Source organism: Leclercia sp. LTM14 (genome assembly GCF_023736175.1).
GTDB classification, from domain to species: Bacteria; Pseudomonadota; Gammaproteobacteria; order Enterobacterales; family Enterobacteriaceae; genus Enterobacter; species Enterobacter barmai.
In genome coordinates, this window is the sequence record NZ_JAIKTT010000009.1 from 57,672 (window position 1) to 173,014 (window position 115,343).

Genomic DNA, 115,343 nt, shown 5'->3' on the forward strand with positions numbered 1-115,343 from the left:
CCGTGAAAATGACGGCGAATTCGCTAACAAAACTCAGAACTTCGAAGCTGTGGTTCAGTACCAGTTCGACTTCGGTCTGCGTCCATCCGTGGGCTACGTACAGTCCAAAGGTAAAGATCTGACCGCTCGTAACGGTTTCAGCGGCGGCGATGCTGACCTGGTTAAATACGTAGAAGTGGGTACCTGGTACTACTTCAACAAGAACATGAACGTGTACGCTGCGTACCGCTTCAACCTGCTGGATGACAACAACTACGCTGAAGCAACTGGCCTGTCTACCGACGACCAGGCGGGTGTAGGTATCGTTTACCAGTTCTAATCAGTACACCACTTTGTTATATGTCTAAAAAACAGGGCTTCGGCCCTGTTTTTTTATGCCTGAAAGCTAAAAATGGCGACTTTTGAAAAGCCGCACGCTTTTTGTAGCAAACGGTTGGCATTTTGTAGAACTATCGTTAACCTGATAGCGGATTTCACTTCCGTAACCACAATGGAACTTCGTCATGTTTGAGAACATTACCGCCGCCCCTGCCGACCCTATTCTGGGCCTGGCCGATCTGTTTCGTGCCGATGACCGCCCTGGAAAAATTAACCTGGGTATTGGTGTCTATAAAGATGAGACCGGCAAGACCCCGGTACTGACCAGCGTTAAAAAGGCTGAGCAGTATCTGCTGGAAAATGAAAATACCAAAAACTACCTCGGCATCGATGGTATTCCGGAATTTGGCCGTTGCACGCAGGAACTGCTGTTCGGCAAAGGCAGCGCGATTGTCAGCGATAAACGTGCCCGCACGGCGCAGACCCCTGGCGGTACTGGCGCACTGCGTGTGGCGGCGGATTTCCTCGCTAAAAACACCGGCGTTAAAACCGTGTGGGTGAGCAACCCGAGCTGGCCGAACCACAAGAGCGTCTTTAACTCTGCGGGTCTGGAAGTGCGTGAATATGCTTATTACGATGCGGCGAACCACTCCCTGGATTTCGACGGCCTGCTGTCCAGCCTGAGCGAAGCCCAGGCGGGCGATGTGGTTCTGTTCCACGGCTGCTGCCATAACCCAACCGGCATCGATCCTACGCTTGAGCAGTGGGAGCAGCTGGCGAAGCTCTCCGTTGAAAAAGGCTGGCTGCCGCTGTTCGACTTCGCTTACCAGGGCTTTGCCCGTGGTCTGGAAGAAGATGCTGAAGGTCTGCGCGCCTTTGCAGCAGTGCATAAAGAGCTGATTGTTGCCAGCTCCTACTCCAAGAACTTCGGTCTGTACAACGAGCGCGTAGGTGCGTGTACGCTGGTCGCTTCCGATGAGCAGACCGTTGACCGTGCGTTCAGCCAGATGAAATCCGTTATTCGCGCTAACTACTCTAACCCACCGGCTCACGGTGCGTCTGTGGTTGCGACCATCCTCAGCAATGACGCCCTGCGCGCCATCTGGGAACAGGAACTGAACGATATGCGCCAGCGCATCCAGCGCATGCGTCAGCTGTTCGTGAACACCCTGGCGGAAAAAGGCGCGGATCGCGACTTCAGCTTTATCATCAAGCAGAACGGCATGTTCTCATTCAGCGGCCTGACCAAAGAGCAGGTTCTGCGTCTGCGCGAAGAGTTTGGCGTGTACGCGGTGGCATCAGGTCGTGTGAACGTGGCGGGTATGACGCCAGATAACATGGCGCCACTGTGCGAAGCGATTGTCGCGGTGCTGTAAAAACTGTGTCGGGTGGCGCTATCGCTTACCCGACCTACAAAAGATCACCCTGGCCCGTGCAAGCGTTAGCGCCGCCGGGCAAAAAAAAACCTGCTCAAAGCAGGCTTTTTCAATTCTTCTTTACCAGACCGGCATTTCATCCTGCAGGAACGGGTTGTGCAGCCGTTCGTAGCCCAGCGTCGACATTGGGCCGTGGCCGGAGATAAAGGTGACATCATCGCCCAGCGGTAATAATTTCTCTTTAATTGAGCGAATCAGCTGACCATGATCCCCACGCGGGAAATCACTGCGCCCTACACCGCCTTTGAAGATCACGTCGCCGGAAATCAGCAGACGCGACTGGTCATCAAAGAAGACGATGTGGCCAGGCGTATGGCCCGGGCAATGCAAGACCTGTAGCGTCACATTACCTACGTTTACGCTCTCGCCTTCATTCAGCCAGCGATCCGGGGTCAGCGGCAGACATTCATCAAGACCAAACATGCGGCTTTGGGCCGGTAATCCCTGCAGCCAGAACTCATCTTCTTTTTCCGGGCCAATCACCGGCACGCCATAGTGCTGCGCCAGTTCAGCCGCTGCGCCTACGTGATCGAGATGGCCGTGGGTCAGCAGGATCTGCATTAAAGTCACGCCAGCGGCAGCGACTTCCTGTTTGATCTTCTCTGCATCGCCACCGGGATCGACCAGGGCTGCCAGTTTGGTTTGTTCACACCAGATAAGCGAACAGTTCTGGGAAAACGCGGTGACCGGAATAATACGATAGTTCATACTGCTCCTGATTTGTTATTACCAGTGCCGCAATGGCCCGGTATCAATATGCACAAAGTTGCTACGTGGGTAATATCCTACACCACCTGCGCGCATAGATAACGCAGCTTTGCGAACATTGGCTAACGAAACGCCTTCAATATGAAAATCCATCGCCTGCCCTTTGGTGTGATAGCTTTTTTTCGCTACACCGCGGCTGTGGGCGCGTAATTCATTATTGGTATCAAGAGAGCGATAACCGGAAATGAGCTGTACGGGTTTGCGGGTGCCCAGCAAACCCTGCAGGCGGTAAAGCTGATCGAATAATCCTGGATCGATGGCTTTGACTTTATTAGCGCGGAAATCACGGAAGAAATGATTCAGCTTGGCTAATTCGTCCTGAATATAGCCCCGACCATCAAAAAACTCGGCTTTTATTGACTCACCTGTATGCAGGTTATTTAGCGTCAAAATGCGTGGTCGAGGGGTAGAGAGCGTGGCAAATGATGGCGTGGGTAAGATGGCCGCGCCCAGCGCAAGGCCACCTAACGCCAATAACTTACGGCGATTTGCGTCGAATTTGTCCATGGTAATCAGGTCTACAGGTCAATGTTATCGTATAGATGCTTTACAGCGCACGAAGGGCACATTACCGGGCAAACCTGTCATCGTCAAGGCACCACAACCCAGGAAATACGGGGCTTGCAGCCGCAATGCCCCGTTTATTTTTCCACTCAGGCTACCAGAATTGTCCGAACTTCTTCATTTACCTGATTAATTGTTCTGCTTTGGTCAGGATTTGTGTGTTAGACCGGGCAGTCTCATCATAATTGTAAATATCTGTACGATACTGGGTCCGGCCATCCTTGCCGACGAAGGCGGTCAGATAGTACAGATTAACCGGAATATTCTGGCGGATATTCACATATCGCGTGTCGCCCTGCTTCAGCGCGTCGGAGATACGTGTGTCGTTCCAGCCCGCATCCTGTAACAACATATTTGCCAGCTCTGACGCCTTATTGACGCGCACGCAGCCGGAACTCAGCGCGCGAACATCCTTCTGGAACAGGTTGTGGTTAGGGGTATCGTGCAGATAGATCGCATCCGAGCTGGGCATATTGAACTTATACCGGCCCAGGGAGTTGTGCGCCCCGGGTGCCTGCTGGAAGCGGAAAGGCAGATTCGCAGGCGTGATGGTCGCCCAGTCTACGCGCCACGGATCAATCGCCTCTTTACTGTTCCAGCCGCGCAGTACCGTATAGTTGTGGCGTTCAAGATAACCCGGATCGTTCCACACCTTCGGCAGGATATCTTTGCGCGCCAGCGTAGGCGGCACGTTCCACGGCGGGTTAACCACCACGTTATTCAGGGCGCTGCTCATCATTGGCGTTTTGCGATCCGGACGACCGACAATCACCCGTGAGGCCAGCACCTCGCTGCCGTTCTGATAATAGACCAGCGAAAAGGCCGGAATATTTACCATGATGCCGGTAGACAAGGTTCCCGGCAGCAGACGCAGACGCTGGATATTCAGCGCCAGCACCCCGGCACGCTGGGCAGGCGTCATATTCAGCGCATCGCGCGTTCCCTGACCAATAACGCCATCAGCCCCCAGCCCCTGGCTGGTCTGGAAGGCTTTTACCGCCTCTACCAGACTCCGGTCGTAGGCGGCTGGCTTGCTGGAGGTAACTTTCTTTTTCTTCTCGACCGCCGGGGCCGACGGACTGACGACCACGCTCTGGGGATCGTCACCCGGCAGGGCAATTTTTGGCCCGCCGTCGATCACGCCGGAGCGTTTGAGGATTTCACGCAACGCCGGCACGTCGCTGCTCCACTGCCCGGGGCTCAGTTTGGCCGTGCTCTGTAGCTGTGGCCAGGGCTGCGTGTCAGCCACCAGCTGCAGCAGCGACTGGTGCATAATCGTATACTGCGGGTGCGACGGGGCAAGCCCGGCAATGAAATGCGGCACCGTGCCGTTATCCAGCGCCAGCTGCCACTGGTTGATCACCGACAGCGGCGGCGTCGCCAGCTTGTAAGGTTTATTGCTGTAGAGCCAGCGGTTGCCGTTGACCGGGATCCCTGCCACAAACTGCAGGTAGCCCATCATCGCATCGGAGAGCACTACGTCACGCGCCATCCCGGTGACGGCAGGCTGGGTCAGCAGCTCAACCCAGGCGGTAAACTGCGGCTGAAAACCGGCGATAGCGACTTCGGCAAGCTGCTGCTGGAACGCACGCACGGCTTCACGATCGTCCCACATGGGCTTCATGTCGCGTGCAGCATATAGCAGCGTCAGTTGATTGAGATAAGCCGGAGTGTAACCGGCAGGCAGGGCCGCGATCAGCTCCTGGCGGCGCTGTTCTGCGTTAACATCCGCTGGCAGCGGCTGGATACCAGCCATCATGGCGGTAGCTGGCGATTGTTCCAGCGGCTGCGACAGCGACGTAGGCTGTGCGCCCATAGTGGCGGAGCTGTCGACAGGAACCAGTTCGGGCTCGTCGGCCCGGGTATTAAACAGTGGAGCAACTAAAACCGTCAGGCACAAACTCAGCGCCGACAGCCGACGACCATACATTTTATTCAGCAACATCCCTTGCCCCCTGTTTGCTGTACGTCACGCCCTCATCACCGGGGCTTCACTTCATTATAGGAAGGCAGAACGGTACCAGCCTTACCTTATGTAAAGAAGTTTAAAGTTAACGCAGCCGCCAGTACAAGCTCAAGGGATAAAAAAGGCGCCCGGGGCCGCCATGGTTAACTTTCAGAATCCTCAAATGGCATCAGCCGTGCCGGGAAGGGATTCCGGGGGCTGCGGGGCAAAACCGCGCAGACCAACAACGTGCACGTGCTCGCTGTTCTGGTAGACCTTACGCACCAGTTTGTAGGTGGTCCCTTTCTCCGGGCTAATGTTTTCCGGCGCCGCGATAATCAGCTGCATATCCAGACGATCGCACAGCTCAAACAGCGTGGCGATAGAGCGGGCATCCAGACGCGCCGCCTCATCGAGGAACAGCAGGCGGCACGGCGAAATATCCTTGCCGCGCAGACGGCGGGATTCATCTTCCCAGCTCTGGACCACCATCACGAGAATCGACATCCCGGTACCGATCGCTTCACCGGTGGACAGGGCACCGGATTCTGCGCGCAGCCAGCCGTCGGAGCCACGGTTAACTTCCACTTCCATCTCGAGATAGTTGCGGTAGTCCAGCAGCTCCTCACCGATGGTTTGCGGCGTGCGCTGGCCCATGTCGATCTGCGGATTCAGACGCTGATACAGCTTCGCCAGCGCTTCGGAGAAGGTCAGGCGGTTGCTGTTGAACAGATCCTGATGCTGCTCGTGCTGCTCGGCCAGCACGTCCAGCAGCGTGGCGTGGGCTTCACGCACGTTAACGTTCAGTCGCACGCTGTTAACCTGGCCGAACGACACGCTCTGCAGGCCCTGGTTGAGCTGGCGGATACGGTTCTGTTCGCGCTGGATCGTTTTACGGATGATGTTGGCCACGCTGCGGGAGCTGATGGCCAGCTTCTGCTCGCGGGAGGTGAGCTCTTCCGTCAGACGGCCCAGCTCGATCTCCATCTGTTCGATGGCTTCAACCGGGTCATCGGTGCGGATAATATCCTGGCGAATACGCTCGCGCAGATGCTGGTACACCGCCACGAAGAACTGAATTTTACGTTCAGGACGCTTCGGATCTTCGGACATGCGCAGCACATCGCGCAGGTGTTCGTTATCCGCCACCGCCAGACGCAGCGCGCCCAGCGCCTTATCCGACATGGAACGCAGCTCATCGCCGGAGAGATAGGCCAGCTCGCGACGGTGCAGACGACGTTCAACCCCGTTGTCTTTCACCATCCGCATCACGGCACACCAGCCCGCTTTGGCGGTCACTACCTGCTCGCGCTTCTCGTGATAGTCACGCTCCAGCTTGCGCAGACGACGGGTCAGGTTGTCCATCTCCGCTTCGCAGAAGGTGAGCGCTTTTTCAAGCTGATTGCGACGCGCACGGTTATTGCTGAGCTGGGCATGCAGTTCGTCACGACGAATGCGCGCCCGCTCCTCTGCCCCGCTGTCGGCACGCACGCCGATATCCTGCAGCTCTTTATGCAGGTCGGTCAGCAGCTCTTTCTTGGTGTCATAGGAGCTTTTCAGCGACGCCAGTACCTGGTTGTACTGGCTCAGCTGGGCAGCATGGCTACGCATCGCCTCACGGGCGCGGGTACGTTCCGTTTCCGCCTGCTCCAGACGCTGGCGCAGCTTCTCGTTCAGATCGCTGTTGCCGTTGAGCATCTCAGCCGAATCGGAGTAGCTGAAGTGCGCCCGGCGCTGGGAAACTTCGGTCAGGGCAAAGGCCTGCTGACGGGCTTCGCGCTGAACCTGCTGTGACCAGGCGTAATCTTCTTTCAGCTGTTCGAACTGTTCCGGGTCACTCTGCAGAACGGAGAGCATCGGCTCGAGCTTCGCCAGCTGGTTGCCGTACTGCTGCACAAAGCGCGCGGCTTCCTGGGCTTCGTCGAGACGCTCCTGGATCTCATCCACGCGATCGGCGAGGGTGTCGTCCGCCAGCAGATTGAGGCGCGGCAGAATGCGGTTCAGGGCAGCGACGCCCTCTTTGGCCTGCTCGAACTGGACGCGGCTCTGCTGGTTGTCGTTTTCGTGGGCTGAAATCGCGCGTTCAAGCTCGCTACGGCGCGTGGTGAACTTGCGGATTTCGGCTTCCGGATCGGCTTCAAAGGCCACGGCAAGATGGCTGCCGATAAAGCGGCTGAACGCCTGGTGCAGACGCTGGGTTTTCTGGACGTCAAACGAGAGCGTGGCAAAGCGTTCAGACAGCGCTTCACGCTCGGTGTGCAGGCTCTCAATGCGGCTTTCACGCGCGGCGCGGCCAAACAGCGGCAGCGACGGGAAGCGCGAGTAACGCCACTGGCGATCGGCGATTTTCACCACCACCGCTTTTTCCAGCTCATCGACGCCAAACACACTGTCATCGAACGACTGCGGATCCCCTTCGATCAGATAGAGATCTTCCGGACAATCTTCCAGCCCTTCAAGCTGGTCGGCGATCAGCGACAGATCCGGCACCACGATAGCGTGGCGGGACGGGCCGTAGAGCGCGGAGTAATACGGCGCATCTTCCAGGCTGACGTCGTCATAAATTTCTGACAGCAGCACGCCGCCAAAGCGTTCTGCCAGGGTGTTCAGACGGGCGTCTTCCGCCCCGCCCGGCTGGCTTAAACGTTCGATCTCGTCGTCGACCGCCCGCTTGCGCGCGCCCACTTCATCACGTTCAACAATGGCTTCGCGCTCGCGCTCCAGCAACTGCTGCAGATATTCCGTCACGTCCTGGCTGGATTCGAACTCTTCGCCGCACTGCTCGCTCAGCTGGCTGAGGCTGCTCTGGGCCGCCAGCCAGACTGGGGCGCGCTGCATCAGCGTCTGAATACGCGACTGCAGCTGCTCCAGCTCCTGACGCAGCGCCATGCGCTGTTCGCTGGCGCTGGAGACGCTGTCGGACAGCGACGCGATGCGGGCTTCCAGCTCCTGATGTAAGCCTTCCAGATCGTCAATATCGACCCGTTTGCCGTGACGCTTACAGAACTCGGCCAGCAGGCGTTCCGCCTCCTGCTGTTCACGCAGGCGTTGTTCCAGCTCGTTCAGACGCATACGCAGCGGCTGAACCTGCTCAGCCTGGTGACGCTGGTTCACGCCATCACGCAGCAGCTCGCGGGCCACTTCCCACGCCTCAGCGCGCGCCAGCGGACCGTTAATCGCCGCCACCAGCTGGTAAGCCTGTTCAAACTGGCTGTGCGCGGTTTGCGCCACGCTCATTTTCTGATCGAGGTTCAGCAGTTTTTCGGTTGCTTCCTGCTCTTTGGCCTGGAAAGTTTCCAGCCACTGATCCGCGCTCTCAGGCGTCAGATCCGGCAGATGACAGAGCGCTTTCGCGCGCTCCAGCGCCTGCAGCGCCTGGTTGTACTGAATGGCGCGGGTTTGCTGCACGTCCAGCGCCTGCTGATAGTCAGCGAGCTGGCTTTTCAGCTCATCCACTTCCAGCTCGGCGGCTTCGGCCCGGACTTCGTTCTCTTCCTGCTTGTCGGCGGCTTCCGCCACCACTTCGTTCTGCTCTTCGAGACGAATTTGCAGCTCATCGAGATCCGCTTCATAGCGCTCGATTTTTTCCTGCTGACGCAGCGCGGTCTGGACCAGGTTCAGGTGATCGCTGGCGGCCTGGTAATCGGCCTCCAGATCCCCTTCCGCCCCGTTATGCTCGGAGAGCTCGCGGGCCATTTCAACGTGTTTGTACTGCTCGGACGCCAGCTGCTGGCGTGAAGTAAGCAGCTCGCGGCGATACTCCAGGGCCTGATCGAGATGAATACGGCGCTCGTTGGCGTGGCGCATATAGTCGGCGGCCACGTAGTTGGTGGCTTCGCTGATCAGGTGCTTGAACAGATCGCGGTCCGACTGGGTCACGCGGATCGCTTCCAGCGTCATGCGGTTCTCACGCAGCGCCGCTTCCATATCCTGGAAGGCCTTACGCACGCCGCTGTTTTCCGGTAACAGGTAGTCACGCAGGGAGCGGGTAATGGCGCTGGAGATCCCGCCGTAGAGCGAGGCCTCAATCAGGCGATAGTATTTGCTGCGGTCTGATGCGGAGCGCAGACGGCGCGCGACGATGCCCAGATCGAACATCAGCGAGTGGTAATCGGTAATGGAGTTGAACTGCTTGAACTGTACGCCCTCTATGGCTTCCAGCTTGTCTTTCAGCTCCTGGAGCGTGAGCACGCGCGCCTGGCGTTCGTTCAGGGTTTCCGTCAGCAGCGCGGTTGGCTGGACGGAGGTCGGCAGCCCCTGAATGGCAAAGGGTTTGATGTCCACTTTACGGTCGCGACCGGCGACCTGCTGTAAACGGACGCCAACCACCACGCGCTGATGACGGGAGTTGATCACGTCCAGCACGGAATAACAGACACCCGCTTTCAGCTTACCGTGCAGGCCCTTATCGCGCGAACCGCTGGTGGCACCGGCCTCGGTGGTGTTACGGAAGTGCAGCAGGGTTAAGTCAGGGATCAGCGCCGTGACGAATGCCGCCATGGTGGTGGATTTCCCTGCCCCGTTACCGCCCGAGAGCGTGGTCACCAGCTCATCGAGATCAAAGGTGCGGGCAAAGAAACCGTTCCAGTTAACCAGCGTCAGTGAGCGAAACTTACCGCGTTCAATCATTACTCTTCCTCCCCGCTATCCGGCTGAGTGTCTTCATGCTCGTCATTGAGCTGCAGATGGTTTTCCACCGGCATCGCTTCGCCATCACGGATCATGCGCAGCTGCGCTTCGCGGGCGTCATCGCCTGCACGTACGTCAGCACCGAAGCGGAATACCGATTCGGTGATGCGGAATTTGCTGCTGTCATGGCCCATAAACCACACCATCCCCAGACGGCGCAGACGGTTCAGGGAGGAGCGCACTTTTTCCTGTAATTTCTGACGGTCTACGTCAGAGCCGGTGGAGCGGTTGTTCACCAGCTTCAGCAGCTTGCCTTCGTCAGCCAGGGTCAACAGCTCGTCATAGAGCTCCTGCTGGGTGAAGATGCCTTCGTTAGCCAGGCGCTCCGGGCTGAGATAGAGGTAGCAGAGGATCTTCCCGACCATCATGTCCAGCTCGGAGAGCACCGAGCGCGGAATCAGCGTGGTGGAGCGCGGGCGCAGATAGAAGAACCCTTCCGGGGCGCGGATCAGCTCCACGTTATAGCGGGCGTAAAACTCTTCCAGGTATTCCTGAAAATCCATCAAAAAAGCGTGATTATCCAGCTCGTCGAGACCAATGTGACGACCGGCACGCAGCTGGCTGTCCAGCGCCGGAAAGATCGGATTTGCCAGCGCCTGGGCCAGTTTAACTGGCATCACGTGTTCAATATTTGTCAATGACATGCGCCTGTACCTTGGCTCCGTAATCGTTAATCGGCTGCCACTTTGGCGGCAGGCCGGTGAAATCTGCTTGCGCGACGCCCAGGCGTACCGCCTGATCGACCACGATGCGGGCAATATCGAAATGGCGGGCGCGCGGGTATTGTGCGAGGTAGTCACGCACCACCAGACCGAGATCCAGCGGCGTGTTTTTGGCTTTAAAGATCGCCAGCTGCTCCTCGATCATTGCCGCAAGTTGTTCCCGAATTTCGTTGAATTCTTCATATTCCAGATCGGCTGGCAGCTCGCCGGTAACCTCTTCGTCGCGCAGGCTCATCTCTTCGTCACGCATATCGAGCAGACGGTCGGCGCTGGCGTAGGTCAATGCCCACGGCGCATCAAAATAGGTCTGTACCGACTGGCGCAGACGCTGGGCGAACACGCGGTTTTTATCCATATCGATAGCGGTACGGATAAATTTATGCACGTGACGGTCGTAGCCGATCCACAGGTCAATCGCCTGCTGGCCCCAGCTAATAATGCGGTCCAGCTTGCTTTGCAGGTCGAAGACCAGACGATCAACAAAATGCAGGTTGTCATGGGCCAGGGTGGCATCCTGGATGCGCAGCAGGTTGGCCTGCAGCTTGTCGCCCGCCGCCTCCAGGGTATCCTGCAGTTCACGCAGGGTGCCGGAGGTTTCTGACAGCAGCATTTCACAGCTGGATATCGCCGCGCGCCAGTCTTTGTTCAGCAGCTGGGCGATATCGTCCTTCACCAGCTGCTGCTGCTCGTCCATGATGCGCTGGGTCAGATCGATGCTGTCGAAAATCTCGGCCACGGAATATTTCAGCGGCGCGTAGACGTTGCGGTGCCAGTGGAACTCGTCGCCGTCTTCGTCGGCGGCATCGGCCGCACGCTTCAGTTCGCCCGCCACGATGGAGAGCTGCATTGAGAGGCGCAGGGTCGAGAATTCGCGCTGTCGAATGTAGTAGTCGGTAATGCCGATGCCCAGTGGCGTCAGGCGATAGATGGCATTCCCTTCCGCCAGTTCGCTGGTAAAGCGGTTCAGCAGACGTTGACGCACCATATCGTTAATCGCGTTATTGGCACGCACATTAATGGTTTCGCTGGTTTGCTCAAACGCATCACTGACGTGGCGGAACGCGTCCACCAGTTCGCCCTCGCTCATTTCTCCATCCAGCCGTTCGCTGTTCAGCGTGGCGACCGCCAGCAGAAAAGAGAGTCTGTCTACCGGCAGCGAGAGAGAGAAATCGTTTTTTCGGGCCCAGGCAACCAGTTCGGGGACTGTCTGGGAAAATTCACTCATAAGTTATCCTTGCTCTGCGGCTTGTGCGCGGTGACATGTATATAACGGCCAAGGCTAATGTAAGGCTCCTGGCGACAGTACCGCGTCTCTAATTCTGTCAGGGCGTCGAAACAGTCATGCTGCTTCTGTTTATCGCGAAGATAATCATGAAACACCCTTATGCCGGTTTTCCCGGTAATCTGCCAGCCGGCGGTTTCCAGCCAGCTATAAACCTGCTGCGGGTCGCGCGGAAAGTCCGGTGACAGCGTGCGGCGTTTCTTTTTGTACATGCCCTGCTGCACATAACCGAAATTACCCACCAGCACGTTACGCATCAACAGGCCGTTGGCGTTGTAGAACATCAACGACAGCGCGCCGCCGGGGCGCAGTATCGACCACAGCGTCTTCAGCAGCGCCTGGGGGTCGGCGACCCATTCCAGCACCGCATGAGACAATATCAGATCAACCGGGGTTTCCAAATGTTGTGCGATGTCCTGAGCGGCGCAATGTATAAATTGCATGTTATCGCTCACACCTTTTTCCGCCGCGGCGCTTTCGGCGCGGGCGATCATCTCCGCTGAGAGATCGCAAAGGATGACGTGATGTCCACGTTCAGCCATCTTTATCGCCGTCTGGCCTTCACCGCCGCCAGCGTCGAGGACACGCAGTTTCTTCTCGCCAAAACTGGCCAGCAGGATGTCCAGATCCTGCCAGAGGATCGTCTGCCGCAGCCGGCCTTTGGTCGTGCCGTAAATATTGCGGGCAAACTTTTCCGCGATGTCATCAAAATTGCGATCCCGCATTGGGAGAGCTCCACCCGCTAACTGCAAAACCGCTATTTTGTCACAGCCGGGCGGAGAATGAACCTCTCTGGTGTAATATCGCTGACAATCATCGGCTATATGGTCAAAAAAGGAGCCAGAAAGGATGCTTTTTACCCTAAAAAAATATATTGGCGGCATGATGCTTCCCCTCCCTCTTCTTCTGCTGTGCATCGCGCTGGGCCTGGGGTTGCTGTGGGTCAGCCGCTACCAGAAAACCGGCAAAATTTTGATTACGGCAGGCTGGCTGGTGCTGACGCTGCTGAGCCTGCAGCCGGTGGCTGACGGGCTGTTACGTCCGGTGGAAGACAAATACCCTACATGGCAGGGAGATCAAAAAGTTGAGTACATCGTGGTGCTCGGCGGGGGCTATACCTGGGATCCTGACTGGGCCCCGAGTTCGAATCTGATCAACAACAGCCTGCCGCGCCTCAACGAGGGGATGCGGCTGTGGCTGGCTAATCCGGGGTCGAAGATGATCTTTACCGGGGCAGCGGCGCAGAGCAATCCGGTGAGTACCGCCGAAGCGGGGGCGCGCGTGGCGCAGTCGCTGGGCGTGCCGCGCGAGGCGATTATCACCCTCGACAGCCCGAAAGATACCGAGGAGGAGGCCGCGGCGGTTAAGCAGGCGATTGGCGATGCCCCGTTCCTGCTGGTGACGTCGGCCTCCCATCTGCCGCGGGCGATGATCTTCTTTGAGCGTCAGGGACTGCATCCGCTGCCCGCGCCCGCGAACCAGCTGGCCATCAGCGCCCCGCTCAACCCGTGGGAACGGATTATTCCGTCCCCGGTATGGCTGATGCACAGCGATCGCGTGGGCTATGAGACCCTCGGGCGCGTCTGGCAGTGGCTGAAAGGCGCGTCAGGCGAGCCAGGGGAGCAGTGATTTCGAGGCCAGGTCGAAGCTGGCGCGGCTAAAGCGCCCGGTGTTTACCAGCTGCGCCACTTCGTCCCACAGCATATACAGCCAGCGCCGCCAGACGAACGCCTCTGATACCGGCGCGCGCTGCAGATAGTGCCAGAGTAAATCCTCCGCCTGTCCGCTCTCGCTCAGGCGAAACAGCTCATACTCCCGGGGGGCCCACAGCATCACCCCGGGGCCGACCATCGCCAGCAGCTGATCGCTGCGCGGATCCTTGAGCATGCTGCGCAGGGTAAAATTACCGTGGATCAGCACGCTGTTGTCGTTGAAGCCCTCAAACAGGGCGGGCAGGCACTCCCGGGTGCGAAAGAGGATCCGTTTATCCTGCATGGTCAGGCCGGTGTTGTGGTACTGATTCAGCGTTCCCCACAGCACCTCGACCCGCTGGCGATACCAGAGCGGCCAGAGGTTTTCCTGGGTGCTGTCCACCGCGCCGACCAGCCCGCCGCTGTCCATCCTGTGCCAGGCCAGCAGCGCTTCGACAATCTGATCCTTAAGCTGCTCCCAGCGTTGCGGCGTGCGCGCGGGGGCTTCTACCGGAACGCCGCGCAGGCGTTCAATCAGCAGGACGTCAGGACCGGGATGTTCCTCATGGGTCATCACGCCATACACCGTTGGCATTCTGACCGTGCCGCTGCGGGCCAGCATGGAGATTTTCCATGCCAGCTGGCGGGCAACGTCCGGCGTAGAGAAGCTTCGCGCCAGAAGCGGCATGGGGTTTCCCTGACTGTCGTACAACGACCACAGCGTGGTATCCGCCTTTTCATGCACGCATTCCACACGGCTCAGTTTTTCACCCAGCAGATGGCTGAGTTCGGCTCGCAGCTGTTCCATTTTGAGATTACCCCCATTAAGACTACTGCTTTTATAATGAGCGCCTGACGGGCGGATGTCACTCTTATGAGACGATTCTGTAGCAGAAATTCAGAATAACGAGGCAAAAAAATCCCCTCAGAAGAGGGGATAGCGGGGATTAACGCAGCTCAGCGCGAACGCGGGCCAGATCTTCCGGCGTATCAACGCCTGTACCCGGCACTTCGTGCGCGACGGCGACGTGGATCTTCTCGCCGTACCACAGCACACGCAGCTGCTCGAGCATTTCGATGTTTTCCAGCGGGCTCGGCTGCCAGGTGACGTATCGGCGGATAAAGCCGGCACGATAGCCATAAATGCCCAGATGACGCAGGATAGTGTCGCCAATGTTATCCCGGGATTCAGCAAAACGATCGCGATCCCAGGGAATGGTGGCGCGGGAGAAATAGAGCGCATAGCCTTCGGCGTCCAGCACCACCTTCACGGCGTTCGGGTTGAAAGCTTCTTCCGCACTGTGAACCGGCACGGCCAGCGTCGCCATACCCACCTGACGCTGGGCCAGGTTTTCAGCTACCTGACGAATAATGACCGCCGGGATCATCGGCTCATCGCCCTGCACGTTAACAATCACCGTGTCGTCGCTGAAGCCGCATTTTTCAACCACTTCAGCCAGACGCTCGGTACCGGACTGGTGATCGGCGCGGGTCATGCACACTTCGCCGCCCGCGGCTTCCACCGCACGCGCCACGTCTTCATGATCGGTGGCGACAATGATCCGCTCCGCGCCGGACTCACGCGCACGTTCAAGCACATGCACGATCATCGGCTTGCCGTTGATATCGACCAGCGGTTTACCCGGCAGACGCGTGGAGGCAAAGCGAGCCGGAATAATGACAACAAAACTCATGGTTTGCTCTCTTCAGCCGCCAGCGAACGGGCTTCGGTTTCCAGCAGGACGGGAATGCCGTCGCGCAGGGGAAAGGCCAGGCTATCCAGTTTGCAGATTAACTCCTGCTTATCCTGGCTGTAGTAAAGTTTGCCGTTGCACACCGGGCAGGCAATAATTTCCAGTAAACGGTGATCCATAGTTCCTCCGTATCAATAATCGGTAAAGCTTACCATATTCCTTTTTCAGACCGCGTCTATTTCCCAGCCACTTCGACAGGCCTGGAAAAGGCCGTCGGGCAGATGGCCTGTCACGATGCGTGTTGCCCCCTGCCAGCCCGCAAAATCACTGATTGCCGTGATGAGCCCTTTTTCCAGCCCAGCGCCGATCCTAACGCCCTCTTCCAGATAAAGCGCGATGACCTCAAGCTCGCTGGCTTTGCGGTGCATTTTGGCATCCATCCGTCCCACCAGCTGCCCTTTATGCAGCAGCGGCAGGACGAAATAACCATACTGACGTTTCGGAGCCGGGGTGTAGCACTCCAGCCGATAGCTGAAATTAAACAGCTGCTCCGCGCGCTTGCGATCCCAGACCACCGGATCAAACGGCGACAGGACAGCGCTGTGGGTCGCGGTGAGTTTCCCCTCCAGGGCAAGGGAAAGCAGCGGCAGCAGATCGCTATGCAGCCACATCTCGCCCAGGGTCTCAACCTCGACGCGAACGACCTGCTGCTGCGCCTGCCAGCGCTCAAGCAGCGGCGCCAGCACCGGCTGGCGCAGGCGGTAATAGTCGGCTAACCACTGAGCGCGGAAAAGACCTAAGCTACGGGCGCTGTTTTCCAGCATCACGGCTTCTGCCGCCGCCTGGGTCAGCATATCCCGGCGGTCATCCCACTGTGGCATCACCCTGTGGGTGAGATCGTAAACGCGCTGGAAGTTGCGCCTTTCGACCACCATCACCTTTCCGGCGGTAAACAACCCTTCAAGATGGCGCTTGTGCGGTTTCCACTCCCACCATCCGCTCGTCCCTTTGCGGGGATGTTCAAAATCGGCGGAACGAACCGGGCCCTTCTCCTGAATATGCGCGATCAGTTGTTCAATTTCATCCGCATTTTCCTGCATCCAGGCCTGACGGTATTTCCAGCCCATTTTATCGGGGGCGAGCATTCTGTGACGCACCAGCGCAAAGTCGCTGCGCGGCAGGAAGCACGCCTCATGCGCCCAGTACTCCATCAGCTCTCCCTGACGCAGGGCGTTATCCAGCCAGTCGGGTGAATAAGGGCCGAGGCGGCTGAACAGCACCAGATAAGGGCTGCGGGCGACGATATTGATGGTGTCGATCTGCAGGAGCGACATGCGCTGGATGGTAGTAAGAATATCGGCGGGCCGGGCGCGGCGACGGGGCTTTTTCAAAAGCCCCTGGGCGGCAAGATGGAGATGACGTGCGGCTGAAAGCGTGAGTTGCGGTAAAGCCATGCTTTTTCCTGTCAGTTAGTGCGCGGGCGAAACCTCATTTGTCTGCCCTGCGAGGGCAATCAGTTCCTGAAGCAGTCGCTCAGGCTTTTCGCCCTGCAGTTGTGCATCAACCGGTAAATACCACCAGTTATCCCGGGCAAAGGCGCGGCATTTCACCGCGTCTTTTTCAGTCATGATCAGCGTCTGGCCGGGCGCGGTAAAGGCCGCAACCTGCTCCAGGCTCAGCGCCTGGTGGTCGGCCAGCGGCACCGTACTCTGAAGCGTCGCGCCGCAGGCTTCAAGGGTGGAGAAAAAGCGCGGGGGATGCCCGATACCGGCCATCGCAACCAGATTGTTAAGCTCAGCTACATCGCGCCGCTCACCGGTCTGCAGGTTCACGGCAAGCCCCGGGCGCAGCTGCATGGGGATCTCGCCCGCCTGCGCCGTGCCGCCGTTAACGATAACCGCATCCACCGTTTGTAAACGCGACGCGCGCTCGCGCATTGGCCCGGCAGGTAGCCACCAGCCGTTACCAAAGCGGCGCACGCCATCGATCACCACAATCTCTTTATCCCGGGCCAGGGCGTAGTGCTGCAGGCCATCGTCGGTAATGACGATCTGGATATTTTCATGAGCCAGCAGAGCCTGCACCGCTTCGCTGCGCACCGGCGAAACCGCGACGGGCGCGCCGGTGCGCTGAAAGATCAGCACCGGCTCATCGCCCGCTTGCGCCGTGGTGGTTTGCGCGGTCAGCAGCAGCGGATAGCGCTCCGCCTTGCCGCCGTATCCCCGGGAGACAACGCCCACGTGAATTCCGCGCTTAGTAAGCTCTTCCACCAGCCAAATCACCACCGGCGTTTTACCGTTGCCACCAGCGGTGAGGTTCCCCACCACCACCACCGGCACCGGCGCACGCCAGGCCCGTTTGAGCCCCACTTTATAACTCAGGCGGATGAGGCCGCTGACCAGGCCATACAGCCAGGAGAGCGGCAACAGCAGCAGCCAGAGTAGAGACTCACCGGACCAGATGCGAGCAATCATGCGCCAAACTGCATCTTATGAAGCTGAGCATATACGCCCTGATGGGCCAGCAGGTCGGCATGACTGCCCCGCTCGACGATGTAGCCATCTTCCACCACCACGATTTCATCGGCTTTTTCGATGGTCGACAGGCGGTGAGCGATCACCAGCGAGGTACGGTTCTTCTGCAACTCATCCAGCGCAGACTGGATGGCACGTTCGGACTCGGTATCCAGCGCCGAGGTAGCTTCATCGAGGATCAGTATTGGGCTGTCACGCAGCAGCGCACGCGCAATGGCGATACGCTGGCGCTGACCGCCGGAGAGCAGCACGCCGTTTTCGCCGATAATGGTATCCAGACCGTTATCCATCTTATTGATAAAGTCCATGGCATAGGCCATCCGCGCCGCCGCTTCGATCTGCTCGCGGCTGTACTCTTCAGTACGGGCGTAAGCGATGTTATTGGCTACGGTGTCGTTGAACAGATGCACATTCTGGGAGACCAGCGCGACCTGATTACGCAGCGACTGCAGGGTATATTCGCGCAGGTCGTGGCCATCAATCAGGATCTCACCTTCATCAATATCGTAGAAGCGGGTGATCAGGCTGGCGATGGTTGATTTACCCGAGCCAGAGCGGCCCACCAGCGCCACGGTCTTACCTGCCGGGATCTTCAGATTGATGTTGCGCAGCGCAGGCGTATCGCGACCCGGATAGGTAAAGGTCACGTTGCGGAATTCCACATCCCCGGTTGAGCGTTCGATCACGCGTTTGCCTTCGTCTTTTTCCTGTTCGGAATCGAGGATAGCGAACAGCGTCTGACAGGCTGCCATCCCGCGCTGGAACTGGGCGTTAACGTTGGTTAACGATTTCAGCGGGCGCATCAGGGCAATCATCGACGAGAAGACCACGGTGATGGTACCGGCGGTCAGAGTTTCCATTACGCTCGGGAAGCTGGCGGCATACAGCACGAATGCCAGCGCCAGGGAGGCAATCAGCTGAATGATCGGATCGGAAATGGAAGAGGCAGAAACCATCTTCATCCCCTGCAGACGCATTTTATTGCTGACCTTATCGAAGCGCTTGGTTTCAACGTCCTGGCCGCCAAAGATCAGTACCTCTTTATGGCCTTTCAGCATCTGCTCTGCGCTGGTGGTCACCTGCCCCATCGTGTTTTGCATGTTCTTACTGATGCTGCGAAAACGCTTCGAGACGACGCGGATGGCAATCGACACAATCGGCGCCAGCACGATAAGGATCAGCGACAGCTGCCAGCTGTACCAGAACATCAGGGCGAACAGGCCAATGATCGAGGCCCCTTCACGCACCACGGTGATCAGCGCGCTGGAGGAGGAGGAAGCCACCTGCTCGGAATCGTAGGTGATGCGGGACAGCAGGGTACCGGTCGACTGCTTGTCAAAGAACGCTACCGGCATGCCCATCATGTGGCTGAACAGGCGGCGGCGCATGGTCATCACCACTTTGCCCGATACCCAGGAGAGGCAGTAGCTGGAGATATAGCTGGTGATGCCGCGTAAAATCATCAGGCCGATAACCACCAGCGGCATCCATAGCAACACTGAGCGATCCGTTTTACCAAAACCGTCGTCCAGTAACGGTTTGAGGAGCGATAACATGAAGGTATCGCTGGCTGCGTTGAGGATTAACGCTACGCCCGCCACGATAAGGCCCGTTCTGAAGGGTGCAATCACCGGCCAGAGTCGGCGGAAGGTCTGCCACGTGGAGAGATCTTTGTCGTTATGCATTCAAAAAACCAGCATTTGTTGAAATAGCCGCATATTCTACCCGTTATCTCCGGGCGCGCCAAACCACTGATGATACCAACGGGGCAAAATTTGATCCCGTAAGCTATGGATTTGCCAGCCATGTTGCGAAAACGAGACGGTAAGTTGTCCTGAACGGGGGGTTGTTAACCACATATACCCCTCCTTTCTGTAACGGCGAGCCACTTTGACTGAAGGCAGTCGCCACGCGTTATAGCGGGATGCAGACACCAGGGCGATATGCCCACCAACCCGCTGCACCAGAGGAAGCGACGAAGAGGTATTGCTGCCATGGTGCGGCACCTGGATAAGTGTAGACGCAAGATATTGCCAGTGACGACTGAGCATCGCTTTTTCTCCCTGCGCCTCAATATCCCCTGTTAACAACAGGCTATGCGTCCCGTCCTCAACCTTAACCACGCAGGAACCGTTGTTACCGCGCTGCGGGGTGGTGGCGAGGGGCCAGTGTGCGCTGAAGGTCAAACCCCGCCACTGCCAGCGTTCCCCGCGCACGCAAGGGTCATGCCCGGCCCAGCCCAGCGGGCTTCTTATCCACATTTCCGGCCACGCCTTGCGTAGTGATACCAGACCACCGATGTGGTCGAGGTGATCATGGCTGACAATCACCCCCTCCGGGCGCAAATGGTGCCACCGTAGCCAGGGGATGATCAGCTGTTGTGCGCTGTCTCCGCCAGGCCATGCAGGGCCGGTGTCATAGAGAATCACCCTCCCCTGACGCTCGATTGCCATTGCCAGCCCTTGGCCGACATCCAGCATATGCACGGCCCAGCCCTCTGTTTTGTTCTCTCGCCATAGCGGACTGGTCGCCAGCACCAGTACTGATACACACACAACTGGATACGTTCGTGCGCCGCGCATTCGCCAGGCGACGATGGCCCCCCACGGCAGCAGGGTCAGCCACAGCCAGCGTTTATCGACCGTGATCCAGCCGTCGGGCAGCGTGGTTAAAAATCGAAACAGTAGCGACAGTGAGCCATCCGCCAGAGCCCAGACCATCTTTTCCATAGTTGGCCAGGGCAGGAGATGCAGCCCCATCCCCAGTAAAATCAGCGGCACCGAGATAAAGGTCACCAGCGGCACCGCCACCAGATTCGCGACCAGAGACGAAAGGCTAAAACCATGAAACACGACGATCTGCACCGGCAGCAACAGTAAAAGCATGCCGAGCTGCAGGTGCAGCAGGTTAACCCCGGCCCGGACTGCCCATGGGGCGGACAAGCGTGGCGCAGGCACCCACTGATACCAGAAAATCAGCACCGCTACCGCAAAGGCAGACAACAACAGGCTGTGCGACAGTACGGCCAGCGGATCGGCCAGCAAAATGGCGGCGATGCAGACTCGCCAGATTTGCCAGGGAGACCAGAGGCGGCCGCTCAACTGCAGTGCCAGGCAAGCTCCCAGTGAGACGACGGTGCGCAACGCGGGTGGCTGCATTCCGGTAAGCCAGGCGTAAAAGGCGGCAAAGCAGAACCCTGCCACCAACGGGGCTCGCCAGCTCATCCAGCGTACCGGGATAAAAAATTGCATACCCCGCACCAGAAGCCAGATAACCGACGCTGCCAGCGCAATGTGCAAACCCGAAATCGCCATCAGATGCGCGGTACCGGTTTCCCGCATCAGGTCTTTGACGTCTGCCGAGACCGCCAGCCGCTCCCCCATGCCCAGCCCCATAAGAACCGGCCCCCAGCTATACGCTGAGAGCGTGGTTGTCAGCGAGGCGAGATAGCGGGCGCGTAAGCTACAGCGGGCATCTTTCACTTCAGCGTGGGTAAAACGCCCGGTCAGGGGTTGATGCTGCGCCAGGGCATAGCGTTGAGAATCGAACCCGCCATCGTTGAGTTGCCCGTGAACGGCGCGTAACGACAAAGTCATGCTCCAGCGCTGTCCGGCACATCTCGGCTGCGGCAATGTATTGCCATACAACGTAACGCCCACCGCAGGCACCACTGCTTTACCATCAAGCTGGATAATGCGGGCCCGATACGCCGTATCGCTCTCAACCGCGACGATCTCTATTCCGGCTTTCTGCGGACCTCGGGTCAGATTCTGCATCGGCCAGACCGTACTTTGTGCGGCAAGCGCCCCCCAGGCAAAAAACAGCAGCCAGAAGCCACTGTAGCGGGTAATGTCATGGCGAATTAAGGCGAGCAGACATCCGGCAATCGCTATGGCCTGTATTAACGGTAGTGCAGGCAGCGTGGGCAGCCAGAGCAGTGGCAGGATAGCCAGGATCAGACATGTCGCTAATGCAGTTAAACGCATTTACACCTCCCTGTGTCAGGGCAGTGTGCGGTCACAGAGTGGATATGTCAGGTGTGAAATTGCGCGATTGCGAGGCAGGCTGGCGTAAATCAACGGTTTGCAGCAAAGAGCTGCAAGATTTGCGGCGCGGGTTCCGGATCCGGAGTTGAGAAACGAAAAAAGCACCCGCAGGTGCTTTTCTGATGGTCACTCAGTTTCGCCCGCAGGCTAAACTCAGTTGCCGTAAATATTGGCGCGATCGCGCAGTTCTTTACCCGGCTTGAAGTGCGGAACGTATTTACCTTCCAGCTCTACTTTGTCGCCAGTCTTCGGGTTACGCCCGGTACGTGGAGCACGATAGTGCAGAGAAAAACTACCGAAACCGCGGATTTCAATGCGCTCACCCTGTGCAAGAGTGGTAGCCATATGCTCCAGCATCTCTTTTACAGCGTCTTCCACTGCTTTCGCAGGAATATGCGATTGCTGGCTGGCAAGTCTTTCAATCAATTCTGACTTGGTCATGATTCCTCCGGTTCCTTCAAACCAATTAGCTAAACAGCTTAAACAAGGGCGGCCGTAGCCGCCCTTTGTTATTGATTACAGGACGAATCCTGCAATCTGTCAAGTCACTCTACGAGTAACTTATTCGCCTTTAGCTGCTTTGAAAGCTTCAGCCATTGCGTTGTTGGAGAAGTTTGCATCTTCCTGTTTGTTAACAGTTGCGATTGCATCTTTCTCATCAGCTTCGTCTTTAGCACGAACAGACAGGCTGATTGCACGGTTCTTACGATCAACGCCGGTGAATTTAGCTTCAACGTCGTCGCCTACGCTCAGAACCAGAGTTGCATCTTCAACGCGGTCACGTGAAGCTTCAGAAGCGCGCAGGTAACCTTCAACGCCGTCAGCCAGTTCTACGGTTGCGCCTTTAGCGTCAACTGCAGTCACTTTACCGTTTACGATTGCGCCTTTCTTGTTCAGTGCAACCCAGTTGTTGAACGGATCTTCTGCGAGCTGTTTAACGCCCAGGGAGATACGCTCACGCTCTGCGTCAACCTGCAGAACAACTGCTGCGATTTCGTCGCCTTTTTTGTATTCACGTACTGCTTCTTCGCCTGCAACGTTCCAGGAGATGTCAGACAGGTGAACCAGGCCGTCGATGCCGCCGTCCAGGCCGATGAAGATACCGAAGTCAGTGATAGACTTGATTTTACCTTCAACACGGTCGCCCTTGTTGTGGGTTTCCGCGAACTGCTGCCATGGGTTGTTTTTGCACTGCTTCAGGCCCAGGGAGATACGACGACGTTCTTCGTCGATATCCAGAACCATAACTTCCACTACATCACCAACGTTAACAACTTTGGATGGGTGGATGTTTTTGTTGGTCCAGTCCATTTCGGAAACGTGAACCAGGCCTTCAACGCCTTCTTCGATTTCGACGAAGCAGCCGTAGTCGGTCAGGTTGGTAACGCGACCAGTCAGTTTAGTACCTTCTGGGTAACGTTTAGCGATAGCAACCCATGGATCTTCGCCCAGCTGTTTCAGGCCGAGGGATACACGAGTACGTTCGCGGTCGAACTTCAGCACTTTAACAGTGATTTCGTCGCCCACGTTCACGATTTCGCTTGGGTGCTTAACGCGTTTCCACGCCATGTCGGTGATGTGCAGCAGGCCATCAACGCCGCCCAGGTCAACGAATGCGCCGTAGTCAGTGAGGTTCTTAACGATACCTTTGACTTCCATGCCTTCCTGCAGGTTTTCCAGCAGCTGATCGCGTTCTGCGCTGTTTTCGGATTCGATAACGGCACGACGGGAAACAACAACGTTGTTACGCTTCTGGTCCAGCTTGATTACTTTGAACTCAAGCTCTTTGCCTTCCAGGTGCAGGGTGTCACGAACTGGACGAACGTCTACCAGTGAACCTGGCAGGAACGCACGAATACCATTCAGCTCAACAGTGAAGCCGCCTTTGACTTTGCCGTTGATAACACCGACTACAGTTTCAGCTTCTTCGTAAGCTTTTTCCAGCGTGATCCAAGCTTCGTGACGTTTAGCTTTCTCACGGGACAGCAGGGTTTCACCGAAGCCGTCTTCTACTGCATCCAGAGCAACGTCAACTTCGTCACCAACCTGGATTTCCAGCTCGCCCTGGGCGTTTTTGAACTGCTCTGCCGGAATGGCAGACTCAGATTTCAGACCGGCGTCAACCAGTACGATATCTTTGTCGATAGCAACAACAACACCACGAACGATGGAACCCGGACGGGTTTCGATTTCTTTTAAGGATTCTTCAAACAGTTGAGCAAAAGATTCAGTCATGTTTAATCTTCAGGTTAATATTAACGTCCACCTGGCTCCGTGCCGGATGGGGTTGTTTCACATACCCGCCGTCAATCCATTGCAGCGGGGGTACTGCTAAATCGGTCGCGATTACGCGATTGCCAGTTTTTGGCGCGCATATTGTAGCGCTTTTTCAATCACTTGCTCAATAGTTAAACTGGTAGAATCCAGAACTAATGCATCATCTGCGGGAACAAGCGGTGCAACGGCGCGATTACGGTCGCGATCGTCGCGCTCTTTTATCTCAGACAAAAGACGTTCAAAGTTAACACTAAAGCCCTTTTCCTGCAACTGTAGCATGCGGCGCTGCGCACGCTCTTCCGAGGAAGCGTCAAGGAAAATTTTCACCGGCGCGTCAGGGAAAACCACGGTTCCCATGTCGCGTCCGTCAGCGATCAGGCCAGGGGCATCGCGGAAAGCGCGCTGGCGGCGTAAAAGCGCCTCGCGAACGCGTGGGAAAGCAGCGACCTGAGAGGCGGCGTTCGCCACTTCCTGAGTGCGGATCTCTCCGCTCACGTCTTCCCCTTCAAGAATCACTTCCAGATTGCCGTTGGTGGAGACAAAACGCACATCCAGATGGGCGGCCAGCGGCACCAGAGCCTCTTCAGAAGCGACATCAACATGATGGTGCAACGCAGCCAGCGCCAGCACACGATAGATTGCGCCCGAATCTAAAAGATGCCATTGCAGTGCTTCCGCCATCGCTTTGCACAGCGTGCCTTTACCTGCGCCACTTGGCCCGTCAATGGTGATAACCGGGGCAATTGCCGTCATCTTTTTCTCCTTAAATTAGGCATACCGTTGTGTGAACGCCGCGCATTATACGCGCCAATGTGCACAACTGTTACCTTTGCGTGCAAATTACGGAATGATTGAAGCTGAGTGTAGAAGAAATGGGCGATGGCAACGTCAGGAAGCGTAAGGAAATGCCGCACCGGGCGGTGCGGCATGGGTTTATCAGGCCAGGGTGCTGATGCGCGCCAGCTGCTCGAAATAGTCCGGGAAGGTTTTCGCGGTGCATTTCGGATCCAGAATGGTGACCGGCGTATCCGACAGCGCCACCAGCGAGAAGCACATCGCCATGCGGTGATCGTTATAGGTGCCAATCTCCGCAACCTGCAGTTTCGCCGGAGGGGTCACGCGAATGTAGTCTTCGCCCTCTTCCACTTCGGCACCCACTTTACGCAGCTCGGTCGCCATGGCAAACAGGCGATCGGTCTCTTTCACACGCCAGTTATAAATGTTGCGCAGAGTGGTGGTGCCTTTGGCAAACAGCGCCGCGGTGGCAATGGTCATCGCCGCATCGGGGATATGGTTCATGTCCATATCAATGGCGTTCAGTTCACCGCGGGTGCAGGAGATGTAGTCATCGCCCCAGGTGACCACCGCGCCCATCTTCTCCAGCACATCGGCAAAGCGAATATCACCCTGCACGCTGTTGCGGCCAATACCGGTCACTTTAACGGTACCGCCTTTAATGGCGCCTGCCGCCAGGAAGTAGGAGGCCGATGAAGCATCGCCTTCCACCAGGTAATTGCCCGGCGTCTGGTACTGCTGCGACCCGCGCACCACAAAACGCTGGTAGTTATGGTTTTCGACTTCAACGCCAAAGGTCTTCATCAGATGCAGCGTGATATCGATATAGGGTTTAGAAACCAGCTCACCTTTAATGGCGATGGTGGTGTCCTGCGGCGCCAGCGGCGCGGTCATCAGCAGTGCGGTCAGGAACTGGCTGGATACGCTGCCGTCCACCGCCACTTCGCCGCCGGTAAAGCCACCGCGCAGACGCAGCGGCGGATAGTTTTCCTGCTCCAGATAATCGATCTGCGCGCCTCCCTGACGCAGCGCATCCACCAGATGGCCAATAGGGCGCTCTTTCATACGCGGTTCGCCGGTCAGCACGATGTCATTGCTGCCCAGACACAGGGCCGCAGCCAGCGGGCGCATTGCCGTGCCGGCATTGCCAAGGAAAAGTTCCAGCGCGTCGGCGGAGTGCAGCGCACCGGCGTTACCGGTGACTTCGCAACGGGTGCGATCGGCGGACAGAGTATAGTGGACTCCCAACGCTTTCAGCGCATTGAGCATATGGCGAACGTCATCGCTGTCCAGCAGGTTAGTGAGAACAGTGGTGCCGTTTGCCAGCGCTGCCAGCAGCAAGGCGCGGTTCGAGACACTTTTTGAACCAGGCAGATTGATGGTGCCATCTACCCGGGCAATAGGTTGTAACGTCAGGGATTCCATGAAATTTAATTCTCAATTCAACATAATAAAAACCCCGCAGCCAGGCCGCGGGGGTGAACACTGGCGCGATTAACCGTGACGACGTTCGAAGTCGGTCATGAAGTCGGTCAGGGCCTTAACGCCTTCAAGCGGCATGGCGTTATAGATAGACGCACGCATTCCGCCAACCACGCGGTGGCCTTTCAGCGCATGCAGACCGGCAGCGAAGGACTCTTCAAGGAACAGCTTATCAAGATTGCTGTCGGCGAGCTGGAACGGCACGTTCATGCGGGAACGGTTCGCTTTGGCCACGTCGTTGCGGTAGAAGTCGCTGCCGTCGATGACGCTGTAGAGCAGCTCAGCTTTCTGCTGGTTGATCTTATCCATCTGCGCCACGCCGCCGTTGTTTCTCAGCCACTTGAAAACCAGGCCAGAAAGGTACCAGGCGAAGGTCGGCGGGGTGTTGAACATGGAGTCGTTATCGTTCAGCACGCTGTAATCCAGAATTGACGGGCAGGATTTGTGGGCTTTACCCAGCAAATCTTCACGCACGATCACCAGCGTCAGACCGGCCGGCCAATGTTTTTCTGTGCGCCTGCGTAGATCACGCCGTAACGGCTGACATCCAGCGGGGAAGAGAGAATAGTAGAGGAGAAGTCGGCGGTCACGACCACGTCATCGCCAAAGGCAGGCTCTTCGTGGATGGCAATACCGTCGATAGTTTCATTCGGGCAGTAGTGCAGATAGGCCGCATCACGAGAAAGTTGCCATTCGCTCATCGGTTTCACCGCGCGCAAACCGTCAACGGTGACTTTGGCATCAATGACGTTCGGGGTGCAGTATTTGTGCGCTTCTTTTACCGCGCTCGCTGCCCAGTAACCGGCATCAACATAGTCTGCCTTGGTTTTGTCACCCAGCAGGTTCAGTGGGATGCCCGCAAACTGACCGCGCCCCCCGCCGTGGCAGAATAATACTTTGTAGTTTGAGGGGATATTCAGCAGGAAACGAAAATCTGCTTCTGCCTCTTCCGCCACCTGAATAAACTCTTTACCACGGTGGCTGACTTCCATCACCGACGTGCCAAGACCGTTCCAGTCACACAGCTCCTGTTGAGCCTGTTTGAGCACATCCGCCGGTAACATTGCCGGACCTGAACTAAAATTAAAGACCTGAGCCATTTACCCTCACCACGCTAAAAGCCATAAGTTATAACTGTGGATATCGGTTTTATCATTCAGTGACACGCGCCGCAATGTCTAAAACTTATGACCAGGAAAATGTGCCCGCCGTCACACAATACATTCTGCCAGCGGGCTGTCACAAAACCGACAAAATCGCTGTCAGGTGATGCGTCTGGCCCGGCTAACCTTCGTCCATTCCGGATTCGTGCAGCGTGGGCATAATTGATGCGCCCCGGCCTGGAGAGTCTGAACATGGCCACAACGGCGGCAGGCATAATCACCGACTTCCGGTATCGTCATAAAACGTTCCACAAATTCATCCGGCAATATGCATAGCCCAGGCTTGACCTCGTCATCGTCGTAAAAGTAGACGCTTATCTGTCCGTTAGTCTCCATGATGGCAAGCTTAACCTGTCCAAGCTGCTCAACGCTGCTCACCCGTAGTTCCATAAAGAACTCAAACTCGGTCATATTGGCGCGCTTCACTTTTTCCCAGGCCAGTTGGCCCTCTTCGACAATGGCTACCGGTTTTCCCTCCAGCAGATCTTCCAGCTTTTCACTTTTCGACATCAGCCACATCACGAGCCGGTAGAGCAACGCCAGGGTGACGAAAACGACAAAGACGGGAACCATCGGCACATCGTCATAAAATGCCACGTCCCCCGCTGCCGACCCCAGCGTCAGGATAATTAACACTTCGAAGAGTGACATCTGACGCACGCCGCGTCGCCCGGTAAGCTTGAGGAACAGGAATACCAGGACAAAGGTATAGAGACTTCGCAGCGCGACCTCGCCTAAAAACTCGAGTGGAACTTTATCAAAGGCCATTCGGTGAAGATCGAATGCTTTCATTTTTATATTCCTTTACAGTAGGTTACTGAAGGTAAGCATAGCTCAGCCTTTTATTTTCGCCGAAACCGCCGGGAGGATAGCGCCAGTCATGTAAAACCCGTATCATTGCGCGCTTTCCGTACGATATAAGTGATCCCCATGACTCAAACGTTTATCCCCGGCAAAGACGCCGCTCTGGAAGACTCCATTGCTCGCTTCCAGCAAAAACTGACCGACCTGGGCTTTAACATCGAAGAGGCCTCCTGGCTTAATCCGGTTCCCCACGTCTGGTCTGTGCATATTCGCGATAAAGAGTGTGCGTTGTGCTTTACCAACGGTAAAGGCGCGACCAAAAAAGCGGCGCTGGCCTCTGCGCTGGGTGAGTATTTTGAACGTCTGTCTACTAACTACTTCTTTGCCGATTTCTGGCTGGGCGAAACCGTGGCTAATGGCCCGTTTGTTCACTACCCAAATGAGAAATGGTTCCCGCTGACCGAAGACGATGAACTGCCGGAAGGGATCCTCGACGATCGTCTGCGTGCGTTCTACGATCTGGATAATCAATTGACCGCCAGCATGCTGGTCGATCTGCAGTCAGGTAATGAAGATCGCGGTATCTGCGCCCTGCCGTTTACCCGTCAGTCTGACGAGCAAACCATCTATATTCCGATGAACATCGTTGGCAACCTGTATGTCTCCAACGGCATGTCAGCCGGTAACACCCGCAACGAAGCGCGTGTTCAGGGTCTGTCAGAGGTCTTTGAGCGCCACATTAAAAACCGCATTATCGCCGAATCTATCAGCCTGCCGGAGATCCCGGCTGACGTGCTGGCCCGCTACCCGGGCGTGGTTGAGTCCATCGCCAAACTGGAAGCAGAAGGCTTCCCGATCTTCGCTTACGACGGCTCCCTGGGCGGTAAGTACCCGGTCATCTGCGTGGTACTGTTCAACCCGGCGAACGGCACCTGCTTCGCCTCCTTCGGTGCTCACCCGGATTTCGGCGTGGCGCTGGAGCGTACCGTTACCGAACTTCTGCAGGGCCGCAGCCTGAAAGATCTCGACGTATTTACACCGCCGACGTTCGATGATGAAGAAGTGGCGGAACATGCCAACCTGGAAACGCACTTCATCGACTCCAGCGGCTCTATCTCCTGGGATATGTTCAAGCAGGACGCGGATTATCCGTTTGTTGACTGGAGCTTCTCAGGCAGCACAGAAGAAGAGTTCGCCACGCTGATGGCCATCTTCACTGCTGAAAATCAGGAAGTGTATATCGCCGATTACGAGCACCTGGGCGTTTACGCCTGCCGTATTCTGGTGCCGGGCATGTCCGACATCTATCCGGTGGAAGATCTGTGGCTGGCGAACAACAGCATGGGTGCGCACCTGCGCGAAACTCTGCTGGCGTTGCCGGAGAGCGCATGGGAGAAAGAGGACTATCTGAACCTCATTACCCAACTGGACGACGAAGGTCACGACGACTTTACCCGTGTGCGTGAGTTGCTGGGTCTGGCGACGGGCAAAGACAATGGCTGGTACACCCTGCGTATCGGCGAACTGAAAGCGATGCTGGCGCTGGCGGGCGGCGACCTAGAACAGGCGCTGATCTGGACCGAGTGGACCATCGAGTTCAACGCCTCGGTGTTCAGCGCAGAGCGTGCGAACTACTACCGTTGCCTGCAGACCCTGCTGTTGCTGGCGCAGGAAGAGGATCGTCAGCCGCTGCAGTACCTGAACGCCTTTACCCGCATGTACGGTGCCGAGGCGGTAGAGAACGCCAGCGCAGCCCTGAGCGGTGAAGCGCCATTCTATGGCCTGCAGGCCGTGGACAGCGATCTGAAAGCCTTCCCTGCCCACCAGTCGTTACTGAAAGCCTATGAGAAATTGCAAAAGGCCAAAAGCGCATACTGGGCTAAATAAGGTTACATACCATTACAAACAGTAGGCGAATACAATCACCTACGTTATATTACGGGGCAATTTTATTGCCCCGTTTTTTATGTGCGGTAATAAATTTTTAATTGTAATAATTAAGTTAAATATTGGTAGCTATAATAATAGCGGCCTGACGGTTATTGTTACTTTTTATATGAAATACTCCATTCTAATTAACTGTCATCGACAGGGTCAGGAGAAAAAAATCAAATCATTTTGTAACTTTTAAAATTTATTTTTATTCGGATAATCAAATACTTACTCCGCATTTGCTGTAAAACCACGCACTTTGCGGGCCTATAAGCCAGGCGAGATATGATCTACATCAATTTCTCTTCTATAATGCTTTGTTAGTATCTCGTCGCCGACTTAATAAAGAGAGAGTTAGTGTGAAAGCTGACAACCCTTTTGATCTATTACTCCCAGCTGCTATGGCGAAAGTTGCCGAAGAAGCGGGTGTCTATAAAGCAACGAAACAACCGCTGACGACGTTCTTCCTGGCGATTACCGCTGGGGTGTTCATCTCCATCGCCTTTGTTTTCTATATTACTGCGACCACCGGTACAGCCGCGATGCCTTTCGGTATTTCTAAGCTGATTGGCGGCATCTGTTTTTCACTGGGTCTGATTCTGTGCGTGATTTGCGGCGCCGATCTCTTTACCTCGACGGTACTTATCGTCGTGGCGAAAGCCAGCGGCAGGATCACCTGGGGTCAACTGGCCAAAAACTGGCTCAACGTTTACGTAGGTAACCTGGTTGGCTGTCTGCTCTTTGTTCTGTTGATGTGGTTGTCGGGAGAATACATGACCGCCAACGGCGCGTGGGGGCTAAACGTCCTGCAAACCGCCGACCACAAAGTCCACCATACATTTATTGAAGCCGTTGCCCTTGGCATCCTCGCAAACCTGATGGTCTGCCTGGCGGTCTGGATGAGCTACTCCGGACGCAGCCTGATGGATAAAGCCATGATCATGGTTCTGCCTGTCGCGATGTTCGTCGCCAGCGGCTTTGAGCACAGCATTGCAAACATGTTTATGATCCCTTTCGGTATCGTAATCCGTGACTTTGCCAGCCCGGAGTTCTGGACCGCAATTGGTTCCAGCCCGGACAATTTCTCTCACCTGACCGTTATGAACTTCATTACTGATAACCTGATCCCAGTCACAATCGGGAACATTATCGGCGGTGGTCTGCTGGTTGGGTTGACATACTGGGTCATTTACCTGCGTGGCGATAACCATCATTAATGGTTTTCTCAGGCAGTAAATAAAAAATCCACTTAAGAAGGTAGGTGTTACATGTCCGAACTTAATGAAAAGTTAGCCACAGCATGGGAAGGTTTTGCCAAAGGTGATTGGCAGAATGAAGTCAACGTTCGTGACTTCATCCAGAAGAACTACACCCCATATGAAGGTGACGAATCCTTCCTGGCCGGTGCTACCGACGCGACCACTGCCCTGTGGGATAGCGTTATGGAAGGCGTTAAGCAGGAAAACCGCACTCACGCGCCTGTTGATTTCGACACCTCCATCGCGTCCACCATCACTTCACACGACGCGGGCTATATCAACAAGTCCCTCGAGAAGATCGTTGGTCTGCAGACTGAAGCGCCACTGAAACGTGCGATTATTCCGTTCGGTGGTATCAAAATGGTTGAAGGTTCATGCAAAGCGTACGATCGCGAGCTGGACCCAATGCTGAAAAAAATCTTCACCGAATACCGCAAAACCCATAACCAGGGTGTATTCGATGTTTATACCAAAGACATTCTGAACTGCCGTAAATCTGGCGTTCTGACCGGTCTGCCAGATGCGTATGGCCGTGGCCGTATCATCGGTGACTACCGTCGCGTTGCGCTGTACGGTATCGACTTCCTGCTGAAAGACAAATACTCCCAGTTCCTGTCTCTGCAGTCCGATCTGGAAAATGGTGTAAACCTGGAAGCCACTATCCGTCTGCGTGAAGAGATCGCTGAACAGCACCGTGCGCTGGGTCAGATCAAAGAGATGGCAGCGAAATACGGTTGCGATATCTCTGGTCCTGCGACCAACGCTCAGGAAGCTATCCAGTGGACCTACTTCGGCTACCTGGCTGCTGTTAAGTCTCAGAACGGCGCAGCAATGTCCTTCGGTCGCGTATCCACCTTCCTGGATGCATACATCGAACGTGACCTGAAAGCAGGCAAAATCACTGAACAAGACGCTCAGGAAATGATTGACCACCTGGTCATGAAACTGCGTATGGTTCGCTTCCTGCGTACCCCTGAGTACGATGAACTGTTCTCTGGTGACCCAATCTGGGCAACTGAATCCATCGCCGGTATGGGCGTTGATGGCCGTACCCTGGTAACCAAAAACAGCTTCCGTTTCCTGAACACCCTGTACACCATGGGGCCGTCTCCGGAGCCGAACATCACCGTTCTGTGGTCTGAAAAACTGCCACTGAACTTCAAAAAATATGCCGCTAAAGTGTCCATCGACACCTCTTCTCTGCAGTACGAGAACGATGACCTGATGCGTCCTGACTTTAACAACGATGACTACGCTATCGCTTGCTGCGTAAGCCCAATGATCGTTGGTAAACAAATGCAGTTCTTCGGTGCGCGTGCAAACCTGGCGAAAACCATGCTGTACGCAATCAACGGCGGCGTTGATGAAAAACTGAAATTGCAGGTGGGTCCTAAGTCTGAGCCAATCAAAGGCGACGTGCTGAACTATGACGAAGTCATGGATCGTATGGATCACTTCATGGACTGGCTGGCTAAACAGTACGTCACCGCGCTGAACGTCATCCACTACATGCACGACAAATACAGCTACGAAGCTTCTCTGATGGCGCTGCACGACCGTGACGTGGTTCGCACCATGGCATGTGGTATCGCAGGTCTGTCCGTGGCAGCTGACTCCCTGTCCGCTATCAAATATGCGAAAGTTAAACCGATTCGTGACGAAGACGGTCTGGCTATTGACTTCGAAATCGAAGGCGAATATCCGCAGTTTGGTAACAACGACGCTCGCGTTGATGACATGGCGGTTGACCTGGTAGAACGTTTCATGAAGAAAATTCAGAAACTGAATACCTACCGTAACGCTATCCCGACTCAGTCTGTTCTGACCATCACCTCTAACGTTGTGTATGGTAAGAAAACCGGTAACACCCCAGACGGACGTCGTGCTGGCGCGCCATTCGGACCAGGTGCTAACCCAATGCACGGCCGTGACCAGAAAGGTGCTGTTGCCTCTCTGACCTCCGTTGCAAAACTGCCGTTTGCTTACGCTAAGGATGGTATCTCTTACACCTTCTCTATCGTGCCAAATGCGCTGGGTAAAGACGACGAAGTGCGTAAAACTAACCTCGCGGGTCTGATGGACGGTTACTTCCATCACGAAGCATCCATCGAAGGTGGTCAGCACCTGAACGTGAACGTCATGAACCGTGAAATGCTGCTCGACGCGATGGAACACCCTGAGAAATATCCTCAGCTGACCATCCGTGTATCTGGCTACGCAGTGCGTTTCAACTCACTGACTAAAGAGCAGCAGAAAGACGTTATTACCCGTACTTTCACTCAGTCCATGTAAGTGGATTTGACTGAAATCGCGCGGTAAAAGGCGTACAATAAAGGCTCCACGCAAGTGGGGCCTTTTTAACACCTCCCGCTCCGCAGTCTCTTTTGCCCGCTATCTATAATGAATGGATAACAGCCAAAACAGACTCGACACAGCCGCCTGAGCTGTGCACATAAACAGGCCCTGGACGGGCCGAACCTGGAGATATCACCGCAATGTCAACTATTGGTCGCATTCACTCCTTTGAGTCCTGTGGCACCGTCGATGGCCCGGGCATCCGCTTTATTACCTTCTTCCAGGGCTGCCTGATGCGCTGCATGTATTGCCATAACCGTGATACATGGGATACCCACGGCGGCAAAGAAGTCACCGTTGAAGAATTAATGAAAGAGGTGGTGACCTATCGCCACTTCATGAACGCCTCCGGCGGCGGCGTGACCGCATCCGGCGGGGAAGCAATCCTGCAGGCCGAGTTTGTGCGCGACTGGTTCCGTGCCTGTCATAAAGAGAGCATTCATACCTGCCTGGATACCAACGGCTTTGTTCGCCGCTACGATCCGGTGATCGACGAACTGCTGGAAGTCACCGACCTGGTGATGCTCGATCTCAAGCAGATGAATGACGAGATCCACCAGAATCTGGTGGGTGTTTCCAACCACCGCACGTTAGAGTTCGCGAAATACATTGCCGCCAAAGGCATCAAAACCTGGATCCGTTATGTGGTGGTGCCGGGCTGGTCAGATGACGACGACTCTGCCCACCGCCTGGGTGAGTTCACGCGTGATATGGGTAACGTCGAGAAAATTGAATTGCTGCCGTATCACGAGCTGGGCAAACATAAATGGGTGGCAATGGGCGAAGAGTACAAACTGGATGGCGTGAAGCCACCGAAAAAAGAGACCATGGAGCGCGTAAAAGGTATTCTGGAGCAGTACGGTCACAAGGTCATGTATTAACAAAACGCCCGGTTTTCACCGGGCGTTTTATTTATTAGTCGAAGACACCATTAATAATGGTTGTCACAATCGCAGTACTCAGCGCAATTAATACCAGATCTTTCCCCACTACCCGCCATTCATAGCCAGGGTAAGAAGGCAATTGACCCAGCATCGAGGCCGGAACGGTTTTTTTCGCAATACCCGGAGGCAGTGGTTTACCGCGTGCCAGGTTTTTCGCAATCCCCGGCGGAAGCGAATCATAGCCTGTTAAGCCATAGTTCAGCGCCAGATGACGAGCATGATCGTAACTAACGCGGGCATTCACATCATCACTGACGCTTTTATTTGATTTGCCCGGATTTTGGTTGCCATTATTCTGTTTATTACCATGGTTATCGGAATTCCCTTTACCTGAATTCCCGTTACCATGATTGCCGCTATTACCTTGCCCACCGCCATTGCCATGGCCATTTCCATTGCCTGGATTAGCCATAACAGGTGCAGTTGCAAATGATAAAGATAACACTACGGCCAGCGCGGTAGTGGTAAAACGACGAGTAGACATGATCGCTGCCTTTTTGTGGTAGAACGCATCTGAATTATCGCCTGGCGCGATAAACAAACAATGCGTAAAACTCTTAGATGTGACAAAGACAAAAAAGCCTGTCATCGACAGGCTTTTATTTATTCAGGCATGTGCCACTGGGGTTGGATGTTCGCCCGCTTTACGCAGCAACATTAAGAGGTAAATAAACGACACGCTGGCGATCATGATAAACAGCAGATTGTCGGAATAGTTCTGCATCAGCATGGCGGTAAAGGTTGGTCCCAGCAGGCTGCCGATAGTATAGCTCAGCAGCAGCGCCTGATTCATGGCCACCAGTTGATGGTGCTCCACCTTTTCACAGGCCCAGGCCATTGCAACCGGATAGAGCGTGAAGCCAGCAGCGCCGAGAATAAACAGAGCCGGTGCCATGGCGGCGTTGCTGAGCATGGCAAGACAACCCATGATCACCACGAAGACCTGGACGCGCAGCACCAGCAGACGCCCGAAGCGATCGGCAAGACGCCCCACCGGCCACTGGCCGACAATCCCCGCGCTGACCATCACCGCCATCCAGAAACCAATCCCGGAATCACTCACCCCCTGATGATTCAGGTAGAGCGGCATCAGGCCATACAGTGAGCCCAGCACAATCCCGGAGATGATGCAGCCGTTAACGCCCAGACGCGCCTGACGCAATCTCAGCATTGGCCAGACGTGAGTCGCTTCCTGATGCTCGCTGCTCTGGTTCACAATGCGCGTAAAGAGCAGCGGCAGGATCGCCGCCAGCACCATGCCCGTTACCCACGGCAGTACGCTCATCAGGTCGGTCGGGAGTTTGCTGACCATCAGTTGGCCAAGCACAGTGCCAACGTAATAGACCATCATATAGGCCGCCAGCAGGCGACCGCGGTTGCGGGAGGTGCCGCTGCACATCAGGGCGCTTTCCACCACCACCCAGATCATGGCGCAGCCGACGCCGGCGATAAAGCGCCAGACCATCCAGCTCCAGAAGCCAACCATCAGCCCCAGCCCGGCACATCCGACGGCAAAAATAAGCGATGCCAGATAGTAGCTGCGGTTAAAACCGAAGCGTTTGATCAGGCTTCCTGTCAGCAATGTTCCCAGCAGGTTGCCGGTAAAAAAGGACGAGCTGACCATACCCACCTGCCAGGTCGGTAAGTTTTCATGGGCGAGCCACAGCGGGACGAGCGTATTTAACACCGCGATCGCCAGGGTCAGCAAAAGCAGGCCACAGAGCAACAGGAGCACTGGCCGGGTATAGGTCGACATGGATTAAAAACCGTGAGGAAGTTCAGATTTCGTGCGCATCATGCCACTGGCAAAAACAAAGTCAATCCACCTGTTTAGGCCGCACGCACGATATGTTCCTTGTCGATTGAAAAAACTCATCCTGCTAATGCAATGCCTGCTATCAATATTAATTATGTATTTGTTTTTATTTATGTCTGACTAAAATTGAAACCAAACGACAGTTGAAAAATTTCATGATTGAAAATAAAAAAGCCGGGCACTAAGTCCCGGCTTTATATAACGAAAATCAAAATTAACTGGCGACAGCCATTCCAACCGTCATATGCAGGCCATAGAACACCCCGCGGCCAATCAGTTCACCCGCCAGCACCAGCACAAATGCCAGAGACAACAGCGGGATCGCAGGCTGATAGCCTTTGAGCTGCGGCACTACCCAACAGACCAGCGCCGCCGCCAGGAGCACCACGCGCCAGGCCATCAGCGAACCGTAATCCGGCACGAGGGCAGAAGCCTGCTGAATGGAGCTGCTAATTGTTGCCAGCTCTGCGCCCTGCATCAAAGCAACAACCGCGCTCACCACCAGCGCCAGCAGCGACACGGCGGGCAGTAAACGCATCGCCCAACCGTCTACACCCGCAACGCGCAGCAACAGGAAGCCCAGCAGCGGCCCGCCGATAAACATCGTCAGGAAGAAACTCATCGGCGTCCAGACGCTGTACCAGGTCGGCACGGTATCGATAGTGTTATAGACCCGAACCATCATCCAGACGAACACCACGCCCAGCACCATAGTGACAATCAGCCACAGGCTACGCAGACCGGCAGGCAGCTTTTTCAGCGCAGCCAGCAGCCAGCCCAGACCACCGACAGCAAAGAAGAGCGCCCCGCTGGCGATCTCATTGCTGAGGGAAGAGGCTCCCACGCGGTTCAGGGAGTTGAACGCGCGCATCGGTGAACCGAGGTGCAGCGTAGAGGCGATAAAACCGATCCCCATGAGCACCCACAGGCCAAACATGCTGAGCACCAGACGCTGCTGTTGTCCGGCATTCAGATTGCCTTTTAACAGCGCCAGCGCAAGGACGATAAACCCGCCCGCCACGCACTGTCCGAAGACGGTAAAAATCATCAACGGCCATTCATGCCATCCGCTTCCCATCTCACACCTCCTTTGGATTGGCCAGGTAGCCGGTGGTGTCACCCGTTGGTCGGCTGTTGGCATTGGGTTTAATGACGATACTCGGCTTCGTAAAGTGCGCCGACGGCAGCGGTGCGACGGCAGCGAGCTTGCCGTATTTCTGGCGCAATTCGGCAATCGGGCCGAAATCCAGCGCGCGCAGCGGGCAGGATTCAACGCAAATCGGCTTATGGCCTTCGGCTACGCGATCGTGGCAACCGTCGCACTTGGTCATATGCCCTTTGGCGGCGTTGTACTGCGGCGCACCGTACGGGCAGGCCATATGGCAGTAGCGACAGCCGATGCAGACATCTTCATTCACTACCACAAAGCCGTCGTCGCGCTTGTGCATCGCGCCGCTCGGACACACTTTGGTGCAGGCGGGATCTTCGCAGTGGTTACAGGCAATGGACAGATAGTAGGCAAAGACGTTCTGGTGCCAGACGCCGTTGTCCTCCTGCCAGTCGCCGCCCGCGTATTCGTAGATACGGCGGAAGCTGACATCCGGCGTCAGGTCCTTATAATCTTTGCAGGCCAGCTCGCAGGTTTTACACCCGGTGCAGCGGCTGGAATCAATAAAAAATCCATACTGAGTGGTCATCGGCTACTCCTTACGCCTTTTCAACCTGAACGAGGTTACTGTGAGACGGATTACCTTTCGCCAGCGGCGACGGGCGTTGTGTGGTGAGCACATTAATGCAGCCAGCCTGATCCACGCGGTTGGCGTCCGGGTTGTACCAGGCGCCCTCACCTAACGCGACCACACCCGGCAGGATACGGGGCGTCACTTTGGCTTCGATATGCACTTCGCCGCGTCCGTTAAAGATCCGCACCCGGTCGCCGTTGGCGATCCCGCGCGATTTTGCATCCAGCGGATTGATCCACATCTCCTGACGACAGGACGCCTTCAGGACGTCAACGTTGCCGTAGGTGGAGTGGGTACGCGCCTTATAGTGGAATCCGGTCAGCTGTAGCGGGAACGCTTTGCTCTGCGGATCGTCGTAGTTTTCAAAGCCAGGGCTGTAAACCGGCAGCGGATCGATCACGTCGTCTTTCTCCAGCTCCCACGTTGCGGCGATCTGCGCCAACTGGGCGGAGTAGATCTCAATCTTGCCTGACGGCGTGGTCAGCGGATTGGCGACAGGATCGGCGCGGAAAGCCTTATAGGCCACGTGATGCCCTTCCGGGTCACGCTTTTTGAACATGCCCTGCTGGCGGAATTCATCAAATGACGGCAGCTCCGGAATGGCCTGGCGGGACTGCTCATACAGGTGGCGCATCCACCCTTCCTGGGTACGCCCTTCGGTGAACTGCTGCTCAACGCCCATGCGTTTCGCAAGTTCGGTCGTCATCTCATAGATGGTTTTGCAGCCGAAGCGCGGTTTGATCGCCTGGTCGGCAAAAATCACGTACGACATGTTGCCGCAGGAGGCGTCCAGGGCGAAGTCCATCTGTTCAGATGCGGTGCAGTCCGGCAGCAGAATATCGGCATACATTGCCGACGAGGTCATATGGCAATCCACCACCACAATCAGCTCGCACTTCTTGTCATCCTGCAGGATCTCGTGGGTGCGGTTGATCTGCGAATGCTGGTTGATCAGGCAGTTACCGGCATAGTTCCAGACCATCTTGATTGGCACGTCGAGTTTATCTTTGCCACGTACCCCGTCGCGGGTGGCGGTCATCTCCGGGCCACGCTCTATGGCATCGGTCCACATAAACATTGAGATGCTGGTCTGAACCGGGTTTTCCAGGGTCGGCATACGCACAAACGGCAGCGAATACGAGCCTTCACGCGCCCCGCTGTTGCCGCCGTGGATCCCCACGTTGCCGGTTAAAATTGCCAGCATGGCGATGGCGCGGGAGACAAGTTCGCCGTTGGCATGGCGCTGCGGGCCCCAGCCCTGAGAGATAAATGCGGGCTTCGCCCCAGCGATTTCACGCGCCAGTTTGACGATGCGCGCCTCGGGAATGCCGGTGATAGCGGCGGCCCAGGCGGGGGTTTTGGCAATACCGTCATTACCCTGGCCGAGAATGTAGGCTTTGTAGTGGCCGTTTGCCGGCGCCCCTTCCGGCAGCGTTTTTTCGTCGTAGCCGACGCAATATTTGTCGAGGAAAGGCTGATCGACGAGGTTCTCATTAATCATCACCCACGCCAGGGCGGAGATCAGCGCCGCATCGGTTCCCGGGCGGATCGGGATCCACTCATCTTCGCGCCCTGCCCCGGTGTCGGTATAGCGTGGGTCAATGACGATCATCCGGGCGTTCGATTTTTGCCGCGCCTGTTCAATGTAATAAGTTACTCCCCCGCCGCTCATACGCGTTTCGCCAGGGTTATTGCCGAACAGCACTACCAGCTGGCTGTTCTCAATGTCCGACGGGCTGTTGCCATCGGCCCAGCCGCCATAGGTGTAATTCAGGCCAGCGGCAATCTGCGCGGTGGAGTAGTCACCGTAATGATTGAGATAGCCCCCGCAGCAGTTCATCAGGCGGGCAATGAGAGTTTTACCCGGCGGCCAGGAGCGGGTCATGGTTCCACCCAGAGTGCCGGTGCCGTAGTTCAGATAGATGGATTCGTTACCGTAATCCTTAATCAGACGCTGCATCGTCCCGGCGATAGTGTCAAAGGCCTCTTCCCAGCTAATGGGTTCGAATTTGCCTTCGCCGCGTTTACCCACTCGCTTCATCGGCTGTTTCAGGCGATCCGGGTTATAGACGCGACGGCGCATCGAGCGGCCACGCAGGCAGGCGCGAACCTGATGTAACCCCTCGTAGTTATCATCCCCGGTATTGTCGGTTTCAACGTATTTAATCACATCGTCCACGACATGCATGCGCAGCGGACAGCGACTGCCGCAGTTTACCGTACAGGCGCTCCAGACCACTTTCTCATCGGATTTTACTGCAGTTGCGGCTTCAGCCGCCGATGCCAGACGTGAAAAAGGCAATGTGAATGCGCTACTGGCAACAGCCAGGCCGCCAATCGCCGTGGTTTTCATCAACCCACGTCGACTCACCTCGGCAGCCAGCAGCGCTTCAGGCGTTTTCATTTTCATAGACTCTCACTTTGATTGCTCACAAAGTTCAAAGGTGCGACAAAGTCGCTATATAGTTTTTTATATAAGGAAAGCATGCGTTAGCAGACGTTTTCGCTAACCAACTGTTTGGCAAGTATTACTACTTTAGAGGGAGGGGATATTGCCTGACATCAAAAGCGGGACATAAAAAAAGCGCCCTGAGGCGCTTTTTTACTTAAAAACATGTTAACCGATGTACTGCTGGCCTTTCATGTACGGACGTAGCACTTCAGGGATTTCGATACGACCGTCAGCCTGCTGATAGTTTTCCAGCACCGCCACCAGGGTACGACCCACTGCAAGGCCGGAACCGTTCAGGGTATGCACCAGGCGGGTTTTCTTGTCGGATTTGGTGCGGCAACGAGCCTGCATGCGGCGAGCCTGGAAATCACCTACGTTGGAGCAAGAGGAGATTTCGCGGTAGGTGTTCTGCGCAGGAACCCACACTTCGAGGTCGAAGGTTTTGCAGGCGCCAAAGCCCATATCACCGGTACACAGCGCCATACGACGGTACGGCAGACCCAGCAGCTCCAGCACTTTCTCTGCGTGACCGGTCATCTCTTCCAGCGCCGCCATGGACTCTTCCGGGCGAACGATCTGAACCATTTCAACTTTGTCGAACTGGTGCATACGGATCAGACCGCGGGTATCACGACCATAGGAGCCCGCTTCAGAACGGAAGCACGGAGAGTGTGCAGTCAGTTTAATCGGCAGGTCATCTTCGTCGATGATCTCGTCACGCACGAGGTTAGTCAGCGGCACTTCTGCCGTTGGGATCAGCGCGTAGTTGCTGCTGTCTGCTTCTTCGTCCAGTGGACGAGTATGGAACAGATCGCCGGCAAATTTCGGCAGCTGGCCCGTGCCGTACAGCGTATCGTGGTTAACCAGGTAGGGTACGTAGGTTTCGCTGTAGCCGTGCTGCTCGGTGTGCAAATCCAGCATGAACTGGGCCAGCGCACGATGCAGATGGGCAATCTGACCTTTCATCACCACGAAACGGGAGCCGGTCAGCTTAACCGCAGCGGCAAAGTCCAGGCCCGCGTGCATTTCGCCCAGCGTCACGTGATCGCGAACCTCGAAGTCGAACTCGCGAGGCGTGCCCCAGCGTTTCACTTCGACGTTGTCGTTTTCGTCCTTGCCGACAGGGACGCTGTCGTCAGGGGTATTTGGGATCGCCAGGGCGATATCACGAATTTCGGCCTGAAGAACGTCCAGCTCAGCTTTTGCCTGATCCAGTTCTTCACCCAGCTTGTTCACTTCCAGGCGTAATGGCTCGATGTCTTCCCCGCGCGCTTTCGCCTGGCCGATGGATTTCGATCGAGAGTTACGCTCTGCCTGCAAGTTTTCTGTTTGTACCTGCAGAACTTTACGACGCTCTTCAAGAGCGCGCAGCTTATCTACATCCAGTTTAAAGCCCCGGCGTGCCAGTTTTTCAGCGACTGCGTCTGGCTCGTTACGCAGCAGATTGGGATCGAGCATGCTTATCCTGTGCTTATCGAATTAAAAAATAGGAGGAAATGACCGCAGCCTGCGGTCATCAGATACATTACCAACATTACCGCAACGATAGCCCTAACGATAGCGTTTTATAGGGCTATTTTGATCCTGTCCGGTAAGCCAGGCGAGCTTTTCGCCAATCTTGCCCTCAAGGCCTCTGTTTGTGGGGTGATAGTAGCGTGTTTGTGCCATTTCCTGCGGGAAGTACTCCTCCCCGGCGGCATAGGCGTTGGGCTCGTCGTGGGCATAGCGATACTCCTGACCGTAACCCATCTCTTTCATCAGTTTGGTAGGGGCGTTACGCAGATGTACAGGGACATCGTAATCAGGACGCTCGCGGGCATCGGACATCGCCGCTTTGAAGGCGGTATAGACGGCATTACTTTTCGGCGCACAGGCCAGATAGACAATCGCCTGCGCAATGGCACGCTCGCCTTCGGCAGGCCCGACGCGGGTGAAGCAGTCCCATGCGGAGAGTGCCACCTGCATGGCGCGGGGATCGGCGTTACCCACATCTTCCGAGGCAATCGCCAGGCAGCGGCGGGCTACGTACAGCGGATCGCCCCCGGCGGTGATAATGCGCGCATACCAGTAGAGCGCGGCATCGGGGGCGCTGCCACGTACCGACTTGTGTAGTGCCGAGATTAGGTCGTAAAAACGATCGCCTTTGTTATCAAAACGCGCGCTGCGTTCGCCGGCAATTTCGGTCAGCAGCGCCGGGAGCAGAACCCGCTTACCGCTGTCGTCGGCTTCGGCCATATCGGCCATCATCTCGAGCGTATTCAGCGCCCGGCGTGCATCGCCGTTTACCAGCTCAGCAATGGCAAGACGGGTTTCGTCCGGCAGGACGATATCCTGGCCGCCGTAGCCCCGGGCCTTATCGGTCATTGCCTGGGTCAGCACCTGCTCGATGTCTTCGGTGGTTAATGACTTCAGCAGATAGACGCGGGCGCGGGACAGCAGCGCGGAGTTCAGCTCAAACGAGGGGTTTTCGGTGGTGGCGCCGATAAAGGTGATGGTGCCATCTTCGATGTGCGGCAGGAAAGCATCCTGCTGGCTCTTGTTGAAGCGGTGCACCTCGTCGACAAACAAAATGGTGCGGCGCCCGGCATTGCGGTTCTGTCGCGCCCGTTCGATGGCTTCGCGGATCTCTTTCACCCCGGAGGTGACGGCGGAAATACGCTCGACGTCCGCATCGGCATAGCGGGCAATGACCTCGGCCAGCGTGGTTTTACCTGTGCCTGGCGGCCCCCAGAGGATCATCGAATGCAGATGCCCGGCTTCAATAGCGCGCGGCAACGGCTTGCCCGCAGCCAGCAGATGCTGCTGGCCGATATACTGCGCTAAATTTTCTGGCCGCATACGGGCGGCCAGAGGTTGAAACGCATTATCTGAAAAATCGAGCGACAGGTTGCTCACGCACGCCTCTTACTTATTACGTTGATCGTCCACCGTGACGCCCTTCGGCGGGGTAAAGGTGAATTTAGATGCATCAACCGCCCCGTTCTGCTGGGATTTCAGCTGATAGCTGCTGCGCTGATCGTCCTGCTCAACCGCACCGAACTGATTGATGGTCCCGTTGCTGCTCACGTTAATGGTGAACTGCTTCAGATTACCGCTGCCACTTTTCGGGGTCAGCACAAAGTCATCGCCGTTCTGTTTGATGTTGTACTGCTGCCAGTCGCTGCTCTGGTTACGGGCGATCAGCATAAACGGCGTGTTGCTGGCGGCATCCTTAAGCCAGGTAGCGGTAGCCTGCTCCACAAACGGGTTGAAGAACCACAGGGTTTTCCCGTCGGAAACCAGGATGCTCTCATCCGGCTGGGTCATATGCCAGTTGAACAGATTCGGACGTTTAACCCACAAGTCACCCTGACCTTCCTGCACCGCGTTGCCGCTGCCATCGGTCACTTTCTGCGTGAAGCTGGCGTGGAAGCTGCTCACTTTATCGAGGCGGCTTTTCAGGTCGCTGGCGGCATCAGCCCAGACGCTGCTTGCCACAAAGCCAGTCAGTAATGCACAGGTGATTGCGATTTTTTTCATTGTTCATCCTTACAAAGCGTCTTCCCGAAATGGGGGTTTCTGTCACTATTCTGGACCTGCCCGCAGGCAGGCGACAGAAGAAAATGCTTAAATTTTGCTGCCTTACCCATCTTTGCAATCGGGGGCATTACTCGAACGGCGGCGGTGCCAGCACTTCACGGTTGCCGTTGTGGCCCTGCTCGCTCACGATGCCCTGGGCTTCCATCTGCTCGATGATGCGCGCTGCGCGGTTGTAGCCGATGCGGAACTGGCGCTGAACCCCGGAAATAGAGGCTTTACGTTTTTCAGTGACGAAGTTGACCGCCTGATCGAACAGCGGATCCAGCTCTTCACCGCCGTCAAAGCCGCCGCCACCGCCGCCTTCGCTTTCGCTGTCAGAGGTTATGCCTTCGATATATTGCGGACGACCGCGCGCCTTCCAGTCTTGCACCACGGCATGCACTTCCTGGTCGCGAACAAACGCGCCGTGGACACGCACCGGCGAGGTCGAGTTAGGCCCGGAATAGAGCATATCACCCATGCCGAGCAGCGACTCTGCGCCGCCCTGGTCGAGAATGGTACGGGAGTCGATTTTGCTCGACACGGTAAAGGCGATACGGGTCGGGATATTGGCTTTAATCAGGCCGGTGATGACATCCACCGACGGACGCTGGGTCGCCAGCACCAGGTGAATACCTGCCGCACGCGCTTTCTGCGCCAGGCGAGCGATCAGCTCTTCCACTTTCTTGCCGACGGTCATCATCAGGTCGGCAAATTCATCCACCAGCACCACGATGTACGGCAGTTTTTCCAGCACCGGATGCTCAGCATCCATGCTGTCGCCCGGTTTCCAGTACGGATCCGGAATTGGACGGCCCATCTTCGCCGCTTCTGCGATGATCTCGTTATATCCGGCGAGGTTACGCACGCCGAGCGCAGACATCAGCTTGTAGCGACGCTCCATCTCGTTGACGCTCCAGCGCAGGGCGTTGGCAGCATCTTTCATGTCGGTCACCACTTCGGTCAGCAGATGCGGAATACCTTCGTAAACCGAGAGCTCCAGCATTTTCGGGTCGATCATGATGAAACGCACATCTTCCGGCTGCGCTTTGTACAGAATGCTGAGGATCATGGCGTTCACCCCAACAGACTTACCGGAACCGGTCGTACCCGCCACCAGCAGGTGTGGCATTTTCGCCAGATCGGCCACCACAGGCTCGCCGGCAATGTCTTTACCCAGCACCACGCTCAGCGGCGACGGGTTATCGCGGAATTTGGCGTTATCCAGCACTTCGCGCAGGTAAACGGTCTGACGTTTTTTATTCGGCAGCTCCAGGCCAACATAAGGTTTGCCCGGAATGACCTCAACCACGCGCACGGCCACGGTGGAGAGCGAACGCGCCAGGTCACGAGAGAGGTTGGAAATACGCGCGGCTTTCACGCCCGGCGCCAGGTTCAGCTCGAAACGGGTGATCACCGGGCCAGGCGAATAGTTCACCACATCCGCTTTAATACGGAAATCGGCCAGACGCAGTTCTACCAGGCGCGCCATTTGATCGAGGGCGAAGGTATCGACCGGTTCAACTTCCGTTGGCGGCGGTGTCAGCAGGTCAAATGACGGCAGCGGCGTGGTCGGTCTTTGCAGCGGACGGCTGTCACCGTTACGCATCAGCAGCGGGTGGATCAGGCTCTGTTGAGACTGAGGCGCTGGCTGCTGCGGCTGCACAGGCTGTTGAGGCTGTGCATACTGCTGCGGCGGCTGCTGAACAGGCTGTTGAGGCTGTGCATACTGCTGCGGCGGCTGCTGAACAGGCTGTTGAGGCTGTGCATACTGCTGTGGCGGCTGCTGAACAGGCTGTTGAGGCTGTGCATACTGCTGTGGTTGCGGCGGCGTAAATGCCTGACGCGGCGGCTCGGCTTCCGGCATTACGCCCGGCGTGAACAGCGGTTCGCTCGGCGTATCATCCACCAGATCTTTCATTGGCGAGAATTCAAAGTCCGCCAGCGAGAACGGGTTAGCCCCCGTCGGCTGCTCCCCGGAATAACGCTGCTGCTGCGTGGCGGCGAACTGGCGAGCCAGCTCCGCCTCGGCGGCATCATCTTCGTCATTTTGAGTGTCAAAGTGCTGCGGCTCAGCCTGATAATCCTCACCGCCATACCGCTGATGTTGCTGCTGAGCGAACTGGCGGGCCAGCTCCTCCTGCTGCATTTCATCGGCATCCTCTTCGTACTGTTCAACTTCGTAATGCTGACGTCCGGCCTCACGCGCTTTCTCTTCCGCTATCCGCTGGGAAGGCAGCTTGATGCCATACGAGGCCAGCTCACGGCGGGTAGGAACACGCACGCGGTTAGGGCGCGGCAACTGAGGACCAATCCCCTCTTTCACCTGTGGACGCGGTGCGCCACCGGTTGCCAGGCTGAATAACGGTGCTGCAGCGCTGGCCGCAGCCGCGCCTGCGCTTGTCGCCTGCTGTACGCTGGCAGCAACAGGTGCGACGGTAGAGACTGGCTCCACAACTGGAACAGCTGGAGTTTCAGCAGCTTTAACCGGGGCTGGCTCTTGTGCCGCCTCAGGCACCGGTTGATACCAGGCCGCGAGCTGCTCGCGCTCGCGGGCACGTTTCTCTTCCACCTCTTCGAAATAGTAAAGCGGCGGACGGGAGGGTTTCACCTCTTCGACCGGCGGCTCTTCAATAATCGGTTGAGCGATAACCGGCTCAGGCTGATAAACAGGCTCAGGCTGATAAACAGGTTCAGGTTGATAGACCGGCTCGGACTGATACACCGGTTCCGGCTGATACACGGGCTGCTGCGGCTCGTACTGCGGCTGCGCATAAACAGGCTCAGGCTGATAAGGCGGCTGCCACTGCTCCTGCGGTGCAGGGGCGGCATAAAGGTCTGGCTCAGGAGCATACGCCGGGGCGGCTGGCGCGCCTGGCTCAGCCTGCCAGTCAACCGCAGGCGGCTGTAACGGCATCTCTGGTAAAGAAGGAGTCGGGGTCACCGGATCCACCGGCGCAGCAAAAGCCTGAGTTGCCGTGGTGGCGGCAGCGGCGGCGGCAAGCGGCTCAGCCACTGAGTGGCCGTTGAGCAGCGGATCGTACTCATCATAATCGGATGTCAGGGCACGATTACCGGAGAACAGCACATCATCCGGATCGGCGGCTACGCCACGGGCGCTGTAAGCCACCTCTTCCTCGTCGTCCATCCGTTTGCCGGAGAACAACGCCGCATCGGTTTTGCGGCCTAATGGATTGGCGAATTTCTCAGCCACACGCTTACGACGCGCCAGCGCCCCGCGCATAATGCGGGCGCGGCGAGACTCCCGACGCTCGGCGCTCGGCTCGGCATCTTCGTAGTCGTCTTCATACTCTTCGTCGTTGACCCAGGTGTCGTCACGACGGGTGCGGTTGCTGGCAAAGGTCAGGACGTTGAGGATCACACTGCCGATTTTCTCGGCGATGCTGACCCAGGACCAGCCGGTAAAGAGGGTCAGCCCCGCGCCCCAGACGCAGAGCAGCGCCAGCGTGCCACCGCTGCTGTGCAGCATCGGCTGCAGCGCGGTGCTCAGCAGGCTGCCAATCACGCCACCGGAGGCAAAATACCAGATGTCGTCGGCGTTAATCGCCGCCAGACCGCAGGAGGTGAGGATCAGCGCCAGCGCGCCTATCAGACGCAGCGAGACGGCAAAATAGTCGATGTAGTCATCGTTCTGGCGATGGCGCCAGGCGAACCAGCAGCCGCCAATAATAATGACGGGAAGGGTGTACGCCATCACGCCAAAGATAAAGAACAGCGTATCCGCCAGCCATGCGCCCGGTACGCCGCCTAAATTATGAATAGGCTCGTGCCATGCGGTCTGTGACCAGCTGGGATCGGAGGGGTTGAAACTGAGTAAGGCTGCCATCAACCAGACGGCAAAAAGAGCAACAAGGATCAGTAACGCCTCAAGGAGTCGGCGTCCACTGCTGAGCTTGGTTAAATTGACTTCTTTGTCTTCGGTATATTCCTGGCTCAAAACAGGCTCTCCAGGTATCAGGCAATTCCTGCCTGAGTGCTAAACGGACAACAGTGCCGGGAGGCCCGACACTGTTGCTGTATGGATTACCAGGAGTGTAATCAAAGTACGCTGATATTGCACCTGTTCCGTGTTAGCGCGTCTTAATAACCAGACGATTGCTCTGTTTGACTTCTTCCATTACCACGTAGGTACGGGTGTCGTTCACACCAGGCAGTCGCAGCAGGGTTTCGCCAAGCAGCTTACGGTATGCGGACATATCAGGTACGCGGGTTTTCAACAGGTAGTCGAAATCACCGGAAACCAGATGACACTCTTGAATTTCTTCAAGTTTTTGTACGGCGGCATTGAATTGCTCAAACACATCCGGCGCACCACGATTCAGAGTAATCTCAACAAATACCAGAAGTGAGGCATCCAGATAATGCGGGTTCAGCAGTGCTGTATAGCCCTGAATAAAACCCTGTCTTTCCAGTCGGCGCACACGCTCAAGGCATGGCGTCGGGGAAAGTCCCACACGTTTTGAAAGCTCGACGTTGGAAATACGCCCATCCTTTTGCAATTCATTAAGAATGTTACGATCGATACGGTCGAGATCTTTGCCAGGGCGCTTCTTGCTATCTACCATTATTATTGTCTCTCTGTATTCCTTCCCTAACTCCTGCCAGGACCCTGTGCACTTCACTGTTCAGAGTCTTTCCCCGCGGTTAACCGCATCGCCTGTTTTTTAGTTTACGCGATGCTGATTGGGGTTATGTGGTATGAAGACCGTTGCCCAGAGGCGGCCATCAACATCACGTATGGCATCTGTCCACACCATGCGTAGATTTCGCTGACCCGGTAAAAATGGTGATTTTGTGCATGACTATGCGAAACACAAAGACCGTTTTTTTTCTTCCTTGAATGTTTTCGCAAAAGCGCAGGGGATTGTCAAAGCAAAACATCGATTTTTAGTACAACATGCCGGATATTCATTACGTCCGGCGATTAATCCTCATTTTATCGCCGCAGTTTCGACCGATTACCTACCATTATTGTTATAAAATCACCTTTCCCGCGCGGCGGTTGATTGGCGCTTTCTATTACACACATCGTTAACAAAATCGCTGCGCCCTTTTTTACGGCAACAAATTCCCTACAATCCGGGAAAATGTCTGCCAACAACAATGGGGATCTCATGGGCACGGCCAAACACAGCAAACTTCTAATTCTTGGTTCTGGACCTGCGGGATACACCGCAGCGGTCTACGCTGCACGCGCTAACCTGCAACCGGTACTGATCACGGGCATGGAAAAAGGCGGTCAGCTGACCACCACGACCGAAGTAGAAAACTGGCCAGGCGATCCTGAAGGCCTGACCGGGCCGTTGCTGATGGAACGCATGCACGAGCATGCCGCCAAATTTGATACCGAAATCATTTTTGACCACATCAACAAGGTCGATCTGCAAAACCGTCCGTTCCGCCTGATCGGTGATAACGCGGAATATACCTGCGACGCGCTGATCGTCGCGACCGGTGCTTCTGCCCGCTATCTGGGCCTCCCGTCTGAAGAGGCGTTTAAAGGCCGCGGCGTTTCTGCCTGCGCAACCTGCGACGGTTTCTTCTATCGCAACCAGAAGGTCGCGGTCATCGGCGGCGGCAACACCGCGGTTGAAGAGGCACTGTATCTGGCGAATATCGCCTCTGAAGTGCACCTCATTCACCGCCGTGATACTTTCCGCGCGGAAAAGATCCTGATCAAGCGTCTGATGGACAAAGTGGCCAGCGGCAATATCGTGCTGCATACCCACCGCACCCTTGAAGAAGTGACCGGCGATCAGATGGGCGTTGCAGGTCTGCGCATCCGTGATACGCAGAACACCGACAACGTCGAAACGCTGGAAGTGGCGGGTCTGTTCGTGGCCATCGGCCACAGCCCGAACACGGCGATCTTCGACGGCCAGCTGGAGCTGGAGAACGGCTACATCAAAGTGCAGTCCGGTATTCATGGCAATGCCACCCAGACCAGCATCCCGGGCGTGTTCGCCGCGGGCGACGTGATGGACCACATTTATCGTCAGGCAATCACCTCTGCGGGCACCGGTTGTATGGCCGCGCTGGATGCAGAACGATATCTCGACGGACTGGCCGATCAGAGTAAATAATTTTTACAAATCAGCAACAAACGTAAAAAAGGCGGCGATAAGTCGCCTTTATTGTCTCTGCGATGTAACATTGCCGTGCCCAATACCTAATAACATCACCTGCAAAGCACGCAATGGAAAAAACCCGTCAACAAGAGTTAACACGCTGGCTTAAACAGCAAAGCGTTCTTTCCCGCCGCTGGCTGAATATTTCCCGTCTTTTAGGGTTTATCAGCGGACTGTTGATTGTTGGCCAGGCATGGCTGCTGGCCCGCATTCTTAACCATATGATCATGGAAAATATCCCGCGGGAGGCTCTGTTACTGCCTTTCATTGTGCTGATCCTTGTTTTTATCCTGCGTGCCTGGGTGGTCTGGTTGCGTGAGCGCGTGGGTTTTCACGCCGGACAGAATATCCGCTATGAAATTCGCCGCCAGGTGCTCGACAGGCTGCAGGAGGCCGGGCCCGCCTGGATCCAGGGCAAGCCTGCCGGAAGCTGGGCGACGCTCATCCTCGAGCAAATCGATGATATGCACGACTACTATGCCCGCTATCTGCCCCAGATGGCGCTGGCCGCTTTTGTTCCCCTGCTGATTGTGCTCGCCATTTTCCCTTATAACTGGGTCGCCGCGCTGATCCTGCTGGGTACCGCCCCGCTGATCCCGCTGTTTATGGCGATGGTCGGTATGGGGGCCGCCGACGCCAACCGCCGCAACTTCCTGGCGCTCGGCCGTCTCAGCGGCCATTTCCTTGATCGCCTGCGCGGTATGGAAACGCTGCGTATTTTTGGTCGTGGCGAAGCCGAAACCGAAAACATTCGCCACGCCTCCCAGGATTTCCGCCAGCGCACCATGGAAGTGTTACGCCTGGCGTTTCTCTCCTCAGGGGTGCTGGAGTTCTTTACCTCCCTGTCGATTGCGCTGGTTGCCGTCTACTTTGGTTTCTCCTACCTCGGCGCCCTCAATTTCGGCCATTACGGCACCGCTGTGACCCTCTCCGCAGGCTTCCTGGCACTGATTCTGGCGCCGGAGTTTTTCCAGCCATTGCGCGATCTGGGCACCTTTTATCATGCGAAGGCGCAGGCAGTGGGCGCGGCCGACAGCCTGAAAACCTTCCTTGAAACGCCGCTGGCCCATCCGCAGCGCGGCGACGTGACCCTGAGCACCAGCAAACCGGTAAGCGTGGAGGCCGAAGATTTCTGCGTCCTCTCGCCGGAGGGCAAAGTACTGGCAGGGCCATTAAACTTCACCCTGGCGGCAGGCCAGCGGGTGGTGCTGGTGGGTACCAGCGGCTCGGGCAAAAGCTCGCTGCTGAATGCGTTATCTGGCTTTATGGCCTACAGCGGCTCGTTGCGAATCAACCAGGTTGAGCTCTCTGCGCTCGATCCTGACGAGTGGCGCACCCACTTAAGCTGGGTGGGTCAGAACCCGCAGCTTCCGGCAGCCACGCTGCGGGAAAACGTGCTGCTGGCGCGCCCGGACGCCAGCGAAGAAGAGCTGCTGTCGGTGCTCGATCGGGCGTGGGTCAGCGAGTTTCTCCCCCTTCTTCCGAATGGCGTGGACACGGTGGTGGGCGATCAGTCGGCGGGGCTCTCCGTCGGCCAGGCACAGCGTATTGCCGTGGCCCGCGCCCTGCTCAACCCGTGCCAGCTTTTACTGCTGGATGAGCCCGCCGCCAGCCTGGATGCGCACAGCGAACAGCGCGTGATGCTGGCCCTTGATGCCGCATCGCAGCAGCAGACCACGCTGATGGTAACCCACCAGCTGGAGGGCATCGCTCAGTGGGATCAGATTTGGGTCATGGAAAACGGCCAGCTTGTTGAGCAGGGCGATTACGCTACGCTCTCAGCGGCACAGGGCCCGTTTGCGGCCCTGCTGGCAAACCGTCAGGAGGAGATCTGATGCGCGCTTTACTGCCTTATCTGGCGCTGTATATTCGCCACAAATGGATGCTGACGCTGGGCGTAGTGCTGGCGATTGTCACCCTGCTGGCCAGCATCGGTCTGTTAACGCTCTCCGGCTGGTTCCTCTCTGCCTCGGCGGTAGCCGGGTTTGCCGGACTGTACAGCTTCAACTATATGCTGCCTGCCGCCGGGGTGCGCGGCACGGCGATCACCCGTACTGCCGGGCGCTACTTTGAACGTCTGGTCAGCCATGACGCGACCTTCCGCGTCCTGCAACACCTGCGCGTAACCACCTTCAGCAAGTTGCTCCCCCTCTCCCCTGCCGGGCTGGCGCGCTATCGCCAGGGCGAACTGCTTAACCGCGTTGTCGCCGACGTCGATACTCTTGATCACCTCTACCTGCGCGTCATCTCCCCGCTGGTGGGTGCGCTGGTGGTGATTGTGGTCGTCACCCTCGGGCTGTGCCTGCTGGATGTTCACATTGCGCTGGTACTCGGCGGGATCATGCTCGCGACGCTCTTTGTATTACCGCCCCTGTTTTACCGGGCCGGGAAACCGACCGGCGAAAACCTGACCCGTCTGCGCGGCGAGTATCGCCAGCAGCTGACGGGCTGGCTGCAGGGTCAGGCGGAGCTGACGATCTTTGGTGCCAGCCGTCGCTATCGCGCGCAGATGGAAAATACCGAGCTTAACTGGCACGAAGCCCAGCGCAAGCAGTCCGAGTTAACGGCCCTGTCACAGGCGTTGATGCTGTTGATTGGCGGAGGCGCAGTAATGGCGATGCTGTGGATGGCTTCTGGCGGCGTGGGCGATAACACCCAGCCGGGCCCGCTCATTGCGCTTTTTGTCTTCTGTGCGCTGGCGGCGTTCGAAGCTCTAGCTCCGGTGACCGGTGCGTTTCAGCACCTGGGACAGGTGGTGGCCTCGGCGCTGCGCATCACGCAAATCACCGGTCAGGAGCCTGAGGTACAGTTCAGCACCGCTGCGTCTGAAGTGCCTGAGCAGCTGGCTCTGCGTCTAGCGGATGTGAGCTTTGCCTACGACGGTCAGGCCCAGCCCGCGCTGGACCATATTAATCTGACGATCCCCGCAGGTGCCCACGTTGCGGTGCTGGGACGCACGGGCTGCGGTAAATCCACGCTGCTGCAGCTCCTGACCCGCGCCTGGGATCCGGCGCAGGGAGAGATCCTGTTCAACGACACGCCCCTGATGCAGATGAGCGAGCCAGCCCTGCGCAAAACGGTAAGCGTGGTGCCGCAGCGGGTCCATCTTTTCAGCGCCACCCTGCGTGACAACCTGCTATTAGCGGCCCCCGGCACCGCCGATGAAGTTTTGGGTGCGATGCTGGTAAAAGTGGGTCTGCACAAGCTGCTGGAAGACGAAGGGCTCAACAGCTGGCTTGGCGAAGGCGGCCGTCAGCTTTCCGGAGGCGAGCTGCGCCGTCTGGCGATTGCCCGCGCGCTGCTGCACAATGCGCCGCTGATGTTGCTGGATGAACCGACCGAGGGGCTGGACGCCACAACGGAGCGCCAAATACTTGATTTACTGAAAGAAGAGATGCAAGGCAAAACGGTGCTGATGGTGACGCACCGCCTGCGCGGCCTGGCGGATTTCGATCAAATTATTGTGATGGACAACGGACACATTATTGAGCAAGGTAATCACGCTGAACTGTTGGCAAAACAGGGCCGCTACTACCAGTTTAAACAACGTCTGTAGTCTATATTTGAACCGATCCCCACTTTGCGTACTGGAGTTTTGTTGTCATGCGCCTGGTCCAGCTTTCTCGTCACTCTCTTGCGTTCCCTTCTCCGGAAGGGGCGCTGCGCGAACCTAATGGTTTGCTGGCCCTGGGCGGCGACCTGAGCCCGTCGCGTTTACTGATGGCGTACCAGCGCGGGATTTTTCCGTGGTTTTCTCCCGGCGATCCGATCTTATGGTGGTCGCCCGACCCCCGCGCCGTTATGTGGCCTGCGGAATTTCATATCAGCCGCAGCATGAAACGCTTTCACGCTCACTCCCCTTATCGCGTCACCCTCAACCACGCGTTTGGCCAGGTGATCCAGGGGTGCGCCAACGATCGCTTCGAAGGAACCTGGATCACACCCGAGGTGATCGCCGCCTATCATCGCCTGCATGAGCTGGGTTATGCCCATTCAATTGAGGTGTGGGACGATAAAAATGAACTGGTGGGCGGGATGTACGGTGTGGCGCAGGGTACGCTGTTCTGCGGTGAATCGATGTTCAGCCGGGCGGTTAACGCCTCGAAAACCGCGCTGCTGGTTTTCTGCGAGCGTTTTGCCCGCAGCGGCGGGAGATTAGTTGATTGCCAAGTGCTGAACGAACATACCGCCTCTCTCGGCGCGGTCGAGATCTCCCGCCATGAATATCTGGCACAGCTGGCAACCCTGCGCATGCAAAAATTACCGCAGAACTTCTGGGTGCCAGCGACGTTATTTATGCCCCAAAGATAAATGTTTTCCGCATATTTTTCCTCAAGGTGCTATAATTCTGCCGCAGAGTAGGTTCTGCCTGTTGCCCCGCCGCCGTTTGGGAATAGTTCGCATCCGATAACGCCCTATCGTTTATCCTGCCACCTCCCCTTTACGTATGCGCTTTTCGTACGGTTCATCCGTGACGTCCGGGTAATACGCTGAAACTGCTTTGCTGCGTTTTAAACGCGCAAATCTTTACTTAATTGATGAATTTCGGCATTATCTTGCCGGTTCAAAACTTGGTAGTGATACCCCAGAGGATTAGATGGCCAAAGAAGACAATATTGAAATGCAGGGTACCGTTCTCGAAACGTTGCCTAACACCATGTTTCGCGTAGAACTGGAAAACGGTCACGTCGTTACCGCGCATATCTCCGGTAAAATGCGTAAGAACTATATCCGTATTCTGACGGGCGACAAAGTGACTGTTGAGCTGACCCCGTACGACCTGAGCAAAGGCCGCATTGTCTTCCGTAGTCGCTAAGAGTTTTTCGCCGCGAATGGCGTAGTGTAGTAAAAATAATCAAGGCCGGGATATCCCGGCCTTTTTGTTGGCTGTTACGCGACGTTAAAACCAGATTTCGGTCTGCACACCAAAATTCCATGTCCCGCCCGCAGTGAACCCTGCGCTACCAAAGTCGTCGTTAATAGCATACCGATCCAGCTCTTTATCCCAGTTCATATATGTGGCAAACAGGCGGATCTCCGGACGCGCTTTGATATCAAACACGTTGCCTACTTTGAACGTCGGGGCAAAGGTCAGCTTGTAAAAGTCCCCTTTCACCGCCTGATACTGGTGTACGTCCCCATCCGATCGATAGGTGCGCCCGTTGGGATCCAGATCCATATACTGCCAGGACGCCTCATACAGCAGGGCAAAATGCGGGGTTAGCGCCTGTGAGGCACGAAGGTTAAAGGTCGCCCAGTCATAACGGTCGCCGTCACGATAACGATCTTCGCTGTGCTGAGCGATGACTGACGGCGCGATTTCCCAGTTTTTCGCCACCGGCAGAATACCGTAAGAGGCGAAGCGCAGAGAGGTGGCATTATCCGTGAGATCGCCGTCGCTGCCCGGCTGGCGCGCTTCGGCTCCTAACCCGCCGCCAAACTGCAGCGCTGTTTCCGATAACCCCTTCGTCAGGCCATAAAACTGCTGTTTGTCGTGATAAGCCAGCATCACGTAATAACCGTTTTGCGCAGTGTTGTCGCTGCGCAGGGCATAGCTTCCGGTCGAGGAGGTGTTGTCCTTGAGATCGTCGTTGCCCTGGGCCGTCATCCCGGTGAGCATCAGCTGCCAGTTACCGTAGAAGTGGTTGGCGGTCAGCATCAGGTTCTGGATGTCGTTGTCTTCATAGTGCGAGCTACCAAGATCGCCGAAATTGCGGCCATACAGGGAGTAATCACCTTTCAGGTTATTGGTCCACTGCACGTCGTAGATCCCGGCCCCGGTGCCGCCGAGGAACATGATGTCGCTGTCGGTAAAGTGAATATCAAAGTTATCGCGATCGAAACGCTTCCCGGCCCACAGATAAGCGTTTTTCGCCGGCCCGGAAAATTCGGCGAAGTTGCCCATCTCCACATACATCTGGCGCACGTTGATATGGTGGCTGTCGTTGTCCTGCACCCAGGGATCGGGGTTGGTAGCCCCATCGGCAATCATGGTTTTAAAGTGAGCCCAGGAGCCATCGTCAAAAGTCATGCGCTTGCCAAAACTAAGCTCGATGTAATTGTCTTCCTCATTACCCAAACGCCCGACGTGCGCGTCGCCATTAAGCGAGCTGGCCGGTGACACGCCAGGACCGCCGCGCGCCCCTTTGCCGTGGTTATTGATTAGCAGACCGGAACGGGCGTATGCGTTAAATTCGAATCCATCGCTGAGCGCGTTTTGCTTCTGCTTCTGGCTGACGGTCTCCACTTTCTTTTCGGTAGCCTGAGTTTGCTGGCTTAGTGTGGCTAATTTTGCCTCCGCCTGTGAGGCACGCTGTTCAGCCTCGGCAGTTCGTTGTTCCGCTGCGTTCAGGCGCTGCTCCAGCAGAGCCAGGCGTTGTTCCACACTTTGCGCGTCGGCAAAGACATATGAGGGCGAAAAAAGGGCGCAGCAAACCGCTGCGCTAATCACAGAGATACGCATAGATGTCCTGTTATCAGAAAGAGGTCAGATTAAATAACGGCGGATTTTTTGAGTTCTGGTGCGCCGTCCGGGGCGTAGATGCCAGCATCAAGGTCCGCGCGGATCGCCGCGAAGCTGTCGTCAAGCCGGTAGAAGCGCCCGATCCAGATCATCGACGCCACGATGAGCCCGGCGGGGATCCACAGGTAGCAGGCCTGGATCGCCAGCAGGGCTGACGGGGTCTGCGCCGCGTTTGCCACATAGCCGCCCGAGGAGAGCAAGAGACCGGTGATCGCCCCTGCCCCCGCCATCGCCACTTTACCGAGGAAGCCGTTGATGGAGGTCAGAATGCCTGCGGTGTTAATCCTGGTTTTCCAGACGCCGTAATCCACCGGATCGGCCTGCATGGAGAAGTAGATCGCGGTGCGTTGCCCTGCGCCGAGCGACAGGACGATAGCCCCGATAACCAGCCCCCAGTAGTTGATGCCCGCCGCCATCATGATCCCCATCCCGACAAGGTTAACCGTACTGGCGACCAGATAGACATGGCGTTTTTTCATTAAGCCTGCGAGGAACGGCACCGTCAGCGTCCCGAGCAGCGGCACGAAGGAGGAGATCCCGGCCACCAGGGCGGTCAGTTCGCTGCTGCCCACGTAGTAGTGGAAGAAATAGACCAGCGCCCCCGTCTGGAAGAAGAATGCCCCCCACATCAGGAAGATATTCAGCGCGAACACCTTCCACGGGGTGTTGGATTTCAGGCCGGTCCAGGCACGTTTCAACGTCATGCGCTCCTGGGTAATACTGATTTTCTCCTCCACGTTGCGGAAGCTGATCAGCAGGAAGAAAGTGGCGATTACCCCGAATACCACGGCGGTATAGAGGAAACCCTGGGCCTGATTGCCCTGTCCTAACGCTCCGACCAGTGGCAGCGTGGCCACCGCCACAATAGTGGATCCCAGCGAGCCGAGCAGAATACGCACTGCGGATAAGGTGGTGCGCTCCTGGGAATCCGCCGTCAGGAACGGCAGCATCGCGCAGAAAGGAATGTTGACGATGGTGTAGAGGAACGAGAGGCACAGGTAGGTGATAAATGCATACACCAGCTTGCCGGTGGTGCCAAAATCAGGCACGTAAAATGCCAGAATACACATCAGCCCGAAGGGTACCGCACCAAACAGCAGCCACGGACGGCAACGCCCCCAGCGGGTGGTGGTGTTGTCGATCATAAGACCCATCAACACATCCGCCACCCCGTCCACCAGCCGTGTCACCAGGAACATGATCCCCACCCAGTAGGCCGGGAGGTTCATTACGTCGGTATAGAAAAACATCAGGTATAGCGAAATTAACTGCCAGACCAGGTTACAGGAGAGATCGGCAATCCCGTAACCTAACCGTTGCCGCCATAGGGTAAAGAAGGTTTTAGCCATTTTGTTCACTTTATTGTTGTGTTATCAGAGGCCGAACTGGCGAATAAACCAGGCCGGGGTACAGCTCCATGCATGGCAGTAACTGTTGATGAGCTTACTGCCATACGGGGAGAAGTCAGGTCTTTGCGGATCAAATAATTCCCAAAAGGTGTCCGCCCCGTCATCTACCATCGCCCCCCAGTAAGCTTTTATCTCGGCCACGGCACGCTCACGCAAGCCGCATTTCAACAGCGCGGCGATAAAGTGGTGGCGTAGATAGGGGGTGTTCATGCCGATGGACGGCGGCGACTGTAGTAAATTCGTCATAACATTTAGCTGGTGTGCAGCATTGCCCACATCGGCCAGCACCAGCCAGATTTGCGAGGCGGCGCTGATCTGGCGCGCGGAACCGCTGATATAGAAGCCGCTTGCTTCATCCCAGAGTTGATGCGCAGCACGTTTCACCCACGTCAGTTGATCGTGCAGGAAAGCAACCTGTTCAGGAGCGCAGACTTCCGCCAGCCGCACAGCTTTATCGATGCAGTAGATCAGCACTCCCTGGGAGGCCGCCTGCTTATTGAGCCGATCGTGCCAGTCGATAAACGACCACCATTCATCGCTGTCTGTTACCAGGCCTGCTTCGCAACGCGCCAACGCCAGCTCGACCTGACGGAAGGCAATCGGCCACAGCTCACGGGCGGTGGAGATATCCCCGGTCACCTGCAGGTAGTTGTAGAGCGTATCGACAAAAAAGAGAGAATAATCAAACAGGAAGGTATCATCCGCCCTCACCTCGGGACGGACAAAAATATTGGCCGAGACCATCCCGTCCTCCCGGCGATGACCGGCAAACAGGTACAGGCAGCGGCGCACCAGATCGTGATTGGCAAAAGTGACGTCATTCACCAGGGCCTGTAACCGGAGGTCACCCAGCCATAAACGCCGATCCCGCTTCGGCCCGTCCTCAAACACCTCCTGCATGCAGTTACGCAGGGTTCTGACAGCCACTTCATCAATTTTCAGCAGCTGTGGATCGGTGGCGTTGCAGGGTGGATATTCATCTGGCGCCGAGCTGACGCTATTTAACGTGATTTGCTTAAAGCGCAGCTGATATTTGGGCGAAAGCGCTACAACCCGCACCTTCAGATAACGAAAACAGTAGCGACGTGCGAGGGTAATATCCGCTGGCAGGACGTCAATATATTCATGGTGTTGTTGCAACCAGCTGCTGCTTAACCATCCCTGATAGTCGCTGAAAGGCTCTGCCATTTCGCACAACGTTTCGCCAAAAATAAACTCCAGATGGGCGGGGGCATCCGGTGGGCTGCCCGCGGCTTCGCAGATGAAATTTAACCAGCCGACACCGTGGGTGCCAAAATCCAGAATAAAGGAATCTCCCGGGGAAAAGGGTTGCTTCAGCCAGGTGCAGGCATCGGCCACCTTTTCCGCACGCCAGCCGTGGAGGGCATGACTGTCGGGAACGGTGTTGATCACGCTGACGGGAGAAATCGCCTGCGAATGGAGCGTTGGCATCAATGCACTGGCGGTGGCCAGGAGCTGTTCGTCGCGATACATGGTGAGATTATGGTGTTGCTGAAGTGCCTGAGACATACTGCGCCCTCTGTAAGATTTCAGGCAGAATAGAGGCGATGGGGAGTTGAGAGCCACTCTCAGATTGCCAACTCCAAACGCAGTTTGGCAGTGTCAGTGAGGTCAGCCCGAGTATGTTCACATTTTGAAAAACAGGACTTCTTAAGCGGTGAGAAATCAATTATCGTGCTCGCAGCTTTTCATGTGGCAGGATAATTTATGAACACTTTAACCGTTGCGCATTATTTCAAATCCACAGACGACAAACTCGCCCTTTATAAAAGCGACCCGGAAGATAACAGCTGCGAACATTGTCATGAATTTGATGAACTGGTTATTGTTGAGCAAGGACATGGCCTGCACATTATTAATGGACGCCCTCTCTATATTCAGCAAGGGGATATTTTTTACGTCCAGCGTGGCGACCACCATTTTTATGATGAGCTGGGTACACTCAAACTGATTAATATCCTGATAAACCCTGTGGCTGAATTTGTATTTTTACAGCACACCGGATCCCTGTTAGAACGTTTCTCGGTACGCGATGCCAGCTGCTACACCTGGCTGGCGCCGGAGATCCGCATGCAGTGCAATTCCCTGATCGATAAAATATTCAGTGCCCAGCCGCTGCAGGTTGAACAGCGGGAATCGCTCTTTTTCCAGCTGGTGAATACGCTGCTCCAGGCGCAGTCGGACGTTAATCACAACAACACCCGCTATAAGCTGCATAAACTGCTTAATCATCTGCAGGAAAATTGTTTTGAAGAGTATGACTGGAACGATCTGGCTAAGCAGTTTCATTTAACCCCGCGCACAGCATTCCGTCATATTAAAGCCGCGACAGGCATGACACCGGAAAATTATATTAAACACCTGCGACTGGTCTCTGCTCGGGTAAAAGTCCGTGAAACCGACATGACCATTACCGAGATTGCTTTCCTGTGCGGTTTCGCTAACAGTAGCCATTTCAGCACCCTGTATAAAAAGGTCTTTGCCATTACCCCGAGCGAAGAGCGTAAACGGGCTGAAATGGCCAGTTAATGCGCCCGAATTCGCCAGGCGCATATATTGACTCAGTGGATATGCACCACGGTCAGATCGGCCAGCATCGCATGGGAAATCTCGTGCAGTAACCCGGTGAGATGCGGGAGCATTTCGCGATCGAAGTGCGACACCAGCAGTACATGGTTTAAGGCTCGGCAGTAATCGCACTGGGCTTCGGTGCTGTCCAGTAGCCACTCTTGCCTGTGCGTGGGCGGGATCTCCGTCTCATCCAGCACGCGAAAATCTGTCATCGAATTTTCCAGCTCATTTTTGAATGCGTCCAGGTATGCCGCAAGACAGCGGCAGACAGGCTGCGTTTGCGGTAGTGAGTCGCAATCGACGAGGATTTCGGTGAGCAGGTTGCAACGCGCGGCCAGGGTGGAGAGATCGGGGGAGCTGTGTTCGAGTTCGCTGTAAAGGTGAGCAATAGTTTGATTTTCCATATTCACAATTCCATATTAAAGCTGAAAAACTACCACCTGAAACGCCAACTTCGGGTGGCAGACTGAACCGGATTGGCGTACCGACAATATGGAAAATCGGCGCTTCAAAAGAAGCCCCGGTTCAGCCCACCATAATTGAAGAAGCCCATTATATTCGCTACTTACAAAAGTGTGAACGAAACCTGTGGTGCTGCCTTAGCAACATCATTTCCATATTTATTAATCAGGACGCCAATCCTGGCACCTGATTTTGCAGGTGCATCGCCATTCTATTACTGTGGTTTTATCCAGCAATACAGCTGTTTAAATTCTGGATAACGCCTCGCAAAATTTTGATGTGGGCCGAGCACGGGTTGAGAGGAATATGCGGCTTAAGTAGTCGTTCCGTTCACTTTACGTTCCTTGCTTCTCTGATACGCCGGAACCGGTGAACGTGCCAGGGGGGCTCGCCGCCTCCCCCCTGGCTACCCCGGCTCCCGGCAAAGAAAATCGCCGCTGCGCGGTCCCCTCAGCTTGTTCCTACAGGCTTTCGGGTCGGGCACCAGCCTGCATCCATGCAGGCTATGCCCTCTCGGCGCGTCCATGCGCCTCGCCCCGGCCTTCCGGAAACGCTTCGGCGATTTTCAGCCGGACCTGGTCATCGCTGTAAGTATCAATTCACCTTTGATTCCTTTATCGCTTCAGATAAACAAAATTACCAACCCGGCCACATCCGTAAAAAGGCCATAAAAAAACCGGGCTTTCACCCGGTTTTTATCATCACATAACAGCGTTAGTGAGCCGCTTCCGGCTTATGCTTCGCCGCACTCTGGAAATCATACGTCAGCTCATTCTTCGCCTGATCCAGGGCCACCGTCACCTGCCCACCATCCACAAGCGAACCAAACAGCAGCTCGTTAGCCAACGGTTTTTTCAGGTTGTCCTGAATCACACGCGCCATCGGACGTGCACCCATCGCACGATCGTAGCCTTTCTCTGCCAGCCAGTTGCGGGCTTCCTGACTCACTTCCAGGGAGACCCCTTTCTGATCCAGCTGAACCTGCAGCTCGACGATGAACTTATCCACCACCTGATGGATCACCTCAGTAGACAGATGATCGAACCAGATAATGTTGTCCAGACGGTTACGGAACTCCGGCGTAAAGACCTTTTTGATCTCTTCCATCGCATCGGTGCTGTTATCCTGGTGGATCAGGCCGATGGACTTACGCTCGGTCTCGCGCACCCCGGCGTTGGTGGTCATCACCATCACCACGTTGCGGAAGTCCGCCTTGCGACCGTTGTTGTCGGTCAGCGTCCCGTTGTCCATCACCTGCAGCAGCAGGTTAAAGACGTCCGGGTGCGCTTTCTCAATCTCATCGAGGAGCAGAACCGCGTGCGGATGCTTGATCACCGCGTCGGTGAGCAGGCCGCCCTGGTCAAAGCCCACGTATCCCGGAGGCGCACCGATCAGACGGCTGACGGTGTGACGCTCCATATACTCGGACATATCAAAACGCAGCAGCTCAATGCCCAGCGCTTTGGAGAGCTGAACCGTCACCTCGGTTTTCCCCACCCCGGTCGGACCGGCGAACAGGAAGGAACCGACAGGCTTATGATCGTGCCCCAGCCCGGCGCGGGCCATCTTGATGGCTTCGGTTAAGGCCTCAATGGCTTTGTCCTGCCCAAAGACCAGCATTTTCAGGCGATCGCCGAGGTTTTTCAGCGTATCGCGGTCGCTCTGAGAAACGCTCTTCTCAGGGATACGCGCGATGCGGGCCACCACGGATTCAATATCCGCCACGTTGACCGTTTTCTTACGCTTGCTGACCGGCATCAGACGCGCACGCGCGCCCGCTTCGTCAATCACGTCAATCGCTTTATCCGGCAGATGACGGTCGTTGATGTATTTCACCGCCAGCTCCACCGCCGCACGCACCGCTTTCGCGGTATAACGCACGTCGTGGTGCGCTTCGTACTTCGGCTTCAGACCGTTGATGATCTGCACCGTTTCTTCAACCGACGGTTCAGTAATGTCGATTTTCTGGAAGCGACGCGCCAGGGCGCGGTCTTTTTCGAAAATATTGCTGAACTCCTGGTAGGTGGTTGAGCCAATCACCCGGATTTTGCCGCTGGAGAGCAGCGGTTTGATCAGGTTGGCGGCATCCACCTGGCCACCCGATGCCGCACCGGCGCCAATGATGGTATGGATCTCGTCGATAAACAGGATGCTGTTGGTATCCTGCTCCAGCTGTTTCAGCAGCGCTTTAAAACGTTTCTCAAAATCACCGCGGTATTTGGTGCCGGCCAGCAGGGAACCGATATCCAGCGAATAGATGGTGCAGTCGGCAATCACTTCCGGGACGTCGCCCTGCACAATGCGCCAGGCCAGCCCTTCGGCGATAGCGGTTTTACCCACGCCAGATTCACCCACCAGCAGCGGGTTGTTCTTACGGCGGCGGCACAGTACCTGAATCGCTCGTTCCAGCTCTTTGTCGCGGCCAATCAGCGGGTCGATACCGCCGACGCGGGCAAGCTGGTTAAGATTGGTGGTGAAGTTTTCCATACGTTCCTCCCCGCCTGCCTGCTCTTCGCTGTTGGCCTGATGGCCGGAATCCGATGCCTGATTCGGCTCGTCTTTTCGCGTTCCGTGAGAGATGAAGTTCACCACATCAAGGCGGCTGACTTCGTGTTTGCGCAGCAGGTACGCGGCTTGCGACTCCTGCTCGCTGAAGATGGCAACCAGCACGTTTGCACCGGTGACTTCGCTACGTCCGGAGGACTGGACGTGGAATACCGCACGCTGGAGTACACGCTGGAAGCTGAGCGTGGGCTGTGTATCGCGCTCCTCTTCACTGACGGGCAGTACAGGTGTGGTCTGTTCGATGAAGGCTTCAAGTTCCTGACGCAGCGCCACCAGGTCCACGGAGCAGGCTTCAAGCGCTTCGCGGGCGGATGGGTTACTGAGCAGTGCAAGCAGCAGGTGCTCGACCGTCATAAACTCATGTCGGTGCTCACGCGCTCTGGCGAAAGCCATGTTTAAACTGAGTTCCAGTTCTTGATTGAGCATAGGCACCTCCCCCAATTTTCATTGCCTTATTCAGGCTTTTTCCAGCGTACACAGCAACGGATGCTCGTTCTCCCTTGCATACTGGTTCACCATTGCCACCTTGGTTTCGGCGACTTCTGCAGTAAAAACACCGCAGATGGCTTTGCCATGATAGTGAACCGTAAGCATCAGTTGCGTTGCACGTTCAACATCATAAGAAAAGAACTTTTGTAGCACGTCAATAACAAATTCCATCGGCGTGTAATCATCGTTCATTAACATAACTTTATACATAGATGGCGGTTTTAGCGCGTCGCGCACTTTATCTTCCGCCAGCTTGTCGAAATCGAGCCAGTCGTTCGTCTTACCCATTGTCAGTCGTCATCTTCGTTTACGGTCTCCGGTCGCGTCTTTCTGAAGCTGACAGGAGGCTATACATAACCTGAATCTACCTCAGATGTCAGATAACTCACATCTATTATTGCCATCCGCGATGTCTGTCACAATACCTGGCAATAGCGTTAACTGGTTCAAATTTTGACGCATTTTTCCCCTCCCTTCCCCGCCAAATGCTTGACGCTGCCTTTGGTTTATCTAAATTGTACAAGCGTGAGTTGGCGAGGTTTTGAACAGCCCCCACTTCACCACCGGTTCATTACATCTAACTCAATAAGATTTACGAAGGATGTCGAAGCATGGAAACGGGTACAGTTAAGTGGTTTAACAACGCCAAAGGGTTTGGTTTTATCTGCCCTGAAGGCGGCGGCGAAGACATCTTCGCGCATTACTCCACCATTCAGATGGATGGTTACAGAACGCTGAAAGCCGGGCAGGCCGTCCGGTTCGATGTACACCTCGGGCCAAAAGGCAATCATGCCAGCGTTATTGTGCCCATCGAAGCAGAAGTGGTGGCATAGCCCTCTGTTTCATTGTGTACACCCCGCACTCAAAATGCCAGCCCGATGCGCTGGCATTTTTATTTGTGTGCGGTTGTGCGGCCCGACGCCCGGCGGCGCTGCGCTTGCACGGGCCTACAAATTATTGTGGGCCAACGCACTTACTCCCGGGCTAACGCATCCACCGGATCCAGCCGCGCGGCGTTTCTTGCCGGCAACCAGCCAAACAGCACCCCGGTAAAGGTAGAACAAAGGAAGGCGGTTAGCAGCGCCATTGGTGAAAAACCGATCTCCCAGCCGGGTAAAAACAGCTGCAGCGTGAAGGCGATTAACAACGAGAGCGTGATCCCCAGCGCCCCGCCCACCAGACAGACCAGCACCGCCTCAATTAAAAACTGTTGCAGCACGTCGCTGGCCCGGGCCCCCACCGCCATGCGAATGCCGATTTCGCGCGTCCGCTCCGTCACCGAAACCAGCATAATATTCATCACCCCTATTCCCCCCACCAGCAGGGAGATGATCGCCACCAGGGTGAGAAAGAGCTGTAAAGTACGTGTGGTCTTTTCAGCCGTTTTCAAGAGCCCGTCCATGTTCCAGGTGAAGAAATCTTTCTTCCCGTGGCGCAGGGAGAGCAGGCGCTCAAGCTGCTGCTCCGCCTGGGCGCTGTCGTAGCCGTCTTTCACCCGCACGGTGATCGAGTTGAGCCACGACTGCCCCATAATGCGCCCGGAGATGGTGGTGTAAGGCAGCCAGACACGCAAAATCTTGCTGCTGCCAAACATCGACTGTTTCTCCTCCGCCACGCCGATCACCGTCGCAGGCATGTTGCCCACCAGCACGATCTCGCCCACCACTTTTGCTTTATTGGGGAACAGCTGCCGCCGGGAGTTGGCATCCAGCACCACCACCTGAGCCCGCCCTGCGAGCTGCTCCGCATTGAAGGTGCCCCCTTCGCTGAAGGTCATGCCGTAGACGTTAAAGTAGTCCCCGCTGACGCCGTTGGCGCTGGCCGCCACGTCGATATTGCCGTAGCGCAGACGCAGGTTCTGCGACACTGCCGGGGTGGCGGAGTTGACCCACGGCTGCTTCTGGATCGCCGCCAGATCGTCATATTTCAGTGCCTGCTGGTACTGCGGCTCGTCATCGCCAAAGTCTTTACCGGGATAGACGTCGATGGTGTTGGTGCCGATGGAGCGGATATCCGACAGCACCAGCTGTTTGGCGGCGTCGCCGACCACCACAATCGACACCACCGAGGCGATACCGATGATGATCCCGAGCATGGTCAGCAGGGTACGCATCTTGTTGGCGGCCATCGCCAGCCAGGCCATGGTCAGCGCTTCGCGGAAACTGCTGGCAAACTGCCGCCAGCCGGACGGGGGCGGGAGCGCCACCTCCTGACGCCGGGTGGCGTTGAGCCCGGGGGGTGGATTGCTGACCAGCTCGCCGTCGTGGATCTCGACGATCCGCCCGGCCTGGGAGGCCACCTGCGGATCGTGGGTGACAATAATCACCGTATGCCCCTGATCCCGCAGCTGGTGCAGGATCGCCATCACCTCTTCCCCGGAGTGGCTGTCCAGCGCCCCGGTCGGTTCATCGGCCAGGATCACCTGCCCGCCGTTCATCAGCGCCCGGGCGATACTGACCCGCTGCTGCTGGCCGCCAGAGAGCTGCGAGGGCTGATAATCCACCCGCTCCCCCAGCCCGAGCCGGGTGAGCAGCGCCTGGGCTCGCTCAAGGCGTTTTTTACGCTCCACGCCCGCATAGACCGCCGGGACTTCAACGTTTTGCGCCGCGCTCAGGTGCGAGAGCAGATGGTAACGCTGGAAGATAAAGCCGAAATGTTCCCGGCGGAGTTTGGCCAGCGCGTCGCTGTCCAGCGTGGCGACGTCGGTCCCCGCCACGCGGTAGATGCCGCTGGTGGGCTTATCCAGGCAGCCGAGGATGTTCATCAGCGTCGATTTACCGGAACCCGAGGCCCCGACAATCGCCACCATTTCCCCAGCCTCTACCCGCATAGTGATGCCCTTCAGCACCTCCACCGGCCCGTCGCCGGACGGGTAGCTGCGGCGGATATCATTCAGTTCCAGCAGGGCCGTCATTTAGCCGCCCCCGGCTGGCTCTCGCTGATGACCACCTCTTCACCCTCTTCCAGCCCTTTAACCACCACCACATCGGTGTCGTTACGCGAGCCGAGGCTCACCTCACGCTCGCGCGTTTCGCCGTTACGCAGCACCTTCACGTTATAGCGATTGTCGCCCACCGGGGCGCCCAGCGCCGCCAGCGGAATGGTCAGCACGTTTTTCACCCCGGAGAGCTGGATATGCACCTGAGCGGTCATGTCCAGGCGCAGCACCCCCTGCGGGTTAGGCACTTCAAAACGGGCGTGATAGAAGATGGCGTCATTGACCTTCTCCGGGGTCGGAAGAATATCTTTCAGCACCCCTTCGTAGCGGGTTTGCGGATCGCCGAGCACGGTAAACCAGGCCTTTTGCCCCGGCTTAAGGTGGATCACATCCGCCTCAGAAACCTGAGCCTTCACCAGCATGGTGCCCATATCCGCGAGGGTCAGGATGTTCGGCGCCTGCTGGGCGGCAATCACCGTCTGCCCCTGCAGGGTGGTGATTTGCGTCACTTCCCCGGCCATCGGCGCAACGATGCGGGTGTAATCGAGGTTAGTTTTCGCGCTGTCCAGCGAGGCCTGGTTGCGTTTGATCTGCGCGTCGATGGTGCCAATCTGCGCCTGCTTCACCGCCAGTTCGGTCGTCGAGGTATCCAGATCCTGCTGCGAGATGGCCTGAGTGGTGGCCAGCTGCCGCTGGCGGTTCAGGGTTACCTGGGCCAGCTTCCGCTCCGCCTCTGCCTGGCTACGCTGGGCACGCAGCTCCATCAGGGTCGCTTCCACCTCTTTGATCTGGTTTTCAGCCTGCTCCGGATCGATAACCCCCAGCAGTTGCCCTTTTTTCACCTTGTCGCCAATCTCCACCGACAGCGTCTTCAACTGGCCGCTGACCTGGGCACCCACGTCAACCTTACGCAGCGCATCCAGCTTGCCGGTAGCCAGCACGCTCTGCTGCAACTCGCCCGGACGGACAATCAGTGTCTGATATTGCGGCACCGGTGCGTTAAGCACCCGCCACAGCCAGAATCCACCCACCAGTACAACCAGCACCAGCAGCAGAAACAGCTTCCTGCGCTTTCCCTTTAATTTCATAAATATTCCAAATAGCTATTCCGGCTTACATAACTGTTGATTCTAACTAAACCATTCCTCAACGAAACCCCTGCTTTTCCGGATGGATAAAAATCGTTGAGGAGAGGTTGATAAAGTCCCTGCTGAAATAAAGACCTGGCAACAAGACCGGTATCTATCATGTCGTCCATCGCAGAGTCATCTTATACACATCAGCCGCAACCTAAATCAGCCTGGCAGCTGTTTCAACATCTGGCATCCGGGACATTAACCCCCGGCCTCGCCTGGCGCAACCCGGCCTATCGCCGCAAGTTCATGCTGCGCTCGCTGATGACGCCGTTCAGCACCGCGCGTCTACTGTCGCACCTTTCAAAACAGCCGCAATTACTGCAAATGTTGCAGGTTCAGCCGGGGCTGCCCTGCCGCCTGCACCGCCCATGGCTCTCGGTGGCGATGAACCGCCAGAAAACGCTGCAGGCGCTGAACTGGCACTATCAGACCATGCAGAAGCGGCTCCCGGCCGCGCTGATGAATGGCTATCTCTCCCGGGAGGGGATCACCTTGCTGACCCTCACCGGAAAAGACGACCAGCCCTTTACCGTGCGCCTGTGCGCCGATGCGTTTCTCGATAAAGAGGGAGAGGCGACGCTGGCGTTTTGCGACGCGCAGCAGACGGTGCTGGCAGAGATGACCTTTACGCTGTGTCAGATTAATGGCACTTCCACGCTGTTTATCGGCGGGATGCAGGGGGCAAAAGCCTTTGTGCCGCACGAGGCGATCCAGAGCGCCACCAAAGCCTGCCACGGCCTGTTCCCGAAACGCCTGCTGGTGGAGGCCGCCATGACGCTGGGCAGCGCCCTGGCCGTGGATCAGATTATTGCCGTCAGCAACAGCACCCATATTTATCGCAGCTGGCGCTATCGCAAGAAAAAAGAGGGGAAACTGCTGGCCGACTACGACAGCTTCTGGCTCTCCCTTGGCGGGGAGCGCGACAGCGAGGGCAACTTCAGGCTGCCACTCGCCATGCCGCGCAAGCCGATGGAGGAGATCGCCAGCAAAAAACGCGCCGAATACCGCCGCCGCTTTGCCCTGCTGGACAGCCTGGTTGACCAGGTAAACGAGGCGACCCGCCGTTAATCCGCTCTCCCGCGTGCCAGCCACAGCACGCGGGAGAACATTTTCCGCAGCAGCGTGGGCACCGCCTCGACGCCCCGCCGTCCCGCCTCCATCGCCACTTCAATCGCCAGATCGGGCTTCGACGAACGGTGAATGGCCTTCATGATCACCCGCCGCATGTTCATCGGGATATCATCGGGGATCATCGCCACCCGGTGAAAGACGTCGGAAAAGCCCTGCCGGTACATGAAATGCTCCATGTCCATGGCGGGCAGCGCCGTCAGGTGCTCGCGCTCCTCTTCCCTGTCGTTATTGATAAGCCCGCGCACGGTAGCGGCATATTTCTTGCCCGCCTCGTCGCCATCCACCAGCACGTGCCATTCGATGCCCATCCGTCGGGCAAATTTAATCAGCGGTTTCAAGCCCGACTGGGCAAATTCAATAACCTTGATGCCCTCGGCATCGAAGTGGTGGCCGCACTGACGGGCCAGCTCGTTAATAACCCAGGTTTCGGTCTCCCCTTCTACCAGCAGCCAGCAGCGGGCAAACAGCGAGGAGGCGCGGTTGAAGCGAATGTGGAAGGCGATGCGACGGCTGTCTTCGGCGTTCATCCCCCCCGGTCCGAGGCGGTAAGCCGTGACCCGCGACGACTCACGCACCAGCCGGCAGACATGTTCCACCGGGGTTAGCGACAGCAGCTCTCCGGAGTTAGTGGTGGCAATGCGCTGGAGCGGCAGCAGGTTCAGCAGGTGCCACGCCACCGAGAGCATGATGGGGTGCAGGCGCGTCTCGGGATCTTCCACCAGCAGCAGCGGGCGGGCATCCCGGTCCAGCCGGACGGTGCCTTTCGCCTGCAGCAGCGTCGAGAAGAGCCCCAGCAGGATCACCCGGTGCGAGCGGCCGCCGGGCCGGTCAATCATCCGGTTGATGATGTCGAGATAACGCCAGCTGCGCTGCTCGTCATGGGAGCGCCGCCGCATCAGCCGGTTGCGCACCGGCGAAGTACCTTGTTCGGAGAAGTAGTGTTCCAGCAGCTGCACCATCGCCGACAGCCCCTGGCGGATCTGGCCGTCGGTCAGGTTCTGCGGACGAGCCACCAGTTCCCGGGCCAGATAGTCCAGCTCCCGGGCGGTGACCTCCACATCGGGCATATTCGGCACAGTACCGTTGCGGATACGGCGCATAAAGCGGGCGTCGCGCAGGCGCAGCACCGGCATCAGGCGAACCAGATGGCGCGCCCGCTCGTCGATGTCATCAAGCGGCAGGACATGGCCGTCGGTACCGAGAAAACCGCGCAGGGTCAGAACGCTGTCATCGTCGGCCAGTTCGCCCTCCAGACGGTAAAAAATGCGCTGGTAGCCGTCATCACAAGGCACCCAGCAGTCGGCTAAGGGGCGATAGCGGCGGACGCGATGGCGGCCCGGCTCGGCTTCACGAAAGGTGAGGATGATATGCAGATGATGTTCGCGTCCCAGCACATCTCCGGGCGGGAACCAGAAATCTTCCCGGACAAAGTGGTACAGGTCCGTTTCCGGCGACAACAGCAGCGTCAGGGCATCCAGCAGGCTGGATTTACCCCAGGCGTTTTCCCCAATCAGCACGTTATTGTGCTCAAGTATCAGCGACAGGCGGTTAATGCCGCGAAACCCCACGATTTCCACACGTTCAAGTAACATGTACCCTCCGGGAGAGATAAACTTTTTCCTTTAAGTTATCAGGAGTATAACGCTGGCGGAGAAGAGAGAGTACCGGGATGTACGTCGTGTTAACGATTTGGCAGGTAGCAGGATAAAAAAGGAGAGCGAACTCTCCTTGTCAGAAAGGCAATTCATTAATTTTTAGAGAACAGACCAGAGAGTCCGCTGAATAAGCTCTGTAAAATCGTTACGGAGTTTTCAACAATCAGTCCGATACCACGGCCCATTGCTTCACCTGCGGTGGAGGCTTCAGTACCGGTCTTACAGGCTGCATCGACAATACCGCCAATTCCTTTGCCCAGCAGCGCTGCCGCGTCGGCAAATAAACCTGCGCCAGAGACTGCGTCCATTTCTTGGTTGTTTAATTCACGCATGATGATAATCCTTATCCTGATAGTTAATAGACGAATACGTTATTCGCCATCATTAAAAAATGAAAAATATGTTCATTATATTTTTCACGCCAAATTCTATTTCTTTGATTTTACATATGTCAATGCTGCGCCAGTTATTCGGAATTTGACCCGAAGTCGTTCTTCTATCCAATTAAAAATATTTATAATCGTTCCGATCTCAAATTAACTTTCTGTCGCAAACAGACCAGGCTATATTGCGACGCGTAGCAACGCGCAATCCTTTATCATTGTTCTAAATCAATTTTACGGGACTTATTCTTCTGGTGAACGCATTACGCCCTATATAAAATAGGGCCGTTTTCCCTTTTGATCTCTTCCTTTGGGACAAGAAAACATTGCGCGCGGGATCAAGCGTAAAATATTAATATTATTGAGGTGGTTATGTTCAGAAAATTAGCAGCTGAATGCTTTGGTACATTCTGGTTGGTATTTGGTGGCTGCGGCAGCGCCGTGCTGGCAGCAGGGTTCCCGGAACTGGGAATTGGTTTTGTCGGGGTTTCACTGGCCTTCGGATTAACGGTTTTAACCATGGCCTATGCCGTAGGGCATATTTCCGGCGGTCACTTTAACCCGGCGGTAACATTAGGTCTGTGGGCGGGCGGTCGTTTTCCGGCGAAAGAGGTTCTTGGCTATATTATTGCCCAGGTAATTGGCGGGATTATCGCTGCCGCTATTCTGTATGTGGTTGCTAGCGGTAAAGCAGGCTTTGACGCGGCGGCCAGCGGCTTTGCCTCCAACGGCTTTGGCGAGCACTCCCCTGGCGGCTTCTCCATGCTGTCTGCCATCGTGATTGAAATCGTGCTGACGGCGGGCTTCCTGCTGGTGATCCACGGTGCAACCGACAAACATGCCCCGGCAGGTTTCGCGCCGATTACAATTGGCCTGGCGCTGACCCTGATCCACCTGATCAGCATTCCGGTGACCAATACCTCCGTTAACCCGGCGCGCAGCACCGCGGTAGCTATCTTCCAGGGTGGCTGGGCGCTGCAGCAGCTGTGGCTGTTCTGGGTGATGCCGATTGTTGGCGGTATCCTCGGCGGCGTGCTGTACCGTACCCTGCTGGAAAAACGCGATTAATATTGCGCGTTGTGGTGCCGGGTGGCGGCTTCGCCTTACCCGGCCTACAGACAGTGCATTTCGCGCGTTGTGGTGCCGGGTGGCGGCTTCGCCTTACCCGGCCTACAGGACAGTATTTCGTAGGCCGGGCAAGCGAAGCGCCGCCCGGCACTGTTTTCACCTTTACTGAACAGCCTTAATTGGGTAGTGTCTCAGCGCCACTCAAATAAAGGACCGGTTGTTCATGTTTTCAGGACTCTTAATCATTCTCCTCCCGCTGATCGTGGGCTATCTCATTCCTCTTCGTCATCTGTCAGCGCTAAAACTGATCAACCGTTTACTGAGCTGGATTGTCTACGTCATTCTCTTTTTTATGGGGATCAGCCTCGCCTTCCTCGATAATCTGGCGACCAATCTGCTCTCTATTCTTCACTATTCTGTTATTACCATGGTGGTTATCCTGGCCTGCAATATTGCGGCGCTTTTCTGGCTGGAGCGCGTCATTCCGTGGAAAAACCATCACCATCAGGAAAAATTACCCTCACGTATTGCGATGGCGCTGGAGTCATTAAAATTATGCGGCGTGGTATTGCTCGGTTTTCTGCTGGGGCTCACCGGATATGCTTTTTTACAGCACGCCACCGAGGCCAGTGAATATACGCTGATCTTCCTGCTGTTCCTTATTGGTATTCAGCTGCGAAATAATGGCATGACCCTGAAGCAGATCGTGCTCAACCGCCGCGGCATGATGGTGGCGGTCATTGTGGTGGGCAGTTCAATGGTGGGCGGGGTCATTAACGCCTTTGTTCTCGACCTGCCGCTCAATACCGCCCTGGCGATGGCCTCCGGGTTTGGCTGGTATTCCCTTTCCGGCATTCTGTTAACCGAATCCTTTGGGCCGGTGATTGGCAGCGCCGCCTTCTTTAACGATCTCGCGCGGGAGCTGATCGCCATTATGCTGATCCCGGGTCTGGTTCGCCGCAGTCGCTCCACGGCGCTGGGGCTGTGCGGCGCCACCTCAATGGACTTTACCCTGCCGGTTCTGCAACGCTCGGGCGGGCTGGAGATGGTGCCTGCCGCCATCGTACACGGCTTTATTTTAAGCCTGCTGGTGCCCGTCATGATGGCGTTCTTCTCCGCCTGATACTTCTTTGGCGGTAGCCTGCTGCCGCCAAAATTGCGCTAAATCAATCTCCCTCCAGTTTGTAGCAGAAAGCCCTTTTCTCCGTATCGCCTCAGGCATAACCTTAAACATGTATATTAAATACAACTTTAACAGGTGTGATTATGTTTTGTGTGCAATGTGAACAAACCATCCGTACCCCAGCCGGCAACGGCTGCTCTTACGCACAGGGCATGTGCGGTAAAACCGCAGAAACTTCCGATCTGCAGGATCTGCTGATTGCCTCCCTGCAGGGTTTATCCGCCTGGGCGCTGAAAGCCCGGGAATATGGCATCATCGACCACTACGTGGATAACTTCGCCCCGCGCGCGTTCTTCTCAACCCTGACTAACGTTAACTTCGACTCCCCGCGCATTGTGGGCTACGCCCGCGAAGCCATCGCCCTGCGTGAAGCCCTGAAAGCGCAGTGCCTGGCTGCCGATGCCGGTGCCCGCGTGGATAACCCAATGGCCGACCTGCAGCTGGTGAGCGATGACCTGGGTGACCTGCAGCGCCAGGCGGCAGAATTTACCCCGAATAAAGACAAAGCCGCGATTGGCGAAAACATCCTCGGCCTGCGCCTGCTGTGCCTGTACGGTCTGAAAGGCGCTGCGGCCTATATGGAGCACGCCCACGTTCTGGATCAGTACGACAACGACATCTACGCCCAGTACCACAAAATCATGGCGTGGCTGGGCACCTGGCCTTCCGACATGAACGCTCTGCTGGAGTGCTCCATGGAAATCGGCCAGATGAACTTCAAAGTGATGAGCATTCTGGACGCCGGTGAAACCACCAAATACGGCCACCCGACCCCGACTCAGGTCAACGTCAAAGCGACCGAAGGTAAATGCATCCTGATTTCCGGTCACGACCTGAAAGATCTCTACAACCTGCTGGAGCAGACCGACGGCACCGGCGTCAACGTCTACACCCACGGTGAGATGCTGCCCGCCCACGGCTACCCGGAGCTGCGTAAATTCAAACATCTGATCGGTAACTACGGCAGCGGCTGGCAGAACCAGCAGGTGGAGTTCGCCCGCTTCCCAGGCCCCATCGTGATGACCTCTAACTGCATCATCGACCCAACCGTGGGGGCTTACGACGATCGTATCTGGACCCGCAGCATCGTCGGCTGGCCGGGCGTGAGCCACCTCGAAGGCGACGACTTTGGTCCGGTGATTGCCCAGGCGCAGCAGATGGCGGGCTTCCCGTACAGCGAAATTCCTCATCTGATCACCGTTGGTTTCGGTCGTCAGACCCTGCTGGGCGCAGCGGATTCCCTGATCGACCTGGTGAGCCGCGAAAAACTGCGCCACATCTTCCTGGTGGGCGGCTGTGACGGCGCGCGCGGCGAACGTAACTACTTCACCGATTTCGCCACCAGCGTTCCGGACGACTGCCTGATCCTGACCCTGGCGTGTGGTAAATACCGCTTCAACAAGTTGGAGTTCGGCGATATCGAAGGCCTGCCGCGCCTGATCGATGCCGGTCAGTGTAACGATGCTTACTCTGCCATCATCCTGGCCGTCACCCTGGCAGAAAAACTGGGCTGTGGCGTGAACGACCTGCCGCTGTCGCTGGTACTCTCCTGGTTCGAACAGAAAGCGATTGTGATCCTGCTGACCCTGCTGTCGCTGGGCGTGAAAAACATCGTCACCGGCCCGACCGCACCTGGCTTCTTTACCCCGGATCTGCTGGCGGTGCTCAACGAGAAGTTTGGTCTGCGTTCCGTGACCACCGTTGAAGAAGACATGAAGCAGCTGCTGAGCGCGTAAGGAGTAAAAGAATGACTATGCCAACCCATCAGTGCCCATGGCGGATGCAGGTTCACCACATCCATCAGGAAACGCCGGATGTCTGGACGATTTCGTTGCTGTGCCACGACTATTATCCATACCGTGCCGGGCAGTATGCGCTGGTCAGCGTGCGTAACTCAGCGGATACGCTGCGGGCGTACACGATCTCCTCAACGCCTGGCATCAGCGAATACATCACGCTGACCGTCCGCCGCATTGATGAGGGGGCAGGCTCGCAGTGGCTGACGCACGACGTGAAGCGTGGGGATTACATCTGGCTGTCTGACGCGCAGGGTGATTTTACCTGTGACGATAAGCCGGAAGATAAATTCCTGCTGCTGGCCGCCGGCTGCGGCATCACGCCGGTGATGTCGATGCGCCGCTGGCTGGCGAAGAACCGTCCGCAGGCTGACGTGGAGGTGATCTTCAGCGTCCGCTCGCCGCAGGATGTGATTTTTGCTGACGAATGGCGGAATTATCCGGTCACGCTGGTGGCGGAAAATAATGCCACCGAGGGGTTTGTCGCCGGTCGTCTCAGCCGTGAACTGCTGCAAAGCGTGCCGGATATCGCCGCCCGCACCGTCATGACCTGTGGTCCGGCACCGTACATGGACATCGTTGAAGAAGAGGTGAAAGCCCTGGGCGTGACCCGCTTCTTCAAAGAGCAGTTCTTTACGCCGGAGGCAGAGGCTGCCACCGGCGGGCTGAAGTTTACTAAACTGCAGCCCGCAAAACCTTCTTTGGCCGCGTGGGCAGCACGCTGCTGGACGCGCTGGAGAGCAATAACGTGCCGGTAGTGGCCGCCTGTCGAGCGGGCGTCTGCGGGTGCTGTAAAACAAAGGTGGTGGACGGGAATTATACCGTCACCAGCACCATGACGCTGACGGATGCCGAAGTGGCAGAAGGCTATGTGCTGGCCTGCTCCTGTCATCCGCAGGGAGATTTGGTTCTGGCCTGATGAAAAACGCCCGGTGGCGCTCGCGCTTACCGGGCCTACAACGACAAATGCCCGGTGGCGCTGCGCTTACCGGGCCTACGGGTTTTGTAGGCCGGGCAAACGCAGTGCCGCCCGGCGTTACCGCTGCAGAGGAGCTACTTCCACGCCGGATCGCTCACCACCGAATACCGCCCTGCCCCTAGAAATGCCACGGCCAGCGCGCCAACAAAGAAATAGACCAGACTCTCAATTGCCCAGGCCCCTACCGCATCCAGCGCGAAGGTTTTCCCGGTGCCCACCATCAGCCAGGCCACCACCATGGTAAAAGCCAGCACCAGCGCCGCCGGACGGGTGAGAATGCCGAGAATAATCAGGATCGGCGCCACCACTTCGCCAATCAACACCCCATAAGCGATAAAGCCCGGCAGCCCTTTTGCCACCAGCATGCCTGCAATCCCCCCCACCCCATCGATCGCTTTATGCATCCCGTGAAACAGCATCAATCCACCTACGGCCAGGCGCAGCAACAGTCTGCCAAAATCGTCATGCGTTAGCGTTTTATTAACAGCAATTAACAATGATTTAACCATCTGAATTTACTCCATTTTTTAAGTTAACTGCCGTCAGAATATGACGAAATATTGCACATTGAAAGCAACTATTAATGAGGGGGATTTCGCGGGCACGCCGGTCAGTTTCATCTAAGCTTGAAAGCGTTATCACATTCAGGAGACGGACTACCATGAAACAAACCGTGGCGAACTATATTGCGAAAATGCTGGAGCAGGCCGGGGTCAAACGGATCTGGGGCGTGACCGGTGATTCCCTAAACGGTCTGAGCGACAGCCTGAACCGGATGGGCACCATCGAATGGATGCCGACCCGCCATGAGGAGGTCGCCGCGTTCGCCGCCGGGGCCGAGGCGCAGCTTACCGGCGAGCTGGCGGTCTGCGCCGGATCCTGCGGGCCGGGTAACCTGCACCTGATTAACGGCCTGTTTGACTGCCATCGCAACCATGTCCCGGTCCTCGCCATCGCCGCGCATATTCCGTCGAGCGAAATCGGCAGCGGCTATTTTCAGGAGACGCATCCTCAGGAGCTGTTCCGGGAATGCAGCCATTATTGTGAACTGGTCTCATCCCCGGAACAGATCCCCCAGGTGCTGGCTCTGGCCCTGCGCAACGCCATTCTCAAGCGCGGCGTCTCGGTGATTGTGCTGCCGGGCGACGTGGCGCTGAAACCGGCGCCGGAACAGGCCAGCACCCACTGGTATCCGGCCCCGCAGCCGGTGGTGACCCCTGCTCAGGGCGAGCTGAAAAAACTGGCCCAGTTGCTGCGCTACTCCAGCAATATCGCCCTGATGTGCGGCAGCGGCTGCGCCGGAGCCCATGAGGAGCTGCTGGAATTTGCCGGCACCCTCAAAGCCCCCATCGTGCATGCCCTGCGCGGGAAAGAGCACGTGGAGTACGATAACCCCTATGACGTGGGGATGACCGGGCTGATCGGCTTCTCCTCCGGGTTCCACACCATGATGAACGCCGATACCCTGGTGCTGCTCGGCACCCAGTTCCCCTACCGCGCGTTTTACCCCAACGATGCCAAGATCATCCAGATCGACATAAACCCGGCCGCTATCGGGGCGCACAGCAAGGTGGATATGGCGCTGGTGGGCGATATTAAGGCCACGCTGAGCGCGCTGATGCCGCTGCTGGAGGAGAAAACCGACCGTAAGTTCCTGGATAAGGCCCTGAGCGATTATCGCGACGCCCGCAAAGGGCTGGACGATCTGGCGAAGCCCGGCGATAAGGCGCTGCACCCGCAGTATCTGGCGCAGCAGATCAGCCGCTATGCCGCCGACGATGCCATCTTCACCTGCGACGTGGGCACCCCCACCGTCTGGGCGGCGCGCTACCTGAAAATGAACGGCAAGCGCCGTCTGCTGGGCTCGTTTAACCACGGCTCGATGGCCAACGCCATGCCGCAGGCGCTGGGGGCGAAAGCCACCGCGCCGGAGCGTCAGGTGGTGGCGATGTGCGGCGACGGCGGGTTCAGCATGCTGATGGGGGATTTTCTGTCGGTGGCGCAGATGAAGCTGCCGATCAAGATCGTCGTCTTTAACAACAGCGTGCTGGGTTTTGTGGCGATGGAGATGAAAGCGGGCGGCTACCTGACCGACGGAACAGATCTGCACGACACCAATTTCGCCGCCATCGCCGAAGCCTGCGGCATCACCGGCATTCGCGTGGAGAAGGCCTCGGAAGTGGATGATGCGCTCCAGCGCGCCTTCGCCACCGACGGTCCGGTGCTGGTGGACGTGGTGGTCGCCAAAGAGGAGCTGGCCATTCCGCCGCAGATCAAACTGGAGCAGGCGAAGGGCTTTAGCCTGTACATGCTGCGCGCCATTATCAGCGGCCGCGGCGACGAAGTTTTGGAGCTAGCCAAAACCAACTGGCTCAGGTAAAACAATCGGCATCGCCTTTAAAATAATAAGGAAATGCCATGATTGATTTACGCAGTGATACTGTCACCCGACCGAGCCGTGCCATGCTGGAAGAGATGCTGGCCGCGCCGGTCGGGGATGACGTCTACGGCGATGACCCCACCGTTAACGAGCTTCAGCGCTATGCCGCAGAGCTGAGCGGCCACGAGGCCGCTCTGTTCCTGCCTACCGGCACCCAGGCCAACCTGGTGGCCCTGCTCAGCCACTGCGAGCGCGGCGAAGAGTATATCGTCGGCCAGGGGGCGCATAACTACCTCTACGAAGCCGGTGGCGCGGCGGTGCTCGGCAGCATTCAGCCGCAGCCGATCGATGCCGCCCCTGACGGCTCCCTGCCGCTGGACAAGGTCGCCGCCAAAATCAAAGCCGACGACATCCACTTCGCCCGCACCAGACTGCTCAGCCTCGAAAACACCCATAACGGCAAAGTGCTGCCGCGTGGGTACCTGAAAGCGGCGTGGGAATTTACCCGCGAGCGCGGGCTGGGGCTGCACGTCGATGGCGCGCGCATTTTTAACGCCGTGGTGGAGTATGGCTGCGAGCTGAAAGAGATTACGCAATATTGCGACTCGTTCACCATTTGTCTCTCCAAAGGGCTGGGTACGCCGGTGGGCTCTCTGCTGGTGGGCAATGCCGACTACATTAAGCGCGCCAACCGCTGGCGTAAAATGACCGGCGGCGGCATGCGCCAGGCCGGGATCCTCGCCGCAGCGGGTCTGTACGCCCTGAAAAATAACGTCGCCCGCCTGAAGGACGATCACGATAACGCGGCATGGATGGCGACGCAGCTGCGCGAGATCGGCGCTGACGTGATGCGTCACGACACCAACATGCTGTTTGTCCGCGTCGGCGATGAACACGCGGCGACGCTGGGTGAGTTTATGAAGGCGCGCGGCGTGCTGATTAACGCCTCGCCGGTGGTGCGTCTGGTGATGCACCTCGATGTCAACCGCGAGCAACTGGCAGACGTGGTTGCCCACTGGCAGGCGTTTTTGCAGCGCTAAGGAACTCAGGTGACGCAACGTATTCTGGTCCTGGGTGCCAGCGGGTATATCGGTCAACATCTGGTGACCGCCCTGAGCGCACGCGGGCATCAGGTACGGGCGGCGGCACGCAGCATTGAGCGCCTGCAGAAGCAAAACCTGCCTGGCGTCACCTGCCATACTATCGACCTCAACTGGCCGCAGACGCTGGCGTTGCTGCTGGAGGGGGTCAATACCCTTTACTATCTGGTCCACAGCATGGGCGAAGGGGGCGATTTTATTGCCCACGAGCGCCAGGTGGCGATGAACGTCCGCGACCTGCTGCTGGAACACCCGGTTAAGCAGATAATCTTCCTCAGTTCGTTGCAGGCCCCGGCGCATGAGCAGTCCGACCATCTGCGCGCCCGGCAAGTGACCGCCGACACGCTGCGCAGTGCCGGAATACCGCTCACCGAGCTGCGGGCGGGGATCATCGTCGGCGCGGGATCGGCCGCTTTCGAAGTGATGCGCGATATGGTCTACAACCTGCCGGTACTGACCCCGCCGCGCTGGGTGCGCTCGCGCACCACGCCGATTGCGCTGGAGAACCTGCTGCACTATCTGGTCGAGCTGCTGGAACATCCGGCATCTGAGCACCGGGTGCTGGAGGCCGCCGGCCCCGAGGTGCTGAGCTACCAGCAGCAGTTTGAGCATTTTATGCGGGTGAGCGGCCGCCGCCGTCCGCTGATCCCCATCCCCTTCCCGACCCGCTGGATCTCGGTGTGGTTTTTAAACGTCATCACTTCCGTGCCGCCGACCACTGCCAAAGCCTTAATCCAGGGGCTGAAACACGATCTGCTGGCGGATGACCGCGAGCTGCGCACGCTGATCCCGCAAACGCTGATCACCTTTGATGATGCGGTGCGCAACACGCTGAAGGAGGAGGAGAAGCTGGTGAACTCCAGCGACTGGGGCTACGACGCCCAGGCCTTCGCCCGCTGGCGTCCGGAATATGGCTACTACCCGAAACAGGCCGGTTATACGGTGAAAACCTCTGCCAGCCTGAGCGCCCTGTGGCAGGTGGTAAACCAGATCGGCGGCAAAGAGCGCTACTTCTTTGGCAATATCCTCTGGCAGACCCGGGGGATGATGGACCTGCTGGTCGGGCATAAGCTGGCGAAAGGCCGTCCGGCCGCGCCCTGGCTGCAAACCGGCGATACCGTCGACAGCTGGAAGGTGATTATCGTTGAGCCAGAGAAGCAGCTGGCGCTGTTGTTTGGCATGAAAGCCCCCGGCCTCGGGCGGCTCTGTTTTACCCTGAAGGACAAGGGCGACCACCGCGAACTGGACGTGCGTGCCTGGTGGCATCCGCACGGGATGCCGGGTCTGTTCTACTGGCTGCTGATGATCCCGGCCCACCTGTTTATCTTCCGGGGAATGGCCCGGCGCATTGCCGTTCTGGCAGAACAAAACTCAGAAAAGGAGTAATTAAAACTCCGAATCTTTCACGTTTCCCATTGCATACCGCCGTAATTCACGGAAGAATGCGCACGAAATTCTTTCAATACAGTGGATCGATATGAAGGTACTGGTTACCGGCGCCACCAGCGGTTTAGGCCGCAATGCGGTGGAGTTTTTGCGCAATAAAGGCGTCAGCGTCCGGGCCACCGGCCGTAATGAAGCGATGGGTAAATTGCTGCAAAAAATGGGCGCAGAGTTTGTCCATGCCGACCTGACGGAACTGGTCTCTTCCCAGGCAAAAGTGATGCTGGCCGGAATCGATACGCTGTGGCACTGCTCCAGCTTTACCTCGCCCTGGGGAACCCAGGAAGCCTTTGACCTGGCCAACGTGCGCGCTACCCGCCGTCTCGGCGAGTGGGCCGTGGCCTGGGGCGTGCGCAACTTCGTGCATATCTCCTCCCCGTCGCTCTATTTCGACTATCACCATCATCGCGATATCCAGGAAGATTTTCGTCCGGCGCGCTTCGCCTGCGAGTTTGCCCGCAGCAAGGCCGCCAGCGAAGAGGTGATCGATCTGCTGGCGCAGTCCAACCCGCACACCCGCTTTACCATTTTGCGTCCACAGAGCCTGTTTGGCCCCCACGACAAAGTGTTTATCCCGCGCCTGGCGCAGATGATGCACCACTACGGCAGCGTGCTGCTGCCGCGCGGCGGAGATGCGCTGGTGGACATGACCTATTACGACAACGCCATTCATGCCATGTGGCTGGCGAGCCAGAGCGCCTGCGACGGTCTGCCGTCCGGCCGGGCGTACAACATCACCAACGGTGAGCCGCGCTCGCTGCGCAGCATTGTGCAAAAGCTGATTGACGAGCTGAATATTCACTGCCGGATCCGCTCCGTCCCCTACCCGATGCTGGATATTATTGCCCGCAGCATGGAGCGGCTGGGGAATAAAGCCGCCAAAGAGCCTGCGCTGACGCACTACGGGGTGTCGAAGCTGAACTTTGATTTTACCCTCGACACGCAGCGCGCGGAGAGTGAGCTGGGCTATAAGCCGCTGGTGACTCTTGATGAAGGGATTGTGCGTACCGCGGCATGGCTGCGGGATCACGGGAAGTTACATCGTTAATCAATCTGCTGCGGGGCGCCGGGGGCGCTTCGCTTGCCCGGCCTACAGGGCCTGGTCTCCTCACTCGGGCGCCGGGGGCGCTTCGCTTGCCCGGCCTACGGGGTCTGGTTCCCTCACTCGCGGTGCCGGGGGCGCTTCGCTTGCCCGGCCTACAAGGCCTGGTTTTGTAGGCCGGGTAAGGCGATGCCGCCACCCGGCGAAACTAAAACGGCAACCTTTCGGTTGCCGTTTTGCTTTTACAGTGCGGTCCAGGCGTCTGCCCATGCCAGGCCTGCGCCTGGTTCATAGTATGCCGGGGCGCTGTTACACCATCCGCTGTACGGGAACGGCTTGCACTGGAACAGTTTACCGTGGTTGTTCACGATATCGCCTGCGTTGTACTTGCTGTTGGCGCTCCACGCCGCATAAGCGTCGGAACTGCCTTCATCCCCCGCTGGCGTCTGCGCTTTCGCTTTGACGTTCAGCAGATAGGTGGTGGTGTTGCTCAGCTCGCCGTCGTTGACGTCCAGGCTGATCTCATACTGCTGAGCCGTCGCGGACTCAGGCGCAGTGAAAGTGACCACCGCTTTGTCTTCACCGCTTACGGTCTGGCCGTCCTGGGAGCGCCAGGTGTAGGTCAGCTTGTTACCGTCTTCGTCGGTGGAGTTTTCTGCGCTCAGGGAGACCTGCGCACCTGCATCAACTGCCCCAATCGGGCCGGAGATGACCGCTACCGGCGTATGGTTGACGACCGCTGGCGTGTTATCTGCCGGGGTCTCATCTGCCGGGGTGTTATCCGCTGGCGTGTTGTCTGCCGGAGTATTGTCAGCCGGGGTGTTGTCCGCTGGCGTATCATCGCCCGGCGTTACCGGAGTGCCGTCGTCATTAACGATATTGACGTTAAAGAACTTCTGCACGCATTTGGTGTAGTCGCCGTCTTTAAATGCGCTGAATGGCGTCTGATAACCCACCAGCTGGCAGGAGTAGGTCTTACCGCTCGGCGTATCCGCGCTCCATCCCCAGTCCTGTTCCCAGTACACTTTCAGTGCGCCCGCGCCGCCTTCATCGAACTGCTTCATGTTGGCACAGCCCAGCACTTCGTTTTCCGCCACCGGAACCTTCAGGTAGTTGGCGAACTCTTTGTAGTACTTGATACGGTTCTGAGACTGGGCAATTTCAGTCGGACCGCCGCACTCTACGCCGCCGTTGATGATCTGGGTGGTCACGCCGAAGCCCGGCACCAGGCCGTTAGCTTTATCGCGATCGTTAGGCTGCCAGGTACCGTCGATAACCTGCAGCATGCTTGGTTTCGGCGGCTGCGGGTAGGCGAAGAAGAAGATGGCGCTCGCCAGGTTCAGCCAGGTGTCGGCCACCAGCTCCGGCTTGTCCAGCAGCGTGCGGACATCACCAAACATCGCTTCCGAGAACGGACCGTAGTTGTAGTTGTAGGAGAGCTGTTTTGCACCGCGGCCAAAGTAGCTCAGGAAATCGCCGTCTTTGTCTTTGCCGCACGGCCAGGTCTGGCCCTGCCACACGCTTGGGTTACATTCGCCGTTATAGCCGCCCTTCTGGCCTTCGCTCCAGCCCATCTCGCGGACGTAAACCAGCGCCTGGCGCCATTCAGCTTCAGGACGCCAGGACTCATGCCCGCCGGTCTCCTGCGCAAAGTGGGCAAACATGGTTGCCAGCTCTTTGCGGCAAATGGCCAGGCTGTCGCGACCATCGGTGTAGTTGTCGCACAGTGCCGGGAATTTACCTACCGCCTTCAGGAAGTTGCTGTAGCTGTAATCTTTGGCGCGCAGCGGGAAGAGATACTCCCAGTCGCTCTCCTTCAGAATGCTTTCAACACGCTTCACGTTATCCGGGTTGGTCGCTTTACCCGGCTCAATCAGCTCCACCTGGGCGTTATCCAGAGTACGGATAGTCGCCTTGACCGACTTCATCAGCGGGAAATCCGTTAACGCCTTTTCCTTTTTGGCCAGGTCGCTGGCTTTCATGGTATAGGGTTCGCTGCTTTCCGCTTTGAGCATGGTTGCCTGCGCCATGACAGGTGCCACGCACGCGCCCGCGACCAGAATGCTCAGTAATGTCCTTTTATTCATTTACGTTGTTCCTGTTAAAAACGATAATAACCAGTACGATCTCGATTTATGTATTAATCCATTAATAAATAAATCCGGGACGGCAACATTTTTTGTGAAGAACACCTGTCAGATATTCTTCAAAAAAAGCAGCCTGATTAATGGTACTGCGACATCCTTTTTATTCTTTGGTATTTAGCCCAGACCTTTCTGGCGTATATTCTGCGCTGGGGGAAATTTTCGGGTTTCAGCCCGGCGTTATAAGCCCCTACCGCTTCCCAGTTATAGCCGTAGACTTTAATCATGCCGGAGAGAATGGATGCACCGACCATAATAGAGGTGCAGGGCTCAGCCATTAACCGGTACTCATCAATGCCTTTTCTTTCCAGCTCTGAAAAATGCGAACTGTTTATTTGCATCAACCCAACATCACGTGAACCATCATGGTTATAACCGACCGCATTGGGATTTAATCCGGACTCTACGTCCGCAATGGCAAATAATAACCAGGGGTCGACATGGTAATATTGCCCGGCAGAATTCCAGCAGTTGGCTAATGCGCCCTGGCTGATTAATAACAACAGAAAAATAAAACGTTTCATTTCCTCAACCGCCTGCCGCTGGTGTACTGACCGCCCGGAGAGGCGCGGTCAGTGAGTGCGGACGAGAAACCCCTCCGCACTCTCAGAGAAGGATGATTATTTGCAGTCTGTTGCTGCGCCTTCTTTCACCCACACATCGCTGTTGGCCGGGTTGTCACCACGGGTCCACCACTTGGCACGGTATACGGAACCCTGATAAGTCGTGGTGTCGCCACCGTTGTAAACCACATCAGATTTCCAGCCGAATTTCACCTGGCTGACCAGTTCCCATGCATCCACACCGAAGCCAGGCTGGTTGCCCTGCGTCCAGTACTTCGCTTTCCAGACCAGGTTGTCGAAGCTGACGGTATCGCCACCGTTGTAGACCTTGCTGCTGCTCCACGCGGCATATTTGCTGGCGTTGGCATCAACAGGGTTATCGCAGCTACCTGCCGCGCCTTCGTCAGACGGCGTGGTGTCTTCATCGGCTGGCGGCGTTACGTCGTCTGCCGGTGGGGTTACGTCATCCGCTGGATCGGCGGCTTTCGGCGTAACGTTAACCTGTACGCTTGAGTGCACGCTGTCTTTACCGTCACCCACCATCACGCTCAGGGTGTAGCTGGTTTCAGAGGTCACTTCTGGCGCGGTGATGCGGACGCTGTCGGTGTTAGCACCGGTCGCGTTCAGCTCTGCCGGTACGCTCCAGCTGTAGGTCAGTGCATCGCCATCCGGATCGGATGCCTGAGCGTGCAGGGACTGAGTCTGGCCCGCTTCCAGGGTAACGTCCTGCATTGGGTTAACCACAGGTGCCTGGTTCGCTTTTGGCGCTTTGTTCACAACCTGGACATTCGCGGTGCTGAACAGGCCTTTAGCGTCGGTAACGGTCAGGCGGAAGGCCAAAGTCTGGTCGCTGGTCACAGCCGGCACGCTAAAGGAGGCTTTAGCGGAGGTGCTGTTGGCGATACTAACCGTCGTCCCGGCAATCTGCGTCCACTTGTAGGTCAGCGCATCGCCGTCCTGGTCAGAAGAAGCAGAGCCATCCAGGGTCACGGTAACCGGGCCGGTGACGGTCTGGTCAGCGGCGGTAGCAACCGGCGCATGGTTGGTGTCCGCTGGCTCATCAGAGGAGGAGCCGCCCAGCAGGCTTTCGTTCATGGCGTTCAGGATGTCGCCGTTATCGGATTCGATAGACCATGCGAACAGACCGCCGAGGTTTTTGTTCAGAACGTACTTACCTTTGGCTTCAACGGAACGGGCATCGTCATAGCTCAGCAGCTCGCCGGTCGCCTTGTTGAAGAGGTATGGCGCTTCTGCCGCGGTGTCGTATTTGTACTCCCAGCCTGGCTTGCCTTTCATCTGGTTGGCAATCACGCGATAGTCAACGATCCCGGCTTCCCAGGTGCCAGGGATTTTACCTGTGGCAGTACCGGTAAACGGATTGTCGCCGGTGTAGCCATGGACGCCAGTCCAGCCGCGACCGTACATCGCCGCACCCACCACGATTTTGCCCGGCTGTACGTTCTGGTCGAGCATCGCTTTCACCGCGTTATCGGTGGTGTAGTTGGTGTCCGGTTTCCAGGAAGCACCGTACAGCGCAGTCTGGTGACCCAGATCGGTGTTGCTCCACCCGCCGTAGAAGTCATAGCTCATCAGGAAGATGTGGTCGATATACTGCTGGGCCGTGGTGTAATCGACATCTTCGATCTTATCTTTACCGGCACCGATAGCGGTGGTCAGTTCGTAGGTACGGCCCGTTTCGGCTGACAGCTCGTTCAGCATGGCGCGCAGATCGTGCATCAGCGCAGTATAAGTCGCCTTATCTTTCTGCGGATCGCCGAGACTAGCGTTTTCACCGCCGCCGCCCGGGAATTCCCAGTCGATATCCACACCGTCAAACACTTTCCAGGTTTTCAGGAACTCTTTCACTGAGCCGACGAAGCGGTCGCGCAGCACTTTGTTGTCCATCTGGAAGAACGGGTCGGAGAGGGTCCAGCCGCCAACGGAAGGCAGAACCTTCAGGTTCGGGTTGGCTTTTTTCATTGCCATCAGCTGGCCGTAGTTGCCTTTGTACGGCTCGTCCCAGCCGGTCACGCCCTGCTGAGGTTTTTGCAGAGCCGCCCACGGGTCATGAATGGCCACGGTGTAATCCTGACGGCCAGCACAGGCGCGTTTCAGGGATTCCAGCGCGCCGGAGGATTTGGCGCTGTCGTTGATGCCATCGCCACCGCAAATTGGAATGAAGCCATAGAGGATGTGGTTCAGGTTGGCAACCGGGATTTTATCGACGGTGAAGTTACGGTCGTACACGCCCCACTCAGGGAAATAGGCCGCAACCACTTTATCAGTGTGTTTGGCGAACGCTTTGTTGTTCTCGTGAAGGGTAGTGGTTAACGGCTGCAGGTGGCTACCGTCAGTATCGGCCACGATGATCAGTTTGCTGGCGCTGGTGTTGCAGCCGCTGCTGTTACATACCTGAACCTGCTCCTGATAACGGCCGCCTTTCTTGACTTTAAAAGTTGTGGAGCCAGAGGTGCTGCTCGCACCAGACCAGACTTCCTGGCCGTCCAGCAGTACTTTCGCTGAGGTTGGCGCATCGCCGCTCCAGACGTTCCACTCAACCTTAACATCGGCACCGTCGTGAACTTTTACCAGGTTATTATAATCCTGAGCGGATTGATCCACTTCAATAATGGAAAATTTATCATTTCCACTGGTCAACGACGGCACACCTGGAATTGCTGCAAATACAGGGCTGGCTGCCGCCGCAACAAAAAGTGCCAGGTATTTAGGCTTCAAAAATTTCATTCTCATTTCCCGATAACTTATTTGTGAACGTAAAAGTCATGTCTTCCGTAAACATGAAATAAAACCAGCATGGATTGTAAAAAGCTTAAATACATCGCCACTTGTAATGTTTTTAAGTTTCTTTGTAATCTCGAAAGAAATTAGCAATGCATGCAGTTCATAGCGTAAATGGTATTCGCAAAAAATGATGATTCACGCGATTACCTTGTCGAAAAAATTTCAAAAAAGAATTGACAGGATTACTCAGGCAATGAGCGAGAAAATTTGCAGAATAAAGGTAATAAGCCCCGCAAAGGCCAGCGCGGGACCAAAGGGAATTTGCGCGGTTTTATTGCCGGATTTAATAAAAATGAAATACCCCATTAGCCCCGTTAACGACGCCAGTAATATCACCGTGGGCAGCGCCTGCCAGCCGCACCAGGCACCCAGCGCCGCCAGCAGCTTAAAATCCCCGTAACCCAGCCCTTCGCGTCCGGTTATCAGGCGAAACGCCCAGTAAAGTAGCCAGAGCGAGAGATAGCCCACCATCGCGCCTGTGATGGCATCGCGAAGGGGCAGCGTCGGGTGAACAAGGTGAACCAGCAGCCCGGCCCACAGCAGGGGCTGCGTCAGGCAATCCGGCAGCAGCATGTGCCGCCCGTCAATGATGGCCAGCGGCAGCAAAAAGGCGCTTAACAGCCAGAGTGAAAACAGTGCCGGGATATCCGGTATACACCAGGCGGTGGCGCCAAAAAACAGAAAGGAAAAGAGTTCAAGTAACCATAAGCGCAGCGGGATAGCGCTGGCGCAGTGGTAGCAGCGCCCACGCAGCGCCAGCCAGCTTACAAGGGGGATATTCTCCCACCAGGCTAAATCGTGCTGGCACGCCGGGCAGTGCGAGGCCGGAAAAAGTAAGTTAATCCGCGTCTCATCATCGAGCAGCATCGGCGGAATACGCTCTGCCACTACCCCAAGAAAGCTGCCGATAATCGCGCCGAACACGGCGCTCATCAGGCTGAAAAGCGCCGGGCTGCTCTCCCGGAACAGGGCAAAGGCGATCATGAGGCTTTTTTCCAGCTAAGCTGGATCTCCGCTTTAACGTCACGCTGGTGGTCGACAGGCGTCAGCTTCATTTTCTCCAGCCGGATACCCGCGGCGGCATTAATTTCACGCAGCCAGTTTTTCAGCTCATTAATATCAACCCGCGGTACAACAATGATAATCCCTGCCCTTCCTGGCGCACGTCATTTAACGGCAGCTTAATTTCCTGCGCGCTGTTTTCTACCACGCTGCGCGGATTATCGGTTTTTAATTGCTGCACCTGGAGGTGATTTTTATCTATTTCGCTGCGCATCCAGGTAAGGGTTTCTGTCTGGCGCTTTAACGTTGCCTGGCTATTTTTAATCATATTATCCAGCGGCACCATGCCGCCGTAATAGACGACGGCACAACACAGCGCCACGGCGCCGAATTTAATCAGCTGCTTTTCACGGGCAGAATAATTCTGATACCGCGCTTTGAATTGAGCGACACGTGCTTTCATTTATGTTTCCCCGTGATCATGGCGGTAAAGGGCGCTGCCGTTGAAACCGGCTGGAGCGAGAAATCAAAATCCGCACTGGTCTGTGAAATAAACGCCTGTAGCGAGGCGCTGTCCTGGCTGCTGGCGCTGAGCGTCCAGCTGTTTTGCGCGCTGTCATAATCCAGCAGGTTCACTTCCATACCCGGCACGCGCTGTTTCGCCGTATTCAGGTCGTCCATCTGCAGGAAGACGCCTTTACTGACCTTCTTCAGGTTCTGACCAAAGTGATACTTAATATTGGTTTGCTGACGCAGGCTGGGGAAATGGTACTGATAGACCGTGGCGATCTCCTGCTGGAGATGGTTTTCCTGCTGCACCAGCATCAGGGCCATCGCCAGTCTCGGCCCCAGCAGCAGCCCGACGCTGAGCAGCGCCAGCGCCACCATCGCCCCTTTCAGCCCTTTGGGCGTGCCGCCCCGGGCACCATTGGGGCTAAACTCGCCGTGCAGCACGTTGGCCCGACAGCCCTGCCACTGGGGCTGGATCAGCGCAAGCGGATGCTGCCAGGGCAGGGTTTCATCCACCGCCACGCCGGCTGGCGCGTCGCCATAACAGCGCACCTCCCCGCCCGCGGTTTTCTGCAACAGCAGCGGCAGCAGCGCGGCGTCGGCTTCGCACGCCTCCCCGGTGGCAAAGCGCAGCCAGTAGCTATCTTCCAGCGACACCAGGGTGGTTCCCACGTCCGCAACCGGCAGCAGCCAGGCGTCAGGCAGCGCCTGGACCACCTTCAGCCCGGCCTGCTCAAAGCAGGCGAGCCAGCCGCGCAGGCGCCGGGCATCGATGGCAACGGCGTCCACTTCACACCCTTTTTTGCTTAACACCGTCCAGTGCAGGTCGTCGACGTCACCGATCAGCGTCTCTTCCGCCATCCACGAAAACGGCGTCGCCTGCGAGCCGAGTCCTTTCTTTGGCAGGGAGAAGTGGCGGAAGATCGTCTCGCTGGCGGGCAGCAGCAGGCAGACGCGCGAGGCCAGGGGATGGTCTGCGAGGGTCGCCAGCGCTGCCATGCCGCTGAGCGTATTCACCTGCTGGCTTCCGGATTCGCACCACGCAATCGTCCCGTCCTCACGGCTATCGGGACGAATAAAAAGTATCTTTTTCATCGGTATCGGCTTTTGTTATTCAATCATTCGGTAACGACGCTGCCACGTGACGATCTCGCCCGCTTCAGTGTTGACCTGAAGCTGGCTGACCACGCGCAGCGTTAAATCGTCGGTGTTGCCGGTGTAGTTGACCCGGAAGTAGCGACTGTTAACGGCCACCCGTTCGGCAACCTGAGTTAAATCATCCTTCAGCTGCGGGAAGTTTTGCTCCAGCGCCTTGCTGAAGGCCTCCATGTTTTCCCACCCCGCTTCCGGGCGTGCGGCGAGCAGCCGGGTAGCGTCATCCTCCGTCAGTTTTCCCGCAAACAGCGCCGCCAGCAGCTTTGCCTGCTCCGGCTTGAGGGTGTTGACGTTAATTTTGCTGCTGGCGTCCGGCAGGGCGCACAGCAGCGCGCTGACTTTGGCATAGGCCGCCGCCGGGAATGCCGGCAGCAGCCTGATTTCACTGATGTTGCGCATCATCTGGTTGGCCGGTAGGCGCGCGGGCTGAACGCCAGCCCAGGCGTCGGTCTCCTGAGCCTCTTTCGCCGTGACGCTGTCGCCATCCAGATAGTCCACCAGCTGCTGATAAACCTGCTCCGCGGTGGTCTGATCCAGTCCGGCGTCGGCCAGCAGCTGCTCGACCGTCAGCTGTTCAGACGATTTCTCCGGCAAGGGTGACGCAGCCTGCTCTTTCGCCATCTTCTCCTCGGTAAGCAGGTTATTGACGTTAAAGCAGTCCTGGGCATCCTCAACCTGGCTCACCACCGTGTAAAACTCCCCCTGTGTCTCAAGGGGCTGATGCCATTCGCCGTCCGGCTCCAGAGGATTCTCGCCGCTGGCGGCGGTCTGCAACCGCTCTTTCACCGCCTGCTCCTGGCGCTGAATTGCCCAGCGCAGCTGCTGCTGACTCACCTGATAGTGAGTTTTCTGCAGATTACGGCTGAACTGCTGGCTGATTTTCGATGCCAGCGCCGACATCAGCACCAGCAGGATCAGCACCACCAGCAGGGCGACGCCCCGCTGCTTTTTCAGCGTGTTTTGACTCATGGCTGGCTCCCCGGCGCGGGTTCTGCGGCCTGCTCCTGCGCGGCCTCGGGCGGTGCGCCTTCTGGTTTCTCTGCTTCTTTTACGGCGACCTGCGGCTGCGGCATGTCGCCCGGGGTGGTAAAGACCCAGCGCCAGGTATCACCGCTCTCCATGGTCAGCGTCAGCTCAACGCCATCCGGCTGATGCGCGCTTTCACTCCAGCGCTTTTGCCATGATTCGCGGAAAAACCGCCACTGGACGGATTTCACCTCTGCGACAATCGGCACCTCTTCCGGTTTGACGCCCGCCGGGCTGTCTATCGTCGGCCAGACGTCACGCCACAGCCGGTGATCTTCAAAGCGCCAGCGCACCCGCTCTAACTGAACGTTGCCGCTGACGCCGTTGAGGGTGGTCAGCTCAATCGCGTTATCGTCCTGGCGAAATACCTCGGGTTCATTGCGCGGTGCCCGGGCCTGCAGCTGAAAAAAATCACGCTCCAGCAGGCTCCAGGCGCGCTGGATCTGATTGAGTCGGGTCGCGCTGCGATCGGTGGCGTTGCTGGTGCGCATTGCGCCATCGAGGATCTGCCAGGCGAGCGTGCTGATCACCGCAAAATGGTCAGGGCAATCATGATCTCCAGCAGCGTAAACCCGCGCTGATTCTGCCGTTTTTTCACTTTTCCTCTCCCGGGGGCAGAACCCGCATCGCCACAACCGGCTGGCTCTCATCCCCTTCGGCATAGACCAGGATCTCATCCGCCCAGCGCTTATCGGCGGTTTTAACCCGCTGCATGTGCCAGGTCCAGTTGCGCCCGCCCATCAGCTCGGTCCCCTTCTGCTCTGCATCGGGAAACTCGCTTTTGGTGAGCTGCGCTTCGGCGAGCTGATTCTCGGCGACCCAGCTGGCCTGCAGGGTATCGGCAAGACCGTGAGTAAAACGCACGTTCAGGGAGACCGAGTTCATGAGCGCCAGCGCGGCGGTGGAGAAGATCACCAGGGCGACCATCACCTCCAGCAGCGTCATGCCGCGCTGCGATGCATCAGGTTTAGCCATCGTTTTCTACCGTAACCGGTGGCGCGCCCTGGGACACCACCCGGAAGTGGTGCTCTTTATCGGCGCTCTGTAACGTCAGGGTGAAACGGCTCATCTCGCCGTCCGGTAAAAAGACGATCTGCGGTTCGGCATCAGGGGTCGCGGCCAGACGCTGCGGGGTGAGCGAAACGTGCATCTCCTCCGGGAAATCGCCCCCGGTGTTGATACGTCGTTGCGCCAGCGGAACCCAGCGGCGTTCGCCGTTTTTTTCTTCCAGCGTCATCAGCTGATATTTATCCGTCGTGATGACCAGCCCCAGGATATTTCCGTCCATTACCGCGCGATCGGAACCATATTCAACAACGGCTTTTAATTGCTGGCCAAATATATCCGCACCGCTGCGCGACGGTATTGTGGAAACCACCATCATGGCGCAACTGGCAAATATCACCAGCGCGAGAATAATTTCCAGCAGGGTAAAGCCGCGTTGCCTGTTCATTATTTTTTATCGAATGACCAGTTGGTAATATCGTCTGCGGTATTGGCTTCGCCATCCGGCCCTGCAGAAAATACGTCGATGGCGCCATGCTCGCCCGGGCTCACCAGAATATAATCGCTGCCCCAGGGATCCTGCGGCAGACGGCGAATATAGCCATCGGCGCGGTAGCCGTTCGGGATTGGCGCGATTTCAGGTTTGGTGACCAGCGCCTGCAGGCCCTGTTCCGTGGTGGGATAACGGTGGTTATCCAGCTTGTACATATCCAGCGAACCTTCCAGGGCGACAATATCGCTGGTGGCTTTCTGGGTATCGGCTTTCTCTTTATTCCCCATTAAATTGGGCACCACCATACTGGCCAGCACGCCGAGAATAACAATCACCACCATTAATTCGAGCAAAGTAAAGCCCGCCTGGCGTGCCAGGTTTTTACGTTTCATCGCCATGATTAACCTACCATATTATTAAGTTGCAGAAGCGGTTGTAATATTGACATCACAATAAACAGAACAATGGTCGCCATTGAGACCACCAGCGCCGGTTCAAATACCGACAGCGTTAAGGTAATTCGATGCTGTAATGCGGACTCCTGGTTTTCAGCTGCCCTGTCCATCAGGTTGCCCAGCTCGCCGCTCTCTTCGCCAGAGGCGATCATGTACAGCATGGTGGGCGGGAATAATTTCGCCTGCTCCAGCGCGGCATATAACGATGCTCCCTGGCGCACGGTGTCCGCCGCCTGCTCAAGCACCTGACGGGCATGGAGGTTTTCAATCCCGTCCATGGCGATATACATCCCCTCCAGCAGCGGCACGCTGCTGGCCTGCAGGATGCTCAGGGTGCGGATGTAGCGCGCGCTGTTGATGGCGCACACCAGTTTTTTGATTGGCGAGGCGTTAACCAGCCAGCGGTGCCAGAGAAAGCGATTTTTCGCGTTCTTCAGCCAGCTTTTAAAGCCGATAAATCCGGCGACAAGCCCGCCGCCAATGTAGATGCCGTACGCCTGCAGGAAATCACTCACCGCGATCAGCGTGCGGGTGGTGATCGGCAGTTGCTGTTTCATATGGGTAAACTGCTCGATCACCTGCGGTACTACCGCCACCAGCAGGATGCAGATCACCGCCACCGCCACCACCGTCAGGGTGATGGGGTAGACCATCGCCTGGCTGAGCTTGCTTTTCATCTTCTGGCGCTGCTCGTTGTACTCCGCCAGTTTTTCCAGCACGTCGCCGAGATGACCGGTTTTCTCCCCGGCCATCACCAGGGTGCAGTAGAGTTTGTCGAAGGTGCGCGGAAACTGGCTGAAGGCGTCGAACAGCGTATGCCCTTCCACCACTTTGTCGCGGATCTCGCTCACCATCGCCGCCAGCTTTTTATCTTCCGACTGCTTCGCAATCGCCTTCAGGGCGCTCTCCAGCGGCAGGGCGGCGTTCACCAGCGTCGCCAGCTGGCGGGTAAACATCGACAGCACCGGGGTGGAGAGTTTGATCCCCTTCTGCGCGCTCCCGGCACTGGAGGGCTCCCGGGTCGGCGTGATGCTCACCGGCATCAGCTTTTGCTCGCGCAAGGTCTGGCGAACCTGCTTTGGCCCTTCGGCCTGCAGGGTGCCGCGCTGGGTTTTCCCAGCCGCACTGGTGGCCGTCCACGCATACCACGCCATTATTCATCTCCCCCGCGCTCGGCGGTGACGCGCATCACCTCTTCCAGCGAGGTGACGCCGGAGATAACCTTCAGCAGGCCGTTTTCGCGCAGGCTGTAGGCCTGTCTGAACAGCTCGGTCTCGATGGCCATTTCATCTTTATCTTCATGAATCGCCCGGCGCATGGTGCTGTCTACCACCAGGAACTCGTGGATCCCGGCGCGGCCCTGATACCCGCTCTGGCGGCAGTGCTCGCAGCCCACGGCGCGGTAAATCGCTTTTGGCGGCGCGTCCATAAAGCTGAACAGCGCTTTCTCATTGGCGTCCAGCGGACTGGTGGTCCGGCAGTGCACGCACAGCCGACGCACCAGACGCTGGGCAATGACACCGAGCAACGATGAACCGATCAAAAATGACTCCAGCCCCATGTCGCGCAGACGGGTGATGGCCCCTGCCGCGCTGTTGGTGTGCAACGTGGACATCACCAGGTGGCCGGTGAGCGAGGCCTGCACCGCAATTTGCGCGGTTTCGCCGTCACGGATTTCACCGATCATCACCACGTCCGGGTCCTGGCGCAGGATCGCGCGCAGCCCGCGGGCAAAGGTCATGTCCACGCGCGGGTTGACCTGGGTCTGCCCCACCCCTTCCAGCTCATATTCGATCGGATCTTCAACGGTGAGGATATTGCGCTCATGCCCGTTCAGCGCCGACAGAATGGCGTACAGGGTGGTACTTTTCCCGGAACCGGTCGGGCCGGTGACCAGGATAATGCCGTGCGGACGGCCAATCAGTCCCTTCAGCTGCTGTAGCTCTTCGTCTATCAGCCCCAGCTTGTTAATGTCCGGCTTAAGATTACTTTTATCGAGCAGACGCATCACCACCCGCTCGCCGTACTGCGAGGGAATAGTGGAGACACGCACGTCGATGGCTTTGCGCCCGATACGCAGCGAGATACGCCCATCCTGCGGCAGGCGCTTTTCGGCGATATCGAGCTTCGACATCACCTTGATGCGCGACACCAGCAGCGGCGCAAGTTTGCGCGCCGGTTGCAGCACCGGGCGCAGCACGCCGTCGACGCGAAAACGGATGCTCAGCGTGCGCTCGAAGGTTTCGATATGAATATCCGACGCGCCCTCTTTCACCGCCTCGCCCAGAATGGCGTTGATCAGGCGGATCACCGGCGAGTTTTCGTCGTTATCCAGCAGATCCTCGTTGTCGGGGATCTCCTCGGTGAGCGCCATCAGATCGATATCGGCGTCCATATCATCCACCAGCTGCTGGGAGACGCCGCTGTTCTGCTGCCAGATTTTGGCCAGCATCTCGTCAAAGGCCTCCGGCGTCAGAATGACCGGCGTAAAGGAGCGCGCCAGCACCCGGCGCATCTCCAGCAGGGCAAACGCCGGGGCATCGTCCCGGACATAGACCTGATCCTGATAAAACAGGACGCCGTTATCCTTGGCAAAGCTGCTGGTGCATAAGGCGTTGCTGAGTTCATCCATCTGCCATCCCCTTACTCTTTAAACGGATTGCGGGTGGCCGCCGTGGTGGCGGAGCCCTTAGACGGGTAGGCCGGCAGCACCGCGTTATCATTATTGGAAATAATGCCCAGCTTTTTCTCTTCCATACGCTGCTGTTGGCGCGCGCGGATCTGGTCATATTTCTCTTTCGACGACGCGCTGTAGCTGTCGTCGTCACGCAGGACGGTGGTATGGATAAAGACCATCAGGTTACGTTTCGACGTATCCTGCGAGGTGTAGCGGAACAGCTGCCCCACCAGCGGAATATCCCCCAGCAGCGGCACTTTCGAAACGTTTTGCTTGGTGACGTTCTCCATTAATCCGCCGAGAACCACCGTCTGCCCGCTGTGCACCATCACTTCGTTGTTGATGGTACGGGTGTTGAAGGTTGGGCCGAGGCTGGCGTCTTCCGTCGCGCTGGCGTCAACGCTGGAGACTTCCTGCTCGATCTTCAGATGAATAATGTCGCCGTCGTTGATCTGGGGAACGATTTTCAGCTTGGTACCGACCGTTTTACGCTCCACCGAGTTAAAGACGTTATCGCCGCTGGTGGTCTGGGAACCGGACAGCACCGGCACGTCCTGACCGACGTTAAACGACGCCTCTTTGTTATCCAGGGTGACCACGCTCGGGGTGGAGAGAATGTCGTTTTTACCGTCGGTAGCAAGAGCGGTCATAAGCGCGCCAAAGTCACCGTTAAAGAAGCCGGTCGCCAGGCCAGTAAAGCTGGCCCCTTTGATGGCGCCGCTCTTGATCTGGCTGATTGGCATACCGGTGGCGCCAAACTGCACGCCGCCATGTTTGCCGGTCCACTGCACGCCCAGGTCGAGGCCGTTGCCGTCCTGCACTTCGGCAATGATCGCTTCCACCAGCACCTGCGGACGGCGGATATCGAGCTTGTCGATCACTTTTTCCAGCGAGTTCATCACGTTAGGCTGGGCGGTGATCACCAGTGAGTTGGTGGCTTCGTCGGCGGTAATATTCAGATCGCTGTTGGTGCTCGCCGTTTTGCTTTTCGCCGCCGGGGCTTTGTCTTTCAGCTGCTCGCCAATCCCGGTCAGTACCGGCACCACTTTGCTGGCGCTGGCATATTTCAGGTAGAAGACGCGGGTATTGCCTTCGTTGTTCTGCTCGCGATCGAGCTGATTCACCAGCGAGCGGGTGCGCGAGCGGGCATCTTCCGAGCCGCTGATCACCAGGCTGTTGGTCTCGTCATCGGCCACCACTTTCGTCGCCAGCTGCGGCGCGTTCTGGCCTTTCTGCTCTTCGTTGTTGAGGTTATTCAACATGTCGGAGAGCTCTTTGGCCGAGGCATAGCGCAGCGGGACAATTTCGCGACGCTGCATGCCGGAGCGATCCACGCGCTCCACCAGATCCACCAGCCGGTTCACCACCGAGGCTTTACCGGTCAGCAGCAGCACGTTGGAGGGCTCAAAATGGACCACGTTACCAATGCCGGAGGCATCGTTCAGCTGGCGCAGCAGCGGCGCCAGCTCACGCACCGGCACGTTTTCCATCCGCACCACGCGGGTGATGATCTCATCCCCTTTGCCGGGGTGTTTACTGTCCGCCAGCGGTACGCCCGCAGTGCGCGCCACCGTGGAGCGCACCACTTTCACCATGCCGTTATCCATCGGGATCACCGACAGGCCATACAGATCCAGCACGCTCAGGAAGAATTGATAATACTCATCCTCCGTCAGCACGTTATAGGTCTTCACCGAGACGTTGCCCTGAACGGACGGATCGACGAGGATCGTTTTATTCAGGTTACGGCCTACCGTATCGATAAATTCGCGAATATCGGTGTTCTTAAAACTGGCGCTAAAGTTCGCCGCCATCACGGAACTGGAAATAAAAGAGGCGGCTGTCAGCGCAATACATGCCCAGGGAAATTTCTTCATCTCATTACACTTGTTAATTGGTTAAAACATTAACCCGAATATTTTCAAGGTGAGCGTGGCGTCTGACTACGACTTCCGCTTCTCTCATTTTCGACCAGCTGGCGATAATACTTTTCGCCTGCTCCGCGCGCGTCATATCGACGGCGTTCACTTTCACTACCACATCGCCCTTTTCCAGCCCGCTATGGCTAAAAAAGGAAGAGGCATTTTTGGGCTTTATTTGATAGCCCTCAAGCTGACCCTTTTCGATATAAGGCTTCAGCACTAAATAATCGTCGAGATGTAAATTATCGGCCCCGGCATCGATTTTCGGCTTTATTGCCGGAGAGGGATTAATATCGCCTTTAAAATAGTCCGGGCGTTTTAACGCCAGCACCTGCCGGTCGCCTTCGTAATTCACCACCACGTTGTCGCTATTAATCTCTTCTATAAACGCATCGCTGTAGCCCGGCAGCGGGTCGCCTTCGCGCAGGCTCTTCTGTCCGCCAGGCGTTTTGATGACGGCGAAAGAAAGCCACGCCTCATCGCTGCTGATGATGCCGTCGACCTCAGCCGAAAGGCTCTTTTTCGCCACCTGCTGCGCAGCGGGCTGGTTAACCGCAGGCTGGAAAAGAGCAAAGGCCTGCTCTGCCTGCTGCGTACGGGACTGCGCGGACGCGTTATCCGGATCGGAATCAGCCACCTTTTTATACTCTTTAAAAACAACATACCCCTGCTGGCCGCTGAATATCAGCAGGACAAACATCACGCAGGGCGCAATATATCGGGAATAGAACTGCATTTTCATTTTAAAACTGACCTTTTAGTCAATGCAGGGATCAGCAGCCTGGCGCTGCACCTGAAAACCCGGAAATAGTAATAATGATGTGCCTCCCGCTCCATCGGGTTCGCCGTTAACTTTAATAAAGAAAATTATTGACCCAGCAAATAACCGATGTTAGCCAATCAGCACAGGTTATTTTTCTCCTCGGGCAAAATTGACCCCCTTCTCCCCTTCCCTTACTTTCCTGCCTGACATTTGGTCAATGAAATACAACGGTGAAGCGTTATGTTCCTCAGTCATTTTAAATTTACCCGCCACCCCTTCAGGAGCGCAGCCCGCCCCTGCGGCACATTCTTTGCGCCTTATCATCAGGATGTCTTCGGCATGCTGGCAGAGAAATCGACCGCTCTTGGCATTGTGGCGCTGTTTGGCGATGACGAGGAGCTGCTGAACACCTTCACCGCTCACCTGCTGGCGAAAAGCGCCGCCGGGGTGGCGGTTAATGCTTTTCCGAAACTGAACGCGAAAGGCCTGCTGTATAAACTCAACGCCCAGGCAAAAGATGCCAGCAACAAAATTCACGCCATTGACGGTGTGCTGCGCCAGTGGCAGGAGAAATATCCGTCCTGTAAAAAATCCGGTCTGGTCCTGACTGTCGCGGCGGTTCAGGCGATGCGGGATAACTGCTGGGAAGCGCTGGGCATACTGCTCTCCCGGGCGCAGGAGTCTGGTCTGTCGCTGACGCTGGTCCTGACCGGTACCCCGGACCAGGAATCGCGTCTGATGAACCACTCTGGCCTCGCGTCCCGGGTGCATACCCGCCATACCCTGCGCCCGCTTACCTGCCGCGAAGTGCTGAGCTATGTTCAGGCGCAGGCCGAGGAGCACGGGGCCGAAACCTCGCCCTTTATTCCTGCCCGCGTGCGCCGGATGCATGCCCTGACCAAAGGGTCGGTGAGCAAGCTGAACGCGCTGGCACACCTGTCGCTGCTTGCGGCCTGGACCGAGCGCGCCCCTGCGGTGGGTGCCCGTCATTTACGTCTGGCGGCGGGCGAAGTGCTGCCGCGTAAGACGCACGGCAAAACCCTGGCGACGGTTGGCCTGTTCGCCAGCGTGCTCTTTGCCGCCAGCGGCTGGTACTTCTCCTCCGCCATCACGGCAAAACTCCCTGTGCACCTGCCGGTGCCCGTGAGCTGGAAACAGCCTGTCCATACGCCGAAAGCGCCGGTCGTGCCGACGCTTGAGAAAGAGGTGGTCAATTCACCGGACGCCATGCATCAGCTCTACACCATGTGGGGCTACGATCCTTCCTCAGAGGAGGCGCTCTGCCAGAATGCCGCCCGGGTGAATCTCGCCTGTAAACAGGGGAACGCCGCGCTGACGGCGCTGGAAAAAGAGGGGTATCCGTGGGTGAGCGAGCTGCGAACCGGGGATCACCTCAACTATGCGGTCGTCGCGCGAGTAGGCGCGGATTCCCTTGATCTCCTGATGAATAATCGTACCTGGCAGGTGAAGCGCAGCTGGTTTAACGCCCACGCCACCGGGAATTACACCTTATTGCACCGACTGACGCCGGCAGGACAGGATGAAGTCGGAGCCGCCAGCAGCAGCAAGGATCTGGCCTGGATCGATACGCAACTCAGCCAGGCGCTGCATGAGCCTGAAACCCATGCCCAATCCTGGACGCAGGCGCTGGTGAAGCGCACCCGCGAATTCCAGGCGCAGACCCAGCTGAACGTTGACGGCATGCCGGGTGAAGAGACCCTGATGCAGCTGATGCGGGTGAATAACACGACGCCGACGATACTGACGCCGACCGCAGACACCGCGACCCACACCCTGGCGAAAGGAAAAACGCAATAATGTCTACTATTTGCCTCGCGGCACAGCGCAGCTTTAATACCGGCGAGGCGGTATGGTTCTCCTACCGCCTCCCCTCAATCAATAAAATACTGCTCAGAACTCTGGCCTGCCTGTGCTGCCTGGGGGCGATTTTGATCGCCGGGTTGTACGCCCATATTTACTGGAATCTGCGGCATCCGGTACCAGAGCCAAAACCGGTTAACGTCGTGCAGCCGGATACGCAGCTTTCCGATATGCATTATGTGTATGTCTCAAAACCGTTCCCTGAGCCGAAACCTGTACCCGAAAAATATACCGCGCCGCCGATGCCATCAGACGATCCTGACATGGATAAATCTTCAGACTGGCAGCAAGCCCCGGACAGTGATATTTCCAGTGAACCCTTGCCCGATGTCCATGGTGCTGAACAAGAGACAGATTCCGTGTCGTTAAAAGAGCGGTTTATGGAAGCGTTAAAAGAACAGCAGCAGGATATTTCGCAGGGGAAAGTGCCGGATGAACCGGTGGATGAGACGCAATCCGACACAGAGACGGATAATCGGGTGATAAACCAGACGGCAGCGTTAAAAACGGAAAATATAGATACTCATATGCTAAAAAAATCCCCACCGGCGTTACCCGATGGAGATTCTTAGCAGATAATCAGTAGCGTTCTGGCAGGCTGGTAATATTTATCAATTTACCTTTCTCGACCACAATATAGTGACCTTTTTTCAGGTCTGAAAGAATTTTAATAATGGTGCTGCGCGCCAGGCTGGTGTATTCCTGAATGTAATCGTAAACGTTAATATCGCGATTCTGGTGAACAATGAGTTCATTTATTTCGATAAGGAACTCACGAACCACGGAATACGCACTGCGGGCAACCAGGATGTCATCGCGTTTACTCAGCACGTCGATATACCAGATAAGGAGCTGGCTGAACTCGGACCATAAATTTTTCTCGCTGAGAATACGTTCAAATTCATCACGTTTGATGGTGCGAATAATGGTGGTGTCACGGACCAGGCCATACATATGAGAGGCCCTGTTATAGATAGCGGAGATGCCTAAAAAACCCGCTTTGCGCATGGTAAACATACTTAATTCGTCAGAGCGTCGGCGTATCTCGACTTCGCCGCTAATCAATACGTGCACGTATTCAGAATCGGCGGTAATAATCTTCTGCCATTTCTTTAACGTTTTATCGGGGTAATCTGCTGTAGCAGCAATAATTGCGTCAATCGCCTTTTCCGGGCGACTATTTTTACAATATACGTTTAACATTATTATGCCTGTTTCAATTTTTATGGATAAAGCGAGCCGCTGCGCCAGAAAAGTCACACCGGATAAATTCGAAGAAATTTTTAGGGTGAGATTTACTCTCAATTAATATTTACTTTGCAAAATTACTTAGCAAGCTATGTGTACATATTATATTCGGGTAAATTTAAGTCAATTAACTAAAAATGAATCGAGATTGAACTTAAGATTAATCTTAAGAAAAATAAGATAAAATTACGCAAAAATCGTGTTTTCCAGGATTAACCCTGTCCGTATTTCTCTAATAATGCTTCGGCGATGGCAATTGTTTCTATATCAGCTACGCCATTCCATAATTGCGGTCTGAAGTGCATTTGAAAGGCCATAATTATCCGCTTCTGCTGTGTTTGAGAAATATTATCTGGCACATCATAGCCATAGCGGGATAATAAACTCAGCAGCGCAGCACTGTCCGCGGGCTGGTAAGGCGGTTGCCCGTTCAGGTAAAACGCCACCCGGGCGGGATCCGGCCAGGCGCCAATGCCCTGCTGCGCCAGCGCCTGCCAGGGGAACAGCGGCCCCGGATCGTCTTTACGCTGGGGGGCGATGTCCGCATGGGCCACCACGTTCTGCGGTTTGATGTCGTAACGCTGAATAATATCCTTCGCCAGCGGGATCAGGGCGGCGATTTGCGCCGGTTCGAAGGGCACAAAGCGTTTCTGTCCGTCAATTTTTTGCCAGCCGCGGTTCTCCAGCTCAATGCCAATAGAGGTGTCATTTATACGCGTGGCGCCACGCCAGAAGCTGACCCCGGCATGCCAGGCCAGGGAGCCTTCAGGCACCAGCTGCCAGATCCGCGGCTTTCCTTTATACAAAGGCGGGATCGCCGGGATCAGATAGTGGGAGCTGACGTTTTTATCGGTCAACGTCGCCAGAGAGCTGTCAAAATCGTCGGCGGTGTAGTGAATAACCAGCACCTTGATGCGCGGATAGGCCGCCTGGGCCTGTCGCCGGGTATCCAGCTCATAGGCCCCTTTTTCGACAATCCCTTTTTCTGCCGCACAGCCTGCCAGCAGCAGGGCCAGCAGGACGGGCGCAAATGCCTGCTTCATCGGCGCGTTTTCACCGCCGTACCGCTGACGCTGACCATCAGCATGCTGGCGTCTTTGCCGACGGTTTCGTAGTCGATATCGATGCCCACAACGGCGTCTGCGCCCATGGCTTTCGCCTGTTCACCCATCTCCTTAAAGGCGATTTCACGGGCTTTACGCAGCTCTTTTTCATAGGCGCCGGAGCGACCGCCGACGATATCGCGGATCCCGGCAAAAAAGTCGCGGAAAACATTGGCACCGAGAATCGCTTCACCGGTCACCACGCCGCAGTATTCGCTGATGGGTTGTCCTTCCAGAGTGGGGGTGGTTGAAAATTGCATTTTCGTCTCCGTGTTACGTACCTAACCGTTTAAGAACAAAACCATTATCTGCTCGTTACGCTATCATTTAAAGGTTAGTTAATTATTGCAGCCTAATAAGGAAATCATCATGCGCTATTCTGCTTTGACGCTTTTAGTGCCTTGCGCGCTGCTGCTCAGCGCCTGCACTACGCCAGTCACCCCGGCCTTTAAGGACATCGGTACCCGCAGCGGCAGCTGCATTACCGGCGGGCCGGATGCCGTGGCTCAACAATTCTATGACTACCGCATTACGCACCGCAGCAACGACTTCACCGCCCTGCGCCCGTACCTGAGCGATAACCTGGCCCAGCTGCTGAGCGATGCCAGCCGCGATCCGCAGCACAGCAGCCTGCTGAAAGACGATCCGTTCTCCAGCCGCACCACCGCCCCTGAAAAGGCCGAAGTCTCCAGCGCCTCGACCATCCCGAATACCGATGCGCGCAATATTCCGCTACGCGTCAAGCTGACGCAGGGCAGCCAGACCTGGCAGGATGAAGTGCTGATGATCCGCGAAGGGCAGTGCTGGGCGATCGACGACGTGCGCTACCTCGGCGGCAGCGTCCATGCCCCGGCCGGCACCCTGCGCCAGTCGATTGAAAACCGCTAATCCGGCGCGCTTCAGACCGTTAAGCAGGGAAAACCCCGTAAAATGTCTGGCATTTCGTGAGGAATGCCGACATTTATTCTCGCCGACATTGCCTTCCGCTATTTTGTGCTATGTTTAGGGATAGATACGGTTTATATTTAACTTTTAACGCAGTTATATTGCATAACTATTCTGTCAACGGTACTATTTGCGGCCTCAATTGCTATAGATTGCCTGGATGAGTAAAGACTGCCCCGATGAGTATTCAACTAAACGGCATTAACTGCTTCTACGGCGCACACCAGGCGCTGTTCGACATCACACTCAATTGCCCTGAGGGCGAGACGCTGGTGCTGTTAGGCCCAAGCGGCGCGGGTAAAAGTTCGCTGCTTCGCGTCCTCAATCTGCTTGAAATGCCCCGCTCCGGAACCCTGGATATCGCGGGTAATCACTTTAATTTTGCTAAAGCACCCTCCGAGAAAGCGATCCGCGATCTGCGTCAGAACGTCGGCATGGTGTTTCAGCAATATAATCTCTGGCCGCACCTCACCGTGCAGCAAAACCTGATTGAAGCGCCTTGCCGCGTGCTGGGCCTGTCAAAAGAGCAGGCGCTGGCCCGTGCCGAGAAGCTGCTGGAGCGTCTGCGCCTGAAGCCGTACAGCGACCGTTATCCGCTGCACCTCTCCGGCGGTCAGCAGCAGCGTGTGGCCATCGCCCGCGCCCTGATGATGGAGCCGCAGGTTCTGCTGTTTGACGAACCGACCGCCGCGCTGGACCCGGAAATCACCGCCCAGATCGTCAGCATTATTCGCGAACTGGCGGAGACCAACATTACCCAGGTGATCGTGACCCACGAAGTGGAAGTGGCGCGTAAAACCGCCAGCCGTGTGGTCTATATGGAAAACGGTCATATCGTGGAGCAAGGGGATGCGCGCTGCTTTGCCGAGCCGCAGACCGACGCATTCAGAAATTATCTGTCTCACTAATCGAATCGAGAGAACGACAATGAAAAAAATAGTGATTGCCGCGCTGCTTGCAAGCGTTAGCCTCTCTGCCACCGCAGCTCAGACCATTCGTTTTGCAACCGAAGCCTCCTACCCTCCGTTTGAATCTATGGATGCGAATAACAAGATTGTCGGCTTTGACGTGGATCTGGCTAACGCCCTGTGCAAAGAGATCGACGCCACCTGTACTTTCGCTAACCAGTCTTTCGACAGCCTGATCCCAAGCCTGAAATTCCGCCGTATCGACGCGGTCATGGCCGGTATGGACATCACCCCGGAACGTGAAAAGCAGGTTCTGTTCAGCACCCCTTACTATGAAAACTCCGCGCTGTTCATCGGCCAGAAGGGTAAATACGCTTCTATCGACGCGCTGAAAGGTAAGAAAGTGGGCGTGCAGAACGGCACCACGCACCAGAAATTCATCATGGATAAGCACCCGGAAATCACTACCGTGCCTTACGACAGCTATCAGAACGCCCGTCTGGATCTGCAGAACGGCCGTATCGATGCCGTCTTCGGTGACAACGCGGTGGTGACTGAATGGCTGAAAGCGAACGACAAGCTGGCCGCGGTGGGCGATAAAGTGACGGATAAAGACTACTTCGGCACCGGTCTCGGCATTGCTGTCCGTCAGGGCAACACCGAGCTGCAGCAGAAATTCAACACTGCGCTGGAAAAAGTGAAGAAAGATGGGACCTACGATTCCATCTACAACAAATGGTTCCAGAAGTAAGATCTGATGAACGAAATTTTTCCATTAGCAAGCGCCGCCGGGATGACCGTCGGCCTTGCCGTTTGTGCGCTGATTATCGGCCTGGTGCTGGCGATGATCTTTGCCGTGTGGGAGTCGGCTAAGTGGCGACCTGTCGCCTGGACCGGCTCAGCACTGGTGACCCTGCTGCGCGGCCTGCCGGAAATCCTGGTGGTGCTGTTTATCTACTTTGGTTCTTCGCAGCTGCTGCTGATGCTGTCGGACGGCTTTACGCTCAATCTGGGCGTGGTGCAGATCCCGATTCAGATGCAGATCGAAAACTTCGACGTCAGCCCGTTCCTGTGCGGCGTGATCGCCCTCTCCCTGCTCTATTCCGCCTATGCCTCGCAAACCCTGCGCGGCGCGCTGAAAGCGGTGCCGGTGGGACAGTGGGAGTCCGGTCAGGCGCTGGGGCTGTCGAAAACCGCGATTTTCTTCCGTCTGGTGATGCCGCAGATGTGGCGTCATGCCCTGCCGGGGCTCGGCAACCAGTGGCTGGTGCTGCTGAAAGATACCGCGCTGGTGAGCTTAATCAGCGTTAACGATTTGATGCTGCAGACCAAAAGCATTGCCACCCGTACCCAGGAGCCCTTTACCTGGTACATCGTGGCGGCGGCCATCTACCTGGTGATCACGTTGCTCAGTCAGTACATCCTCAAGCGTATTGACCTGCGTGCGACGCGTTTTGAACGGAGACCAGGCTGATGCTTGAGTATTTACCCGAACTGATGAAAGGGCTGCACACCAGCCTGACGCTGACGGTGGCCTCGATTATCGTGGCGCTGATCCTGGCGCTGATTTTCACCATCATCCTGACGCTGAAAACGCCGGTGCTGGTGTGGATCGTGCGCGGCTACATCACCCTGTTTACCGGCACGCCGCTGCTGGTGCAGATCTTCCTGATTTACTACGGCCCGGGCCAGTTCCCGACGCTGCAGGAATATCCGGTGCTGTGGCATCTGCTCTCCGAGCCGTGGCTGTGCGCCCTGCTCGCCCTGTCGCTGAACAGCGCCGCCTATACCACGCAGCTGTTCTACGGCGCGATCCGCGCTATTCCGGACGGCCAGTGGCAGTCCTGCGGCGCGCTGGGGATGAGCAAGAAAGACACGCTGGCGATCCTGCTGCCGTACGCGTTCAAACGCGCGCTCTCTTCGTACTCCAACGAAGTGGTGCTGGTGTTCAAGAGCACGTCGCTGGCCTATACCATCACCCTGATGGAAGTGATGGGCCACGGGCAGCTGCTGTACGGACGGACATACGATGTGATGGTGTTTGGCGCTGCCGGTATTATCTATCTCATCGTCAACGGCCTGCTGACCCTGCTGATGCGTGTCGTTGAACGCCGGGCGCTGGCCTTCGAACGCCGTAATTAAAACTGCATAAGTTTGATTTAAAAAAGACGGGCAAGTCTAACCACTGTCCGTCTTTTTTTATTTCTCAAAAAATACTTAATCATTTTTATTGCATATAAATTCATTAGATGGCATTGTGACGTTCAGCCGCAGACACGGCATATAATGACAAGATTGACAGACGGGAGCTTCATAATGAAAAAGTTAGTTCTGGCCGCTTTACTCGCTACCTTCGCCGCTGGCGCCTCTGCCGCCGACAAGATCAGCTTCGGTGTTTCTGCGACGTATCCACCGTTTGAATCGCTGGATGCCAGCAACCAGATCGTCGGTTTTGATATCGACCTGGCAAAAGCGCTCTGTACCCAGATGCAGGCCGAGTGCACCTTTACTAACCACGCCTTTGACAGCCTGATCCCGGCCCTGAAATTCAAAAAATATGACGCGGTGATCTCCGGCATGGACATCACTCCGGAGCGTAGCAAGCAGGTTGCCTTTACCGAACCATACTACGCCAACTCTGCGGTGGTGATCGCCAAAAAAGGCCAGTACACCTCCTTTGAGCAGCTGAAAGGCAAGCGCATCGGCATGGAAAACGGCACCACCCACCAGAAATACCTGCAGGATAAGCACCCGGAAGTGAAAACCGTGGCCTATGACAGCTACCAGAACGCAATTATCGACCTGAAAAATGGCCGTATCGACGGCGTATTCGGTGACACCGCGGTGGTGAACGAGTGGCTGAAAACCAACCCGCAGCTGGGTACCGCTACCGATAAAGTGACCGATCCGCAGTACTTCGGCACCGGTCTGGGCATCGCTGTGCGTCCGGACAATAAAGCCCTGGTGGAGAAACTGAACGGCGCTCTGAAAGCGATTAAAGCCGACGGCACGTATCAGAAAATCAGCGACCAGTGGTTCCCGCAGTAAGATTGATTGCCGGGTGGCGGCTACGCCTTACCCGGCCTACAGACTGTGCGGTCTGATGCCGGGTGGCGGCTACGCCTTACCCGGCCTACGTACGGTGCGGTTTTGTAGGCCGGGTAAGCGTAGCGCCACCCGGCATTACTCAAAGCGGCACATAGAAGCGAAAACGCGCCCCTTTCGCCGCCTCCATCAGCCTGATCCCCCCGCCGTGCAGCTCCAGCATTCGTTTGACAATCAACAGCCCCAGCCCGCCGCGATTATCCCTCGACGCCTGCTGGCTCAGCGCTGACGGCCGCATAAAGAGCCCATCGCGCAGGTGTTCATCCACCCCCGGCCCACTGTCGTTGACCTCAACCTGCAACTGCTCACCCTCCAGCCACACTTTAAGCCCGATTTCGCCCCCCGGCGGCGTATGGCGAATCGCGTTATCCAGAAGATTGGTGACCACCCGTTCGATCATCGACAGATCGGCATTGATCATCGGCAGCTGGCGCGGCACGTCGATATGCAGCCGAAGCTGGCGCGTCTCCACCGCCAGGTCAAACTTTTGCGCCACGTCGGAGATAAGCTCCCCAATGGCAAAGCGTTCGCGCTGAGGCTTGATGCTGCCGTGCTCAAGGCGCGCCAGCTCAAACAGCTGCTGCGACAGATGGCGAACCTTATGGCCCTGACGCAGGGCAATGGAGAGATAGTGCTGCGTCTCCTGCGCGGACAGGGTGCCGGATTTCAGCGACAGGGTTTCCAGATACCCCAGCAGTGAGGTCAGGGGCGTGCGCAGGTCGTGGGAGATATTGGCGATAAACTCCCGGCGCTGCCGGTCGCTGTCGGCCAGCTGATCCCACTGGCTGGCAATCTGCTGCGCCAGCTCGATAAAGGTATTGCGCAGCAGGGCCACTTCGTCAGAGGGCGCGGCCTGCAGGGGCTGGGTGGCGAGCTGCCTGATGACGTGCATACTTTCGCGATCCAGGCCGCTCACCTCGTCGGTTAACTGCTTCACGGGCCGTGTCACCCAGTACCAGACCAGCCCGCCCGCCAGCGCGCCGAAGAGCGCCACCAGCAGCAGCGACCAGAGCACCGTGCTCCAGAGCGTTTTCTGCCACGCCTGCTCCGCCAGGGCGTTCAGCTCTTCCCCCTGCAAAACGATATACAGATAGCCGCGCAGCACGCCGTCCTGATGCAGCGGCACGGCGCTGAAGACCTTCTCCCCGGTCAGGCTGCGCGGATCGTCCCCGTAGACCGGCATCATCCCGCCGCTCAGGAACTGCTGTACCGGCGCAACGGCAAGCTTCTGCCGTTTGATGTGCCCCGGCGGCGCGGCATCGGCGAGGATCTGCCCGTCGGGGGAGAGGACGTAGAGCTCCACGCTCGGGTTGTAAGTCATCAGGCGGTCAAACAGCGGCTTGAGCCGGGTGCGGTCGACCTGGCCGTTGGCATCCAGCAGCGTTTCCCGCTGGGCGATATGCTGTGCCAGCCCGCCGGAGAGGCGCTGCACCATGGCGTTGCCGTACTGCATGCTGGTCCAGAGCTGCACCGCGCAGGCCACCGCCGCACAGCCCGTCAGCAGAAGAATAAACAGCAGAGTGAGGCGGCGGATCATAGCGGACGTTCCGCAAACAGATAGCCTTTTCCCCAGACGGTGCGGATGATCTCCGGCTCGGCGGCGTCTTTCTCAATTTTTACCCGCAGGCGATTGATGTGGGTGTTGACGGTGTGCTCGTACCCTTCGTGCTGGTATCCCCACACCTGCTCAAGGAGGGCCAGACGGGAGAAGACCTCCCCGGGATGACGGGCGAAAAAGTAGAGGAGATCGAATTCCCGTGGCGTGAGGTCAACCACCTCGCCACGCAGCAGCACGCTGCGGGCCAGCGGGTCGATGGTCAGCCCGTGGGCGTTGATAAGCCTGGAGGTTTGCTGCCCCATCGCCTGCTGACGGCGGAACAGCGCCCTGATGCGCGCCACCAGCTCCTGCACCGAGAAGGGTTTCGCCAGATAGTCATCGGCCCCGGTTTCGAGGCCCAGAATGCGCTCGGTTTCGCTGCTGCGGGCGCTGATGATAATCACCGGCAGATAGTGGTCCCGGGCGCGGATCGCCCGGCAGAGGGTCAGCCCGTCAACGTTGGGCAGCATCAGGTCGAGGATCACCGCATCCCAGTGGGATTGTCCGAGCAGGTGCTGCGCCCTGCCCCCGTCCGCCTCGTGGGTAATCACGTAACCTTCGTCTTCTAAATTGAGACGCAGTAACGCGGCGATATCGCCGTCATCTTCTACCAGCAGGATCTGCTTCATCGGTCAGCCTTATTGAATCTTAACAGCTAAAGCTTACCTGATTTCTACGGCGGGAAACGTTCACATTTTGTTTAACATTGTGCGCGTTGATCCCCTCACCCTAACCCTCTCCCCATAGGGGAGAGGGAATAATTGTAGGCCCGCGCAAGCGCAGCGCCGCCGGGCGGTTCCTCAGGACTTCACTAATAACGTGAGTACTTCATAGTGGGCAGTATGCGGGAACATATCGAACAGCTGCACCCGTTCGACCCGATAACCGGGCAGATCGCCAATGTCTTTCGCCATCGTCCGGGCATTGCAGCTGGAGTAGATAATAAACTGCGGCGCCATCTGGCTCAGGTAGTCGCAGAGCACCTTGCCGATGCCGCGACGCGGCGGGTTGACCAGCACCAGCTCCGGTACGCTGCCCTGTCCGGTGGCGAACTGCGTGGAGTCGAGCGCCTGGAAGTGCAAGTTCGTTAACCCCAGCTCTGTGGCCGACTGGGTGGCGCAGGCGATCGCCTCGGCGGAGATTTCGATCCCGGTAAGCTGCATCTGCGGGGTGGCGCAGTGCAGGCCAAAGCCGCCGACGCCGCAGAAGAGATCCCACATATGGTTAACCGGTAACTGACGTACCCAGTCGCGCGCCGTGGCGTACAGCTGGCTGGCGACGGTCGGGTTGGTCTGGAAGAAGCTCTTCGGGCGGATCCACAGCGGCACATCGTTAAAACGCTCCGCCAGCGCCTGGGCGTCGGTGAGGAAGATCTCCTCCTCGCCTTCCATAATCGCCATATGCACCGGCTGAATATTGGCAGCGATCACCTTCAGCTGCGGCAACTGCTGTTGCAGCCACGGCAGGGCCGCGCGGAGCTGGGGCAGTTTGGCCTCTGAGCGCAGGACGAAGCGCAGCATCATCCCGCCATCAAGCTGGCTCTCGGTGAGCAGCAGGTATTTCAGCTCGCCGCGCTTACGTTCGACGTTGTAGGGCGTAAGACCCGCGCGGGCGATAAAGGGTTTCAGGACGGCAAAGATGGGGGCAAACGAGGCCGGATAGAGCGGGCAGTCGGTGAGATCGACAGGATTACCGTCCCGGTGCAGCATGCCAAACAGCGGTTTTTCGACGCTGCCGCTGACCACCATTTTGGCTTTATTGCGAAACGCCTGCTCCGGCCCGCTGACCGGCGCGCACCACTCCGCCACCGGCATTCCGGACAGCAAGGTCCGGAGGTCGGCCATTTTGGCGGAAAGCTGAGAAGAGACCGGCTGTTCAATCCACTGACAGGAGCGACAGCGACCGGCGTCATAGAGTGCGCACTGCATAACGAAACCTTAATACGTCTGGGGGCAGCGATTATACACGTTATTGCAGATTGAAAAACCGTCGGCTGGCCGCAGGCACAAACAGCAGGCCGAGCACCAGCAGGTCGGGCAGTTTTTGCATCACCAGGGTGCGGAAGATCTCGCCTCTGGACTCGCCGGGAATGCTGAACAGCTCGGGATAGCCGTAACCCAGCGACGCGGCCCACAGGTAGCCGGTGGCGACAATCTGGGTCAGCAGATAGAGGATCCGCGCCCAGTTACGCCCTTTGACCAGCGAAAAGGCGCAGTAGATTTCGATAAACACCAGCATCAGGCTGGCGAAAAAGACCAGGGTCAGGTTCCACGTCTGCACGCTGCGGTGGATAAACTCGCTCAGCCCGCGCATGCCCAAAGTGTTGAAAATCATAAATACATCGAGGCAGCGGATCATGATAATGGCGAGCGCCGCCACCTGCACCAGGGCAGGAACGTTCAGACGGGCATGTGACCGGCTAGTTTTCGTGAAAAATCCCAACGTGATGTCTTCCATGAAACGATGCCGCGTTAACGCGGCATCCAATTACGCTTCTCTGCAGATTTTAGGAGCTTCAGCCGCGTCTTGCACGCTGGATATCGCGCTGACGCTGTTTTTCAGACCGCGCCATCAGATACCAGGCGATCAAACCGATGATGCCGACCACGCCCAGAATCAGCGTCGCCAGGGCGTTGATCTCCGGGTTTACCCCCATGCGCACGCTGGAGAAAACCAGCATCGGCAGCGTGGTGGCGCCCGGGCCGGAGACGAAGCTGGCGATCACCAGATCGTCCAGCGACAGGGTAAACGCCAGCAGCCAGCCGGAGATCACCGCCGGCATGATCATCGGCAGGGTGATGATGAAAAACACCTTCAGCGGCGTCGCCCCGAGATCCATTGCCGCCTCTTCAATGGAGTGATCCAGCTCGCGCAGACGCGAGGAGATCACCACCGCCACATAGGCGGTACAGAAGGTGACGTGGGCCAGCCAGATGGTGAGCATACCGCGATCGGACGGCCAGCCAATGGCGTGCCCCATCGCCACAAACAGCAGCAGCAGCGACAGGCCGGTGATCACGTCCGGCATTACCAGCGGCGCGGTGATCATAAAGGCAAAGCCGTTGGCTCCGCGAAAACGACCGAAACGCACCATCACCACTGCGGCAATGGTGCCGAGAATGGCTGCCATCGTTGCCGCGCAGGCGGCAATGGTCAGGCTTAACCCCACGGCGCTCATCATCGCCTGGTCGTGGAACAGCTCGCCGTACCAGCGCGTTGACCAGCCCGCCCACACCGTCACCAGCTTGGAGCTGTTGAAGGAGTAGATCACCAGCATCAGCATCGGCGCATACAGGAACGTAAAGCCGAGCACCAGGATCAGGATCCGCCACGGAGAGCGCACTACCGGTAAGTTGTTCATCCGTGGTCTCCCATCTGTTTCTGCTGATACTTGTGGAACCACATGATCGGCACAATCAGCAGCAGCAACATCACAATCGCCACCGCCGAGGCCACCGGCCAGTCGCGGTTATTGAAGAACTCCTGCCACAGCACGCGGCCAATCATGATGCTGTCCGGGCCCCCGAGCAGTTCCGGGATCACGAACTCCCCCACCGCCGGAATGAACACCAGCATCGACCCGGCGATAATTCCGCCTTTGGTCAGCGGCACAATGACGCTGAAGAAAGTTTTCAGCGGACGGGCGCCGAGATCCAGCGCCGCTTCCACCAGCGAATAGTCGATGCGCGTCAGGGCGGTGTAGATCGGCAGCACCATAAACGGCAGATAGGCGTATACAATCCCGATATAGACCGCCAGGTTGGTGTGCAGAATGGTCAAGGGCTGATCGATAACCCCCAGCCACATCAGGACGTTATTCAGCACGCCGTTGTTCTTCAGGATCCCCATCCAGGCATAGACGCGGATCAGGAACGAGGTCCACGAAGGTAGAATCACCAGCAGCAGCAGGATGTTACGCGTCGAGGGTTTGCTGTGGGCCACCGCCCACGCCAGCGGATAGGCCAGCAGCAGACAGCAGAGTGTCGAGACGGCCGCCACCTGCAACGACTGCAGATAGGCGTCGAAGTAGAGCGGATCGTCGGTCAGCTGCAGGAAATTGCCCAGGTTGAGGGTGATCGCCAGCTGGCTGTCCGCCCACTCCATCAGATCGGTGTAAGGCGGGATCGCCCGCGCCATCTCCGCCAGGCTGATTTTGAACACAATCAGGAACGGCAGCAGGAACAGCAGGATCAGCCACAGATACGGCATAGCGATGACCAGCTTGCGGCCGTGGGCCATCTGCAGGCGGGTCAACCAGCTGGTATCAATGCCCGCCGCAGCGCGGGTCGCAGGTTCAGGTTTGTTCATGGCCCTTCCTTATACCGTCAGCACAACGCAGCTATCGGCTTCCCAGCACAGACGCACCTCGTCACCCCAGGTCGGCAGCCCTTTGCGGTAGCGATACGTGTTCTGCAGCTGGGCGCTGATCATCTGGCCGCTCTTCAGGCGGACGTGGTAGATGGAGAGATCGCCGAGGTAGGCGATATGCACCACCTCCCCCACGGCAAAGTTGTAGCCATCGGCGGGCGGGGCATCGCAGAGGGTAATTTTTTCCGGACGCAGCGCCACGTAGACCGGGACGTTATCAACCACCGAGTTGTCCACCGCCACTTTCAGCGGGTGGATCAGCCCCGGGGAGTCGAGCACCAGCCCGTCTTCCTCACGCGTTTTCAGCAGCCCTTCGAACACGTTCATGGAGCCGATAAATTCGGCGCTGTAGCGGGTGGTCGGGTGCTCGTAGATCTCTTCCGGCTCGCCAATCTGCACGAACTTGCCGCGGTTCATGATGGCAATACGACCGGCCATGGTCATCGCCTCTTCCTGGTCGTGGGTCACCATCACGCAGGTCACGCCCACGCGCTCAAGAATATCCACCACTTCCAGCTGCATGCGGTCGCGCAGTTTTTTATCCAGCGCCCCCATCGGCTCATCGAGAAGCAGCAGTTTTGGCCGCTTCGCCAGGCTGCGGGCCAGGGCCACGCGCTGACGCTGACCGCCGGAGAGCTGATGCGGCTTACGCTTCGCAAACTCCTGCATGTGCACCAGGCTCAGCATTTCGGCTACGCGGGCGGTGATTTCGGCTTTTGGCAGTTTGTCCTGCTTCAGGCCAAAGGCGATGTTCTGCTCCACGGTCATGTGCGGGAACAGGGCGTAAGACTGGAACATCATATTGATCGGGCGCTGATACGGCGGCACCCGGGAGAGGTCAACGCCGTCCAGCACGATCTGCCCGGCGCTGGGCTGTTCAAACCCGGCGAGCATGCGCAGCAACGTCGATTTCCCGCAGCCAGATGCGCCAAGCAGAGCAAAAATTTCACCTTTGTAGATAGTCAGGCTGACATCATCCA

The 115,343-nt window shown here is 57.0% G+C and carries 93 protein-coding genes and 5 pseudogenes (2 of these 98 cut by a window edge); 32 read left to right on the forward strand and 66 right to left on the reverse strand.

Annotated features, from left to right (window positions below; all coding sequences use genetic code 11):
• Both K5I40_RS17255 and K5I40_RS17260 read left to right on the forward strand, forming a co-directional pair.
• Positions 1-319: the end of a porin gene (locus tag K5I40_RS17255; protein ID WP_286011607.1), read on the forward strand. It extends 761 nt beyond the left edge of the window; only the last 319 of its 1,080 coding nucleotides appear in the window; the start codon falls outside the window, past its left edge; it ends in the stop codon at positions 317-319.
• A gap of 184 nt (positions 320-503) precedes the next feature.
• Entirely contained in the window at positions 504-1,694 is a 1,191-nt protein-coding gene (locus K5I40_RS17260) for an amino acid aminotransferase (protein ID WP_039029468.1), read from the forward strand.
• A 120-nt stretch (positions 1,695-1,814) separates the two neighbouring features.
• On the opposite strand, the gene K5I40_RS17265 is transcribed toward K5I40_RS17260, so the two are convergent.
• The 7 genes from K5I40_RS17265 to cmoM all read right to left on the reverse strand — a co-directional run bounded on the left by K5I40_RS17265 (position 1,815) and on the right by cmoM (position 12,449).
• Positions 1,815-2,462: an MBL fold metallo-hydrolase gene (locus K5I40_RS17265; RefSeq protein ID WP_039029469.1), complete on the reverse strand. Its 648-nt coding sequence runs from the start codon at positions 2,460-2,462 to the stop codon at positions 1,815-1,817.
• A gap of 18 nt (positions 2,463-2,480) precedes the next feature.
• The gene (locus K5I40_RS17270; protein ID WP_039029470.1) at positions 2,481-3,029 is read right to left on the reverse strand and encodes a YcbK family protein; all 549 of its coding nucleotides are present in this window, start codon (positions 3,027-3,029) and stop codon (positions 2,481-2,483) included.
• A 178-nt stretch (positions 3,030-3,207) separates the two neighbouring features.
• Positions 3,208-5,031, reverse strand: a complete 1,824-nt coding sequence (gene ldtD / locus K5I40_RS17275; RefSeq protein WP_223075084.1) for a L,D-transpeptidase — start codon at positions 5,029-5,031, stop codon at positions 3,208-3,210.
• A gap of 180 nt (positions 5,032-5,211) precedes the next feature.
• Positions 5,212-9,660 carry a chromosome partition protein MukB gene (mukB, locus tag K5I40_RS17280; RefSeq protein ID WP_223075083.1) on the reverse strand — a complete coding sequence of 1,483 codons (4,449 nt, stop codon included), beginning with the start codon at positions 9,658-9,660 and terminating at the stop codon, positions 5,212-5,214.
• Positions 9,660-10,364 (reverse strand): chromosome partition protein MukE, encoded by a 705-nt coding sequence (gene mukE, locus K5I40_RS17285; protein ID WP_039029473.1) that lies wholly within the window; start codon positions 10,362-10,364, stop codon positions 9,660-9,662. Before mukE ends, mukB begins: the two co-directional genes overlap by 1 nt.
• Positions 10,345-11,667, reverse strand: a complete 1,323-nt coding sequence (gene mukF / locus K5I40_RS17290; RefSeq protein ID WP_039029474.1) for a chromosome partition protein MukF — start codon at positions 11,665-11,667, stop codon at positions 10,345-10,347. The genes mukE and mukF overlap by 20 nt, the downstream gene beginning before the upstream one ends.
• Positions 11,664-12,449, reverse strand: a complete 786-nt coding sequence (gene cmoM, locus K5I40_RS17295; protein WP_039029475.1) for a tRNA uridine 5-oxyacetic acid(34) methyltransferase CmoM — start codon at positions 12,447-12,449, stop codon at positions 11,664-11,666. The genes mukF and cmoM overlap by 4 nt, the downstream gene beginning before the upstream one ends.
• Before the next feature lie 124 nt (positions 12,450-12,573).
• Between cmoM and elyC the strand changes: the two genes are divergently transcribed.
• Positions 12,574-13,353 carry an envelope biogenesis factor ElyC gene (elyC, locus tag K5I40_RS17300; RefSeq protein WP_039029476.1) on the forward strand — a complete coding sequence of 260 codons (780 nt, stop codon included), beginning with the start codon at positions 12,574-12,576 and terminating at the stop codon, positions 13,351-13,353.
• On the opposite strand, the gene K5I40_RS17305 is transcribed toward elyC, so the two are convergent.
• The 13 genes and pseudogenes from K5I40_RS17305 to K5I40_RS17365 form a co-directional block, all read right to left on the reverse strand.
• Positions 13,330-14,223, reverse strand: a complete 894-nt coding sequence (locus K5I40_RS17305; protein WP_039029477.1) for a YcbJ family phosphotransferase — start codon at positions 14,221-14,223, stop codon at positions 13,330-13,332. The two genes, elyC and K5I40_RS17305, sit on opposite strands and share 24 nt — an antisense overlap.
• A gap of 139 nt (positions 14,224-14,362) precedes the next feature.
• Positions 14,363-15,109 (reverse strand): 3-deoxy-manno-octulosonate cytidylyltransferase, encoded by a 747-nt coding sequence (gene kdsB / locus K5I40_RS17310; protein ID WP_039029478.1) that lies wholly within the window; start codon positions 15,107-15,109, stop codon positions 14,363-14,365.
• Entirely contained in the window at positions 15,106-15,288 is a 183-nt protein-coding gene (gene ycaR, locus K5I40_RS17315; RefSeq protein ID WP_039029479.1) for a protein YcaR, read from the reverse strand. Before ycaR ends, kdsB begins: the two co-directional genes overlap by 4 nt.
• Positions 15,289-15,333: 45 nt before the next feature.
• Positions 15,334-16,563, reverse strand: coding sequence for a winged helix-turn-helix domain-containing protein (locus K5I40_RS17320; protein ID WP_223075082.1), 1,230 nt, complete (start codon positions 16,561-16,563; stop codon positions 15,334-15,336).
• 15 nt (positions 16,564-16,578) lie between these two features.
• Positions 16,579-17,583, reverse strand: coding sequence for a tetraacyldisaccharide 4'-kinase (gene lpxK / locus K5I40_RS17325; protein WP_223075081.1), 1,005 nt, complete (start codon positions 17,581-17,583; stop codon positions 16,579-16,581).
• Positions 17,580-19,328, reverse strand: coding sequence for a lipid A ABC transporter ATP-binding protein/permease MsbA (gene msbA / locus K5I40_RS17330; RefSeq protein WP_039029482.1), 1,749 nt, complete (start codon positions 19,326-19,328; stop codon positions 17,580-17,582). The genes lpxK and msbA overlap by 4 nt, the downstream gene beginning before the upstream one ends.
• A 36-nt stretch (positions 19,329-19,364) precedes the next feature.
• On the reverse strand, positions 19,365-21,629 hold the full coding sequence (locus tag K5I40_RS17335) for a ComEC family protein (RefSeq protein ID WP_223075080.1): 2,265 nt from the start codon (positions 21,627-21,629) through the stop codon (positions 19,365-19,367).
• Positions 21,630-21,842: 213 nt separating this feature from the next.
• Complete coding sequence (gene ihfB / locus K5I40_RS17340; RefSeq protein ID WP_039029484.1) at positions 21,843-22,130, reverse strand: integration host factor subunit beta; 288 nt, start codon at positions 22,128-22,130, stop codon at positions 21,843-21,845.
• A gap of 120 nt (positions 22,131-22,250) precedes the next feature.
• Positions 22,251-23,924: a 30S ribosomal protein S1 gene (gene rpsA, locus K5I40_RS17345; RefSeq protein WP_032617357.1), complete on the reverse strand. Its 1,674-nt coding sequence runs from the start codon at positions 23,922-23,924 to the stop codon at positions 22,251-22,253.
• A 111-nt stretch (positions 23,925-24,035) separates the two neighbouring features.
• Positions 24,036-24,719, reverse strand: coding sequence for a (d)CMP kinase (gene cmk / locus K5I40_RS17350; protein ID WP_039029485.1), 684 nt, complete (start codon positions 24,717-24,719; stop codon positions 24,036-24,038).
• 183 nt (positions 24,720-24,902) lie between these two features.
• Positions 24,903-26,186 (reverse strand): 3-phosphoshikimate 1-carboxyvinyltransferase, encoded by a 1,284-nt coding sequence (gene aroA, locus K5I40_RS17355; protein ID WP_223075079.1) that lies wholly within the window; start codon positions 26,184-26,186, stop codon positions 24,903-24,905.
• Between the two features lie 69 nt (positions 26,187-26,255).
• Positions 26,256-27,343 (reverse strand): annotated as a pseudogene (gene serC / locus K5I40_RS17360) (3-phosphoserine/phosphohydroxythreonine transaminase).
• 162 nt (positions 27,344-27,505) lie between these two features.
• Positions 27,506-28,198 carry a DUF421 domain-containing protein gene (locus tag K5I40_RS17365; RefSeq protein ID WP_039029488.1) on the reverse strand — a complete coding sequence of 231 codons (693 nt, stop codon included), beginning with the start codon at positions 28,196-28,198 and terminating at the stop codon, positions 27,506-27,508.
• Positions 28,199-28,336: 138 nt separating this feature from the next.
• On the opposite strand from K5I40_RS17365, the gene ycaO reads away from it, so the two are divergent.
• The 4 genes from ycaO (at position 28,337) to pflA (ending at position 34,637) form a co-directional block, all read left to right on the forward strand.
• Positions 28,337-30,097, forward strand: a complete 1,761-nt coding sequence (ycaO, locus tag K5I40_RS17370) for a 30S ribosomal protein S12 methylthiotransferase accessory factor YcaO (protein WP_223075078.1) — start codon at positions 28,337-28,339, stop codon at positions 30,095-30,097.
• Between the two features lie 404 nt (positions 30,098-30,501).
• Positions 30,502-31,359, forward strand: coding sequence for a formate transporter FocA (gene focA, locus K5I40_RS17375; protein WP_039029490.1), 858 nt, complete (start codon positions 30,502-30,504; stop codon positions 31,357-31,359).
• 51 nt (positions 31,360-31,410) lie between these two features.
• A complete protein-coding gene (pflB, locus tag K5I40_RS17380) occupies positions 31,411-33,693 on the forward strand; it encodes a formate C-acetyltransferase (RefSeq protein ID WP_039029491.1) in 2,283 nt (760 codons plus the stop codon).
• A 203-nt stretch (positions 33,694-33,896) separates the two neighbouring features.
• A complete protein-coding gene (gene pflA, locus K5I40_RS17385; protein ID WP_039029492.1) occupies positions 33,897-34,637 on the forward strand; it encodes a pyruvate formate lyase 1-activating protein in 741 nt (246 codons plus the stop codon).
• A 34-nt stretch (positions 34,638-34,671) separates the two neighbouring features.
• Here the strand turns inward: pflA and K5I40_RS17390 are convergent, their stop codons facing one another.
• The 10 genes from K5I40_RS17390 to lrp all read right to left on the reverse strand — a co-directional run bounded on the left by K5I40_RS17390 (position 34,672) and on the right by lrp (position 48,854).
• A complete protein-coding gene (locus K5I40_RS17390) occupies positions 34,672-35,184 on the reverse strand; it encodes an anti-virulence regulator CigR family protein (RefSeq protein WP_039029493.1) in 513 nt (170 codons plus the stop codon).
• A 123-nt stretch (positions 35,185-35,307) separates the two neighbouring features.
• Complete coding sequence (locus K5I40_RS17395; RefSeq protein ID WP_039029494.1) at positions 35,308-36,456, reverse strand: MFS transporter; 1,149 nt, start codon at positions 36,454-36,456, stop codon at positions 35,308-35,310.
• A 274-nt stretch (positions 36,457-36,730) separates the two neighbouring features.
• Positions 36,731-37,594, reverse strand: coding sequence for a dimethyl sulfoxide reductase anchor subunit family protein (locus tag K5I40_RS17400; protein WP_138369443.1), 864 nt, complete (start codon positions 37,592-37,594; stop codon positions 36,731-36,733).
• Between the two features lies 1 nt (position 37,595).
• Entirely contained in the window at positions 37,596-38,213 is a 618-nt protein-coding gene (locus K5I40_RS17405) for a DMSO/selenate family reductase complex B subunit (RefSeq protein ID WP_039029496.1), read from the reverse strand.
• Positions 38,214-38,223: 10 nt separating this feature from the next.
• Positions 38,224-40,668, reverse strand: coding sequence for a dimethylsulfoxide reductase subunit A (gene dmsA / locus K5I40_RS17410; RefSeq protein ID WP_223075077.1), 2,445 nt, complete (start codon positions 40,666-40,668; stop codon positions 38,224-38,226).
• A gap of 207 nt (positions 40,669-40,875) precedes the next feature.
• A complete protein-coding gene (serS, locus tag K5I40_RS17415) occupies positions 40,876-42,168 on the reverse strand; it encodes a serine--tRNA ligase (protein ID WP_039029498.1) in 1,293 nt (430 codons plus the stop codon).
• A gap of 93 nt (positions 42,169-42,261) precedes the next feature.
• The gene (gene rarA, locus K5I40_RS17420; protein WP_039029499.1) at positions 42,262-43,605 is read right to left on the reverse strand and encodes a replication-associated recombination protein RarA; all 1,344 of its coding nucleotides are present in this window, start codon (positions 43,603-43,605) and stop codon (positions 42,262-42,264) included.
• Between the two features lie 9 nt (positions 43,606-43,614).
• The gene (lolA, locus tag K5I40_RS17425) at positions 43,615-44,229 is read right to left on the reverse strand and encodes an outer membrane lipoprotein chaperone LolA (protein ID WP_039029500.1); all 615 of its coding nucleotides are present in this window, start codon (positions 44,227-44,229) and stop codon (positions 43,615-43,617) included.
• 127 nt (positions 44,230-44,356) lie between these two features.
• Positions 44,357-48,226, reverse strand: a complete 3,870-nt coding sequence (gene ftsK, locus K5I40_RS17430; RefSeq protein ID WP_223075076.1) for a DNA translocase FtsK — start codon at positions 48,224-48,226, stop codon at positions 44,357-44,359.
• A gap of 133 nt (positions 48,227-48,359) precedes the next feature.
• Positions 48,360-48,854: a leucine-responsive transcriptional regulator Lrp gene (gene lrp / locus K5I40_RS17435; RefSeq protein WP_000228469.1), complete on the reverse strand. Its 495-nt coding sequence runs from the start codon at positions 48,852-48,854 to the stop codon at positions 48,360-48,362.
• A gap of 549 nt (positions 48,855-49,403) precedes the next feature.
• On the opposite strand from lrp, the gene trxB reads away from it, so the two are divergent.
• From trxB to infA, 6 genes and pseudogenes are all read left to right on the forward strand, one after another.
• Positions 49,404-50,372 (forward strand): thioredoxin-disulfide reductase, encoded by a 969-nt coding sequence (gene trxB, locus K5I40_RS17440; protein WP_039029502.1) that lies wholly within the window; start codon positions 49,404-49,406, stop codon positions 50,370-50,372.
• Between the two features lie 113 nt (positions 50,373-50,485).
• Positions 50,486-52,252: a heme ABC transporter permease/ATP-binding protein CydD gene (locus tag K5I40_RS17445; RefSeq protein ID WP_223075075.1), complete on the forward strand. Its 1,767-nt coding sequence runs from the start codon at positions 50,486-50,488 to the stop codon at positions 52,250-52,252.
• On the forward strand, positions 52,252-53,973 hold the full coding sequence (locus tag K5I40_RS17450; RefSeq protein WP_223075074.1) for a heme ABC transporter ATP-binding protein/permease CydC: 1,722 nt from the start codon (positions 52,252-52,254) through the stop codon (positions 53,971-53,973). Before K5I40_RS17445 ends, K5I40_RS17450 begins: the two co-directional genes overlap by 1 nt.
• Before the next feature lie 47 nt (positions 53,974-54,020).
• On the forward strand, positions 54,021-54,728 hold the full coding sequence (gene aat, locus K5I40_RS17455; protein ID WP_223075073.1) for a leucyl/phenylalanyl-tRNA--protein transferase: 708 nt from the start codon (positions 54,021-54,023) through the stop codon (positions 54,726-54,728).
• 173 nt (positions 54,729-54,901) lie between these two features.
• Positions 54,902-55,087, forward strand: a pseudogene (locus tag K5I40_RS17460) (hypothetical protein); the annotation flags it as partial.
• Entirely contained in the window at positions 55,015-55,233 is a 219-nt protein-coding gene (gene infA / locus K5I40_RS17465; RefSeq protein ID WP_001040187.1) for a translation initiation factor IF-1, read from the forward strand. The pseudogene K5I40_RS17460 and the gene infA, both read left to right, overlap by 73 nt.
• Before the next feature lie 84 nt (positions 55,234-55,317).
• On the opposite strand, the gene K5I40_RS17470 is transcribed toward infA, so the two are convergent.
• Genes K5I40_RS17470 through K5I40_RS17480 form a run of 3 tightly spaced genes read right to left on the reverse strand, consistent with a single transcriptional unit; the run spans position 55,318 to position 59,879 of the window.
• Positions 55,318-56,880: a carbohydrate porin gene (locus K5I40_RS17470; protein ID WP_139564675.1), complete on the reverse strand. Its 1,563-nt coding sequence runs from the start codon at positions 56,878-56,880 to the stop codon at positions 55,318-55,320.
• Between the two features lie 29 nt (positions 56,881-56,909).
• Positions 56,910-58,289 (reverse strand): glycoside-pentoside-hexuronide (GPH):cation symporter, encoded by a 1,380-nt coding sequence (locus tag K5I40_RS17475; protein ID WP_223075072.1) that lies wholly within the window; start codon positions 58,287-58,289, stop codon positions 56,910-56,912.
• A 24-nt stretch (positions 58,290-58,313) separates the two neighbouring features.
• Positions 58,314-59,879 carry a family 78 glycoside hydrolase catalytic domain gene (locus K5I40_RS17480; RefSeq protein ID WP_139564673.1) on the reverse strand — a complete coding sequence of 522 codons (1,566 nt, stop codon included), beginning with the start codon at positions 59,877-59,879 and terminating at the stop codon, positions 58,314-58,316.
• A 198-nt stretch (positions 59,880-60,077) separates the two neighbouring features.
• Here K5I40_RS17480 and K5I40_RS17485 point away from each other — a divergent pair, with 198 nt between their 5' ends.
• Complete coding sequence (locus K5I40_RS17485) at positions 60,078-60,899, forward strand: helix-turn-helix domain-containing protein (protein WP_223075071.1); 822 nt, start codon at positions 60,078-60,080, stop codon at positions 60,897-60,899.
• Positions 60,900-60,931: 32 nt separating this feature from the next.
• Here the strand turns inward: K5I40_RS17485 and K5I40_RS17490 are convergent, their stop codons facing one another.
• The 3 genes from K5I40_RS17490 to clpS all read right to left on the reverse strand — a co-directional run bounded on the left by K5I40_RS17490 (position 60,932) and on the right by clpS (position 64,745).
• A complete protein-coding gene (locus tag K5I40_RS17490; protein WP_223075070.1) occupies positions 60,932-61,345 on the reverse strand; it encodes a hypothetical protein in 414 nt (137 codons plus the stop codon).
• Positions 61,346-62,117: 772 nt separating this feature from the next.
• A complete protein-coding gene (gene clpA, locus K5I40_RS17495; RefSeq protein ID WP_039029507.1) occupies positions 62,118-64,394 on the reverse strand; it encodes an ATP-dependent Clp protease ATP-binding subunit ClpA in 2,277 nt (758 codons plus the stop codon).
• 30 nt (positions 64,395-64,424) lie between these two features.
• A complete protein-coding gene (gene clpS, locus K5I40_RS17500; protein ID WP_032617325.1) occupies positions 64,425-64,745 on the reverse strand; it encodes an ATP-dependent Clp protease adapter ClpS in 321 nt (106 codons plus the stop codon).
• Positions 64,746-65,068: 323 nt separating this feature from the next.
• On the opposite strand from clpS, the gene cspD reads away from it, so the two are divergent.
• Positions 65,069-65,290: a cold shock-like protein CspD gene (gene cspD / locus K5I40_RS17505; protein WP_032617324.1), complete on the forward strand. Its 222-nt coding sequence runs from the start codon at positions 65,069-65,071 to the stop codon at positions 65,288-65,290.
• Between the two features lie 140 nt (positions 65,291-65,430).
• Here the strand turns inward: cspD and macB are convergent, their stop codons facing one another.
• Both macB and macA read right to left on the reverse strand, forming a co-directional pair.
• Complete coding sequence (macB, locus tag K5I40_RS17510) at positions 65,431-67,371, reverse strand: macrolide ABC transporter ATP-binding protein/permease MacB (protein ID WP_223075069.1); 1,941 nt, start codon at positions 67,369-67,371, stop codon at positions 65,431-65,433.
• Complete coding sequence (gene macA / locus K5I40_RS17515; RefSeq protein WP_039029509.1) at positions 67,368-68,483, reverse strand: macrolide transporter subunit MacA; 1,116 nt, start codon at positions 68,481-68,483, stop codon at positions 67,368-67,370. The genes macB and macA overlap by 4 nt, the downstream gene beginning before the upstream one ends.
• Positions 68,484-68,642: 159 nt before the next feature.
• Here macA and K5I40_RS17520 point away from each other — a divergent pair, with 159 nt between their 5' ends.
• On the forward strand, positions 68,643-69,599 hold the full coding sequence (locus K5I40_RS17520) for a VirK/YbjX family protein (RefSeq protein WP_039029510.1): 957 nt from the start codon (positions 68,643-68,645) through the stop codon (positions 69,597-69,599).
• Here K5I40_RS17520 and K5I40_RS17525 read toward each other — a convergent pair.
• Both K5I40_RS17525 and K5I40_RS17530 read right to left on the reverse strand, forming a co-directional pair.
• Complete coding sequence (locus K5I40_RS17525) at positions 69,596-71,254, reverse strand: ATP-dependent endonuclease (RefSeq protein WP_223075068.1); 1,659 nt, start codon at positions 71,252-71,254, stop codon at positions 69,596-69,598. The two genes, K5I40_RS17520 and K5I40_RS17525, sit on opposite strands and share 4 nt — an antisense overlap.
• A 155-nt stretch (positions 71,255-71,409) precedes the next feature.
• A complete protein-coding gene (locus K5I40_RS17530) occupies positions 71,410-71,649 on the reverse strand; it encodes a hypothetical protein (protein WP_223075067.1) in 240 nt (79 codons plus the stop codon).
• A 423-nt stretch (positions 71,650-72,072) separates the two neighbouring features.
• On the opposite strand from K5I40_RS17530, the gene aqpZ reads away from it, so the two are divergent.
• From aqpZ to hcr, 4 genes and pseudogenes are all read left to right on the forward strand, one after another.
• Positions 72,073-72,768 carry an aquaporin Z gene (gene aqpZ, locus K5I40_RS17535; RefSeq protein WP_223075066.1) on the forward strand — a complete coding sequence of 232 codons (696 nt, stop codon included), beginning with the start codon at positions 72,073-72,075 and terminating at the stop codon, positions 72,766-72,768.
• Positions 72,769-72,991: 223 nt separating this feature from the next.
• Complete coding sequence (locus K5I40_RS17540; RefSeq protein WP_039029512.1) at positions 72,992-73,891, forward strand: lysine exporter LysO family protein; 900 nt, start codon at positions 72,992-72,994, stop codon at positions 73,889-73,891.
• 143 nt (positions 73,892-74,034) lie between these two features.
• On the forward strand, positions 74,035-75,687 hold the full coding sequence (gene hcp, locus K5I40_RS17545) for a hydroxylamine reductase (RefSeq protein WP_039029513.1): 1,653 nt from the start codon (positions 74,035-74,037) through the stop codon (positions 75,685-75,687).
• An 11-nt stretch (positions 75,688-75,698) separates the two neighbouring features.
• Positions 75,699-76,666 (forward strand): annotated as a pseudogene (gene hcr / locus K5I40_RS17550) (NADH oxidoreductase).
• Between the two features lie 134 nt (positions 76,667-76,800).
• Here hcr and K5I40_RS17555 read toward each other — a convergent pair.
• Positions 76,801-77,235, reverse strand: coding sequence for a DoxX family protein (locus tag K5I40_RS17555; RefSeq protein ID WP_139564663.1), 435 nt, complete (start codon positions 77,233-77,235; stop codon positions 76,801-76,803).
• A 152-nt stretch (positions 77,236-77,387) separates the two neighbouring features.
• Between K5I40_RS17555 and poxB the strand changes: the two genes are divergently transcribed.
• The 4 genes from poxB (at position 77,388) to K5I40_RS17575 (ending at position 82,697) form a co-directional block, all read left to right on the forward strand.
• Complete coding sequence (poxB, locus tag K5I40_RS17560; protein ID WP_223075064.1) at positions 77,388-79,106, forward strand: ubiquinone-dependent pyruvate dehydrogenase; 1,719 nt, start codon at positions 77,388-77,390, stop codon at positions 79,104-79,106.
• A 38-nt stretch (positions 79,107-79,144) separates the two neighbouring features.
• Complete coding sequence (gene ltaE / locus K5I40_RS17565; RefSeq protein WP_223075063.1) at positions 79,145-80,146, forward strand: low-specificity L-threonine aldolase; 1,002 nt, start codon at positions 79,145-79,147, stop codon at positions 80,144-80,146.
• A gap of 9 nt (positions 80,147-80,155) precedes the next feature.
• Entirely contained in the window at positions 80,156-81,592 is a 1,437-nt protein-coding gene (locus K5I40_RS17570) for an SDR family oxidoreductase (RefSeq protein ID WP_223075062.1), read from the forward strand.
• Between the two features lie 91 nt (positions 81,593-81,683).
• Positions 81,684-82,697: an NAD(P)-dependent oxidoreductase gene (locus K5I40_RS17575; protein ID WP_039029519.1), complete on the forward strand. Its 1,014-nt coding sequence runs from the start codon at positions 81,684-81,686 to the stop codon at positions 82,695-82,697.
• Between the two features lie 236 nt (positions 82,698-82,933).
• Here K5I40_RS17575 and K5I40_RS17580 read toward each other — a convergent pair whose 3' ends face one another.
• The 15 genes and pseudogenes from K5I40_RS17580 to gspC form a co-directional block, all read right to left on the reverse strand.
• On the reverse strand, positions 82,934-84,778 hold the full coding sequence (locus K5I40_RS17580) for a chitinase (RefSeq protein WP_039029520.1): 1,845 nt from the start codon (positions 84,776-84,778) through the stop codon (positions 82,934-82,936).
• Between the two features lie 137 nt (positions 84,779-84,915).
• Positions 84,916-85,359, reverse strand: coding sequence for a type III secretion system invasion protein IagB (gene iagB / locus K5I40_RS17585; RefSeq protein ID WP_039029521.1), 444 nt, complete (start codon positions 85,357-85,359; stop codon positions 84,916-84,918).
• Positions 85,360-85,455: 96 nt separating this feature from the next.
• Positions 85,456-88,143 carry a glycosyl hydrolase family 18 protein gene (locus tag K5I40_RS17590; RefSeq protein WP_223075061.1) on the reverse strand — a complete coding sequence of 896 codons (2,688 nt, stop codon included), beginning with the start codon at positions 88,141-88,143 and terminating at the stop codon, positions 85,456-85,458.
• Positions 88,144-88,386: 243 nt separating this feature from the next.
• On the reverse strand, positions 88,387-89,184 hold the full coding sequence (locus K5I40_RS17595; RefSeq protein WP_223075060.1) for an A24 family peptidase: 798 nt from the start codon (positions 89,182-89,184) through the stop codon (positions 88,387-88,389).
• Positions 89,181-89,665 (reverse strand): annotated as a pseudogene (gene gspM, locus K5I40_RS17600) (type II secretion system protein GspM). The gene K5I40_RS17595 and the pseudogene gspM overlap by 4 nt, the downstream one beginning before the upstream one ends.
• Entirely contained in the window at positions 89,662-90,807 is a 1,146-nt protein-coding gene (gene gspL, locus K5I40_RS17605) for a type II secretion system protein GspL (RefSeq protein ID WP_223075058.1), read from the reverse strand. Before gspL ends, gspM begins: the two are co-directional and overlap by 4 nt.
• Before the next feature lie 15 nt (positions 90,808-90,822).
• On the reverse strand, positions 90,823-91,836 hold the full coding sequence (gene gspK, locus K5I40_RS17610; protein WP_223075057.1) for a type II secretion system minor pseudopilin GspK: 1,014 nt from the start codon (positions 91,834-91,836) through the stop codon (positions 90,823-90,825).
• A pseudogene (gene gspJ, locus K5I40_RS17615) lies at positions 91,833-92,491 on the reverse strand (type II secretion system minor pseudopilin GspJ). The gene gspK and the pseudogene gspJ overlap by 4 nt, the downstream one beginning before the upstream one ends.
• On the reverse strand, positions 92,488-92,868 hold the full coding sequence (gspI, locus tag K5I40_RS17620) for a type II secretion system minor pseudopilin GspI (RefSeq protein WP_039029528.1): 381 nt from the start codon (positions 92,866-92,868) through the stop codon (positions 92,488-92,490). The pseudogene gspJ and the gene gspI overlap by 4 nt, the downstream one beginning before the upstream one ends.
• Complete coding sequence (gene gspH / locus K5I40_RS17625; protein ID WP_138369469.1) at positions 92,861-93,346, reverse strand: type II secretion system minor pseudopilin GspH; 486 nt, start codon at positions 93,344-93,346, stop codon at positions 92,861-92,863. The genes gspI and gspH overlap by 8 nt, the downstream gene beginning before the upstream one ends.
• On the reverse strand, positions 93,346-93,789 hold the full coding sequence (gspG, locus tag K5I40_RS17630; RefSeq protein ID WP_032617298.1) for a type II secretion system major pseudopilin GspG: 444 nt from the start codon (positions 93,787-93,789) through the stop codon (positions 93,346-93,348). Before gspG ends, gspH begins: the two co-directional genes overlap by 1 nt.
• A 2-nt stretch (positions 93,790-93,791) precedes the next feature.
• Positions 93,792-95,000: a type II secretion system inner membrane protein GspF gene (gspF, locus tag K5I40_RS17635; protein ID WP_251931026.1), complete on the reverse strand. Its 1,209-nt coding sequence runs from the start codon at positions 94,998-95,000 to the stop codon at positions 93,792-93,794.
• Positions 95,000-96,478 (reverse strand): type II secretion system ATPase GspE, encoded by a 1,479-nt coding sequence (gene gspE, locus K5I40_RS17640; RefSeq protein WP_039029531.1) that lies wholly within the window; start codon positions 96,476-96,478, stop codon positions 95,000-95,002. Before gspE ends, gspF begins: the two co-directional genes overlap by 1 nt.
• Positions 96,479-96,489: 11 nt before the next feature.
• On the reverse strand, positions 96,490-98,400 hold the full coding sequence (gene gspD, locus K5I40_RS17645; RefSeq protein WP_039029532.1) for a type II secretion system secretin GspD: 1,911 nt from the start codon (positions 98,398-98,400) through the stop codon (positions 96,490-96,492).
• A 13-nt stretch (positions 98,401-98,413) separates the two neighbouring features.
• Positions 98,414-99,145 carry a type II secretion system protein GspC gene (gspC, locus tag K5I40_RS17650; protein ID WP_223075111.1) on the reverse strand — a complete coding sequence of 244 codons (732 nt, stop codon included), beginning with the start codon at positions 99,143-99,145 and terminating at the stop codon, positions 98,414-98,416.
• 303 nt (positions 99,146-99,448) lie between these two features.
• Here gspC and K5I40_RS17655 point away from each other — a divergent pair, with 303 nt between their 5' ends.
• Complete coding sequence (locus tag K5I40_RS17655; protein WP_223075056.1) at positions 99,449-101,026, forward strand: peptidoglycan-binding protein; 1,578 nt, start codon at positions 99,449-99,451, stop codon at positions 101,024-101,026.
• Between the two features lie 131 nt (positions 101,027-101,157).
• A complete protein-coding gene (locus tag K5I40_RS17660) occupies positions 101,158-101,661 on the forward strand; it encodes a hypothetical protein (RefSeq protein WP_251929806.1) in 504 nt (167 codons plus the stop codon).
• A gap of 7 nt (positions 101,662-101,668) precedes the next feature.
• Here the strand turns inward: K5I40_RS17660 and K5I40_RS17665 are convergent, their stop codons facing one another.
• From K5I40_RS17665 to K5I40_RS17675, 3 genes are all read right to left on the reverse strand, one after another.
• Positions 101,669-102,292: a helix-turn-helix domain-containing protein gene (locus K5I40_RS17665; RefSeq protein WP_223075054.1), complete on the reverse strand. Its 624-nt coding sequence runs from the start codon at positions 102,290-102,292 to the stop codon at positions 101,669-101,671.
• A 257-nt stretch (positions 102,293-102,549) separates the two neighbouring features.
• Positions 102,550-103,380, reverse strand: coding sequence for an N-acetylmuramoyl-L-alanine amidase (locus K5I40_RS17670; protein WP_223075053.1), 831 nt, complete (start codon positions 103,378-103,380; stop codon positions 102,550-102,552).
• The gene (locus K5I40_RS17675; protein ID WP_039029536.1) at positions 103,377-103,700 is read right to left on the reverse strand and encodes a heavy metal-binding domain-containing protein; all 324 of its coding nucleotides are present in this window, start codon (positions 103,698-103,700) and stop codon (positions 103,377-103,379) included. The genes K5I40_RS17670 and K5I40_RS17675 overlap by 4 nt, the downstream gene beginning before the upstream one ends.
• A 109-nt stretch (positions 103,701-103,809) precedes the next feature.
• On the opposite strand from K5I40_RS17675, the gene K5I40_RS17680 reads away from it, so the two are divergent.
• The 6 genes from K5I40_RS17680 (at position 103,810) to artJ (ending at position 108,341) form a co-directional block, all read left to right on the forward strand.
• Positions 103,810-104,328 carry a lipoprotein gene (locus tag K5I40_RS17680; RefSeq protein WP_039029537.1) on the forward strand — a complete coding sequence of 173 codons (519 nt, stop codon included), beginning with the start codon at positions 103,810-103,812 and terminating at the stop codon, positions 104,326-104,328.
• Between the two features lie 236 nt (positions 104,329-104,564).
• Entirely contained in the window at positions 104,565-105,293 is a 729-nt protein-coding gene (gene artP / locus K5I40_RS17685; protein ID WP_039029538.1) for an arginine ABC transporter ATP-binding protein ArtP, read from the forward strand.
• A 19-nt stretch (positions 105,294-105,312) separates the two neighbouring features.
• The gene (gene artI / locus K5I40_RS17690) at positions 105,313-106,044 is read left to right on the forward strand and encodes an arginine ABC transporter substrate-binding protein ArtI (RefSeq protein ID WP_139564642.1); all 732 of its coding nucleotides are present in this window, start codon (positions 105,313-105,315) and stop codon (positions 106,042-106,044) included.
• A 6-nt stretch (positions 106,045-106,050) separates the two neighbouring features.
• Positions 106,051-106,767: an arginine ABC transporter permease ArtQ gene (artQ, locus tag K5I40_RS17695; RefSeq protein WP_032617286.1), complete on the forward strand. Its 717-nt coding sequence runs from the start codon at positions 106,051-106,053 to the stop codon at positions 106,765-106,767.
• Positions 106,767-107,435 (forward strand): arginine ABC transporter permease ArtM, encoded by a 669-nt coding sequence (gene artM, locus K5I40_RS17700; RefSeq protein WP_223075052.1) that lies wholly within the window; start codon positions 106,767-106,769, stop codon positions 107,433-107,435. The genes artQ and artM overlap by 1 nt, the downstream gene beginning before the upstream one ends.
• A 174-nt stretch (positions 107,436-107,609) precedes the next feature.
• Positions 107,610-108,341 carry an arginine ABC transporter substrate-binding protein ArtJ gene (artJ, locus tag K5I40_RS17705; protein ID WP_039029637.1) on the forward strand — a complete coding sequence of 244 codons (732 nt, stop codon included), beginning with the start codon at positions 107,610-107,612 and terminating at the stop codon, positions 108,339-108,341.
• Positions 108,342-108,480: 139 nt separating this feature from the next.
• Here artJ and K5I40_RS17710 read toward each other — a convergent pair whose 3' ends face one another.
• The 7 genes from K5I40_RS17710 to potG all read right to left on the reverse strand — a co-directional run.
• Positions 108,481-109,935, reverse strand: coding sequence for an ATP-binding protein (locus tag K5I40_RS17710; RefSeq protein ID WP_223075051.1), 1,455 nt, complete (start codon positions 109,933-109,935; stop codon positions 108,481-108,483).
• A complete protein-coding gene (locus K5I40_RS17715) occupies positions 109,932-110,624 on the reverse strand; it encodes a response regulator transcription factor (protein WP_223075050.1) in 693 nt (230 codons plus the stop codon). Before K5I40_RS17715 ends, K5I40_RS17710 begins: the two co-directional genes overlap by 4 nt.
• 171 nt (positions 110,625-110,795) lie before the next feature.
• A complete protein-coding gene (gene rlmC, locus K5I40_RS17720) occupies positions 110,796-111,923 on the reverse strand; it encodes a 23S rRNA (uracil(747)-C(5))-methyltransferase RlmC (protein WP_251929800.1) in 1,128 nt (375 codons plus the stop codon).
• 40 nt (positions 111,924-111,963) lie between these two features.
• The gene (locus tag K5I40_RS17725) at positions 111,964-112,452 is read right to left on the reverse strand and encodes a YbjO family protein (RefSeq protein ID WP_138369478.1); all 489 of its coding nucleotides are present in this window, start codon (positions 112,450-112,452) and stop codon (positions 111,964-111,966) included.
• 58 nt (positions 112,453-112,510) lie between these two features.
• Positions 112,511-113,356: a putrescine ABC transporter permease PotI gene (potI, locus tag K5I40_RS17730; RefSeq protein WP_039029545.1), complete on the reverse strand. Its 846-nt coding sequence runs from the start codon at positions 113,354-113,356 to the stop codon at positions 112,511-112,513.
• On the reverse strand, positions 113,353-114,303 hold the full coding sequence (gene potH / locus K5I40_RS17735; RefSeq protein WP_223075049.1) for a putrescine ABC transporter permease PotH: 951 nt from the start codon (positions 114,301-114,303) through the stop codon (positions 113,353-113,355). Before potH ends, potI begins: the two co-directional genes overlap by 4 nt.
• A gap of 9 nt (positions 114,304-114,312) precedes the next feature.
• Positions 114,313-115,343 carry the 3' portion of a putrescine ABC transporter ATP-binding subunit PotG gene (potG, locus tag K5I40_RS17740; protein ID WP_039029547.1) on the reverse strand. 103 nt of this gene lie beyond the right edge of the window, so the window shows 1,031 of its 1,134 coding nt (coding positions 104-1,134); its start codon lies off the right edge, out of view — the gene reads right to left on this strand; the stop codon is at positions 114,313-114,315.

Bases quoted from the DNA above. Each gene is read 5' to 3' on its own strand.
- K5I40_RS17475 (WP_223075072.1), bottom strand. From the start codon at position 58,289: ATGGCTAAAACCTTCTTTACCCTATGGCGGCAACGGTTAGGTTACGGG.
- K5I40_RS17540 (WP_039029512.1), top strand. From the start codon at position 72,992: ATGTTTTCAGGACTCTTAATCATTCTCCTCCCGCTGATCGTGGGCTAT.
- mukF (WP_039029474.1), bottom strand. From the start codon at position 11,667: ATGAGTGAATTTTCCCAGACAGTCCCCGAACTGGTTGCCTGGGCCCGA.
- hcp (WP_039029513.1), top strand. From the start codon at position 74,035: ATGTTTTGTGTGCAATGTGAACAAACCATCCGTACCCCAGCCGGCAAC.
- potI (WP_039029545.1), bottom strand. From the start codon at position 113,356: ATGAACAACTTACCGGTAGTGCGCTCTCCGTGGCGGATCCTGATCCTG.
- K5I40_RS17665 (WP_223075054.1), bottom strand. From the start codon at position 102,292: ATGTTAAACGTATATTGTAAAAATAGTCGCCCGGAAAAGGCGATTGAC.
- gspI (WP_039029528.1), bottom strand. From the start codon at position 92,868: ATGGCTAAACCTGATGCATCGCAGCGCGGCATGACGCTGCTGGAGGTG.
- K5I40_RS17655 (WP_223075056.1), top strand. From the start codon at position 99,449: ATGTTCCTCAGTCATTTTAAATTTACCCGCCACCCCTTCAGGAGCGCA.
- macB (WP_223075069.1), bottom strand. From the start codon at position 67,371: ATGACGGCCCTGCTGGAACTGAATGATATCCGCCGCAGCTACCCGTCC.
- gspC (WP_223075111.1), bottom strand. From the start codon at position 99,145: ATGTTTGTCCTGCTGATATTCAGCGGCCAGCAGGGGTATGTTGTTTTT.
- K5I40_RS17580 (WP_039029520.1), bottom strand. From the start codon at position 84,778: ATGAATAAAAGGACATTACTGAGCATTCTGGTCGCGGGCGCGTGCGTG.
- K5I40_RS17390 (WP_039029493.1), bottom strand. From the start codon at position 35,184: ATGTCTACTCGTCGTTTTACCACTACCGCGCTGGCCGTAGTGTTATCT.
- gspD (WP_039029532.1), bottom strand. From the start codon at position 98,400: ATGAAGAAATTTCCCTGGGCATGTATTGCGCTGACAGCCGCCTCTTTT.
- K5I40_RS17680 (WP_039029537.1), top strand. From the start codon at position 103,810: ATGCGCTATTCTGCTTTGACGCTTTTAGTGCCTTGCGCGCTGCTGCTC.
- K5I40_RS17260 (WP_039029468.1), top strand. From the start codon at position 504: ATGTTTGAGAACATTACCGCCGCCCCTGCCGACCCTATTCTGGGCCTG.
- K5I40_RS17715 (WP_223075050.1), bottom strand. From the start codon at position 110,624: ATGAAGCAGATCCTGCTGGTAGAAGATGACGGCGATATCGCCGCGTTA.
- ihfB (WP_039029484.1), bottom strand. From the start codon at position 22,130: ATGACCAAGTCAGAATTGATTGAAAGACTTGCCAGCCAGCAATCGCAT.
- K5I40_RS17575 (WP_039029519.1), top strand. From the start codon at position 81,684: ATGAAGGTACTGGTTACCGGCGCCACCAGCGGTTTAGGCCGCAATGCG.
- K5I40_RS17675 (WP_039029536.1), bottom strand. From the start codon at position 103,700: ATGCAATTTTCAACCACCCCCACTCTGGAAGGACAACCCATCAGCGAA.
- cmk (WP_039029485.1), bottom strand. From the start codon at position 24,719: ATGACGGCAATTGCCCCGGTTATCACCATTGACGGGCCAAGTGGCGCA.
- artQ (WP_032617286.1), top strand. From the start codon at position 106,051: ATGAACGAAATTTTTCCATTAGCAAGCGCCGCCGGGATGACCGTCGGC.
- gspE (WP_039029531.1), bottom strand. From the start codon at position 96,478: ATGGATGAACTCAGCAACGCCTTATGCACCAGCAGCTTTGCCAAGGAT.
- gspK (WP_223075057.1), bottom strand. From the start codon at position 91,836: ATGAGTCAAAACACGCTGAAAAAGCAGCGGGGCGTCGCCCTGCTGGTG.
- ycaR (WP_039029479.1), bottom strand. From the start codon at position 15,288: ATGGATCACCGTTTACTGGAAATTATTGCCTGCCCGGTGTGCAACGGC.
- K5I40_RS17305 (WP_039029477.1), bottom strand. From the start codon at position 14,223: ATGGAACAGCTGCGAGCCGAACTCAGCCATCTGCTGGGTGAAAAACTG.
- elyC (WP_039029476.1), top strand. From the start codon at position 12,574: ATGCTTTTTACCCTAAAAAAATATATTGGCGGCATGATGCTTCCCCTC.
- K5I40_RS17480 (WP_139564673.1), bottom strand. From the start codon at position 59,879: ATGTCTCAGGCACTTCAGCAACACCATAATCTCACCATGTATCGCGAC.
- K5I40_RS17320 (WP_223075082.1), bottom strand. From the start codon at position 16,563: ATGGCTTTACCGCAACTCACGCTTTCAGCCGCACGTCATCTCCATCTT.
- artI (WP_139564642.1), top strand. From the start codon at position 105,313: ATGAAAAAAATAGTGATTGCCGCGCTGCTTGCAAGCGTTAGCCTCTCT.
- K5I40_RS17590 (WP_223075061.1), bottom strand. From the start codon at position 88,143: ATGAAATTTTTGAAGCCTAAATACCTGGCACTTTTTGTTGCGGCGGCA.
- artM (WP_223075052.1), top strand. From the start codon at position 106,767: ATGCTTGAGTATTTACCCGAACTGATGAAAGGGCTGCACACCAGCCTG.
- K5I40_RS17445 (WP_223075075.1), top strand. From the start codon at position 50,486: ATGGAAAAAACCCGTCAACAAGAGTTAACACGCTGGCTTAAACAGCAA.
- mukB (WP_223075083.1), bottom strand. From the start codon at position 9,660: ATGATTGAACGCGGTAAGTTTCGCTCACTGACGCTGGTTAACTGGAAC.
- aqpZ (WP_223075066.1), top strand. From the start codon at position 72,073: ATGTTCAGAAAATTAGCAGCTGAATGCTTTGGTACATTCTGGTTGGTA.
- infA (WP_001040187.1), top strand. From the start codon at position 55,015: ATGGCCAAAGAAGACAATATTGAAATGCAGGGTACCGTTCTCGAAACG.
- gspG (WP_032617298.1), bottom strand. From the start codon at position 93,789: ATGGCGATGAAACGTAAAAACCTGGCACGCCAGGCGGGCTTTACTTTG.
- K5I40_RS17265 (WP_039029469.1), bottom strand. From the start codon at position 2,462: ATGAACTATCGTATTATTCCGGTCACCGCGTTTTCCCAGAACTGTTCG.
- iagB (WP_039029521.1), bottom strand. From the start codon at position 85,359: ATGAAACGTTTTATTTTTCTGTTGTTATTAATCAGCCAGGGCGCATTA.
- pflA (WP_039029492.1), top strand. From the start codon at position 33,897: ATGTCAACTATTGGTCGCATTCACTCCTTTGAGTCCTGTGGCACCGTC.
- mukE (WP_039029473.1), bottom strand. From the start codon at position 10,364: ATGTCATTGACAAATATTGAACACGTGATGCCAGTTAAACTGGCCCAG.
- gspF (WP_251931026.1), bottom strand. From the start codon at position 95,000: ATGGCGTGGTATGCGTGGACGGCCACCAGTGCGGCTGGGAAAACCCAG.
- kdsB (WP_039029478.1), bottom strand. From the start codon at position 15,109: ATGAGTTTTGTTGTCATTATTCCGGCTCGCTTTGCCTCCACGCGTCTG.
- K5I40_RS17335 (WP_223075080.1), bottom strand. From the start codon at position 21,629: ATGCGTTTAACTGCATTAGCGACATGTCTGATCCTGGCTATCCTGCCA.
- K5I40_RS17365 (WP_039029488.1), bottom strand. From the start codon at position 28,198: ATGAAAGCATTCGATCTTCACCGAATGGCCTTTGATAAAGTTCCACTC.
- ldtD (WP_223075084.1), bottom strand. From the start codon at position 5,031: ATGTTGCTGAATAAAATGTATGGTCGTCGGCTGTCGGCGCTGAGTTTG.
- K5I40_RS17725 (WP_138369478.1), bottom strand. From the start codon at position 112,452: ATGGAAGACATCACGTTGGGATTTTTCACGAAAACTAGCCGGTCACAT.
- rlmC (WP_251929800.1), bottom strand. From the start codon at position 111,923: ATGCAGTGCGCACTCTATGACGCCGGTCGCTGTCGCTCCTGTCAGTGG.
- K5I40_RS17485 (WP_223075071.1), top strand. From the start codon at position 60,078: ATGAACACTTTAACCGTTGCGCATTATTTCAAATCCACAGACGACAAA.
- trxB (WP_039029502.1), top strand. From the start codon at position 49,404: ATGGGCACGGCCAAACACAGCAAACTTCTAATTCTTGGTTCTGGACCT.
- artJ (WP_039029637.1), top strand. From the start codon at position 107,610: ATGAAAAAGTTAGTTCTGGCCGCTTTACTCGCTACCTTCGCCGCTGGC.
- K5I40_RS17270 (WP_039029470.1), bottom strand. From the start codon at position 3,029: ATGGACAAATTCGACGCAAATCGCCGTAAGTTATTGGCGTTAGGTGGC.
- K5I40_RS17710 (WP_223075051.1), bottom strand. From the start codon at position 109,935: ATGATCCGCCGCCTCACTCTGCTGTTTATTCTTCTGCTGACGGGCTGT.
- rpsA (WP_032617357.1), bottom strand. From the start codon at position 23,924: ATGACTGAATCTTTTGCTCAACTGTTTGAAGAATCCTTAAAAGAAATC.
- cspD (WP_032617324.1), top strand. From the start codon at position 65,069: ATGGAAACGGGTACAGTTAAGTGGTTTAACAACGCCAAAGGGTTTGGT.
- K5I40_RS17670 (WP_223075053.1), bottom strand. From the start codon at position 103,380: ATGAAGCAGGCATTTGCGCCCGTCCTGCTGGCCCTGCTGCTGGCAGGC.
- artP (WP_039029538.1), top strand. From the start codon at position 104,565: ATGAGTATTCAACTAAACGGCATTAACTGCTTCTACGGCGCACACCAG.
- clpS (WP_032617325.1), bottom strand. From the start codon at position 64,745: ATGGGTAAGACGAACGACTGGCTCGATTTCGACAAGCTGGCGGAAGAT.
- msbA (WP_039029482.1), bottom strand. From the start codon at position 19,328: ATGCATAACGACAAAGATCTCTCCACGTGGCAGACCTTCCGCCGACTC.
- K5I40_RS17525 (WP_223075068.1), bottom strand. From the start codon at position 71,254: ATGTTACTTGAACGTGTGGAAATCGTGGGGTTTCGCGGCATTAACCGC.
- K5I40_RS17395 (WP_039029494.1), bottom strand. From the start codon at position 36,456: ATGTCGACCTATACCCGGCCAGTGCTCCTGTTGCTCTGTGGCCTGCTT.
- ycaO (WP_223075078.1), top strand. From the start codon at position 28,337: ATGACTCAAACGTTTATCCCCGGCAAAGACGCCGCTCTGGAAGACTCC.
- pflB (WP_039029491.1), top strand. From the start codon at position 31,411: ATGTCCGAACTTAATGAAAAGTTAGCCACAGCATGGGAAGGTTTTGCC.
- gspH (WP_138369469.1), bottom strand. From the start codon at position 93,346: ATGAACAGGCAACGCGGCTTTACCCTGCTGGAAATTATTCTCGCGCTG.
- lpxK (WP_223075081.1), bottom strand. From the start codon at position 17,583: ATGATTGCTCGCATCTGGTCCGGTGAGTCTCTACTCTGGCTGCTGCTG.
- aroA (WP_223075079.1), bottom strand. From the start codon at position 26,186: ATGGAATCCCTGACGTTACAACCTATTGCCCGGGTAGATGGCACCATC.
- K5I40_RS17490 (WP_223075070.1), bottom strand. From the start codon at position 61,345: ATGGAAAATCAAACTATTGCTCACCTTTACAGCGAACTCGAACACAGC.
- lrp (WP_000228469.1), bottom strand. From the start codon at position 48,854: ATGGTAGATAGCAAGAAGCGCCCTGGCAAAGATCTCGACCGTATCGAT.
- dmsA (WP_223075077.1), bottom strand. From the start codon at position 40,668: ATGAAAATGAAAACGCCTGAAGCGCTGCTGGCTGCCGAGGTGAGTCGA.
- K5I40_RS17555 (WP_139564663.1), bottom strand. From the start codon at position 77,235: ATGGTTAAATCATTGTTAATTGCTGTTAATAAAACGCTAACGCATGAC.
- K5I40_RS17400 (WP_138369443.1), bottom strand. From the start codon at position 37,594: ATGGGAAGCGGATGGCATGAATGGCCGTTGATGATTTTTACCGTCTTC.
- potH (WP_223075049.1), bottom strand. From the start codon at position 114,303: ATGAACAAACCTGAACCTGCGACCCGCGCTGCGGCGGGCATTGATACC.
- K5I40_RS17595 (WP_223075060.1), bottom strand. From the start codon at position 89,184: ATGATCGCCTTTGCCCTGTTCCGGGAGAGCAGCCCGGCGCTTTTCAGC.
- aat (WP_223075073.1), top strand. From the start codon at position 54,021: ATGCGCCTGGTCCAGCTTTCTCGTCACTCTCTTGCGTTCCCTTCTCCG.
- K5I40_RS17470 (WP_139564675.1), bottom strand. From the start codon at position 56,880: ATGCGTATCTCTGTGATTAGCGCAGCGGTTTGCTGCGCCCTTTTTTCG.
- poxB (WP_223075064.1), top strand. From the start codon at position 77,388: ATGAAACAAACCGTGGCGAACTATATTGCGAAAATGCTGGAGCAGGCC.
- K5I40_RS17450 (WP_223075074.1), top strand. From the start codon at position 52,252: ATGCGCGCTTTACTGCCTTATCTGGCGCTGTATATTCGCCACAAATGG.
- ltaE (WP_223075063.1), top strand. From the start codon at position 79,145: ATGATTGATTTACGCAGTGATACTGTCACCCGACCGAGCCGTGCCATG.
- clpA (WP_039029507.1), bottom strand. From the start codon at position 64,394: ATGCTCAATCAAGAACTGGAACTCAGTTTAAACATGGCTTTCGCCAGA.
- K5I40_RS17530 (WP_223075067.1), bottom strand. From the start codon at position 71,649: ATGCGTGAATTAAACAACCAAGAAATGGACGCAGTCTCTGGCGCAGGT.
- serS (WP_039029498.1), bottom strand. From the start codon at position 42,168: ATGCTCGATCCCAATCTGCTGCGTAACGAGCCAGACGCAGTCGCTGAA.
- gspL (WP_223075058.1), bottom strand. From the start codon at position 90,807: ATGAAAAAGATACTTTTTATTCGTCCCGATAGCCGTGAGGACGGGACG.
- lolA (WP_039029500.1), bottom strand. From the start codon at position 44,229: ATGAAAAAAATCGCAATCACCTGTGCATTACTGACTGGCTTTGTGGCA.
- K5I40_RS17405 (WP_039029496.1), bottom strand. From the start codon at position 38,213: ATGACCACTCAGTATGGATTTTTTATTGATTCCAGCCGCTGCACCGGG.
- cmoM (WP_039029475.1), bottom strand. From the start codon at position 12,449: ATGCGGGATCGCAATTTTGATGACATCGCGGAAAAGTTTGCCCGCAAT.
- macA (WP_039029509.1), bottom strand. From the start codon at position 68,483: ATGAAATTAAAGGGAAAGCGCAGGAAGCTGTTTCTGCTGCTGGTGCTG.
- K5I40_RS17520 (WP_039029510.1), top strand. From the start codon at position 68,643: ATGTCGTCCATCGCAGAGTCATCTTATACACATCAGCCGCAACCTAAA.